The organism is Paracoccus contaminans (assembly GCF_002105555.1).
In the GTDB taxonomy this organism is placed as follows: domain Bacteria; phylum Pseudomonadota; class Alphaproteobacteria; order Rhodobacterales; family Rhodobacteraceae; genus Paracoccus; species Paracoccus contaminans.
The window spans coordinates 1,728,730-1,840,518 of sequence record NZ_CP020612.1 but is presented as its reverse complement, the minus strand read 5'-3'; the positions used below and the strand labels follow the sequence as shown (position 1 = coordinate 1,840,518).

General features: G+C 70.2%; 106 protein-coding genes, 1 tRNA gene and 2 pseudogenes (2 of these 109 cut by a window edge). 59 read left to right on the top strand and 50 right to left on the bottom strand.

Translation table 11 applies throughout. From position 1 onward, the window contains the following. The 6 genes from odhB to B0A89_RS08670 all read left to right on the top strand — a co-directional run. A protein-coding gene (gene odhB, locus B0A89_RS08695) for a 2-oxoglutarate dehydrogenase complex dihydrolipoyllysine-residue succinyltransferase (RefSeq protein ID WP_085377801.1) crosses the window boundary here: on the top strand, positions 1-702 show its end. Its footprint begins 975 nt before the window's first position; only the last 702 of its 1,677 coding nucleotides appear in the window; the start codon falls outside the window, past its left edge; it ends in the stop codon at positions 700-702. A 93-nt stretch (positions 703-795) separates the two neighbouring features. Then, positions 796-1,056, top strand: coding sequence for a hypothetical protein (locus tag B0A89_RS08690; RefSeq protein ID WP_085377800.1), 261 nt, complete (start codon positions 796-798; stop codon positions 1,054-1,056). Continuing rightward, positions 1,053-1,454, top strand: coding sequence for an MAPEG family protein (locus B0A89_RS08685; protein WP_085377799.1), 402 nt, complete (start codon positions 1,053-1,055; stop codon positions 1,452-1,454). Before B0A89_RS08690 ends, B0A89_RS08685 begins: the two co-directional genes overlap by 4 nt. Before the next feature lie 81 nt (positions 1,455-1,535). Continuing rightward, positions 1,536-2,927 (top strand): dihydrolipoyl dehydrogenase, encoded by a 1,392-nt coding sequence (gene lpdA, locus B0A89_RS08680; protein WP_085377798.1) that lies wholly within the window; start codon positions 1,536-1,538, stop codon positions 2,925-2,927. Between the two features lie 136 nt (positions 2,928-3,063). Continuing rightward, complete coding sequence (locus tag B0A89_RS08675; RefSeq protein ID WP_085377797.1) at positions 3,064-3,558, top strand: lytic transglycosylase domain-containing protein; 495 nt, start codon at positions 3,064-3,066, stop codon at positions 3,556-3,558. 126 nt (positions 3,559-3,684) lie between these two features. After that, positions 3,685-4,347 (top strand): hypothetical protein, encoded by a 663-nt coding sequence (locus B0A89_RS08670; protein WP_085377796.1) that lies wholly within the window; start codon positions 3,685-3,687, stop codon positions 4,345-4,347. 2 nt (positions 4,348-4,349) lie between these two features. On the opposite strand, the gene B0A89_RS08665 is transcribed toward B0A89_RS08670, so the two are convergent. Beyond that, the gene (locus B0A89_RS08665) at positions 4,350-4,952 is read right to left on the bottom strand and encodes a glutathione binding-like protein (RefSeq protein WP_085377795.1); all 603 of its coding nucleotides are present in this window, start codon (positions 4,950-4,952) and stop codon (positions 4,350-4,352) included. Between the two features lie 92 nt (positions 4,953-5,044). Further along, a complete protein-coding gene (locus tag B0A89_RS08660; RefSeq protein ID WP_085377794.1) occupies positions 5,045-5,887 on the bottom strand; it encodes an AAA family ATPase in 843 nt (280 codons plus the stop codon). A gap of 163 nt (positions 5,888-6,050) precedes the next feature. Here B0A89_RS08660 and dksA point away from each other — a divergent pair, with 163 nt between their 5' ends. Together dksA and B0A89_RS08650 are read left to right on the top strand one after the other, a co-directional pair. Continuing rightward, complete coding sequence (dksA, locus tag B0A89_RS08655) at positions 6,051-6,473, top strand: RNA polymerase-binding protein DksA (RefSeq protein ID WP_085377793.1); 423 nt, start codon at positions 6,051-6,053, stop codon at positions 6,471-6,473. A gap of 274 nt (positions 6,474-6,747) precedes the next feature. Beyond that, positions 6,748-7,875, top strand: coding sequence for an FAD-dependent monooxygenase (locus tag B0A89_RS08650; protein WP_085377792.1), 1,128 nt, complete (start codon positions 6,748-6,750; stop codon positions 7,873-7,875). 90 nt (positions 7,876-7,965) lie between these two features. Here the strand turns inward: B0A89_RS08650 and glmM are convergent, their stop codons facing one another. The 6 genes from glmM to xth all read right to left on the bottom strand — a co-directional run bounded on the left by glmM (position 7,966) and on the right by xth (position 15,423). Beyond that, positions 7,966-9,312: a phosphoglucosamine mutase gene (gene glmM / locus B0A89_RS08645; RefSeq protein WP_085377791.1), complete on the bottom strand. Its 1,347-nt coding sequence runs from the start codon at positions 9,310-9,312 to the stop codon at positions 7,966-7,968. Continuing rightward, positions 9,309-10,307, bottom strand: a complete 999-nt coding sequence (gene folP, locus B0A89_RS08640) for a dihydropteroate synthase (RefSeq protein ID WP_085377790.1) — start codon at positions 10,305-10,307, stop codon at positions 9,309-9,311. Before folP ends, glmM begins: the two co-directional genes overlap by 4 nt. A gap of 57 nt (positions 10,308-10,364) precedes the next feature. After that, positions 10,365-11,159 (bottom strand): dihydroneopterin aldolase, encoded by a 795-nt coding sequence (locus tag B0A89_RS08635; RefSeq protein ID WP_085377789.1) that lies wholly within the window; start codon positions 11,157-11,159, stop codon positions 10,365-10,367. Between the two features lie 68 nt (positions 11,160-11,227). Beyond that, positions 11,228-11,788, bottom strand: coding sequence for a cell wall hydrolase (locus B0A89_RS08630; RefSeq protein ID WP_085377788.1), 561 nt, complete (start codon positions 11,786-11,788; stop codon positions 11,228-11,230). 233 nt (positions 11,789-12,021) lie between these two features. After that, positions 12,022-14,577: a putative PEP-binding protein gene (locus tag B0A89_RS08625; protein WP_085377787.1), complete on the bottom strand. Its 2,556-nt coding sequence runs from the start codon at positions 14,575-14,577 to the stop codon at positions 12,022-12,024. A gap of 57 nt (positions 14,578-14,634) precedes the next feature. Further along, complete coding sequence (xth, locus tag B0A89_RS08620; RefSeq protein ID WP_085377786.1) at positions 14,635-15,423, bottom strand: exodeoxyribonuclease III; 789 nt, start codon at positions 15,421-15,423, stop codon at positions 14,635-14,637. An 89-nt stretch (positions 15,424-15,512) separates the two neighbouring features. Here xth and B0A89_RS08615 point away from each other — a divergent pair, with 89 nt between their 5' ends. Beyond that, on the top strand, positions 15,513-15,746 hold the full coding sequence (locus tag B0A89_RS08615; protein WP_085377785.1) for a hypothetical protein: 234 nt from the start codon (positions 15,513-15,515) through the stop codon (positions 15,744-15,746). A gap of 123 nt (positions 15,747-15,869) precedes the next feature. Here the strand turns inward: B0A89_RS08615 and B0A89_RS08610 are convergent, their stop codons facing one another. Next, on the bottom strand, positions 15,870-17,180 hold the full coding sequence (locus B0A89_RS08610) for a hemolysin family protein (RefSeq protein WP_085377784.1): 1,311 nt from the start codon (positions 17,178-17,180) through the stop codon (positions 15,870-15,872). Positions 17,181-17,184: 4 nt separating this feature from the next. After that, positions 17,185-17,508 carry a HesB/IscA family protein gene (locus B0A89_RS08605; RefSeq protein WP_085377783.1) on the bottom strand — a complete coding sequence of 108 codons (324 nt, stop codon included), beginning with the start codon at positions 17,506-17,508 and terminating at the stop codon, positions 17,185-17,187. A gap of 81 nt (positions 17,509-17,589) precedes the next feature. On the opposite strand from B0A89_RS08605, the gene B0A89_RS08600 reads away from it, so the two are divergent. Both B0A89_RS08600 and B0A89_RS08595 read left to right on the top strand, forming a co-directional pair. After that, a complete protein-coding gene (locus B0A89_RS08600; RefSeq protein WP_085378854.1) occupies positions 17,590-18,768 on the top strand; it encodes a deoxyguanosinetriphosphate triphosphohydrolase in 1,179 nt (392 codons plus the stop codon). 101 nt (positions 18,769-18,869) lie between these two features. Continuing rightward, the gene (locus B0A89_RS08595) at positions 18,870-19,295 is read left to right on the top strand and encodes an OsmC family protein (RefSeq protein WP_085377782.1); all 426 of its coding nucleotides are present in this window, start codon (positions 18,870-18,872) and stop codon (positions 19,293-19,295) included. A gap of 133 nt (positions 19,296-19,428) precedes the next feature. Here the strand turns inward: B0A89_RS08595 and B0A89_RS08590 are convergent, their stop codons facing one another. The 3 genes from B0A89_RS08590 to B0A89_RS08580 all read right to left on the bottom strand — a co-directional run bounded on the left by B0A89_RS08590 (position 19,429) and on the right by B0A89_RS08580 (position 22,552). Continuing rightward, positions 19,429-20,004, bottom strand: coding sequence for a thermonuclease family protein (locus B0A89_RS08590; RefSeq protein ID WP_240558477.1), 576 nt, complete (start codon positions 20,002-20,004; stop codon positions 19,429-19,431). A 72-nt stretch (positions 20,005-20,076) separates the two neighbouring features. Then, on the bottom strand, positions 20,077-21,675 hold the full coding sequence (locus B0A89_RS08585; RefSeq protein WP_085377781.1) for a peptide chain release factor 3: 1,599 nt from the start codon (positions 21,673-21,675) through the stop codon (positions 20,077-20,079). Between the two features lie 124 nt (positions 21,676-21,799). Then, a complete protein-coding gene (locus B0A89_RS08580) occupies positions 21,800-22,552 on the bottom strand; it encodes an NAD kinase (RefSeq protein ID WP_085377780.1) in 753 nt (250 codons plus the stop codon). A 128-nt stretch (positions 22,553-22,680) separates the two neighbouring features. Here B0A89_RS08580 and glyA point away from each other — a divergent pair, with 128 nt between their 5' ends. Next, the gene (gene glyA / locus B0A89_RS08575) at positions 22,681-23,964 is read left to right on the top strand and encodes a serine hydroxymethyltransferase (RefSeq protein WP_085377779.1); all 1,284 of its coding nucleotides are present in this window, start codon (positions 22,681-22,683) and stop codon (positions 23,962-23,964) included. 627 nt (positions 23,965-24,591) lie between these two features. Next, the gene (locus tag B0A89_RS08570) at positions 24,592-25,590 is read left to right on the top strand and encodes a siderophore-interacting protein (protein ID WP_157115292.1); all 999 of its coding nucleotides are present in this window, start codon (positions 24,592-24,594) and stop codon (positions 25,588-25,590) included. Positions 25,591-25,615: 25 nt separating this feature from the next. Here B0A89_RS08570 and B0A89_RS08565 read toward each other — a convergent pair whose 3' ends face one another. The 7 genes from B0A89_RS08565 to exbB all read right to left on the bottom strand — a co-directional run bounded on the left by B0A89_RS08565 (position 25,616) and on the right by exbB (position 33,900). Beyond that, positions 25,616-26,392, bottom strand: a complete 777-nt coding sequence (locus tag B0A89_RS08565) for an ABC transporter ATP-binding protein (RefSeq protein WP_085377778.1) — start codon at positions 26,390-26,392, stop codon at positions 25,616-25,618. Then, the gene (fhuB, locus tag B0A89_RS08560) at positions 26,389-28,377 is read right to left on the bottom strand and encodes a Fe(3+)-hydroxamate ABC transporter permease FhuB (RefSeq protein WP_085377777.1); all 1,989 of its coding nucleotides are present in this window, start codon (positions 28,375-28,377) and stop codon (positions 26,389-26,391) included. Before fhuB ends, B0A89_RS08565 begins: the two co-directional genes overlap by 4 nt. Further along, complete coding sequence (locus B0A89_RS08555; protein WP_085377776.1) at positions 28,374-29,267, bottom strand: ABC transporter substrate-binding protein; 894 nt, start codon at positions 29,265-29,267, stop codon at positions 28,374-28,376. The genes fhuB and B0A89_RS08555 overlap by 4 nt, the downstream gene beginning before the upstream one ends. After that, entirely contained in the window at positions 29,261-31,378 is a 2,118-nt protein-coding gene (locus B0A89_RS08550; RefSeq protein ID WP_240558475.1) for a TonB-dependent siderophore receptor, read from the bottom strand. The genes B0A89_RS08555 and B0A89_RS08550 overlap by 7 nt, the downstream gene beginning before the upstream one ends. A gap of 122 nt (positions 31,379-31,500) precedes the next feature. After that, a complete protein-coding gene (locus B0A89_RS08545; protein ID WP_085377775.1) occupies positions 31,501-32,535 on the bottom strand; it encodes a TonB C-terminal domain-containing protein in 1,035 nt (344 codons plus the stop codon). Positions 32,536-32,537: 2 nt separating this feature from the next. After that, positions 32,538-33,089 (bottom strand): TonB system transport protein ExbD, encoded by a 552-nt coding sequence (exbD, locus tag B0A89_RS08540; RefSeq protein WP_085377774.1) that lies wholly within the window; start codon positions 33,087-33,089, stop codon positions 32,538-32,540. 4 nt (positions 33,090-33,093) lie between these two features. Next, positions 33,094-33,900 carry a tonB-system energizer ExbB gene (gene exbB, locus B0A89_RS08535; protein WP_085377773.1) on the bottom strand — a complete coding sequence of 269 codons (807 nt, stop codon included), beginning with the start codon at positions 33,898-33,900 and terminating at the stop codon, positions 33,094-33,096. A gap of 208 nt (positions 33,901-34,108) precedes the next feature. Here exbB and phbB point away from each other — a divergent pair, with 208 nt between their 5' ends. Next, complete coding sequence (gene phbB, locus B0A89_RS08530) at positions 34,109-34,834, top strand: acetoacetyl-CoA reductase (protein WP_085377772.1); 726 nt, start codon at positions 34,109-34,111, stop codon at positions 34,832-34,834. A 97-nt stretch (positions 34,835-34,931) separates the two neighbouring features. On the opposite strand, the gene B0A89_RS08525 is transcribed toward phbB, so the two are convergent. Genes B0A89_RS08525 through B0A89_RS08515 form a run of 3 tightly spaced genes read right to left on the bottom strand, consistent with a single transcriptional unit; the run spans position 34,932 to position 36,114 of the window. Beyond that, on the bottom strand, positions 34,932-35,096 hold the full coding sequence (locus B0A89_RS08525) for a YdcH family protein (RefSeq protein WP_085377771.1): 165 nt from the start codon (positions 35,094-35,096) through the stop codon (positions 34,932-34,934). A gap of 38 nt (positions 35,097-35,134) precedes the next feature. Then, on the bottom strand, positions 35,135-35,911 hold the full coding sequence (locus tag B0A89_RS08520; protein ID WP_240558474.1) for a tRNA1(Val) (adenine(37)-N6)-methyltransferase: 777 nt from the start codon (positions 35,909-35,911) through the stop codon (positions 35,135-35,137). Next, positions 35,908-36,114 carry a putative signal transducing protein gene (locus B0A89_RS08515; protein ID WP_085377770.1) on the bottom strand — a complete coding sequence of 69 codons (207 nt, stop codon included), beginning with the start codon at positions 36,112-36,114 and terminating at the stop codon, positions 35,908-35,910. Before B0A89_RS08515 ends, B0A89_RS08520 begins: the two co-directional genes overlap by 4 nt. Positions 36,115-36,188: 74 nt before the next feature. Here B0A89_RS08515 and B0A89_RS08510 point away from each other — a divergent pair, with 74 nt between their 5' ends. Next, positions 36,189-37,190: a polyprenyl synthetase family protein gene (locus tag B0A89_RS08510; protein ID WP_085377769.1), complete on the top strand. Its 1,002-nt coding sequence runs from the start codon at positions 36,189-36,191 to the stop codon at positions 37,188-37,190. A gap of 84 nt (positions 37,191-37,274) precedes the next feature. On the opposite strand, the gene B0A89_RS08505 is transcribed toward B0A89_RS08510, so the two are convergent. Continuing rightward, a complete protein-coding gene (locus B0A89_RS08505; protein WP_420814437.1) occupies positions 37,275-38,648 on the bottom strand; it encodes an ammonium transporter in 1,374 nt (457 codons plus the stop codon). Between the two features lie 322 nt (positions 38,649-38,970). Here B0A89_RS08505 and B0A89_RS08500 point away from each other — a divergent pair. Next, a pseudogene (locus B0A89_RS08500) lies at positions 38,971-41,179 on the top strand (transglycosylase domain-containing protein); the annotation flags it as partial. A gap of 768 nt (positions 41,180-41,947) precedes the next feature. Here B0A89_RS08500 and B0A89_RS08495 read toward each other — a convergent pair. Further along, positions 41,948-42,544 carry an MlaC/ttg2D family ABC transporter substrate-binding protein gene (locus tag B0A89_RS08495; protein ID WP_085377767.1) on the bottom strand — a complete coding sequence of 199 codons (597 nt, stop codon included), beginning with the start codon at positions 42,542-42,544 and terminating at the stop codon, positions 41,948-41,950. Beyond that, positions 42,534-43,331 (bottom strand): MlaA family lipoprotein, encoded by a 798-nt coding sequence (locus B0A89_RS08490; RefSeq protein WP_240558472.1) that lies wholly within the window; start codon positions 43,329-43,331, stop codon positions 42,534-42,536. The genes B0A89_RS08495 and B0A89_RS08490 overlap by 11 nt, the downstream gene beginning before the upstream one ends. Positions 43,332-43,478: 147 nt before the next feature. Here B0A89_RS08490 and B0A89_RS08485 point away from each other — a divergent pair, with 147 nt between their 5' ends. The 4 genes from B0A89_RS08485 (at position 43,479) to B0A89_RS08460 (ending at position 50,218) form a co-directional block, all read left to right on the top strand. Continuing rightward, positions 43,479-45,221, top strand: coding sequence for a type I secretion system permease/ATPase (locus B0A89_RS08485; RefSeq protein ID WP_085377766.1), 1,743 nt, complete (start codon positions 43,479-43,481; stop codon positions 45,219-45,221). A gap of 193 nt (positions 45,222-45,414) precedes the next feature. Then, the gene (locus tag B0A89_RS08480; RefSeq protein WP_085377765.1) at positions 45,415-46,674 is read left to right on the top strand and encodes an HlyD family type I secretion periplasmic adaptor subunit; all 1,260 of its coding nucleotides are present in this window, start codon (positions 45,415-45,417) and stop codon (positions 46,672-46,674) included. A gap of 504 nt (positions 46,675-47,178) precedes the next feature. Next, positions 47,179-48,552, top strand: coding sequence for a Trk system potassium transporter TrkA (gene trkA, locus B0A89_RS08470; protein ID WP_085377763.1), 1,374 nt, complete (start codon positions 47,179-47,181; stop codon positions 48,550-48,552). Positions 48,553-48,556: 4 nt separating this feature from the next. Continuing rightward, positions 48,557-50,218 carry a TrkH family potassium uptake protein gene (locus tag B0A89_RS08460; protein ID WP_338045723.1) on the top strand — a complete coding sequence of 554 codons (1,662 nt, stop codon included), beginning with the start codon at positions 48,557-48,559 and terminating at the stop codon, positions 50,216-50,218. A 1-nt stretch (position 50,219) separates the two neighbouring features. On the opposite strand, the gene B0A89_RS08455 is transcribed toward B0A89_RS08460, so the two are convergent. Further along, on the bottom strand, positions 50,220-50,633 hold the full coding sequence (locus B0A89_RS08455; protein WP_085377760.1) for a VOC family protein: 414 nt from the start codon (positions 50,631-50,633) through the stop codon (positions 50,220-50,222). Positions 50,634-50,787: 154 nt separating this feature from the next. Between B0A89_RS08455 and hfq the strand changes: the two genes are divergently transcribed. Together hfq and hflX are read left to right on the top strand one after the other, a co-directional pair. Continuing rightward, entirely contained in the window at positions 50,788-51,021 is a 234-nt protein-coding gene (gene hfq, locus B0A89_RS08450) for an RNA chaperone Hfq (RefSeq protein ID WP_020949330.1), read from the top strand. Then, entirely contained in the window at positions 51,022-52,446 is a 1,425-nt protein-coding gene (gene hflX, locus B0A89_RS08445; protein ID WP_085377759.1) for a GTPase HflX, read from the top strand. A 925-nt stretch (positions 52,447-53,371) separates the two neighbouring features. On the opposite strand, the gene ntrX is transcribed toward hflX, so the two are convergent. The 5 genes from ntrX to dusB all read right to left on the bottom strand — a co-directional run bounded on the left by ntrX (position 53,372) and on the right by dusB (position 60,586). Next, the gene (gene ntrX / locus B0A89_RS08440; protein WP_085377758.1) at positions 53,372-54,760 is read right to left on the bottom strand and encodes a nitrogen assimilation response regulator NtrX; all 1,389 of its coding nucleotides are present in this window, start codon (positions 54,758-54,760) and stop codon (positions 53,372-53,374) included. Further along, complete coding sequence (locus B0A89_RS08435; RefSeq protein ID WP_338045722.1) at positions 54,757-57,045, bottom strand: sensor histidine kinase NtrY-like; 2,289 nt, start codon at positions 57,043-57,045, stop codon at positions 54,757-54,759. Before B0A89_RS08435 ends, ntrX begins: the two co-directional genes overlap by 4 nt. Positions 57,046-57,129: 84 nt before the next feature. After that, complete coding sequence (locus B0A89_RS08430; RefSeq protein WP_085377757.1) at positions 57,130-58,488, bottom strand: response regulator; 1,359 nt, start codon at positions 58,486-58,488, stop codon at positions 57,130-57,132. Beyond that, the gene (locus B0A89_RS08425) at positions 58,488-59,564 is read right to left on the bottom strand and encodes a two-component system sensor histidine kinase NtrB (RefSeq protein ID WP_085377756.1); all 1,077 of its coding nucleotides are present in this window, start codon (positions 59,562-59,564) and stop codon (positions 58,488-58,490) included. The genes B0A89_RS08430 and B0A89_RS08425 overlap by 1 nt, the downstream gene beginning before the upstream one ends. Beyond that, entirely contained in the window at positions 59,564-60,586 is a 1,023-nt protein-coding gene (dusB, locus tag B0A89_RS08420) for a tRNA dihydrouridine synthase DusB (RefSeq protein ID WP_085377755.1), read from the bottom strand. Before dusB ends, B0A89_RS08425 begins: the two co-directional genes overlap by 1 nt. Before the next feature lie 196 nt (positions 60,587-60,782). Between dusB and B0A89_RS08415 the strand changes: the two genes are divergently transcribed. The 4 genes from B0A89_RS08415 to B0A89_RS08400 all read left to right on the top strand — a co-directional run bounded on the left by B0A89_RS08415 (position 60,783) and on the right by B0A89_RS08400 (position 65,848). Beyond that, on the top strand, positions 60,783-62,165 hold the full coding sequence (locus B0A89_RS08415; RefSeq protein ID WP_085377754.1) for an L-serine ammonia-lyase: 1,383 nt from the start codon (positions 60,783-60,785) through the stop codon (positions 62,163-62,165). 109 nt (positions 62,166-62,274) lie between these two features. Next, positions 62,275-62,835 (top strand): hypothetical protein, encoded by a 561-nt coding sequence (locus tag B0A89_RS08410; protein WP_085377753.1) that lies wholly within the window; start codon positions 62,275-62,277, stop codon positions 62,833-62,835. A gap of 125 nt (positions 62,836-62,960) precedes the next feature. Further along, the gene (locus B0A89_RS08405; protein WP_085377752.1) at positions 62,961-65,195 is read left to right on the top strand and encodes a YjbH domain-containing protein; all 2,235 of its coding nucleotides are present in this window, start codon (positions 62,961-62,963) and stop codon (positions 65,193-65,195) included. Beyond that, complete coding sequence (locus B0A89_RS08400) at positions 65,192-65,848, top strand: YjbF family lipoprotein (protein WP_085377751.1); 657 nt, start codon at positions 65,192-65,194, stop codon at positions 65,846-65,848. Before B0A89_RS08405 ends, B0A89_RS08400 begins: the two co-directional genes overlap by 4 nt. Positions 65,849-66,363: 515 nt before the next feature. Here the strand turns inward: B0A89_RS08400 and B0A89_RS08395 are convergent. Together B0A89_RS08395 and B0A89_RS14970 are read right to left on the bottom strand one after the other, a co-directional pair. Beyond that, positions 66,364-66,588, bottom strand: a complete 225-nt coding sequence (locus B0A89_RS08395; RefSeq protein ID WP_240558471.1) for a hypothetical protein — start codon at positions 66,586-66,588, stop codon at positions 66,364-66,366. 141 nt (positions 66,589-66,729) lie between these two features. Further along, entirely contained in the window at positions 66,730-68,904 is a 2,175-nt protein-coding gene (locus tag B0A89_RS14970) for a pseudouridine synthase (RefSeq protein WP_205949739.1), read from the bottom strand. Between the two features lie 108 nt (positions 68,905-69,012). Between B0A89_RS14970 and B0A89_RS08385 the strand changes: the two genes are divergently transcribed. Next, a complete protein-coding gene (locus tag B0A89_RS08385) occupies positions 69,013-69,459 on the top strand; it encodes a nucleoside deaminase (RefSeq protein ID WP_240558469.1) in 447 nt (148 codons plus the stop codon). Positions 69,460-69,692: 233 nt separating this feature from the next. Further along, positions 69,693-69,767 (top strand) — tRNA-Gly (locus B0A89_RS08380). A 196-nt stretch (positions 69,768-69,963) separates the two neighbouring features. Here the strand turns inward: B0A89_RS08380 and B0A89_RS08375 are convergent. Continuing rightward, positions 69,964-70,965: a 2-hydroxyacid dehydrogenase gene (locus B0A89_RS08375; RefSeq protein WP_085377749.1), complete on the bottom strand. Its 1,002-nt coding sequence runs from the start codon at positions 70,963-70,965 to the stop codon at positions 69,964-69,966. Positions 70,966-71,080: 115 nt separating this feature from the next. On the opposite strand from B0A89_RS08375, the gene B0A89_RS08370 reads away from it, so the two are divergent. Further along, positions 71,081-71,851 (top strand): SH3 domain-containing protein, encoded by a 771-nt coding sequence (locus B0A89_RS08370; RefSeq protein ID WP_420814377.1) that lies wholly within the window; start codon positions 71,081-71,083, stop codon positions 71,849-71,851. A gap of 95 nt (positions 71,852-71,946) precedes the next feature. Here B0A89_RS08370 and B0A89_RS08365 read toward each other — a convergent pair whose 3' ends face one another. The 3 genes from B0A89_RS08365 to dut all read right to left on the bottom strand — a co-directional run bounded on the left by B0A89_RS08365 (position 71,947) and on the right by dut (position 74,238). Then, positions 71,947-72,387, bottom strand: a complete 441-nt coding sequence (locus B0A89_RS08365) for a hypothetical protein (protein ID WP_085377748.1) — start codon at positions 72,385-72,387, stop codon at positions 71,947-71,949. Between the two features lie 173 nt (positions 72,388-72,560). Next, complete coding sequence (locus B0A89_RS08360; RefSeq protein WP_240558468.1) at positions 72,561-73,571, bottom strand: HesA/MoeB/ThiF family protein; 1,011 nt, start codon at positions 73,569-73,571, stop codon at positions 72,561-72,563. 187 nt (positions 73,572-73,758) lie between these two features. Next, entirely contained in the window at positions 73,759-74,238 is a 480-nt protein-coding gene (gene dut, locus B0A89_RS08355) for a dUTP diphosphatase (RefSeq protein ID WP_085377747.1), read from the bottom strand. A gap of 158 nt (positions 74,239-74,396) precedes the next feature. On the opposite strand from dut, the gene gpmI reads away from it, so the two are divergent. The 6 genes from gpmI to B0A89_RS08325 all read left to right on the top strand — a co-directional run bounded on the left by gpmI (position 74,397) and on the right by B0A89_RS08325 (position 80,660). After that, on the top strand, positions 74,397-75,929 hold the full coding sequence (gpmI, locus tag B0A89_RS08350) for a 2,3-bisphosphoglycerate-independent phosphoglycerate mutase (protein WP_085377746.1): 1,533 nt from the start codon (positions 74,397-74,399) through the stop codon (positions 75,927-75,929). Beyond that, positions 75,926-77,260 carry a murein hydrolase activator EnvC family protein gene (locus B0A89_RS08345; RefSeq protein ID WP_240558466.1) on the top strand — a complete coding sequence of 445 codons (1,335 nt, stop codon included), beginning with the start codon at positions 75,926-75,928 and terminating at the stop codon, positions 77,258-77,260. The genes gpmI and B0A89_RS08345 overlap by 4 nt, the downstream gene beginning before the upstream one ends. Beyond that, positions 77,257-78,810, top strand: coding sequence for a S41 family peptidase (locus tag B0A89_RS08340; protein WP_085377745.1), 1,554 nt, complete (start codon positions 77,257-77,259; stop codon positions 78,808-78,810). Before B0A89_RS08345 ends, B0A89_RS08340 begins: the two co-directional genes overlap by 4 nt. Next, entirely contained in the window at positions 78,807-79,319 is a 513-nt protein-coding gene (locus tag B0A89_RS08335) for an RNA pyrophosphohydrolase (RefSeq protein WP_085377744.1), read from the top strand. The genes B0A89_RS08340 and B0A89_RS08335 overlap by 4 nt, the downstream gene beginning before the upstream one ends. A 234-nt stretch (positions 79,320-79,553) precedes the next feature. Continuing rightward, positions 79,554-80,273 (top strand): DUF421 domain-containing protein, encoded by a 720-nt coding sequence (locus tag B0A89_RS08330; RefSeq protein WP_169712150.1) that lies wholly within the window; start codon positions 79,554-79,556, stop codon positions 80,271-80,273. 42 nt (positions 80,274-80,315) lie between these two features. Continuing rightward, positions 80,316-80,660 carry a hypothetical protein gene (locus B0A89_RS08325; protein WP_240558464.1) on the top strand — a complete coding sequence of 115 codons (345 nt, stop codon included), beginning with the start codon at positions 80,316-80,318 and terminating at the stop codon, positions 80,658-80,660. A gap of 10 nt (positions 80,661-80,670) precedes the next feature. On the opposite strand, the gene B0A89_RS08320 is transcribed toward B0A89_RS08325, so the two are convergent. Beyond that, positions 80,671-81,057, bottom strand: a complete 387-nt coding sequence (locus B0A89_RS08320) for a hypothetical protein (RefSeq protein ID WP_085377741.1) — start codon at positions 81,055-81,057, stop codon at positions 80,671-80,673. A gap of 78 nt (positions 81,058-81,135) precedes the next feature. On the opposite strand from B0A89_RS08320, the gene B0A89_RS08315 reads away from it, so the two are divergent. Then, on the top strand, positions 81,136-81,906 hold the full coding sequence (locus tag B0A89_RS08315; RefSeq protein WP_085377740.1) for an alpha/beta fold hydrolase: 771 nt from the start codon (positions 81,136-81,138) through the stop codon (positions 81,904-81,906). Between the two features lie 10 nt (positions 81,907-81,916). Here B0A89_RS08315 and B0A89_RS08310 read toward each other — a convergent pair whose 3' ends face one another. The 4 genes from B0A89_RS08310 to B0A89_RS08295 all read right to left on the bottom strand — a co-directional run bounded on the left by B0A89_RS08310 (position 81,917) and on the right by B0A89_RS08295 (position 86,270). After that, positions 81,917-82,477 (bottom strand): cytochrome b, encoded by a 561-nt coding sequence (locus B0A89_RS08310; RefSeq protein ID WP_085377739.1) that lies wholly within the window; start codon positions 82,475-82,477, stop codon positions 81,917-81,919. A gap of 60 nt (positions 82,478-82,537) precedes the next feature. After that, positions 82,538-82,723, bottom strand: a complete 186-nt coding sequence (locus B0A89_RS15160; protein WP_338045721.1) for a TraR/DksA family transcriptional regulator — start codon at positions 82,721-82,723, stop codon at positions 82,538-82,540. Between the two features lie 796 nt (positions 82,724-83,519). Continuing rightward, the gene (gene lepA, locus B0A89_RS08300; RefSeq protein WP_085377737.1) at positions 83,520-85,319 is read right to left on the bottom strand and encodes a translation elongation factor 4; all 1,800 of its coding nucleotides are present in this window, start codon (positions 85,317-85,319) and stop codon (positions 83,520-83,522) included. 39 nt (positions 85,320-85,358) lie between these two features. After that, positions 85,359-86,270, bottom strand: coding sequence for a DMT family transporter (locus B0A89_RS08295; RefSeq protein WP_085377736.1), 912 nt, complete (start codon positions 86,268-86,270; stop codon positions 85,359-85,361). A 53-nt stretch (positions 86,271-86,323) separates the two neighbouring features. On the opposite strand from B0A89_RS08295, the gene B0A89_RS08290 reads away from it, so the two are divergent. Beyond that, positions 86,324-86,512 carry a heavy-metal-associated domain-containing protein gene (locus B0A89_RS08290; protein WP_085377735.1) on the top strand — a complete coding sequence of 63 codons (189 nt, stop codon included), beginning with the start codon at positions 86,324-86,326 and terminating at the stop codon, positions 86,510-86,512. A 121-nt stretch (positions 86,513-86,633) separates the two neighbouring features. On the opposite strand, the gene B0A89_RS08285 is transcribed toward B0A89_RS08290, so the two are convergent. Continuing rightward, complete coding sequence (locus B0A89_RS08285; RefSeq protein WP_085377734.1) at positions 86,634-87,344, bottom strand: HAD family hydrolase; 711 nt, start codon at positions 87,342-87,344, stop codon at positions 86,634-86,636. 209 nt (positions 87,345-87,553) lie between these two features. Here B0A89_RS08285 and B0A89_RS08280 point away from each other — a divergent pair, with 209 nt between their 5' ends. From B0A89_RS08280 to mnmH, 4 genes are all read left to right on the top strand, one after another. Further along, entirely contained in the window at positions 87,554-87,856 is a 303-nt protein-coding gene (locus B0A89_RS08280; RefSeq protein ID WP_085377733.1) for a hypothetical protein, read from the top strand. After that, positions 87,856-88,545 carry an NAD-dependent deacylase gene (locus tag B0A89_RS08275; protein ID WP_085378842.1) on the top strand — a complete coding sequence of 230 codons (690 nt, stop codon included), beginning with the start codon at positions 87,856-87,858 and terminating at the stop codon, positions 88,543-88,545. Before B0A89_RS08280 ends, B0A89_RS08275 begins: the two co-directional genes overlap by 1 nt. A gap of 214 nt (positions 88,546-88,759) precedes the next feature. Next, positions 88,760-89,332, top strand: coding sequence for a L,D-transpeptidase (locus B0A89_RS08270; RefSeq protein ID WP_085377732.1), 573 nt, complete (start codon positions 88,760-88,762; stop codon positions 89,330-89,332). Positions 89,333-89,335: 3 nt separating this feature from the next. Then, positions 89,336-90,403, top strand: a complete 1,068-nt coding sequence (gene mnmH, locus B0A89_RS08265; RefSeq protein ID WP_240558462.1) for a tRNA 2-selenouridine(34) synthase MnmH — start codon at positions 89,336-89,338, stop codon at positions 90,401-90,403. 47 nt (positions 90,404-90,450) lie between these two features. Here mnmH and B0A89_RS08260 read toward each other — a convergent pair whose 3' ends face one another. The 3 genes from B0A89_RS08260 to rpmB all read right to left on the bottom strand — a co-directional run bounded on the left by B0A89_RS08260 (position 90,451) and on the right by rpmB (position 91,904). Continuing rightward, the gene (locus B0A89_RS08260) at positions 90,451-91,047 is read right to left on the bottom strand and encodes a copper chaperone PCu(A)C (RefSeq protein ID WP_085377731.1); all 597 of its coding nucleotides are present in this window, start codon (positions 91,045-91,047) and stop codon (positions 90,451-90,453) included. A 15-nt stretch (positions 91,048-91,062) separates the two neighbouring features. Next, positions 91,063-91,431, bottom strand: coding sequence for a hypothetical protein (locus tag B0A89_RS08255; protein WP_085377730.1), 369 nt, complete (start codon positions 91,429-91,431; stop codon positions 91,063-91,065). Between the two features lie 167 nt (positions 91,432-91,598). After that, positions 91,599-91,904 (bottom strand): 50S ribosomal protein L28, encoded by a 306-nt coding sequence (rpmB, locus tag B0A89_RS08250; protein ID WP_085377729.1) that lies wholly within the window; start codon positions 91,902-91,904, stop codon positions 91,599-91,601. A gap of 246 nt (positions 91,905-92,150) precedes the next feature. Here rpmB and meaB point away from each other — a divergent pair, with 246 nt between their 5' ends. From meaB to B0A89_RS08190, 12 genes and pseudogenes are all read left to right on the top strand, one after another. After that, on the top strand, positions 92,151-93,152 hold the full coding sequence (gene meaB, locus B0A89_RS08245) for a methylmalonyl Co-A mutase-associated GTPase MeaB (protein WP_085377728.1): 1,002 nt from the start codon (positions 92,151-92,153) through the stop codon (positions 93,150-93,152). A gap of 241 nt (positions 93,153-93,393) precedes the next feature. Beyond that, positions 93,394-94,479, top strand: coding sequence for a bifunctional transcriptional activator/DNA repair enzyme AdaA (locus B0A89_RS08240; RefSeq protein WP_240558460.1), 1,086 nt, complete (start codon positions 93,394-93,396; stop codon positions 94,477-94,479). Positions 94,480-94,552: 73 nt separating this feature from the next. Then, a complete protein-coding gene (locus B0A89_RS08235; RefSeq protein ID WP_240558458.1) occupies positions 94,553-94,924 on the top strand; it encodes a thioredoxin domain-containing protein in 372 nt (123 codons plus the stop codon). Positions 94,925-94,999: 75 nt separating this feature from the next. Continuing rightward, positions 95,000-96,291: pseudogene (serS, locus tag B0A89_RS08230) on the top strand (serine--tRNA ligase). A 99-nt stretch (positions 96,292-96,390) separates the two neighbouring features. Then, positions 96,391-96,960, top strand: coding sequence for a hypothetical protein (locus tag B0A89_RS08225; RefSeq protein ID WP_085377727.1), 570 nt, complete (start codon positions 96,391-96,393; stop codon positions 96,958-96,960). After that, the gene (locus B0A89_RS08220) at positions 96,912-97,157 is read left to right on the top strand and encodes a hypothetical protein (protein ID WP_085377726.1); all 246 of its coding nucleotides are present in this window, start codon (positions 96,912-96,914) and stop codon (positions 97,155-97,157) included. The genes B0A89_RS08225 and B0A89_RS08220 overlap by 49 nt, the downstream gene beginning before the upstream one ends. Positions 97,158-97,477: 320 nt before the next feature. Further along, positions 97,478-98,626 carry a phosphoserine transaminase gene (locus tag B0A89_RS08215; RefSeq protein WP_085377725.1) on the top strand — a complete coding sequence of 383 codons (1,149 nt, stop codon included), beginning with the start codon at positions 97,478-97,480 and terminating at the stop codon, positions 98,624-98,626. Positions 98,627-98,724: 98 nt separating this feature from the next. Beyond that, on the top strand, positions 98,725-100,317 hold the full coding sequence (gene serA / locus B0A89_RS08210; RefSeq protein WP_085377724.1) for a phosphoglycerate dehydrogenase: 1,593 nt from the start codon (positions 98,725-98,727) through the stop codon (positions 100,315-100,317). Between the two features lie 61 nt (positions 100,318-100,378). Continuing rightward, positions 100,379-101,116 carry a metallophosphoesterase gene (locus B0A89_RS08205; RefSeq protein ID WP_085377723.1) on the top strand — a complete coding sequence of 246 codons (738 nt, stop codon included), beginning with the start codon at positions 100,379-100,381 and terminating at the stop codon, positions 101,114-101,116. A 44-nt stretch (positions 101,117-101,160) separates the two neighbouring features. Beyond that, the gene (locus tag B0A89_RS08200; RefSeq protein ID WP_085377722.1) at positions 101,161-102,456 is read left to right on the top strand and encodes an MFS transporter; all 1,296 of its coding nucleotides are present in this window, start codon (positions 101,161-101,163) and stop codon (positions 102,454-102,456) included. Between the two features lie 159 nt (positions 102,457-102,615). Next, positions 102,616-102,936 carry a heat shock protein HspQ gene (hspQ, locus tag B0A89_RS08195; protein WP_085377721.1) on the top strand — a complete coding sequence of 107 codons (321 nt, stop codon included), beginning with the start codon at positions 102,616-102,618 and terminating at the stop codon, positions 102,934-102,936. Between the two features lie 7 nt (positions 102,937-102,943). After that, complete coding sequence (locus B0A89_RS08190) at positions 102,944-103,693, top strand: TSUP family transporter (protein ID WP_085377720.1); 750 nt, start codon at positions 102,944-102,946, stop codon at positions 103,691-103,693. 9 nt (positions 103,694-103,702) lie between these two features. Here B0A89_RS08190 and B0A89_RS08185 read toward each other — a convergent pair whose 3' ends face one another. After that, complete coding sequence (locus B0A89_RS08185; RefSeq protein ID WP_085377719.1) at positions 103,703-104,725, bottom strand: asparaginase; 1,023 nt, start codon at positions 104,723-104,725, stop codon at positions 103,703-103,705. Positions 104,726-104,874: 149 nt separating this feature from the next. Here B0A89_RS08185 and B0A89_RS08180 point away from each other — a divergent pair, with 149 nt between their 5' ends. Both B0A89_RS08180 and rlmN read left to right on the top strand, forming a co-directional pair. Continuing rightward, on the top strand, positions 104,875-105,396 hold the full coding sequence (locus B0A89_RS08180) for an invasion associated locus B family protein (protein ID WP_085377718.1): 522 nt from the start codon (positions 104,875-104,877) through the stop codon (positions 105,394-105,396). 86 nt (positions 105,397-105,482) lie between these two features. Continuing rightward, positions 105,483-106,697 carry a dual-specificity RNA methyltransferase RlmN gene (rlmN, locus tag B0A89_RS08175; protein ID WP_085377717.1) on the top strand — a complete coding sequence of 405 codons (1,215 nt, stop codon included), beginning with the start codon at positions 105,483-105,485 and terminating at the stop codon, positions 106,695-106,697. Between the two features lie 38 nt (positions 106,698-106,735). Here rlmN and B0A89_RS08170 read toward each other — a convergent pair whose 3' ends face one another. Continuing rightward, positions 106,736-107,836: an NAD(P)/FAD-dependent oxidoreductase gene (locus tag B0A89_RS08170; RefSeq protein ID WP_085377716.1), complete on the bottom strand. Its 1,101-nt coding sequence runs from the start codon at positions 107,834-107,836 to the stop codon at positions 106,736-106,738. Between the two features lie 83 nt (positions 107,837-107,919). Then, a complete protein-coding gene (gene infC / locus B0A89_RS08165) occupies positions 107,920-108,543 on the bottom strand; it encodes a translation initiation factor IF-3 (RefSeq protein ID WP_240558456.1) in 624 nt (207 codons plus the stop codon). 107 nt (positions 108,544-108,650) lie between these two features. Here infC and B0A89_RS14630 point away from each other — a divergent pair, with 107 nt between their 5' ends. The 4 genes from B0A89_RS14630 to fabB all read left to right on the top strand — a co-directional run. Then, positions 108,651-109,241: a hypothetical protein gene (locus B0A89_RS14630; RefSeq protein WP_157115288.1), complete on the top strand. Its 591-nt coding sequence runs from the start codon at positions 108,651-108,653 to the stop codon at positions 109,239-109,241. Beyond that, a complete protein-coding gene (locus B0A89_RS08155; RefSeq protein WP_240558454.1) occupies positions 109,238-110,215 on the top strand; it encodes a glycosyltransferase family 2 protein in 978 nt (325 codons plus the stop codon). The genes B0A89_RS14630 and B0A89_RS08155 overlap by 4 nt, the downstream gene beginning before the upstream one ends. Positions 110,216-110,360: 145 nt before the next feature. Then, positions 110,361-110,870 (top strand): bifunctional 3-hydroxydecanoyl-ACP dehydratase/trans-2-decenoyl-ACP isomerase, encoded by a 510-nt coding sequence (gene fabA, locus B0A89_RS08150; RefSeq protein WP_085377715.1) that lies wholly within the window; start codon positions 110,361-110,363, stop codon positions 110,868-110,870. A 17-nt stretch (positions 110,871-110,887) separates the two neighbouring features. Continuing rightward, on the top strand, positions 110,888-111,789 hold the 5' portion of the coding sequence (fabB, locus tag B0A89_RS08145) for a beta-ketoacyl-ACP synthase I (RefSeq protein ID WP_085377714.1). 328 nt of this gene lie beyond the right edge of the window; the window shows 902 of its 1,230 coding nt (coding positions 1-902); the start codon lies at positions 110,888-110,890; its stop codon lies beyond the right edge, outside the window.

Sequence of the window (111,789 nt, the reverse complement as noted above, 5' to 3'; positions counted from 1 at the left end):
GCCGGGCGCGAGGAGCGGGTCAAGATGACGCGCCTGCGCGCCACCATCGCCCGCCGCCTCAAGGACGCGCAGAACACCGCCGCCATGCTGACCACCTATAACGAGGTGGACATGTCGGGCGTCATGGGCCTGCGGACCGAATACAAGGACGCCTTCGAAAAGAAGCACAAGGTCAAGCTGGGCTTCATGTCCTTCTTCGTGAAGGCCTGCTGCCATGCGCTCAAGGAAGTGCCCGAGGTCAATGCCGAGATCGACGGCGGCGACGTGGTCTACAAGAACTATGTCAACATGGGCGTCGCGGTCGGCACGCCCACGGGGCTGGTGGTTCCTGTGGTGCGCGATGCCGAGCAGAAATCCTTTGCGCAGATCGAGAAGGAAATCGCCGAGCTGGGCGCGCGCGCCCGCGACAGCAAGCTGACCATGCAGGACATGCAGGGCGGCACCTTCACCATCTCGAACGGCGGGGTCTATGGCTCGCTGATGTCCTCGCCCATCCTGAACCCGCCGCAGTCGGGCATCCTGGGGATGCACAAGATCCAGGACCGCCCGGTCGTGGTCGGCGGACAGATCGTCATCCGCCCGATGATGTATCTGGCGCTGAGCTATGACCACCGGATCGTGGACGGCAAGGGCGCGGTGACGTTCCTCGTGCGCGTCAAGGAAGCGATCGAGGACCCGCGCCGGCTGCTGATGGATCTGTGACCGGGCCCGGGCGTTTCCCTTGCCCGGAACGCCCGGATCCGCCCCAGGCCGGATTGCGCCTGCGGGATTTGCCAGACCAAAGGACGACCGCTCATGACCAACCAGATCATCGCCCGCTACGACATCGCCGACTATGCCCAGTTCCGCGCCGCCTTCGATGCGGATGCCGAGGATCGGGGCCATGCCTCGCTGTCGGTTCTGCAGATCTGGCGCGAGGGGGCGCAGCGCGTCTGGGTGCTGTATCAGGTTGCCGACGGCAAGCGGGCGATGGATTACCTTGACAGCGCCGGGCAGGTCTTCAACGGCCGCGCCGGGGTGCAGGCATCCGCGTTCCACACGGTCCAGACCGCATGAGCGTCGCGCCCACCCCCGAGTTGACCGTCCTCGGCCTTGCCGCGATCCTGCAGGCGGTCCAGATCGGCCTGGCGGCCTGGTCGATGCACCGCGACGGGCTGGATGGCTGGAATGCCGGCCCGCGCGATGCCGAGCCGGCATTCTCGGCCCTGACGGGCCGTCTGCGGCGGGCGGTCAACAATCATTTCGAGGCGCTCGCCTTCTTCACCATCGCCGTGGTGCTGGTGCAGTTCACCGCATCGAACGGCCGGGGAACGGCGATCTGCGCGGCGGTCTATCTGCTGGCCCGCATCCTTTATGTCCTCGCCTATGCATTCGGCTGGTCGCCCTGGCGCTCGGTCATCTTTATGGCCGGGTTTCTGGCGACGATGGCGATGATCGTCACGGCGCTTCTGTGATCTTCTTCTGCACATGAATATCCCGCGGGGGTCCGGGGGCGCGAAGCCCCCGGTCCGGCCGCTTCAGACAAGGACAAAGCGATGTATGACCTGATCGTGATCGGCGCCGGCCCCGGCGGCTATGTCTGCGCCATCCGCGCGGCGCAGCTGGGGCTGAAAGTCGCCTGCGTCGAAGGGCGCGAGACGCTGGGCGGCACCTGCCTGAACGTGGGCTGCATCCCGTCCAAGGCGCTGCTGCATGCCTCGCACATGGCGCATGAGATGCATGCGAATTTTGCCACGCTGGGCCTGATGAACGCCCATGCGGACATCGACTGGAACCGGATGCAGGCCTACAAGGCCGAAACCGTCGCCACCAATACCAAGGGCATCGAGTTCCTGTTCAAGAAGAACAAGATCGACTGGCTCAAGGGCTGGGCCAGCATCCCCGCCCCCGGCAAGGTCAAGGTCGGCGACACGGAATACGAGACGCGCAACATCGTCATCGCCTCGGGTTCGGTATCGACGGCGCTGAAGGGCGTGACGATCGACAATGCCGGCGGGGTGGTGGTCGATTCGACCGGCGCGCTCGAGCTGCCCTCGATCCCCAAGACGATGGTCGTTATCGGGGCGGGCGTCATCGGGCTGGAACTCGGGTCGGTCTATAACCGGCTGGGCACCCAGGTCACGGTTGTCGAATACCTGGACGCCATCACCCCCGGCATGGACGGCGAGGTGCAAAAGCAGTTCCAGAAGATCCTCGCCAAGCAGGGCCTGACCTTCATCCTCGGGGCCGCGGTGTCGGGCGTTGAAGCCGGCGAGACAGGCCCGGCGACAGTCACCTATACCCTCCGGAAAGGCGGCGAGGCGCAGAGCATCGAGGCCGATGTCGTTCTGGTCGCCACCGGGCGGCGCCCCTATCACGACGGGCTGGGGCTGGATGGGCTGGGTGTGCAGCTGACCGATCGCGGGCAGATCGCCATCGACGCCCATTGGGCGACCAGCGTTCCGGGCGTCTATGCCATCGGCGATGCCGTTCCCGGCCCGATGCTGGCCCACAAGGCCGAGGACGAGGGGATGGCCGTGGCCGAGATCATCGCGGGCAAGCACGGGCATGTGAATTATGACGTGATCCCCGGCGTGATCTACACCACGCCCGAAGTCGCCAGCGTCGGCCTGACCGAAGAGGCCGCCAAGGCCTCGGGACGCAAGATCAGGGTGGGCAAGTTCCCCCTGATGGGCAATGCGCGGGCCAAGGCGATGCTGCAGGCCGAAGGCTTCGTCAAGCTGATCGCCGATGCCGACACCGACCGTATTCTGGGCGCGCATATCATCGCCCCCGGCGCGGGCGAGATGATCCACGAGATCTGCGTGGCAATGGAGTTCGGCGCCGCCGCGCAGGACGTGGCGCTGACCTGCCACGCCCATCCCACCGTGTCCGAGGCCGTGCGCGAGGCCGCGCTGGCCTGCGGGGACGGGGCGATCCACGTCTAGGCAGTCTTTTGCCGATCTAGGCGACAACCCGCCGATCCGCCCCGCATGCCCATGCGGGGCGCGTCTTTGTGCCGGACGCCCATGGCCCGCGGCGCTATGGTCGCGCCCAAGGAAACAGCATACGGGCGCGACATTGATGAACCCCCTTCTTTCCCGGCTGAGCATGCTGGCCCTGGCGGCGCTTGTGGCAGGCTGTGGCGATCAGATCGACCACGACCGGCGCTATCTGCTCGAGCCGCGGGCGCAGCAGGCCAGGCGCGAGGCGCTGTATCCCAACGAGACGCCGGAGCTGCGGGCGCTGATCCGCAAATACGCCTCGCTCTATGGTGTTCCCGAGGATCTGGTCCATCGCGTCGTCATCCGGGAAAGCCGCCACCGGCCGGGCGCACGCAATGGCCCTTATTACGGGCTGATGCAGATGCTGCCGGCGACCGCGCGGGGGATGGGCTATTCCGGATCGGCCTCGGGGCTGCTGGATGCCGAAACGAACCTCAAATACGGGGTCAAGTATCTCAGGGGCGCCTATGTCGTGGCGGGCGGCAATCCTGACAATGCCGTGCGTTGGTATTCCAAGGGCTATTACTATGAGGCCAAGCGCAAGGGCTTGCTGAAGGAAGCCGGGCTGCGCTGACCGGGGGGCCGGGGCGATCCTGTCCATTCCGGCGCAGGGGCCGGGCCGGCATGGAACGGGGCAGCCGGGGCCGTCCTTCGGCCCGGTCCGCGCTAATCGGCGCGCAGCAATGGTGGCTTGGCAGGAATGCGCAATCTCGATTTCAGCAACTGGCACAGCCTGCTTCAGACCGTATTAGGGCTGGCACTGTTCACCCTGATCGGGATGGGCATCCGTGTGCTGGCCATGTTCACCGTTCAGGCCCGGCGCGAGCGGATGAACCGGCAGATCAATGAACGTCTGAAGGTGCTGATCGCCGCCTATAAAACACTGGGCGGCTCGTTCACCGGCGATCTGGCCGTCGATCCCACCCATATGCGCGATCTGCGCGCCCGGGCCGATCCGGGCAGCCTTGGCGAGCCTGCATCCGACCGCGCCCGGCGCATCCGCGATGCGGTCGAGGGCGCGTTGTCCGATGTGCTGCTGCTGGGAACCGAACAGCAGGTGCGGCTGGCCCAGCAGGCCGCGCGCGACATGGTGGCGGGGCGGCCCGTCCATATGGATCAGCTTGTCGTCTCGCTGCGCGATTTCATCCGCGATGCGCTCGACCTGGCCCCCCTGCCCGCCAATCTGGCGATCCCGCCGCAAGGCCCCGCCCGGCCGTCACCTGCCGGGGCCAAGGGCCGGCAGGGCGGCGATGCAGCGGGCGGCTCCGGCAAGGGCGGCGGCGGCATGGGCGGGGGCATGGGCGGCGGCATGGGGCCGGGGCCGATGATGGCCGATCATCCCGGCCATCCCGATACGCCCTGAAATCAGGCCGCGCTTTCCCGCTGCATGGCGCTGACCGCCGAAGGGCGCGCCTTGACGCGGGCGACAAAGGCGCCGACCGCCGGCCAGCGGCCCATATCCAGCCCCACATGCTCGCCCCAGCCCGCCACCACGGCGCCATAGGCATCGGCGATGGTAAAGGCCGCGCCGGTCAGATAGGCCCGCCCGTCGGAAAGCTGCTGTTCCAGCATGTCGAGGTTTTTCCCCGCGGCGGCGCGCTGCGCCTCGCGCTCGGCCTCGGACGCGTCGCGGAACAGCGGGCTGAAGGACGGGTGCAGCGTCGAGGCGACAAAGTTCAGCGCCTCGTTCACCCGCGCCCGTTCCAGCGAGCCGCAGCGCGGGGCAAGGGTTTCGCTGCCCGAGCTGTCGGCCAGATATTGCAGGATCGCCGGGCCCTCGGTCAGCACCTGCCCATCATCCAGTTCCAGCGCCGGCACCTTGCCCTTGGGATTGATGGCCAGGTAATCCTTGCCGCTGGCAGTCTTCTTGTCGCGGCCGACCCTTTCGATCTCGAATTGGGCGCCGATCTCGTTCAGGACCATGTGACTTGCCAGCGAACAGGCGCCGGGCATGAAATACAGCTTCATCGGGTGTTCCTTGATGGTCGATCCGCCGGCATGACACTGCCCCCGCGCCGCCCCGTCAAGCGCCCCGTCAAGCGCCCCGTCAAGCGCCCCCGTCAGCGCCCCTGCCGCCGCGCCATGAAGGCCAGCCGCTCGAACAGCGCCACATCCTGTTCGTTCTTGACCAAGGCGCCGTGCAGGCGGGGCAGCACCTCGCCCGCCGGGCGTCTCAGATCCTCGGGCGACAGATCCTCGGCCAGGATCAGCTTGAGCCAGTCCAGCAATTCGCTGGTCGAGGGCTTCTTCTTCACCCCCGGCACCTCGCGCAGTTCAAGGAACTGGCTCAGCGCCTCGTCCAGCAGCCGCGGCTTGAGGCCGGGAAAATGGACATCGACGATCCGCCGCAGCATGTCCGCATCGGGAAAGCGGATATAGTGGAAAAAGCAGCGGCGCAGGAATGCGTCGGGCAATTCCTTTTCATTGTTCGAGGTGATGATGACCACGGGCCGGTGCGCGGCCCGGATCGTCTCGCCCGTCTCATAGACGTGGAACTCCATCCGGTCGAGTTCCTGCAGCAGGTCGTTGGGAAACTCGATATCGGCCTTGTCGATCTCGTCGATCAGCAGCACGACCTTGCCCGGCGCGGCGAATGCCTGCCACAGCTTGCCGCGGCGGATATAATTGCCGATGTCATGGACCCGCGCATCGCCCAGCTGGCTGTCGCGCAGGCGGCTGACGGCGTCGTATTCGTAAAGCCCCTGCTGCGCCCTCGTGGTGGACTTGACGTTCCATTCGATCATGGGCAGGCCAAGGCTGGCGGCGACCTGCCGGGCCAGCTCGGTCTTGCCGGTGCCCGGCTCGCCCTTGACCAGCAGCGGTCTTTCCAGCGTGACGGCGGCGTTGACAGCCAGTGTCAGATCGGGCGGGGCGACATAGCTGTCGGTGGAACGGAACTGCATCGCGGGCCTCTGGGCTGGGGGCGCCCCGATCCTTAGCCGCAGCGCCCCTTCCAGACAAGTTGCAAGGGCGGGCGGACATGCGGCCCTTTCCTTCACGCCGTTCATCCTTTATTGGGAGCGCCGACAGTCCGGGACCGGTCGTTCCGGTCCGGCCGGAGGAAGCATGAAACGTCAGACGTTCCTGCCCGAAGAATACCGTCCAGCCGAGGACGAGCCCTTCATGAACGACCGCCAGCTTGAATATTTCCGCCGAAAGCTGCTGGCATGGAAGCAGGAGCTTCTCGACCAGTCGGCCGAGACGCTGGAAGGGTTGCAGGACAGCGGCCGCAACGTCCCCGACATCGCCGACCGTGCCTCCGAGGAAACCGACCGCGCCATCGAGCTGCGCACCCGCGACCGCCAGCGCAAGCTGGTCAGCAAGATCGACGCGGCGCTGCGACGGATCGAGACGGGCGAATACGGCTATTGCGAGATGACGGGCGAGCCGATCAGCCTCAAGCGGCTGGACGCCCGTCCTATCGCCACCATGACGCTCGAGGCGCAGGAACGGCACGAGCGCAAGGAACGCGTCCACCGCGAGGAATGAGGCAGCCTGCCGGCATGGCAGGGATGCGGCCCCCAGGGGCCGCGCGCCCTTGCGGGGGCCGCGCCCCGCCCCCCCTCCCCCAGCGGGGGGGACGGGGCACCGCCGGTTTCCGGCGCGGCCCTGGCCGGTCGGGCTTTGCCATCCCCCGCCCCTGCACCCTCGGCCCTAGCACCCTCGGCCCTTGCACCCACGGCCTTTGCGCTTGGGGCGGGCCGCGCCTTGGCGCGCCTTGTCCCCTGCCGGCCTTGGCGCCCGCAGGGGCGGCGGTCTAGCCATGGGCGCGCTGGCCGGGCGCCCTGCCCTTGTCGTCGGCGGCGGGATCGGCGGGCTGACCGCCGCACTCGCGCTGGCGCGGCGGGGCGCGGCGGTGACGGTTCTTGAACGCGCCCCCCGGCTTGACGAGGTGGGGGCCGGCATTCAGATCAGCCCGAACGCGGCCCACGTGCTGGATGCGCTGGGCCTGTCCGGGCCGTTCCGCGCGGCCTCGGTCGACAGCCCGGCTGTCACGCTGCGCGATCATCGCGGCGGGCTGGTGCTGCGGATGGATCTGGCGGCGGCGCGGCCGGGGCAGGATTTCCGCACCATCCACCGCGCGCGCCTGATCGCCCTGCTGAGCGATGCCGCCCGTGCCAGCGGCGTGACGATCCGTCTGGACAGCCCCGTGGAGGAGCCGCCCGACGTGCCGCTGCTGATCGGGGCGGACGGGCTGCACAGCCGCCTGCGCGCCGCGCTGAACGGGGCAGAGACGCCCTTCTTCACCCGGCAGGCCGCATGGCGGGCGCTCATCCCGCTTGAACCGGGGGCACAGCCGGGCGCGCAGGTCTTCATGGGGGCGGGGCGGCACCTGGTCAGCTATCCGCTGGCCGGCGGGCTGCGCAACATCGTCGCCGTCGAGGAACGCGGCAGCTGGACGGTCGAAGGCTGGTCCCTGCCCGACGATCCCGCCAATCTGCGCCGCGCCTTTGCCGGTTTTGGCGGTCCGGTGCCGGGCTGGCTGGAGCAGGTCACCCGCTGCGCGGTCTGGGGCCTGCACCGCCACCCGGTCGCCCCCCGCTGGCATGACGATCGCCGCGCGATCCTGGGCGATGCCGCCCATCCGACGCTGCCCTTCCTCGCGCAGGGCGCCTGCATGGCGATCGAGGATGGCTGGACGCTGGCTGCCTGCCTGGATGCCGATGCCGACCAGCCGCGGGCGTTGGCGCGCTATCAGGCGCTGCGCCGGGGGCGCTGCGCGCGCATCGTCGATGCCGCCAGCGCCAATGCCCGCAACTATCACCTTGACGGCGCGCGGCGGCTGGCCGCCCATGCCCTGCTGCGCATGGCAGGCCGGCTGGCCCCCGGCGCGGTGTTCGGGCGCTTTGCCTGGGTCTATGACTTCGATCCGGTCGCTGCGGCGCCCTGATCTTCTTCGGCAAGTCAATATCCTCTGGGCGGCAGCGGGTGGAAAACCCCCGGCTCGCCGGCGCCATGGCCCCGGCCCCCGGCTTTCGTCTCAGGCCGCCGCCCGCTCCACCGCGGCGACGATGCCCTCCACGACCTCGCGCAGCACGCCCTCGTCCTCGGCCTCGGCCATGACGCGGATCAGCGGCTCGGTCCCCGACTTGCGGATCAGCACCCGCCCGGACGAGGCCAGCCGCGCCTCGGCGGCGGCGATCTGGGCGCGCACCGCCTCGGCCGACAGCGGATCGGCCCCGGCGCGATAGCGCACATTCTTGAGCAGCTGCGGCACCGGGGTGAACTGGCGGACCAGCTCGCTCGCCCGCTTGCCGCTGTCGGCCAGCGCCGCCAGGAATTGCAGCCCTGCGATCAGCCCGTCGCCGGTGGTGGCATAGTCGGTCATCACGATATGCCCCGACTGCTCGCCCCCCAGGTTGAAGCCGGCGCCGCGCATCCGTTCGACGACATAGCGATCGCCCACCGCGGTGCGTTCCAGCCGCAGCCCGCGCCCCTGCAAGAACCGTTCGAGCCCCAGATTCGACATCACCGTTGCGACCAGCGCCCCGCCGCGCAGGCGGCCCGCCTCGGCCCAGCGGCCGGCCAGCAACGCCATGATCTGATCGCCGTCGGCCACCGCCCCCGTCTCGTCCACGATCATCACCCGGTCGGCGTCGCCGTCCAGGCTGATGCCCAGATCCGCGCCATGTTCGCGCACGGCCGCCGCGCAGGCCTCGGGATGGGTGGACCCCACCCCGGCATTGATGTTGGTGCCGTCCGGCTTGACCCCCAGGGCGATAACCTCGGCCCCCAGCTCCCACAGCACGTCCGGCGCCGCGCGATAGGCGGCGCCGTTGGCGCAGTCGATCACGACCTTCAGCCCGTCCAGCCGCTGCCCGGCGGGAAAGGTGGTCTTGGCATATTCGACATAGCGGCCGCGGCCATCCTCGATCCGGCGGGCGCGGCCGATGTTCTGGGGCTGTGCCAGCGAGATCTCGCCGCCCAGGATCGCCTCGATCTCTGCCTCGGCCTCGTCCGACAGCTTGAAGCCGTCGGGGCCGAAGAACTTGATCCCGTTATCCTCGGCCGGGTTGTGGCTGGCCGAGATCATGATGCCGAGATCGGCCCGCATCGAGCGCGTGAGGAACCCCACGGCGGGCGTCGGCACCGGACCCAGCAGCAGCACGTTCATCCCCGTCGAGGTCAGCCCGGCCGTCAGCGCGTTTTCCAGCATGTAGCCCGACAGCCGCGTGTCCTTGCCGATGACCACGCGGTGCCCGTTGGTGCCGTCGCGGCGGAAATAGCGCCCTGCCGCCGCACCCAGCCGCAGCGCCAGCTCTGCCGTCATGGGATGGGTGTTTGCCCGGCCGCGAACCCCGTCGGTGCCGAAATACTGCCTGCTCATGTGCCGTGCCCCTGTTCTTCAATCGCCCGCCAAAGGGCCAGTCCCTGCCGCGTGCCCGCCACGTCATGGACGCGGTGGATCTGCACCCCCTGCAAGGTCGCCGCCAGCGTCACCGCCAGGCTGCCCGGATCGCGCGCATCCGCTTGCGCCCCCCCGCCGATCCGCCCGACAAAGCCCTTGCGCGATGCCCCCAGCAGCACCGGCAGGCCCAGCGCATGATAAAGCGAGATCCGCCGCAATATCGCAAGGTTATGCGCCTCGGTCTTGCCAAAGCCGATGCCCGGATCAATGACCATGCGGGCGCGCGCGATGCCGGCCGCCTCTGCCCGCGCCACCCGTTCGGCCAGCGCGTCATAGACATCAAGCAGCACGTCGTCATACCGCGGGTCGTCCTGCATCGTGGCGGGCAGGCCCTGCGCATGCATGATGCAGACCGCAGCGCCAGTCCGGGCAACCGCCCCCGCCATGGCAGGGTCGAAATCAAGGCCCGAGACATCGTTCACCAGCCCCGCCCCTGCCCCCACCGCGGCGCGGGCGACATCGGCCTTGCGCGTGTCGATCGACAGGGGGGCGGCGGCCGCCAGGGCATGGATGGGCGGCAGGACACGCGCGATCTCGTCGGGCACGGCGATCTCGGCCGCGCCGGGGCGGGTGGATTCGCCCCCGATATCGATGAGGTCGGCCCCCTCGGCCAGAAGCCTGCGGCCATGGGCGATGCCGCTGTCCGCCGTCCAGCGGCCGCCATCGGAAAAGCTGTCCGGCGTCACGTTGAGGATGCCCATGATGCGCGGGGCATCCATCCCCAGGCCCAGGATGGGCGGGCGCGGCGCCGTCAGGGCCGCCAGCACGGCCTCGGGCGCATCATCGACGATCTGCGGGGGCTTTCCGCGCGCCAGCCGCTCCAGGCGCGAAAAACGCACCCAGCCGCCTGCAAGGCGCCAGCGGCCGCCGCCGCCGGAATCGGGAATGGGCCGGAAATAGCAAGGCTCGGTCATTGTCGGGGCCTGTCACGTCGCGGCAACATGCGCAAGATCACCCCGCAGGGCAAGGCGTCAGCCCGGCGCGCGCAGCTGCGCTGCGCGCATTCCCGCCGGGGCCGCCGGCAGGGGCGCGCCCGGGGGCAGCGCCCAGAACAGCCGGGGTGCCTGCACCCGTTCGGCCAGCCACAGCGTCAGCGCCTGCGGATCGGCCGGCAGGTCCGCCAGATCGGCGACCATCCGCGCCGGCGCCCAGGCCACGGCCAGGCCGTTTGCGGCGGCCCAGTCGATCTCGGTCCGGCTGTCGGCGACCCCGATGCCCAGCGCCCCGGCCAGCGCCCAGGCCGCCTGGTCCAGCGCCAGAAGGGCGATCCGCCGCCCGTCCCCCCCCTGCGGCAGCGGCAGGCGCGGCGCATCGGGCACGATGACCAGCGGCCCGGCAGGCAGCGCCCCCGGCGCGCCGCGAAAGAGCACATCGGGCCGCGCCCCATCGGGCGCCAGCGGGGCCACGCCCCCCTGCCGGCGCATCAGCGTCACGCCCAGCGCGCCGGGCCCGCGGTCAAGTTTTTCCACCGTCACCGTCACCGCCGCGGCCATCGGCTGGGCCAGCACCTGCGCCGCGATCCGTTCGGCAAGCGTTTCGACCAAGTCATAGCGCCGTTCGGCCAGGGCATCGCCCACCGCATCCGTCAGCACGTCATAGCTGAGGATGCGGTCCACCTGGTCGGCCGCGCCGGCGATGGGTGCGGCCAGCTCGGCCTCGAGCGCAAAGCGCAGGCGCTGGGTCCTGCCGCGCTCGCTCTGAAAGGCGCCGATCTCGGCAGAGACGACGTAGTCGCGCAGGTGGATGCGGTCGGGGGGCTGGTCCATGCGCCTTTCTTGAACGAACGCGGCCCCGCCGCAAGGGCGGGGCCGCAAGGGCATCCGTCACGCCCCGGTCAGTTCGAGGCGATGCGCGCCCCGCGGCCGCTGCGGTAGAAGACATGGCTGCCGATCCGCGTCGTGCGGGTGAAGCGCCTGGTCCATGAGGGGCGCACATAGGCGGTGTGGAAATAGGTCGCGCCCTGGGTCAGCGTGCGCGGCGCGCCGGCCAGCAGCTCGGCCGCGATGCGGCGGGCGCGCATCGCCGCGGCGCTGTCGCGCATGCGCAGGCTGCGGCCCTTGTAGCTGAACTGCCCGCTCTGGTTCACCACGCCGCAGACCGACTTGGGAAATGACGGGTGATCGACGCGGTTCATGATGACCTCGGCCACGGCGCGCTGTCCGGCAAGGGATTCGCCCCGCGCCTCGAAATACAGCGCCTCGGTCAGGCAGCGCAGCGCGGCGCCGTCGTGTCCCTGGGCGCGGACCTGCTGCAGGCGCTCGGGCCCGTTGCCGGGGATCGCGCCCGCGGCGGTGAAGGGGGTCGCAGCCGCGCCATGCGTTCCGGCCGGAATGATCGGCAGCGCCAGTGCGACACACAGCCCCGTGTGCGCCAGCCATGTCGTCAGCTTGGTCATGAAGGTCAGAGTCCTGCTTCCATCGGATGGCGGCCGCTGTCACCTTAGCGACACACCTGATGGATAGGGGATGAGCCAAGCCGGACGGGGTTGCCTACCCCACGAAATGGTTAACTGGGAAACCGGGCCGATTAGTGGCCTTTCCGGCGGGAACACGCCGACCGCGCAGGCGCCGATCGGCAAGGCTATGCGCGTTTCGCCCCTCAGTTGTGCCTGCGGCAGAGGCGGAATGGTCAACCGCGAGGCATGCCTGCCGCCGAGTCGGCCATGTCGCGGGCAATGGTTTCCTGCGCGAGCGCCAGCCGCGCGACCGGCACGCGGAAGGGCGAGCAGCTGACATAATCCAGCCCCGCGCGCAGGCAGAAGGACAGCGATTCCGCATTGCCCGCATGTTCGCCGCACATCGCCACCGTGATGCCCGGCCGCCTTTCGCGCGCCCGCGCGGCCCCGATCATCACCAGCTCGCCCACCCCGTCCTGATCGAGGATGTGGAACGGGTCTTCGTCAAAGACGCGCTGCGCGATATAGCTGTTCATGAACCGCGCGGCGTCGTCGCGCGACAGGCCATAGGTCATCTGCGTCAGGTCATTGGTGCCGAAGGACAGAAAGCTGGCATGTTCAGCGATGTCGCCCGCGCGCAGCGCCGCGCGCGGCGTTTCCACCATCACCCCCAGGCGATAGGTGAACCCGGCCCGCCGCTCGGCACGGACGGCCGCGGCCACGCTTTCGATGCGGTGCCGGACCAGCTCGACCTCGCGCATGGCGCTGACCAGGGGGATCATGATCTCGGGCACGACGCCCTCGCCCTGCCGGCCGGCCTCGACCGCCGCCTCGAAGATGGCGCGCGCCTGCATGTCGTAGATTTCGGGCACGGTGATGCCCAGCCGGACCCCGCGCATCCCCAGCATGGGGTTGTATTCGGTCAGCGCCTCGACGCGCCGGACCACGTCCGACAGGGGCAGGTCCAGCGATTCGGCCAGCTCGCGCATGCCTTCGCGGTCATGGGGCAGGAATTCGTGCAGCGGCGGGTCGAACAGGCGGATGGTGACCGGATAGCCGTCCATGATGCGGAACAGCGTGGTGAAATCGGCCCGCTGCATCGGCAGCAGCCGGTCCAGCGCCAGGCGGCGATCCTCGGGGCGGCGGGCAAAGATCATCTCGCGCATGGCCGGCAGGCGCGCGGCGTCAAAGAACATGTGCTCGGTCCGGCACAGGCCGATGCCCTGCGCGCCGAACATGCGCGCGGTGCGCGCATCCTCGGGCGTGTCGGCATTGGCGCGCACGCCCATGGCGCGCGCCGCGTCCGCCCATTCCAGCAGCTGGGTAAAGCTGTCGTCCAGCGCCGGCTCCAGCATCTCGGCCGATCCCGCCAGCACCTCGCCCGAGGTGCCGTCGATGGTGATCTCGTCGCCCTCGGCAAAGACGCGCTCGCCCGCGCGCATGATCCGGGCGCGCGCGTCGATCTGCACGGCCGAGGCGCCGACGATGCAGGGCAGCCCCAGCCCCCGCGCGATGACCGCCGCATGGCTGGACATGCCGCCCCGTTCGGTCAGCACCCCGACCGAGGCATGCATCCCGCGGATATCCTCGGGCAGCGTCTCGCGCCGCACCAGGACGGCCGCCTCGCCGCGCGCCGCCGCTGCCTGCGCGGCCGCGGCGGAAAAGGCGATGCGGCCGGTGGCGGCGCCGGGGCTGGCGGCCATGCCGCGCGCCACCAGATCGCGCGGCGCATGCGGGTCGATCTGATGGTGCAGCAGTTCGGCCAGCGCGCGCGGCTGAACGCGCATCAGCGCCTGTGCCCGGCTGATGATCCCCTCGCTCCCGAGGGCAACCGCGATGCGGACCGCGGCGCGGGCGGACCGCTGCACCCGGACCGCATCGATGATCGACAGGCATCCGTCGGTGACGACGAACTCGATCTGCATTTCCTCGCGCAAGCGTTCGCGCGCGGCGATGCCGAAGCGGACAAGGTCGGCGAACACCTCGGGCGCCGCATCCTCAAGCGAGGTGCCTCGGGCATCGCGCGTCAGATACATCGAGCCGCCGTCGCGCCCGCCCGTCCGCCCCTGCGTCTGGCCGCGAAAGCGCCCGGTGATGCCGGGGGCGCCGGTCACGGCATCCACGAACTGGATGGTGCCCGATCCGGTGACGCCCGGCCCCAGCGCCAGTGCCATATTCTGCACAATCAGCCCCAGCGGCGCATCGGCCGGCGCGCCCTTGGCCTGCCGCAGCAGCCGCGCCGTCGGCCCGTCCCAGGCCCGCGCCATGGAACGCAGCACCTCGGCCAGCTGGCGCGCGGGTTCCTGCGGAAAGGGTTCGTCCGTCTCGCTGCGATAGGCGTCCAGCACATCGGCCAGCGAGGCCGAGGGATCGGAAAACATGTCGGGATCAAGGCGCGCGACATGGATCGCATAGGACTGGACAAAGCGGCGATAGAGCGCATCGGCCGCATCGGTCCCCAGCGTCATGGCCAGCTTGCGATGGCTGGCCTCGTTGATGCCGATGTTCAGCACCGTCCCCGGCCCGCCCCATTCGGGATCGACCGGCGAGGGACGCACCCCGATCAGCCCGCCCGCCCCCCCGATCAGCCGCGCCAGATCGGCGTCGGGCGGCATCCGCCCGGCCGCGATCAACCGGACCGCCGCGGCCGGAATGGCAACGCTGCGCGGCACCGGCAGGGCCATGCGGATCAGCCGTTGCAGGCATTTGGCGCGCCATCCATGCGCCGCCACCGAGATCGGGGCGGACGGGGTGATCTCGGCGATCTCGTCGGGCGGGCTGTGACTCATGGGGCGCAAGCCTATGCGCTGTGGCGCCGGCCCCGCAAGAGCCGAGGCGGCACTCCTTCAGGCCGCCAGCTCGACCCAGACGGGAACGTGATCGCTGGGCTTGTCGCCGGCGCGCTGGTCGCGGTCGATCCCCGCGCCGCGCATCCGGTCGGCGGCCTGGGGCGACAGCAGGATGTGGTCGATGCGGATGCCGTTGTCGCGTTCCCAGGACTGGCGCTGGTAATCCCAGAAGGTGAACGGGCCGCGGCCGGCATGGGGATCGCCGATGCGGATCGCGTCGGTCCAGCCCTGGTTGACGATCCGGCGAAAGGCGGCGCGGGTCGGGGGCAGGAACAGCGCATCCTCGGCCCAGCGTTCGGGGTGGGCGGCGTCGCGCGGCTCGGGGATGACGTTGAAATCGCCCAGCATCACGACAGGCTCCTCGCTGGCCAGCAGCTCGGCCGCGCGCCGGCGCAGCCGTTCCATCCAGTCCAGCTTGTAATCGTATTTCGGCCCCGGCGCGGGGTTGCCGTTGGGCAGATAAAGCCCCGCAACCGTGACGGCGCAGTGATCGCCCATGACCACCGCCTCGACATAGCGGGCCTGTTCGTCCGCCTCGTCCCCCGGCAGGCGGCGGCGCACCGCCTCGACCGGCAGGCGCGACAGGATGGCGATGCCGTTCCAGCTTTTCTGCCCATGAGTGTGGACCTGCCAGCCCAGATCCTCGATCGGCCCGGATGGGAACGCCTCGTCCACCGACTTGATTTCCTGCAGGACGACGATATCGGGCCGGGCCTCGGGCAGCCAGGCGGTCAGCTGGTGCAGCCGCGCCTTGATGCCGTTGACATTGAAACTGGCGATCTTCATGCCCGCGACCCTAGGCGCGGCGCGGCGCGGCGGCAAGCGCGGCTTGCGCGGCTTGCGCGGCAGGGGGCGCGCGCCCTAAGGCAATGTCCATGCAGCGCCTGTCCAAATCCGCCCGCAACGAACGCATCAAGCTGACCGCGACATTCCTCAACGGGATCGGCGTGGCCTGCGTCGCCGTGGGCGGGCTGGCGCCGCTGATCGCGCTGGGAAACGGGACGCTGAAGGGCGGCGCCGGGTTCTATGCGATCATGGGCACTTGCCTCGTGCTGGCCACCTGCCTACATTTCATGGGCAGATATGTGCTGCGCGGCCTGTCCGAGTAGGAACGACCATGACCGGACCAGAAATCCTCTATGCGCTGTCCTACCCAGTCGCGGTGCTGGCCCTGGGCCTGGTGGTGACACTGATCGCGGTGCGCAACCCGTAAGGCGGCGCTTTCCGGCCCGTCACAACCCTCGCCGCGCTGGCCCAGATCCGTTGCCGTCCATCTGGTCCGCCGGCGGCTGCTGGACGATCAGCTTGTCGATGCGCATGGCGTCCATATCGACGATCTCGACCCTCCAGCCTTCGTGATCAAAGCACTCGCCGGTGCGCGGGATGCGGTTGATGATGGCCAACACCATGCCGGCCACGGTGTTGAAATCGCCCTCGGGCACCGGGAAGCCCGTCTCGCCGGCGAATTCGTCCGCGCTTTCGCCGCCCGACACCAGCCATGATCCGTCGCTGCGCCGCACGATGTCGGGATCCTCGCCCTCGGCATCCACGAAATCGCCGGTGATGGCCTCAAGCAGGTCCATGGCCGTGATGATGCCCTGGAAATGCCCGTATTCGTCATAGACCAGCACCATGCGCGAGGGGGTGTTGCGCATCACCTCGATCACCGACAGGGCATCGGCGGCATCCAGCACGGTGGGCGCCTCGCGCATCATGGCGCGCAGGTCGGGGGTTTCGACCCCGATCAGGTCGCGCAGCGCCACGACGCCCAGGATCTCGTCACTGGAACCTTCGGTGACGGGCAGGCGCGAAAACCGCGCCTCGCGCGCCTTGGCGACGACAACCTGCGGGGGATCGTTCACGTCGATCATCTCGACATCGCGGCGCGGGGTCATCATGGCGGCGGCGGTGCGGTCGGCCACGCGCATCACCCCCGCGATCATGCCGCGCTCGCCTTCCATCAGCACGCCGGCCTGCGTGGCCTCGGCGATGGTCATGCGGACTTCCTCGTCGGTGATGGCGCGGTCGGCACCGTCGCGAATGCCCATCAGCCGCAGCGCCAGGCGCGCCGTGCTGTCCAGCACCCAGACAAGGGGCGTGCCGATCCGTGCCAGCATCCGCATGGCCGGCGCCATGCGTGCGGCGATGCCTTCGGGATTGGCCATGGCGATCTGCTTGGGCACAAGCTCGCCCACGATGACCGACAGGGCGGTGATCGCGGTCACGACCAGAAAGACGCCCAGCGTCTGCGCCACCGAATAGGGCACGCCCGCCGCGGCCAGCGCCGCGCCCGCCCGCGCGCCCAGCGTCGCCCCCGACACGGCCCCGGTCAGCACCCCCACCAGCGTGATGCCGATCTGCACGGCCGACAGGAACTTGCCCGGCTCCTCCATCAGGGCCAGGGCGACGGCGGCGCCCCGGTTGCCCTTTTCGACCATGCTGCCAAGCCGCGCCGGCCGCGACGACACGACCGCCAGTTCGGACATGGACAGCAGCCCGTTGAACACGGTCAGCACCACGATCAGCAGGATTTCAAGGATCATCGGCTCAGATCGAGAACGAGGTGCCGCAGCCGCAGGACGAGGTCGCGTTGGGGTTGTCGATGGTGAAGCGCGCCCCGATCAGCTCGTCCGACCAGTCGATGACGGCCCCGGCCAGAAAGGGCAGCGAGACCGGATCGACCAGCACCCGCTGGCCCTGCGCCTCAAGCACCAGATCATCGGGGGCGGCGTCGTCCATGCGGATATCATACTGAAATCCCGAACAGCCCCCCCCCGCCACCGCGACGCGCAGCGCGGGTCCCGGCGCGCCGTCATTGATCTGTGCCAGCCGCGCAAAGGCGCGGGGCGTGACCTTGGGGGGCAGGTTCATGGGGCGTTCCCGTTCCGTGCAATACCGCCTGATTATAGGGTCGCTCCAGCCTTGTCGCAAGGAAGCCCGATGGCCCAGCCCGTGTTCGCCCCCTATGCTTGCCATCCCGCCGCCAGCCGGGGCCGGCTTTTCGGCGAGGAACTGTCGACCTTTCGCAGCCCTTGGCAGCGCGACCGGGACAGGATCATCCATTCCTCGGCGTTCCGGCGGCTCAAGCACAAGACGCAGGTCTTTGTCGAACAGGACGGGGACGCCTATCGGGGCGACTATTTCCGCACCCGCCTGACCCACACGATCGAGGTGGCGCAGGTCGCGCGCACCATCGCCGGGGCGCTGGGGCTGAACACGGACCTGGCCGAGGCGGTGGCGCTGGCCCATGATCTGGGCCACCCCCCCTTCGGCCATACCGGAGAGGACGCGCTTGCAGCCCTGATGGCGCCCTGGGGCGGGTTCGATCACAATGCGCAGGCGCTGCGCATCGTCACCCGTCTGGAACGGCACTATGCCGATTTCGACGGGCTGAACCTGACCTGGGAAACCCTGGAAGGCATCGCCAAGCACAACGGCCCCATCGCCCCGCCCCTGCCCTATGCCCTGGCCGAGGTGAACGCCGCCTGGGACCTGGAACTGCACACCCATGCCAGCGCCGAGGCGCAGGTCGCCGCCGTGGCGGACGACATCGCCTACAACCACCACGACCTGCATGACGGCCTGCGCTCGGGCCTGTTCACCGAGGCCGACCTGGCCGACCTGCCGCTGATCGGCCCGGCCTTCGCCGAGGTGGACCGCCTGCACCCCGCGCTTGATCCCATGCGCCGCCGGCACGAGGCGCTGCGGCGGGTGTTCGGCGTCATGGTCGAGGATGTGATTGCGGTGGCGCAGGGGCGGCTGGCCGCCGCCTGCCCGCCCGACGTGGCGGCGATCCGCGCCATGGAGGGGCCGATCATCCGGTTTTCCAAGCCGCTGTTCCAGAATCTCAAGGCGGTCAAGGGTTTCCTCTTCACCCGGATGTATCGGGCCCCTTCGGTGATGGAGGAACGCGCCCATGTCACCGCCATGCTGAACGCGGTCTTTCCGATGATGCTGGACGATCCGCGGCTGATGCCGGCCGACTGGCAGGCCGAGGCGCTGGCGGCGCCGAACCGCGCCGAGCGGGCGCGGGTGGTGCTGGATTATGTCGCGGGAATGACCGACCGCTTCGCCATCGCCGAATACCAGCGCCTGACGGGCCGCCCTGCCGCGATGGCGCCCCGCGGCTGAAGGCCAGGGCGCGGTGACGCCCGCAGGGGCGGGCCGTCTTTGGGTTGAACCACCCGCCCCCGCCCCGCGTTCCCCCCGCATCTGCAAGCGAGAGAGGCATCATGGCGATCATCAAATCCGGCTCGGCCAAATGGCAGGGCGGCATCAAGGACGGCAAGGGCGAGGTTTCGACACAGTCGGGCGCGCTGTCGTCCCAGCCCTACGGCTTCAACACCCGCTTCGAGGATGGCCAGGGCACCAACCCCGAGGAACTGATCGGCGCCGCCCATGCCGCCTGCTTCAGCATGGCGCTGTCAGGGCAACTGGAAAAGGCGGGCGTCAAGGATGCGCGGATCGAGACGACCTCGGCCGTGACGTTGGAAAAGCAGGGCGACGGTTTCGCCGTGACCAGGGTGCACCTGACCACGCAGGTCTCGGGCCAGGGCGATGAGGCCGCGATCCGCCAGGCGGCCGAGGCGGCAAAGGCCGGCTGTCCGATCAGCAAGCTGCTGAACGCCGAGATCACGATGGATCTGACGGTGGGGTAATGAGCGGCCGGATACAATGCGGATCTGCTTGGCTTACATTCGTGCCTGAGCAGACCATCAGCCTTGTATTCCGACGACAAGCGAAGGGCCTGCCCTTCAATCTCACGCGGAGGCGCCCCTGGGCACCCCCGCGTCATCGCTTATCAGCCGAGCGGGCAGCGTAACTTTCCCAGACATGCATACGCCCCTTTTGTCGGGCATCGGCCAGCCACAGATGTTTGCGGGCATCGGCGGTCTCAAGATGGCGATAACAGCCGCCGGAAAACTTGCTCCAATCCAGCGCAAGTCCCTGCTTGACCATCTCAGCAGACAGATCGCGTCCATCGCGCAATGTGCAACGCGCCACCAAACGGCCGTGATCGTCGCTACAAAGAATTTCAGCCCTGATCGTCTGTCGCTGGCACAGGCCGATCAAGACACCCCTGGCATTGCGACCATAGGGGTGGTTCAGTTCAGGGGCATCAATACCAAAAAGACGGATGGATTTCTTGCGTATCGTGATCGTGTCTCCGTCCACGACAAAGGCAGGTCCAGCGATGATCGCCGCGCCAGGTGGCCGATGAGAGGCAGGCTGCGGCCGCGGCGAAACGGGACGCTTTTTGATATCAGGCTTACGCCGGTCAGCAAGACGGGTGCCTTTGCGACGGCGCTTTCTGCTCGGCATCACGAGCAGGGCGACGACCATCAGCACGCCCATCAGGAAGGCCATTTCGTAACGACTCCGAAATAATGGATTACAGCGGAACGATCGTTCAGCAGCCGCGCCGCCAGAACACTATTTCTATACCATCATCTCTTTCGTCGCCGTCAGCTTCAGTTCGGGCTGATCGCGCTGCACCCGGTCGATGTCCCATTGCAGGCGGGTCAGATAGACCAGATCGCCGTCATTGTCGCTCGCCATGTGCTGCTTGTTGGTGGCTGCGAATTTCTCGACCGCGTCCTTCGGGCCGGACAGCCAGCGGGCGCTGGTGAACTGCGAGGGCTCGAACCGCACCGGCAGGCCGTATTCCTGCTCGATCCGGCTGGCCAGAACGTCGAATTGCAGCGCGCCGACGACGCCTACGATGAAGCCCGACCCGATCATCGGGCGGAAGACCTTGGCCGCGCCTTCCTCGGCGAACTGCATCAGGGCCTTTTCCAGATGCTTGGCCTTCATCGGATCGCCCGCGCGCACGGTTTGCAGCAATTCGGGCGCAAAGGACGGGATGCCGGTGAAGCGCAGCGCCTCGCCCTCGGTCAGCGCATCGCCGATGCGCAGCTGGCCGTGGTTGGGGATGCCGATGATGTCGCCGGCCCAGGCCTCCTCGGCCAGCTCGCGGTCGGCGGCCAGGAACAGCACCGGGTTCGACACCGCCATCGGCTTCTTGCTGCGCACATGCAGCAGCTTCATCCCCCGCTCGAAATGCCCCGAGGCAAGGCGCACGAAGGCCACGCGGTCGCGGTGCTTGGGGTCCATGTTGGCCTGCACCTTGAAGACAAAGCCGGCCACCCTGTCTTCCTCGGGGGCGATCTGGCGTTCGGCGGCGGATTGCGGCTGCGGCTGGGGGCCGTATTCGCCGATGCCCTGCATCAGTTCCTTGACGCCGAAACTGTTGATGGCAGACCCGAACCAGATCGGGGTCATGTGCCCTTCCAGGAACGACTTGCGGTCAAAGGCGGGCAGCAGCTCGCGCGCCATCTCGATCTCGTCGCGCAGCTTGGCCAGCGCGTCGGCCGGGATGTGCCGGCCAAGCGCCGGGTCATCCAGCCCCTCGATCTTGACCGATTCGGCAACGCGGTTGCGATCGGCCCGGTCCATCAGCTCGAGCCGGTCGTTCAGCAGGTCATAGGTGCCGATGAAATCGCGCCCCGACCCGATGGGCCAGCTGGCCGGGACCACGTCGATGGCAAGGTTTTCCTGGATCTCGTCGATGATCTCGAAGGTGTCGCGCGCCTCGCGGTCCATCTTGTTGCAGAAGGTCAGGATGGGCAGGTCGCGCAGGCGGCAGACCTCGAACAGCTTGCGGGTCTGCGATTCCACCCCCTTGGCCCCGTCGATCACCATGATCGCGGCGTCCACGGCGGTGAGGGTGCGATAGGTGTCCTCGGAAAAGTCGCTGTGGCCGGGCGTATCCACCAGGTTGAAGCGATAGGGCCCGAAATCGAAGGACATGGCCGAGGCGCTGACCGAAATCCCCCGGTCCTGCTCCATCTTCATGAAGTCCGAGCGCGTCCGCCGCGCCTCGCCCTTGGCGCGCACCTGCCCCGCCATCTGGATGGCGCCCCCGAACAGCAGGAACTTTTCGGTCAGCGTCGTCTTGCCGGCATCGGGGTGGGCGATGATGGCAAAGGTTCGCCGGCGGGCGATCTCGGGGGGCAGTTGGGGGCGATTGTCCAGCATGGGCAGGCTTTAGCGCGCCCCGGCGCCCGGCACAACGCCCGGCGCCGGGGCCGCGGGCCGGGTCATCTTCGGTCGGCAAATATCCTCGGGGGTGTGGGGGCAGACAGCCCCCACGCGGCAGCGATCATACAAACTGCTCGCGCATCAGCCGCTCGTCCATGCCGTGGCCGGGGTCGAACAGGATGCGGTGGGCGATGCGCGGCTCGGACCTGACCTCGACCCACAGCACGCGATCGACCTGCCGGGAATCGGCATCGGCCATCACCGGGCGCTTGCGCGGGTCAAGGATGTCAAAGCGCACCACCCCCGACTTGGGCAGGATGGCGCCGCGCCAGCGCCGCGGCCGGAAGGGCGCGATCGCGGTCAGCGCCAGCACGTCGGTGCCCAGCGGCAGGATCGGCCCGCCGGCGGAATAGTTGTAGGCGGTCGACCCGACGGGGGTGGCGATCAGCGCGCCGTCGCAGGTCAGCTCCTCCATCCGCACGCGGCCATTGACGCTCAGTTGCAGCCGCGCGGCCTGGGGGCCGGCGCGCAGCAGGCTGACCTCGTTGATCGCCAGGGCGCGGTATTCGTCCCCGTCCGGCGCCCCAGCCACCATGGACAGCGGGTTGATGACCGTCTCCTCGGCCGCGGCGATCCGCTCGGGCAGGCCGTTCTCGTCATAATCATTCATCAGAAAGCCGACGGTGCCCCGGTTCATGCCATAGACCGGACGGCCGAGATTCTGGCGCAGCACCGACAGCAGGAACCCGTCCCCCCCCAGCGCCACCACCACATCGGCCCGCCCGACGGGCGCCTGCCCATAGCGGTGCATCAGCCGGCCCAGCGCAGAGAGGGCGATCTCGGTCTCGTTGGCGGCGAAATGGATGGCGGTCATGGCGCCAGCTTGCATCCGTCCTGGGCAATGGCAAGGGCGCGGCCGGCGTCGGGCCGGTTTCCCGCACGCCGTTCTGGCACAGCGCCGGCAAAGGCGCTAACAATCGCCCACACCGCCCGGAGGATCCCATGACCGACAGCGCCTTCTTCACCCAGGCCCTTTCCGACCGCGACCCGGAAATCTTCGACGCCATCGGCAAGGAACTGGGCCGCCAGCGCGACGAGATCGAACTGATCGCGTCCGAGAACATCGTCTCGAAAGCCGTGCTCGAGGCGCAGGGCTCGGTCCTGACGAACAAATATGCCGAAGGCTATCCGGGCAAGCGCTATTACGGCGGCTGTCAGTATGTGGACATCGCCGAAACCCTGGCGATCGAGCGGGCCAAGGAGCTGTTCGGCTCCGCCTTCGCCAATGTCCAGCCCAACAGCGGCAGCCAGATGAACCAGGCGGTGTTCCTGGCGCTGCTGCAGCCCGGCGACACCTTCATGGGGCTGGATCTGAATTCGGGCGGGCACCTGACCCATGGCAGCCCGGTGAACATGTCGGGCAAGTGGTTCAACGTGGTCGGCTATGGCGTGCGCCAGCAGGATCAGCGGCTGGACATGGATGACATCCGCGCCAAGGCCCGCGAGCACAAGCCCAAGCTGATCGTCGCAGGCGGCACCGCCTATAGCCGCGTCTGGGACTGGGCCGCCTTCCGCGCCATCGCCGACGAGGTGGGGGCCTGGCTGATGGTGGACATGGCCCATATCGCGGGCCTCGTCGCGGGGGGGGCGCATCCCTCGCCCGTGCCCCATGCCCATGTCGTGACCACGACGACGCACAAGTCGCTGCGCGGCCCGCGTGGCGGCATGATCCTGACCAATGACGCCGACATCGCGAAAAAGATCAACTCGGCGGTGTTCCCCGGCCTGCAGGGCGGACCGCTGATGCATGTGATCGCCGCCAAGGCCGTGGCGTTCAAGGAGGCGCTGGACCCGTCCTTCAAGGATTATGCCGCGCAGGTCGTGACCAATGCCCGCGCGATGGCGGACGAGCTGATGAAGGGCGGCATCGACATCGTGTCGGGCGGCACAGACAACCACCTGTGCCTTGCCGATCTGCGGCCCAAGGGCGTTACCGGCAAGGCGGCCGAGGCGGCGCTGGGCCGCGCGCATATCACCTGCAACAAGAACGGCGTGCCCTTTGATCCCGAAAAGCCCTTCGTGACCTCGGGCATCCGCCTGGGCGCGCCGGCAGGCACGACGCGCGGCTTCAAGGAAGCCGAATTCCGCCAGATCGCCCGCTGGATCGTTCAGGTCGTGGACGGGCTGGCCGCGCATGGCGAGGACGCCAATGCCGCAGTCGAGGCGGCTGTCCGGGACGAGGTGCAGGCCCTCTGCACGCGCTTCCCGCTTTATGCGGGAATGTAGGACGGCGCGGCAGCCCGCCCTTTTCTGACCCTTCCTTGCGCCGGCTGCGCGCTTGCGCAGCAGCCGCCTCGGCACAGAGGCGCAAGGGGCAAGGGGCAAAGGAACCCTGCCGGGGCATGGCCCCGAGCGGCCGCAAGGCGCAGCGCAAAAGGGCGGGCGCCGGGCACTGATGCCCGATACCCGGCGGGCGGCAGTCCGCGCGCCGCAGGGATGCCGCAGGACAGACGCGCAGGCTGCACCGTGCAGGGCGCCGGGCGCATAAGGCAGGGCACCCAAGCTGCGCCCTGCCGGAACTTCAGGCTGCGCGGCGCCGGGCACCCAAGGCAGTTTAGGGGCGGCACGCGCGGCCGGGAACATCGGGCGCAGGCCGCGCGGCGCTGGGCACCCAGCCAGCGCGGCGCGGGGTGCCGAAAACAGGGTAGGCGCGCCAGGCCCGCCCGGAACACCGGGCACAGGCCCCGTGGCGCGGGGCATCCTTTCTAGAACACCGGCCTGCCTTGCGGCGCGCGGCGCTGCAGGCCTGGCGCAAGGCGGGTCCGTGGCAGGGGTGCAGGATGGTGATTGCCCCCTGCCCGGCTGCGGCCTATAATCCTGACAACGTCAGTCAACATCAGGACGGTCGCGCCCGTGGCCCATCTTCGCACCCATGGTACCAGCGGCATTGTCACGCCCCGCTCTGGCGCTGCCGCAGCCGCCCTGCGCCTGCGCGCCGCCGCGTGGGAGATCGAGCTGACCGAACTGCCCGGCCAGATCAGCCTGCGGCTGTGGGGGTGCGATCTGCGGCTGGTGGACGATGCGCTGGGCCTCAGGCTGGTGCTGTCCGGCCCCGAACGGCGGCTGGTCGACACGCTGCGCGACTGCGCCGCCGAAATGATGGCCGAGGCAGGGCTGTCGATCGCCTGGGACCGGGTGGATGCGGGCGCGCTGGCGCCGGGGCTGAGCCTTGCCACCGTGGTCGGGGTGCGCCGCCGCACGCCCTCGTTCTGGCGTGTCAGGCTGGCCGGGCCGGACCTGGAACGGTTCACCCCCGATGCCGGCCTGCATTTCCGCCTGCTGATCCCGCCCGCCGGCCGCGATCCGGTCTGGCCGCGGGTTGCGGCCAGCGGGCGCACCGCCTGGCCCGAGGGGGCCGACAGCCTGCACCGGGCGGTTTATACCCTCTCCGATTGCGGCCGCACGGGCGGGACCGGCTGGATCGAGTTCGACGCCTGCCGCCACAGCCCCAGTCCGACCTGCAACTGGATCGAGGGCGGCGCCCTTGGCAAGACGGTCGGTGTCCTAGGTCCGGGCGGAGGAACCTGCCCGCAGGCGCGGCGCCTGTGGCTTTTCGGGGACGAAACCGCCCTGCCCGCCATCGGCCGGATGCTACCGATGGCACAGGGACAGGCGCGCGCGGTGCTGCGGGCCGAGCCTGCCGACCTGGGCGCGCTGGCGGGCGATGCGCGCGTGACGCGCTGCGATGACCTGCTGGACGCGCTGCTGGGCCACCCCGCCGCCCGCCGGCCGGACGAGGGCGCGCATGTCTGGTTCGCCGGGCGCGCCGACCAGGCCCGCGCCGCCCGCGCCCATCTGCTGGCCTGCGGCTGGAACAAGGCCTCGATCACCTGCGCGGCCTACTGGGGCTGAGGCGCGGACGGGCGCGGGCGCGGCCTCAGGCGGGAACGGCCACGCAGCCGCCGCCGGGGCGGGCCAGCACCTCCATCGGCAGGCCATAGATCGCTTCGAGCGTCCGAGGCCGCATCAGCGCCTCGGGTCCGCCCTGCATGGCCAGCGCGCCGCCCTTCAGCGCCACGACATGATCGCAGAACCGGGCGGCCATGTTGACCTCGTGCAGCACGAGGATGGCGCTGCGCCCCTGCGCGCGGCACATCCGCCGCACCAGGGCTAGCACCTCGACCTGATGGGCGATGTCCAGCGCGCTGATCGGCTCGTCCAGCAGCAGCGTTCCGGCCTGCTGGGCGACCATCATCGCCAGCCAGACGCGCTGGCGCTCGCCCCCCGACAGCGTGTCGACCAGCCGGGCGGCAAAGGCCGCGACGCCGCATTCGGCCATCGCCGCATCGACCGCGGCGCGGTCGGCCGGGCCGAACCGGCCCAGCGCCCCCCGCCAGGGATAGCGGCCCAGCGACACCAGCTCGCGCACCGTCATCCCTTCGGCGGGCGGCGTGGTCTGGGGCAGGAAGGCCAGGCGGCGGGCATAGTCGCGCGCCGGCCAGTCGCCAAGGCCGCGCCCCTCGAACCGCAGGGTGCCGGCGGCGGGGGCGATCTGCCGGGCCAGCACCTTCAGCAGGGTGGACTTGCCCGACCCGTTGTGACCGATCAGCGCCGTCATCGCGCCGCCGGGCAGGTCCAGCGACAGATCCTGCAACAGGCGGCGGCCGGGCACCGCGACGGAAAGGCCGCGGATGGAAAACAGCGGAACGGTCATCGCCGGGCCCCCGTGCGTGTCAGCGTGAAGACAAGCCAGGGCGCCCCGACCAGCGCGGCGAACAGCCCCAGCGGCAGTTCATAGGGAAAGCCCGCCATGCGCGCCCCGAAATCGGCCGCCAGCATCAGCCCCGCCCCGATCAGCGCGGCCCCGGTCAGCTGGTCCGCCGGGCGGGCCAGGCCGATGCGGCGGCCCAGATGCGGCGCGATCAGCCCGACGAAGCTGAGCGGCCCCACCAGCACCGTCGCGGCCCCCGTGGCCAGCCCGGCCAGCACGATCAGCGCCGCCCGCGCGCGGCGCACCGGCAGCCCCAGGCCCAGCGCCACCCCCGCCCCCAGCGGCAGGATGGCCAGCCAGCGCACCGACAGCCGCGCCAGCGCCCACAGGGCCGCCGCGACCGCCGCCAGCGCCAGCGCGCCCCCCATGGTCACGCCCGACGATGTTCCGCCAAGCCAGCCCAGGATGGCAAAGGCGCGCGCATCCCCGCGCGCCATGATCGCCGCCAGCACCGAGGCCGCCAGCGCCGAAACGGCGATCCCCGCCAGCAGCACCCGTTCGGGCGGCATGTCGCGCCGCGTGGCAAAGGCCGTCACCAGCGCCAGCGCCCCGGCCGCGCCCGCCATCGCGCCCCCGGCCAACAGCGCCGGGCCGGGCGCGGCCGCGACCAGCACGACCGCCGCATAGCCCAGCGATGCGCCGCCCGACACGCCCAGCACCTCGGGCGAGGCCAGCGGGTTGGCCGACAGCCGCTGCAGCACCGCGCCGGCCACCGACAGCGCCGCCCCTGCCGCCGCGGCGGCGATCAGCCGTGGCAGGCGCATCGGCAGGAACGCGGCCAATGTGCGGGCATCCAGCACCGCCCAGCCCCCCGGCACGCGCCCGATCGCGGCCAGCACCAGCACCCCCAGCGCGGCCAGCCCGGCAAGGGCCGCCAGCACCCGGCCCGGCCGGGCGGCGCGCGGCGGCGGGCCGTCGCCCGCCTCGGTCCCCGGCGGGGTTGAGCCGCGCAGGCGCCCCAGCAGCGCGATGATCAGCGGCCCGCCGATCAGGCCGGTGACCGCCCCGGTCGGCAGGCTGAGGCCGGCGCCGTCCTCAAGCATCAGCACCAGCCCGTCGGCGAGCGACAGCACCGCCGCCCCCGCCGCCGGGGCCAGCAGCAGCAGCCCCCCGACGCCGCGCGCCCCAAGGCTGCGGGCCAGGGCCGGCCCGGCCAGCCCGGCAAAGGCGATCAGCCCCAGTTCGGCCGAGACGCTGGCGGCAATCCACGCGGCCAGCGCCACCGCCAGGACGCGCACCGCCGCGACATTCAGCCCCAGCCCCCGTGCGCCCTCGGCCCCCAGCGACAGGACCCCCAGCGGGCGCGCCAGCGCCGCCGCCCCGCAGGCGCCCAGCGCCAGCACGGCCGACAGGGCGCGCGCCCCGCTCCAGTCCTGCTGGGTCAATGCGCCGCCGTTCCAGATCACCAGCGACAGCAGGTATTGCCCCTGCGCCAGCGTGACGGCGGTCGCAACGGCCGAGGCGGTCATCCCCACCAGCATCCCCGCGATCACCACCGCGCCGGGCGCAAAGCCGCGCCGCCCCCCGACCGCCAGCACCAGCGCCGCCGCCGCCCCCGCGCCCAGCATCGCCAGCGGCCCGCGCCCGGCCGCGGCCAGCAGGCCCGGCCACAGGATAGTCGCCAGCACCAGCGCCAGCTGCGCCCCCGCCGACAGGCCCAGCGTGGTGGGATCGGCGACCGGGTTGCGCAGGACCGCCTGCAGGATCGCCCCCGACAGGCCCAGCGCGGCGCCCGCGACCAGCGCCACCACGCCGCGCGGCATCAGGCCGAACCCCAGCAGGATCTGGTCCACCGACATCGCGGCCGGCTCCAGCGGCCATGACGGCCAGTCCGCCCAGGGCAGCAGCCGCAGCGCCGCCGCCAGCCACAGGCCCCCCCCGCCCGCCAGCATCAGCGTCACGACCAGCCAGGCCCGGCGCGGGATCATGCGGGCACCAGCGCGCCCGCCAGCGCCTCGGCAAAGCGCAGCGCCGCCGGCGCGCCGCCAAAGGCGTTAACCTCGGGCAGCTGATGGACACGGCCGGCGGCGACCTGTGGCAGGCGCCGCCACAGGACCGATCGGTCCAGCCCCGTGCGCGCCTCGGGCGGCACCTGGCCCATGATGACCAGCCGCGCCTCGGGCAGGTCGGCCAGGGCCTCGATGGGAACGGGGGCGAGAAAGCTGAAGCGGGTGGCTCCGGTCCAGGCATTGGTCAGGCCCAGCCGCGCCAGCGCCGATCCGAACAGGCTGTCATCGCCGAACACCCGCATGTGCCGCGCATCCCCGATGCTGACGATCGCGACCGGCCGGTCCGCCGCCGCGCTCAGCCGCCGGCGCAGCCGGTCCAGCCGCGCCTCGGCCTCGGCCTGGGCGCGCGCGCCCGCGGCCGGATCGCCCACCGCGCGGGCCAGGATGTCCAGCGCCGCGAGCGCGCGGGGCAAGGGCGGCACCCCCGGCTCGAAGAAGGACAGCGACAGGACCGGGGCGATCCGGCGAAAGCGCGCCTCGTTCCCGGCATAATAGGGCGAACTGAGGATCAGCGCGGGGCGCACCAGTTGCAGCAGCTCGACATTGGGCGCGCCGCGCAGGCCCAGATCGACCACCCCGTCGGGAATCATGGGGGTCACCGCCTCGACGCGGTAACGCAAAAGCTCGCAGGCGGCGGCGGGCATGTGCCCGATCGCCGCCGCGGTTTCCAGCATCGCCCAGTCGATCGCCGCCAGCCGCACCGGCCCGCCCGCCGATGCCCGCAGCCGCGCCGGGGCGCCCGCCAGCATCGCCGCCCCGACCGCCGCCCCGATCGCCCCGCGGCGCGTGACCGGGCCGGCCGTCACCACCGCGTTGCGACCCGCGCCGTGATCGTCCGCCCCTCGCCGTAATAGCAGCCGTAATAGCTGCAGGTGGCCAGATAGTCCTTGTCGGTCAGGTTCTGCACGTTGAGCGATGCGGCCAGCCGCCCGCGTTCATAGCTCGCGCCCATGTCCAGCAGGGTCACGCCGCCCAGCATGTGGGCGTTCGCGGCATCCGCGCGCTCGCCCAGATACCTTGCGCCCAGGCCGACCGTCCCGCCATTGCCGAAATCGTGGTCGGCCCACAGGCTGGCCAGGTGCCGGGGGGCGTTCGGCATCGGCTGGCCGACATTGGCGCCGCCAAGCTGTTCGGTGTCGTTATAGGCGTAGGATGCCTTCAGCTTCCATGCGGCGCCGATCTCGGCAGTGCCCTCCAGTTCGACCCCGCGCGAACGCACCTCGCCGATGTCGTTGTAGAGATAGGCGTTGCTGCCCGCGTCATAGCCCGCCCACTGCGCCACGTTCTTCTGGCGCAGGTCATAGACGGCGGCGGTCAGCAGGCCCGGAAAGGCGGCGGGTTCGTATTTCACCCCGACCTCGACCTGACGGCTGCGCAGGGGCCTGAGCGCCTGTTTCCCGGTGGTCAGGCCGGTCTGCGGCTCGAACCCCGTGGCAAGGCTCAGATAGGGCATGACCCCTTGCGCGGTGCGATAGCCGATGCTGGCGCGGCCGGTCACGGCCTGCTCGTCATAGGCCGCGGCGATGCCGTATTGCTCGCCCGTCTGTTCGGCCCGGTCATGGCGCAGCGCCAGCGTGCCGCGCCAGGGGCCGGCCTCGATCTCGTCCTGGGCGTAGATCCCGGTTTCCTTCAGCGTCGCATCGGTGCGCGAGGGCGCCGGCAGGGCCGGCATCGCGGTGCGTGCGCCGATATCGGCGCGGCCGATCGGCAGGGTGCCGCTGATCTGGCTTGTCTCGTCAGCCTCATGGTGCTTGAGGTCCAGCCCGAACAGCAGGCGGTGGACCATGGCCCCCGCCGTCACCTCGCCCGCGAGGCGGGTGTCGAGGCTGATCGTGCGGCTATCCTCGCCCTGCCTTGAAATGCCGCGCAGGATCGAGCCGTCATCGGCAAGGCCGGTCGAGACATAGCTGCCCTGATAGGCCCAGTTCAGGCTTTCATACCGAAAGCCCTGCTGAAGCGTCCAGCCGCCCCCGAACTCGTGGCTCGTCTCCACGCCAAGGCTCCACATCTCGCGGTCCGACCGGTCCCAGCCGGGCATGGCAAGGTTCAGCTTGCGCAGATCCCTGCCGTCCTCGGCCTGGGCAAGCCCGTAGGGCACGCCCACCGGGGTGATAGGCGAATCCTTGGTATAGGACAGCAGCACATCCACCGTCGTCAGATCATCCGGCGACCAGCGCAGCGCCCCGGCGAGATAGCCCCGCTCGTTGTTCACGTCCTCGATCTGCTGGCGCGTGTCGCCGATGATCCCCGTCAGGCGCATCGCCAGCCGGTCGGACGGGGCCTTGTTCACGTCGAAAAACAGCCGGCTGCTGCCATGCGAGCCATAGCCGATCCCCGCCTCGCCGAAGTCGTGATCCTGGGCGCGCTTCTGCACCTGGTTGACGATGCCCGCGGGCGAGCCGGACCCGTAGAGAGCCGAGGCCGGGCCGCGCACGATCTCGACCTGCTGCATGCCGTAAAGCTCATAGGCGACGCCGCCGAAATAGCGCCCCTGCCGCAGGCCGTTCACATACTGCGCCCGCGCCCCGTCAAAGCCGCGCACCACCGGATTGTCAAAGCGCAGGTCGCCCCCATAGGCCTGGGGCACCACCCCGGCGCTGTAGGACAGCGCCTCGCCCAGCGTGCGCGCGCCCTGGTCCCTGGCCTGATCGACGGTGATGACCGACACGGACTGCTGCGCCTCGGCCACGGGGGTGTCGGACTTGGTGGCGGCCTGGGCCTGGGTGCCGACATAGCCTTCCGCCTGCACGCTGGCATCGGTGGTTGCGGTCAGCACCACGGTGTCCAGCGTCACGGCCGCGGCGGATGCGCGATCGGACGGGGCAGCCGCCTGCTGCGCCATGGCATGCGGAACCGCCAGCAGGCTGCCCCCCGCCAGCAGGAGAGAGCGCGTCAGGCGGCGGCGGAAATCATTCATCATCTGGGCCTTTCAGGACAGCATGGCGGGTGGGACCGCGGCGAAGGACGGGGGCGGCCGGGCGCAGACCGGCGCGGCGCCGCGCCCCCAGGGGGATGGATGGCGCGGCGGCAGGCGGCAGGCCGTCACCTCATCTGGATGGAAATGGGCTGGTTGAACGTGCTTGCCCGCCCGTCGGGGGGCGGGGGCAGGCGCGGCAGCCGGGCCGCCTGGCGGCTGAGGGCGGCATCGACACGGGCATCGCCCGAGCCGCGGACCAGCCGCGCCGCGGTCGTGCCGTCCGGCTGCACGGTGACGGCCAGCATCACGCCGAAGGTGCCCCGCGCGCCCGGCAGGCGGGTGCGGCGCATATGGGCGGTGATGCGCGCGCCCGCGCTCGCCTGCCAAGACTGCATCGCGCCGGCCGTCCGCCCCGCGCCTTCGGCGGCAGGGCGGGCTGTGCCGCGCGACGGGGCGCCAGCGCCAGGGCGGGCCTGCCCGGCGGGCGCGCCAGCGGCGGCCCGGCCTTCCTTTGCCGTCCTGACGGACCTGGCCGGTTCGGCCTTGGGCTGATCGCCCTTGGGCTGATCGGGCCTCGGCCTGTCGGGCCTGGGCTTTTCTGCCCTGGGCTTGTCCTGCCTGGGCCGTTCGGCCCTTGGTTTTTCCGGCCGGGGCGCCTCGGCCTTTTTCTCGGCGCGGGCCGGCTGGGCCTTTGGCTCGGGGCGCGGCTTTGGATTGGGCGCGGGCGGGGCCAGCGCGGCGAAATCGGGCGGCGGCAGCGGCACCACCGGAGGGGGCACGAAATCGGGGGCTGGCGGCGGCGGCGCAAGGGCGGCCGGGTCGGGCGGCGGCAGCGGGCTGATCGGCGGCATGGCAGGATCGGGCGCGGGCAGCGCATCGGAGGGGGGCGGTGACTGGGGCTGGGCTGCAGCCTGTGAAGGCGCGGGCGGGGGGGGCGGCAAAACGGCCGCCGCGCCAGCCATGTCCCCGGCCCGGTCAGCCGGCAGGCCCTGGGGGCGGGATGGTTCGGGCGCGGCAGCCAGTTCGATCTCGATCGCCTCGGGCGGGGCGGGCAACGGCTCGACAGGGCGGCGCATCGCCCATGCCGCCGCCGCGACATGGGCCGAGGCGACCACCGCCCCCACCGCCCCCCACAGGGCGATGCGCGCAGGGGCGCGCATGCTCACGGCTGCGCAGCAGGCGCGGCGGCGGCGGGGCCGGCCGCATCGGCAGGCGCCGCGGGGCGCGGCAGCCCGGCGGCGGGCCGGACCAAGGCGGGCGCGGGCGCCGCCGCGGGCAGCGGCACCGCGCCGGGGGGCGCGCCGGAGGGATCCAGCCCCACCAGCGCGATCCTGAGATAGCCGGCATCGCGCAGCGCGTTCATCACCCCCATCAGATCGCCATAGGCAAGCGCCCTGTCCGCCCGCAGGAAGATGCGCGCCTCGTGATCGCCCCCTGCCGCCGCATCGAGGGCGGCGCCCAGCGCCTCTGGCGCGACGGGATCATTGCCCAGCGACAGCGACAGGTCAGGCCCCACCGACAGCCAGATGGGCGCATCCGGGCGCTGGGCCGCGGGGGCGTTGGATACCGGCAGGTCCACGTTCACGTCCACCGTCGCCAGCGGCGCGGCCACCATGAAGATGATCAGCAGCACCAGCATCACGTCGATGAAGGGCGTGACGTTGATCTCGTGCGCCTCGGCCAGATCGTCCTCGCCCATCAGCCCGCCCGCCATCGCCTCAGACCCTTTCGCCGGCGGCGGCGCGGTCAAGATCGCGGCTGACCAGCCGCTCGATCCCTGCGGCCGTTTCGGCCAGTTGCAGGCGATAGCCCCCGATCGCGCGGGCGAACAGGTTGTAGATCACCACCGCCGGGATCGCCGCCACAAGGCCCAGCGCCGTCGCCAGCAGCGCCTCGGCAATGCCGGGGGCGACGACGGCCAGGTTGGTCGTCTGCGCGCGCGAGATGCCGATGAAGCTGTTCATGATGCCCCAGACCGTCCCGAACAGCCCCACGAAGGGCGCTGTCGATCCGATGGTGGCCAGCAGCCCGGTGCCGCGCGCCATCTGCCGCGCCGCCCGCGCCTGCGCCTGCGCCAGATGCGAGGCGATGCGCCCCTGCACCCCTTGCGCGGCAAGGCCGGCCGAGCGGTTCATCTCGCGCGCGACGGCGCGCAGCATCCGCGCCTCAGCGGCCCCCCTGCCCGCGCCCGTCCCGCTTGCGCCCGCCAGCGCCGCGCGCAGGCTGCCCGCCGCCTCGATCCGCGCCACCGCCCGCCGCGCGGCTGCCATGGCCAGGGCCAGCTCGGCCAGCTTGACGACGAGGATGGTCCAGGTGACGACCGAGGCGAAGGCCAGCCCCGTCATCACCGCCCTGACCACGATATCGGCCTGCCGGAACATGCCCAAGGGCGACAGATCATGCGGCAGCAGCGCCGAAGGCACCTGCGCCGCCGCCCCGCCAGCCGCCGCGACCGTCAGGACAGCGGCGCAGAGGAACCGCCCGGGCACATTGCGGATGCGGCGCAGAGCCTGCGAAATTGGCATGGGGCGATCCTCGGCTGTCAGACGATGCCCCGGGCCGCTGGCCTTGTTCGGGCCGGGGATTTCGGCAAGTCCTTAAGCTGACAGAAATGCTATGGCAATACCCGCAAGGCCCTGGGCGGCCGCTTTCCCATGCGGGCTATTGCGAAACAAACTTTCGAGCCATAGCATTTTATTGAAACGGAGTTTCGCGCACCAAGGGGAGGGGACAATGGCGAAAGTGGCACTGGTGACGGGCGGATCGCGCGGGATCGGCGCGGCGATATCAAGGGCGCTCAGGGATGCCGGCTATCAGGTCGCGGCCAATTATGCCGGCAACGACGATGCCGCCAGGGCCTTCACCGAGGAAACCGGCATCAAGACCTACAAATGGTCGGTCGCTGATTACGACGCCTGCGCGGCCGGCGTGCGGCAGATCGAGGCCGAGATCGGCCCGGTGGACATCCTGGTCAACAATGCCGGCATCACCCGCGACGGGATGTTCCACAAGATGACCCCCCAGCAGTGGAAGGAGGTCATCGACACCAACCTGACCGGCGTCTTCAACATGACGCATAATGTCTGGGGCGGGATGCGCGATCGCAAATTCGGGCGCATCATCACCATCAGTTCGGTGAACGGGCAGAAGGGCCAGGCGGGCCAGGCCAACTATTCCGCCGCCAAGGCCGGCGACATCGGCTTCAGCCGCGCGCTGGCGCAGGAAGGCGCGCGGGCGGGCATCACCGTGAATGTGGTGGCCCCCGGCTATATCGGGACAGAGATGGTCCGCGCCATCGACGAAAAGGTGCTGAACGAACGCATCATCCCGCAGATCCCCGTCGGCCGCCTGGGCGAGCCGGAAGAGATCGCCCGCTGCGTGGTGTTCCTTGCCTCGGACGATGCGGGGTTCATCTCGGGCTCGACGCTCAGCGCCAACGGGGCGCAGTTCTTCGCCTGATCGCGGCAGGGCCGCAAAGACAAGCGCCCGCGGCCTTTCCCGCGGGCGTTCTGCAACAAAGGCTGCGCCCTGGCGGGACGCAGCACAGGGCGCGGCGTCAGTGCGACAGGCGCTCGATCTCCTCCTTCAGCCGCAGCTTTTCCTTCTTCATCGCGGCGATGGCGATGTCATCGGTGCCGGGCAGGCGCTGCGCGCGCTCGACCTCGTCCGACAGGTGCTGGTGCTTTTTGCGAAGTTCTGCAACGTGCGACTGAACCGACATCTTCGTCTCCTGTTCTGGTACCCACTGTCACAACTGCATCATATCCGCACCAGCCTGTCACCTGAATCCTGACTTCCCAGGTCGATTGCGGCGCCGGCGCGCAGGATTGCCTGCGCGGCAGGCGTCAGATCCTCTCCATCGGCCGCATGTGCCTCATTCTGATGCAGCACAAGGGGGGAAAGCAGCCGCAGCGGCCCGCGCGATCCCTTGCGCGCGCCGATGATCACCCGGCCCGCATCGCGCCCCCGCCGCGCCGCCAGCGGCAGGATCGCCGCGGCGCCGGCCCGCCCGGCCAGCGCCGCCAGGATGCGGTCAAGCGCCTCGGCCCGGTGGATCAGCGTCAGCATGCCCCCCGGCACCAGGCGGCGCAGGCCGGCATCGATCCATGCCTCGAGCGGGGTGTCCTCGTGCCGCGCGGCGGCGCGGGCCGGGTCGGGCGCCGCAGTCCCCGCCGCGAAGAAGGGCGGGTTGGCGATGACATGGTCAAAGCTTTCGGCCCGCAGCCCGGCAGGCAGCGCCGCGATGTCGGCGGCAAGGATGCGGGCCGCGACGCCGTTGGCGGCCGCGTTGTGGCGGGCCAGATCAGCCATGCCGGGATGACGCTCGATGCCGGTCAGGGCCAGCCCCGGCACACGCGAGGCCAGGCACAGCAGCGCCGCCCCCGCCCCGCAGCCCAGCTCGATCACGCGCTGGCCGCCTTGCGCCGGGCATGCGGCCGCCAGCATCACCGCATCGGCCCCCGCCCGATAGCCCGCCGCCGGCTGGCGCAGCACCAGCCGGCCGCCCAGGAAGCGGTCGTCGCGGGTGCCGGTCACCCGATGCCCGCCTCGCGCAGCACCGCGCTGGCGATGAAATGATCGCGGTCCGCGACCATCAGCCGGCGCGGCAGTATGCCCAGCGAGCCTTCCAGCACGCTCATGTGCCGGTCGAACTCGAAACAGGCGATTCCCTCGCCGTCCAGCAGGTCCATGGCGCGGGCGATGGTCAGCGGATCGGTGGTGCGCAGCAACTCTCTCATGACGGGGGCAGGCTAGGGCGCGGTTGCGAAACTGTCCACGCCGTGGCAAGGGCAGCACGCGGAAGAGGTGCGCCATGGGCCTGAACGAAAACGTCGCGAAACCGCTGGACCGTCTGGCAGGGATGCTGGCCCCGGATATGGAGGCGGTGAACGCCCTGATCCGCACCCGCATGGCCAGCCGCCATGCGCCCCGCATCCCCGAGGTGACCGCCCATCTGATCGAGGCGGGCGGCAAGCGGGTGCGCCCGCTGCTGACCGTCGCCGCGGCGCGGATGCTGGGCTATGGTGGCACCCACCATCAGCTGCTGGCCGCGACGGTCGAATTCATCCACACCGCGACGCTGCTGCATGACGACGTGGTGGACGAAAGCCGCCAGCGCCGCGGCCGCCCGACCGCGAATCTCCTGTGGGACAACAAGTCCTCGGTGCTGGTCGGGGATTATCTGTTCGCGCGCAGCTTTCAGCTGATGACCGAAACGGGGCACATGCAGGTGCTGCGCATCCTCGCCGATGCCGCCGCCACCATCGCCGAGGGCGAGGTGCTGCAGCTGACGGCGGCGCAGGATCTGGCCACCACCGAGGCGGTCTATCTGCAGATCGTCCGCGGCAAGACGGCGGCGCTGTTTTCGGCCGCCTGCGAGGTCGGTGCCGAGATCGCCGGGGGAACCGCCGTGCAGGTGCGCGCGCTGCACGACTATGGCGATGCGATCGGCATCGCCTTTCAGATCGTGGACGACATCCTCGACTATTGCGGCGTTTCCGAGACGATCGGCAAGAATGTCGGCGACGATTTCCGCGAACGCAAGCTGACGCTGCCGGTCATCACGGCGATCGCCGCCGCCGATGGGGCCGAGCGTGCCTTCTGGCAGCGCACCATCGAACAGGGCGATCAGCGGGACGGCGATCTGGACCGCGCATTGTCGATCCTGGCGCGGCACGATGCGCTGGGCAGTGCGCGGCGCAGCGCGCTGGGCTGGGCGGACCGGGCCAGAGCCGCGCTCGGCCCGCTGCCGCAGGGGCCGATCCGCGACTGCCTGTCCGAGCTTGCCGGTTTCGTCGTCGCCCGCGTCGCCTGAAGGCGGCCCGCAGGCCGCCTTTCCCTTGCACTGCAATGTTCTGCCGGGCTTTCGGGGGCGCAGACCGCCCCCGCGCCCCGCGCCTCAGTTGTAGGCATTCTCGCCGTGGGTGGTCAGGTCCAGGCCCTGCCGTTCGGCATTGGCCTCGGGCCGCAGGCCGATCACCGCGCCGACCAGGCGGATCGCCAGCCAGGACACCACGCCCGACCAGATGATGCAGACCCCTGCGCCCAGCGCCTGCACATAGACCTGATGGCCCATGTCATAGGACCCAACCGCATTGGCGGCATAGTCGAACACGCCCGTCCCGCCCAGCGAGGGCGCGGCGAACACGCCCGTCAGGATCGCCCCGACAATGCCGCCGACGCCGTGGATGCCGAACACGTCCAGCGTGTCGTCAATGCCCATCCGCGACTTGAGCGAGACAACCGCCCACAGGCAGGCCAGGCCCGCCACCGCCCCGATGACGATGGCGCCGGCCGGACCGACATAGCCGGCCGCCGGGGTGATGCCGACCAGCCCCGCCACCGCGCCCGAGATCCCGCCCAGCAGCGAGGGATGCCCGCGCGTGATCCATTCCCCCGCCGTCCAGGCCAGCGTCGCGGCCGCCGCGGCCACGCAGGTGTTGACGACCGCCATCGCCGCCGCGCCCGTCGCCTCGAGGTTGGAGCCGGCGTTGAACCCGAACCAGCCGACCCACAGCATGCACCCGCCCAGCAGCGTCAGCGCCAAGTTGTGCGGGGCCATCGGTTCCTTGCGATAGCCAAGGCGCGGGCCGACCGCGCGGGCCGCCACCAGCCCGGCAACGCCGGCATTGATGTGGATCACCGTGCCGCCCGCGAAATCAAGCGCCCCATGCCCGAACAGCCAGCCCGACGGCGCGGCATAGGCAGACGGCCCGCCCCACCACCAGACCATGTGCGCCATCGGCAGATAGGCGAACACGAACCACAGCGTCACGAAGGCCAGCAGCGCGGGAAAGCGGATGCGCTCGGCCGTGGCGCCCACGATCAGCGCCGGAGCGATGCAGGCGAAGGCCATCTGGAAGGCGACATAGGCCAGTTCGGGGATGAACACGCCTGCCGAGAATGTCTCGCTGAGCGCGCCGGGGCCGACACCGGCCAGGAACGCCTTGGACAGCCCGCCGATGAAGGGGGCCAGCGCCGAGGTGCCGTCACCCGGCGCGGTGAAGGCCAGCGAATAGCCGAAGGCGACCCACAGGATCGCCATCAGCGAAAAGACCGCCAGCACCTGCATCAGCACCGACAGCACGTTGCGCGCCCGGACCAGCCCGCCATAGAACAGCGCCAGCCCCGGTATCGTCATCATCATCACCAGCACGGCCGAGACCATCACCCAGGCCGTGTCGCCCTTGTCGGGAACCGCCGCCGGAACCGCGGCTGCCTGCGCCAGCGCCGGGGCGGCACCCAGCGCGGCCAGCATCATGCCCAGCGTCATGGCCTGCGCCCCGGCCCGAACGGTCCGTCCGGGGCCCCGCGCGACGCCACCCGTTCCGTATTGCCCTGCCATCGCGTCATCCTTGTCGTTGAATCCGGTGGCTTAAGCCAAGGCGGGCGGGTGGCCGCGGTCCAGCAGATCGGCGATCCGCCGCCGCATGGCGCATGAAATGACGCGCAAATGAACAGTCGGATGCCCGCTCTGCCGCATTTGGCGGCAGGTCACGTCTGGGTCAGGGGCGGGTTGGCATGTTCTCAACGCCCGCGATCTGCTGTAACAACCCCGGCCAAGGGGCCGTGCAAGGGCCGCAGGATACAGGCGCATGCAGAACAGTGATCGCCCGCGCGGGCCAGGCAGGCCATCAGGCACCCAGACGGGCGGCAGGCAGCCCTCGGGCGGCAATTCCCGCCGCCTTGCCGGCGAAAGGCGCGGGGCGGGGCCGGCGGGCGGGGCCGATGTCCCGCCGGGCGGCGGCGGGCTGCCCCCCCAGCAGGCGCAGCGCCGCGCCGCGGCCCAGCCGCGCCCGCGCCGGCGCGGCAATGCTGTCACGCGCGGCGTCAGCGGGGCCTTTTCCCTGGCCTGGCGGGTGATCTGGGGATCGTTTTGGCGCACCGCCGCGACGCTGGTTCTGATCCTGCTGCTGGCAACGGGCTATTACTATTCGACCCTGCCCGAGGCGCAGGCCCTGTTCGACGGCCGCGCCCGCGGCTCGGTCACGATGCTCGACCGCGAGGGGCGGGTCTTTGCCTGGCGGGGCGAGACCTACAATTCGGCAGGGGCCGAGGACATCGCCCCGGTGCTGCGCCAAGCGGTCGTGGCGACCGAGGACAAGCGGTTCTACCACCACATCGGCGTCGATCCGCGCGGCATCGCCAGCGCCATCAAGATCAACATGGCCGAGGGCCGCGGCCCGCTGGAAGGGAACGGCGGGTCCACCATCACCCAGCAGGTCAGCAAGCTGCTGTGCCTGGGCGACGATTTCGACCCCATCAAGTGGAAATCCGAGGCCGATTACGAGGCCGGGTGCCGCAAATCCTCGCTGTGGCGCAAGATCAAGGAAATCCCATACGCCCTGGCGCTCGAGGCGAAATATTCCAAGGCCGAGATCCTCAACATCTACATGAACCGCAGCTATCTGGGCGCCGGCGCCCGCGGGTTCGAGGCGGCGGCGCAGCGCTATTTCGGCAAGTCCGCGTCCGACGTGACGCCGTCCGAGGCGGCGATGCTGGCCGGGCTGCTCAAGGCGCCCAGCTATTTCTCGCCGACCTCGAACCTGCAGCGGGCGCAGGACCGGGCCAGCGTCATCCTGGGGCTGATGCACGACCAAGGCTTTCTGGACGACCGGCAATATGCCGATGCCCGCGCCCACCCGGCGGTGCTGTCCAAGGCCGCGGCGGCGCGGGCGGGGGGCTATTTCGCCGACTGGGTGATGGAATCAGGACCGGGCTTTCTGACATCCGAGACGACCGAGGACGTGACCATCACGACCACCTTCGACCAGACCATCCAGCGGCAGGCCGAACGCGCCCTGGCCCGCGTCTTTGCCGAAAAGATCGACAAGGGGTCCAAGGTGCAGGCCGCCGTCGTCGTCATGTCGGCGGACGGGGCGGTGCGGGCGATGATCGGCGGGCGCGATCCGGCCGGGCTGGCCGGCTCCTTCAACCGCGCAACGCAGGCCAAGCGGCAGACCGGATCGTCCTTCAAGCCCTTCGTCTATGCCGCGGCGCTGGACCAGGGCTATACGCCCAACGACACGATCATGGACGCGCCGATCACCTTCCAGATCAAGGGGTCAAAACCCTGGTCGCCCAAGAACTACACGCGCAACTATCTTGGCTCGATCACGCTGACGACGGCGCTGTCCAAGTCGATCAACACCTCGACCATCCGCCTGCAGGAGGCGGTGGGCCGCGACAATGTCCGCCGCGTGGCGCAGGATTTCGGATTCGCGCACGATCTGGCTTCGGGGCCGTCGCTGGGTCTTGGGGTGTCGGAAACGACGCTGCTGGAAATGACCGGCGCCTATGCCGGCATCCGCAACGGCGGCACGGCCGTGCGCCCCTACGGGCTGGTGCAGCTGAACATCAAGGGCGATGACAAGCCCCTGATCGGGCAGGCGGGCGGAATGGGGCAGCGCGTGATCTCGCCCAAGGCGGCGTCCGAGCTGATCTGGATGATGCGCCAGGTGATCGAGCACGGCACCGGCACCCGCGCGCGCCTTGAGGGGCGCGAGGCGGCGGGCAAGACCGGCACCACCTCGTCCTATCGCGATGCGTGGTTCATCGGCTTCACCGAACAGTATGTGACCGGCGTCTGGATGGGCTATGACGACAACACGCCGCTCAAGGGCGTGACCGGCGGCGGCCTGCCGGCCGAGATCTGGCAGGCGGTGATGTCGGAAATCCACCAGGGCTTGCCGGCCGAGCCGCTGGGCGTGGTCGCCCCCGACGCCGCCGGCACCGCGATTGCCGCCGGCGACATCGTGTCGGCCGATTCCGACGACCCGCTGGCCGCCGCTCTGGCCGAGGCCGTCTCGGCCGCCCAGCCGGTCTATGAAGGCCAGCCCGCCGCCATCGAGATCGGCGGCGAAGGCGGGGCGCAGCCCCCCGTCGATCCCGACCCGCTGGCTGCCGCGCTGGCCGAGGCGATGGGCGGCAGCGTCGCGGCCCCGCCCTCGCCCGGCCAGCCCTCGCCCGATCAGCCCGTGCCGGCCGACCTGCCGCGCGAGGATCTTGCGTCCGGCAGGGCCGTTCCGGTGGTGCGCACGGTGCCCGCCCCTGCCCCTGTCAGCGCCGGCCCGATCCGCGCGGGCGGCAATGGCGCGGACAGCCCCCAGCCCGATGATGAGCAGAGCGGCGGCGGGCAGGATGGGGGCGCAGGGGCCGGATCATCCGCCGCGCCGCCCCGCAGCGCCGGCTCGACCGTCAGCAGCAGCGACGCCCCCACCCCCGCCGAAGAGGCCGCGCGCAGCGAGGCCGCGGCCGCGGCGCAGGATCAGCCCGCGCCCGCGGACCTGGGCGATGCCGGCCCTGCGGCCGAAACGGACGAGCTGAGCGCCGCGCTGGCCGCTGCGGGGCTGAAGCAGACGCCCTGAGGACGGCGGGCCCGGCAAGGGGGCGGCCCAAGGCCCAGGCGCCGCCCGCGCCGGATGGGCGGGCCCGAGGGCAGCATTGCGCGAGGGATCACCCGCACCGGGCCGCACAGGGGCGCCGCGCGATGTCGCCTGCACGTGCAAGGCCCGCTGCGGCAATGACAAAGGCCCCGCGCGCGGGGCCCTTGGGCCTGACCAAAGGGGCGCGTCAGCCGGCGGCGTTCAGATCGGCGATCAGCCCGCGCATGTCGCCCTTGCGCCGCGCCAGCATCGCCGAGATCTCCTCGCGTTCCGAGGCTAGCATGTTCACCCCCTCGATGATGAGGTTGAAAAAGCGCGGCGCGCCCGCCTTGTCCGAGACGTGCCATTCGATCTGCATCGGGCTGCGCCCGTTGAGATAGGCGGTCGAGGCGACCGACCAGAACGACTTGACCGGCCGCGCGGCGCCCACATCGATCCGCGAGCCGATGAATTCGTTGAAGCGGCGGCCGTATTTGCGCGCGATATAGCCGGTCATCGCGCTGCGGAATTCGGCAAAGGTCGCGGTGTCGATCTTGCGGGCCGTCGGACCGAGGGCAGAGCGGGCGATGGCGTCCACATCCGCATGGCGCACGAACACGCCTTCGAAGCGGTCATACATCTGCGCGGGCGGGGCGCCCGAATTGACGATCGCCAGCACCTCGCTGACCGAGGCCTGGATGGCCGCTTGCGCGGCGCCTGCATCCATGGCGCGCGCGGGGGCCGCGACCAGCATCGCGCCGGCGCAGATCAGGCCCAGGAAACCGCGCCGGGTTTCAGTCGGCATATGGGTCAATGATGTCCTCCTGCTGCTTGAGCTCATAGCGCCGGTGCTGGCTGTAAAGCAGCCGGGTCTGGGCATAGCTGTCGGCACTTTCATGCAGAACCGAATCCACCGTCGAGCCGAAACGCGCCCGCTCACCGGCTTTTGAGAGGATGCGAGCGGCCGTTCCAGCCAGCTTCTGTTCGGGCGTCAGCACCCCCTGCAGCGGGTCGATCAGCAGAAGATCGACGATCTTTCCCGCCGCATCCCGTTCGCTCGAAGGACCGAGCACCGGCAGTTCCAGATAGGCCCCGGCGGGCACCCCCCAGACATGCAGCGTCTCGCCGAAATCGGTATCGGTCTCGGGCAGGGCGAAATCCCGCCCCGCCGGATCGAAAAGGCCGCCCAGCCCCAGCGCGGTGTTGAGCGCGAAGCGCGCCGTGTTGCTGGCGGCGGGACGGGGGCGGCCCTGCAGCAGATGATTAACGACCTTGCCGGGCAGCGACAGATTGGCCCCGAAATTGCTGATCATGTCCAGCGCGCTCGTATCCGGCTGGCCCGGCGCGCGGGCGGCTGGGGGGGCTGTGCCGCCGCCGGCGGGGCGGGCCGCCGGCCTGACCGCCTGCCCCAGCGGGCGCAGCACCCGCGCGTCGAGCGCCGTGTTGAAGGCGTGGACGCGCCGGTTCATCGGCTCGTATGGATCGGCGATCGGGCCGCCCTGCGGCCCTGCGGCGCAGCCGCCCAGCAGCAGGCAGGCCAGCATTGCGGCCCGGGCCGCAGCGACACGGATGGCGACAGGGCGGCCTTGCATGAACCCCTCCTTAGGATTTGCGTGCGATCACGAGAAGGCAGGCGTGCATCGGGCCTGTTGACGCGATAGGCATTGGGATAGTGGTTGGCGCAAGCCGGGGCAACCGCCTGCACGGCTGCAGGGCGCGCCCGCGGGAAAGGATTGGCCATGGCATTGCCGCCGGGACGGCAGGACGGATTTGCGGAACTGCGCGCGGCGCGCGGGGGCAGCCTGGGGCTTGTCGGCGCGGTCGGGCTGTTCTCGGTCGCGGTGAACCTGCTGAACCTCACGGGTCCGCTGTTCATGATGCAGGTCTATGACCGCGTCCTGGGCAGCCGGTCCGTCCCCACGCTGGCCGCGCTGTTCGCGCTGGTGGCGTTCCTGTTCGCGATGATGGGGCTGATCGATCTTGCCCGCAGCCGGGTGATGGCGCGCGTGGCGATGCGCTTTCAGGACCGCCTGCAGGCGCGCGTCTTTCAGGCCGCTCTGGCTGACGGGGCGGCCACCGGCCAGGCCCATGCCGCGGCGGGGGGGCTGCGCGATCTGGAAAGCGTGCGCGCGCTGATCGCCTCGCCGGTGCTGATGGCGATGTTCGATCTGCCATGGGCGCCGCTGTTCCTGGGCGGGCTCTACCTGTTCCATCCGGTGCTGGGCATCACCGCGACGATCGGCGGGCTGGTGCTGGTGGTGACGACGATCCTGAACCAGATCCTGACGCGCCGCCCCCTGCAGGAGGCGGTGATCGCCGGCCAGGGCGCGGACCGCGCCGCCGATCTTTACCGCGACGAGGGCGAACTGATCGGCGCGCTGGGGATGCGGCATGCGACGTTCCTGCGCTGGCGCGGCGCGCGCGAGCGCATGGCGAACGCCACGATGGCCGGGACGGACCGGGGCGCGACCTTTTCGATCTTTTCGCGCACCTTCCGCCTGTTCCTGCAATCGGCGCTGCTGGCGGCGGGGGCCTGGCTGGTGCTGCGCCACGAGGTCACGTCGGGCGCGATGATCGCCAGCTCGATCCTGATGGGCCGGGCGCTGGCGCCGATCGAACAGATCGTCGGCGGCTGGCAGCTGGTGCAGCGCGCCCAAGACGGCTGGGTGCGGCTGGGTGGCCTGCTGTCGCGCCGCCCGCCCGTGCCCCAGCGCACCCCCCTGCCCCGCCCGGCAGCCCGGCTCGAGGTGTCGAACCTGTCGGTCATCCCGCCCGGCCAGGCATCGCCCACCCTGCGGGGGGTCAGCTTCTCGCTGGGGCCGGGGCAGGCGCTGGGGGTGATCGGCGCCTCGGGCGCGGGCAAGTCGACACTGGCGCGGGCCCTGATCGGGGCATGGCCTGCGGCGGGCGGCTCGATCCGGCTGGACGGGGCGACGCTGGAGCAATACGAACCCGACGTGCTGGGGCGGCTGATCGGCTATCTGCCCCAGCAGGTGACGCTGTTCGACGGGACGATCGCGGAAAACATCGCCCGGCTTGACGCGGCGCCCGACCCGCAGGCGGTGGTGCGCGCGGCCACGGCGGCGGCGGCGCACCGGATGATCCTCGATCTGCCGCAGGGCTATGACACGCCGATCGCCCAGGCCGGCGCACGCCTGTCGGGCGGGCAGATCCAGCGCGTCGGGCTGGCCCGCGCGCTGTATGAAGAGCCGGTTCTGTTCGTTCTGGACGAGCCGAACTCGAACCTCGACAACGAGGGGTCCGAGGCGCTGAACCTGGCGATCCGGGCGATCAAGGCGCGTGGCGGCGCGGTCATCATCATGGCCCACCGCCCGGCCGCGATCGCGGAATGCGAACTGCTGCTGGTGATGAACCAGGGGATGCGGCAGGCCTTCGGCCCCCGCGACGAGGTGCTGCGCTCGACCGTTCGCAACGCCGAGACGATCAACCGCGCCAAGGGCGCGGGGACAGGTGTGACATGACCGCAGGCCCAGGCAGCCCCGGCGCCGCCCCGAACCAGCTGCCGCGCAACGTGGCGGCAGGGGTTGCCCCCGTCGCGGCCATCACCCCCGCGCCGGGGCGCCAGTCCCCCCTCCTCCGCCCCGCTCGCCGCGGCCGGCCGCCCCTGCGGCGGTGCCGCCGCAGCCCCGATGGTCTGCCCGCGGCGCCGTGCTGATGGGGCTGGTCGGCCTTGTCCTGCTGATCGGCGGCTTTGGCGGCTGGGCCGTCTTCTCGCGCATCGCGGGGGCCGTGGTGGCCCCCGGCCAGGTCGAGGTCGAACAGCATCGCCAGGTCGTCCAGCACCCCGATGGCGGCGTTGTCGAGCGCATCGCCGTCCACGAGGGCCAGCCGGTCAGCGCGGGCGATCTGCTGATCCAGCTTGACGGGACGCTGCTGCGGCCCGAGCTGTCCACCGTCGAGGGGCAGTATTTCGAGGTGCTGGCCCGCCGCGGCCGGCTCGAGGCCGAGCGGGTCGATCACGACACCATCGTCTTTCCCGAGGAGCTTGTCCGCCTGTCGTCAGGCCGCCCGGACCTGCGCGCGATGATGGAGGGGCAGGAAAGCCTGTTCCGTTCGCGCCTTGACACCTTGCGCCAATCGACGGGCCAGCTTGACAAGCAGGCCGAACAGGTCAGCCAGCAGATCGAGGGGATCGACGCCCAGATCAGGGCGATGGGCGAACAGCGCAAGCTGATCGGGCAGGAGCTGAAGGACACGCAGAGCCTGCTGGACAAGGGCCTTGCCCAGGCCCCGCGCGTGCTGGCGCTGCAACGCGAGGCGGCGCGGCTGGACGGGGAACTGGGCCAGCTCACATCCTCGCGCGCGCAGGGCGGAACGCAGATCATCGAGATCGGCATCAACAAGCTGCGTCTGGCCGCCGAACGGCGCGAGACGGCCGAAACCGAGCTGCGCGATCTGGGCTATCGCGAGCTTGAGCTGGCCGAGCGCCGGCGGGGGCTGAGCGAGCAGATCGCCCGGCTTGAAATCCGCGCGCCCGTGTCGGGGATCGTCTATCAGCTGCAGGTGACCACGCCCCGGTCGGTGATCCGGTCGGCCGAGCCTATCCTTTACATCATCCCGCAGGATCGCCCGCTGGTGATCGCGGCCCGCGTCTCGCCCATCAACATCGACGAGGTCGGCGTGGGCCAGCGGGTCGTGCTGCGCTTTTCGGCCTTTTCCAGCCGCACCACGCCCGAGATCGATGGAACGCTGGTCCGCGTGTCGCCTGACGCGGTCACCGACGAGGCCACGCAGATGCAGTATTACCGCGCCGAGGTATCCATCCCCCCGGCCGAACGGGACAAGCTGGGCAACCTGGCCCTGATCCCCGGCATGCCCGCCGAGGTCTATATCCAGACCGGAGAGCGCAGCCCCCTTGCCTATCTGGCCAAGCCGCTTGCCGATTATTTCGCGCGCGCCTTCCGCGAACAATAGGGCCGCGGGACGGATGAACGGCAGAATGGCGGCAGACATGGCAATGGCCGGGGCGAACGGGACGGCGGCTGACGGGCGCGCAGCAACGCATGGGCATGCCCTGTTCCCGCCGCAGACGGCCCGGCAGGTGCAAGGGCGCGGGCGCGCCCGGCAGGCGCCCGGCGGCAGGGGGATGGGGCGGCAGAGGCAAGCCGCCCCGGCCCGGATGGCGCGGCGCGCCGAGGCGGGCACCGCCGGGGACATGGGCATGGGCGCATATGGGCGCCTGCGCATGGGCAGCGCCACGGGCATGCGCGGCCAAGCCGGCAGCGGCACGGACGCCGGCACAGCCATGCGCGCGGACATCATCAACGGCACGGGCCGGCACAAGGGCAGGCGCACAGGACCGGGAACGGGCCTGCACGGCGGTGCGGGCGCCGGCGCCCGGCGCCAGGTCGCCCAGCCCGGCCCCCGCGCGGCGGGGCGATCCGGCCCGCGGCGCACCGCACAGCAGGGGACGGCGGCATGAGGATCATCATCTGCGGCGCGGGCCAGGTCGGCTGGCAGATCGCCCGCCAGCTTTCGGGCGAACGCCATGACGTGGTGCTGATCGATCAGGATGCGCGCCTGATCCAGCAGGCCAACGACGCGCTGGACGTGCAGGGGATCGCCGGGCATGCCAGTCACCCCGAGGTGCTGGACCGCGCCGGCGCCGCCGATTGCGACCTGCTGATCGCCGCGACCGCCTCCGACGAGGTGAACATCGTCGCCTGCGAAATCGCCAATGCGCTGTTTTCCGTGCCCCGGCGGATCGCGCGGCTGCGCGGGCGCAGCTATCTGCTGCCCGAATATGCCGATCTCTATCAGACCAGCAACCTGTCGATCGACGTGGTCATCAGCCCCGAACAGGAGGTCGCGCGCGCCGCGCTGAACCGGCTGGATGCGCCCAGCACCTTCGACACGGAAACCTTCATGTCCGGGCGGGTCCGGCTGCTGGCGCTGGCGCTGACGGATGACTGCCCGGTCCTGAACACCGCGCTGCGCCATCTGGACCAGACCTTCGCGGGGCTGCGCGCGCTGGTGGTGGGCATCCGCCGGGGCGCCCGCTTCTTTGCGCCCGAGCCGGGCGATCAGCTGCATGCGGGCGACCGGGCCTATGTCATCACCGCGCAGCAGGATGCGGCCCGCACGCTGGACATCTTCGGGCGCCCGCCGCCGCCGATCCGGCGGGTGGTGCTGATCGGGGGCGGAAACATCGGGCTGGCGGTGGCGCAGGCGCTTGAGTCGCGGGGCGGCGTCAACGTCAAGCTGATCGAGCGCGACCGCGGCCGGGCCGAGCGCGCGGCCGAGCGGCTGTCGCGCACCATCGTCCTGCAGGGCGACGGCATGGCGAGCGAGCTGATGGCCGAGGCCGGCCTGCCCGGCGCCGACGCGGTCCTGACCCTGACCGATGACGACCGCACCAACGTGCTTGCCGCCGTGCAGGCGCGGCAGGCAGGTGCGGGCCTCGCGATTGCCCTGGTCAACGATCCGGCCCTGCAGCCACTGGCCGAGACGCTGGGGATCGATGCGCTGATCAGCCCGCGTTCGGTCACGGTCTCATCGGTGCTGCGGCATCTGCGGCGCGGCCTGATCCGTGATGTCTACAGCCTGGGCAATGCCGAGGCCGAACTGATCGAGGCGCAGGTTCTGCCCGGCTCGCCCTTGGCGGGGGCGACGATCCGGGATGCCGCGCTGCCGCCGGGCGCCCTGATCGCCACCGTGGACAAGGGGGGCGAACTGGTCAAGCCGCGGCCCGACACGCGTCTTGACCCCGGCGATCTGGTGCTGATCTTTGCCGTCAGCGCCGACATCCCGGGGATCGAGCGCCTGCTTCAGGTCTCGGCCGACTGGTTCTGAGGGCGTGCCGGTGCATATCCTTGCCCGCCTGCCCGTGCTGGTCATCGCCGGGATGACGCTGGCGGCGGCCATGGTGATCCCGGCCGCCCATGCCGCCGCGACCGGCGCCCCCGCGATCGCCGCCGCCTTTGCCCAGTCGGCCGCCGGGCTGCTGGTGCTGGGCGTGATGATCGCGCTGGCGACGGGAGCGGCGGGAGGGGCCGCGCCCCGGCCCGTTCCGGCCGCCCCGCCCACGCGCGGGGTGCTGGCCATGCTGATCGGCGTCTATGCGGGGCTGCCACTGCTTGCCGCCGTCCCCTTTGCAGCGGTGATGCAGGATACCGGGCTGTTCAACGCCTGGTGGGAAATGCTGTCCTGCATCACCACCACGGGGGCGAGCCTTTATGACGCGGGCAGGCTGCCCGCGTCGCTGCACCTGTGGCGCGCGACGGTGGGCTGGATGGGGGGGCTGTTCATCCTGGTCGCCGCCATCGCGGTGATGGCGCCGATGCGGGTGGGCGGGTTCGAGCTGATGGATCGTTCGGCGGGCGCCGACGAACGCTTTGGCCGGATCGAGGGAACGGCCCGGTCCGGCCAGGCTGCGGGGGGCGATCACGCGCTCCATGGCGGCAGCGGGGCGCTGCGGCTGATCCGGTGGGGGCAGGCGACGGCACCGCTCTATGCGGGGCTGACCGGGGCCTTGTGGCTGCTGCTGATGATCGCGGGCAAGCCTTCGCTCGATGCGCTGGTCACGGCGATGGGCACATTGTCCACCAGCGGGATCACCATGACGGGCAGCCCGGTGGGCGCGGTCGGCGGTACCGGGGCCGAGGCGCTGGTCGCGCTGTTCCTGCTGCCGGCGCTGACGCGCCGTTCATGGCCGGGCGGGGCCGAGCTGGCCGCCAGCGCGCGCTTGCGCGACGATCCCGAACTGCGGATGTCGGCGGGGCTGGTGCTGCTGGTGACGCTGGTGCTGTTCGCGCGCCCCTTCGCCGGCGCGTTCAGCGGCACGGCCCAGCCGGTATCCACCCCCGCCCCGGTGGCCGACACGCTGACGGGCGGCCTGGCGCGGGCCGCGGCGGCGGCCTGGGGCAGCGCCTTCACGGCCCTGTCATTCCTGACCACGACGGGCTGGACCTCGATCGACTGGGACGGGGCGCGGGCCTGGGCGGGGCTGTCGGCGCCGGGGCTGATGCTGGCCGGGCTTGCGATCATGGGCGGGGGCATTGCCACTACCGCCGGGGGGGTCAAGCTGCTGCGGGTGTTTGCGCTGGGGCTGCATGCGCGGCGCGAGCTGGAAAAGATCGTCCATCCCGCCTCGATCGGGGGCGGCGGGCCGATCACCCGGCGGCTGCGCGGCAGCGGCGCCTATCTGGCCTTCGTGTTCTTCATGGTCTTTGCCATGTCGATCGCCGCCGTCATCGCGCTGGTCTCGCTGCGCCCAGTCGCGTTCGAGACGGCGACGATGCTCAGCGTGGCGGCGCTGACCAATACCGGCCAGCTGGCCGAGGCGATCCCCCTGATCCCCGCTTTCCAGGGCAGCGCCGGGATAGCGGGGGCACCCTGGGCCGGCTGGGCGGGCCTGTCGGCAAGCGGCAAGGCGGTGCTGGCCGCGGCCATGGTGGCCGGGCGGCTTGAAACGCTGGCGATCCTTGCGCTGTTGTCCCCCGGCGCCTGGCGGCGCTAGCTCAGCGCGCGAACAGACCGGCGCTGTCGGCCAGCCCCTTGATCTCGATCGGATTGCCCGAGGGGTCGTGGAAGAACATCGTCCCCTGTTCGCCCGGCTCGCCGGCAAAGCGGATATGGGGCTCGAGCGCGAAGCGGACGCCGGCGGCGCGCAGGCGCCCGGCCAGGGCGTTCCAGTCGTCCATGGCCAGCACGACGCCCAGATGCGGCATCGGCACCATGTGATCGCCCACCTTGCCGGTATTGGTGACGGCAAAGGGCTGGCCCAGATGCAGGCTGATCTGGTGGCCGAAAAAGTCGAAATCGACCCATGTCGCGGTCGATCGGCCCTCGGCGCAGCCGAGAACCCCGCCATAGAAGGCGCGCGCGGCATCCAGGTCGGTGACGTGATAGGCAAGATGAAAGACGGACCGCATCGCAACCCTTCGCCGATGACTGTCCTTCACGATAACAGAACGTGGCGAAAGGGAAACACCCCGTTGCGGGGCTGCCGGCCGCTTCTTGTAAGGGTGATGACGCTCGCCTAGATGTGATCGCACCTGCCCAAAAACAAGAAAAGGTGTCCCGCTCATGGCCGGTGACAAGCAGAACCTTCAGGATGCGTTTCTGAACCATGTCCGCAAGGCCAAGGTTCCGGTGACGATCTTCCTCATCAATGGCGTCAAGTTGCAAGGCGTCATCACCTGGTTCGACAACTTCTGCGTGCTGCTGCGCCGTGATGGCCAGTCGCAGCTTGTCTACAAGCATGCGATCTCGACCATCATGCCGGGCCAGCCGATCAGCCTTTACGAAGGCGAGGACTGAGTGGGCGAGACGCACTCGACCCAGGCCCGCCCCACCCGCGCCTTTGTCATCCACCCCGATCTGGGCAGCCGCCGCGACCAGCGCCGCGCGCCCGAACTCGCGCTTGAGGAAGCGGTGGCGCTGGCCCGCGCGCTGCCGGCCATCGAGGTGGTCGGGGCCGAGGTCGCGCGCCTGCGCAACCCCGCGCCGGGGCTGCTGTTCTCGTCCGGCAAGCTTGAGGAGATGGGCACGCTGGTCAGGGCGGCCGAGGCCGAGCTGGTGCTGATCGACGGCCCGGTGACGCCCGTGCAGCAGCGCAACCTGGAAAAGGAATGGGACGTCAAGATCCTCGATCGCACGGCGCTGATCCTGGAAATCTTTGCCGACCGCGCCCGCACGCGCGAAGGGGTCTTGCAGGTGGAACTGGCGGCGCTGTCCTATCAGCGCACGCGGCTTGTGCGCGCCTGGACGCATCTTGAACGCCAGCGCGGCGGTTTCGGCTTTGTCGGCGGCCCGGGGGAAACCCAGATCGAGGCTGACCGCCGCGCCATCGACGACCAGATGATCCGCCTGCGCCGGCAACTGGACCGGGTGGTCAAGACGCGCAGCCTGCACCGCGCCGCGCGGGCCAAGGTGCCCTATCCCATCGTCGCGCTGGTCGGATACACCAACGCGGGCAAATCGACCCTGTTCAACCGCCTGACCGGCGCCGACGTGATGGCCCAGGATCTGCTGTTCGCCACGCTGGACCCGACAATGCGGGCCATCCATCTGCCCTCGGCCGATGGCGAGGCGAAGGGGCGCAAGGTCATCCTGTCCGATACCGTGGGCTTCATCAGCGACCTGCCGCATGAGCTGGTCGCAGCCTTCCGCGCCACGCTCGAGGAGGTGCTGGAGGCGGACCTGATCCTGCATGTGCGCGACATTTCCCACCCCGAGACCGAGGAGCAGGCGGGCGATGTCGGCGACATCCTGGACAGCCTGGGCGTGGACGAGGACGTGGCGCTGATCGAGGTGTGGAACAAGATCGACGCCTTGTCGGCCGAAACGCGCGCGGCGCTGCGCCGTCAGGATGCGCGCCGCGCCGATGTGCAGGCGGTCAGCGCGCTGAGCGGCGAGGGGCTGGATGACCTGGTCGCCGCCATCGATACGCGCCTGGCCGAAGTGCTGGACGAGCCGCGCAGCCCCGCCAGCGTCACCCTGCCCCATGCCGATGGCCGCCGCCGCGCCTGGCTGCACGCCGCCGGCGTGGTCGAGCGCGAGGAGCAGGGCGAGGACGGCATCCGCCTTGACCTGATGTGGACCGACCGCCAGCGCCGGGCCTTTGCGGCGCTGGAAGGCGCATCAGCGCCGGACGGCGACCTGGATGACGAGGCCGGCCTTGACGCGGATACGCCGCCCTTGCCCGGCGGCTGGGATCCCCTCGCCCGCGACGACCGCGCCTGATCCGCGCGCGGCCTGCACCCGCGGCCCCCGGCGGGGATGAGGCGCGCCCCGCAGGCCCTTGGGCAGGCGGGCGCATGGCCTTCGCACTGGTGCGCGGGCTGCCGCATCGGCGCGATGCCATGGTCCTGCCCGCAAAGGTGGCGGGGCTGCGGTTCGCAGGCTGCGGCCCTGTGCCGGCAACGGTGGCAGGATCGTTGCCCCGCTCCGCACCCTTGCCGGCCTAGGGCGGCAAGTTGATGCCGCCGCTCCGCGCGCCTTGCCGGCGTCTGCGGCAGGCTTGGTGCCCCCTGCATGCGTCCCTCGCCGGCGCCTGATCCGCGCGCCCCGACTGCGCTGATGGCAGGTTTAAGGCCACAAGCTGGCGCCCCGGCTGGGGTCTGCGGCAAGCGCCTTGCCCTCTGCCTGCCCGCTTTTGTCGGCACCGATACCGGGTTCGCTGTCCCCGGCCATCGGCCCTTGCTGGCGTCTGCGGCAAGCTTCACATGCCCGGTCCGCCCTTCCCCGCAGTGGTAACCGAAACCGGCGACGATCCCCCGCTGGGGACAGCCTCGCGGCGGCCTGGGCCTGTCGCTGCGCGGGCCTGTCCGGCTGTTCCCGGCAGGCGCGGCGAAGGGCAGCAGCACCGCCAGCATGGGGCCGCGGCGATGCGCGGATCAGGGGCGGCCATGCCGCCTGGCGCCGGGGCTGGCGCCGGGCGGATCACGGGCGGCGGCCTGTTCCTTGCCTGCCCTGCCCTGCCCCGCGTTCAGCCGCTGGCCTGCCGGGCGGCGCGCCCTCATCGCGGGACGGCCATGGTTGCCCCATGATGCGGCCATCCCCCGACGGAACTGGTTTCCCGCGCGGCAGCAGGGGGCCGGGCCGGGCCACCGCCCCCTCGCCCGACGCACTGCCGAAGCCTGACGCGGGCGCGGGGGCGCCTCCCGCGTCACTTGGCCATCATGTCCTCGTCCACCCGCATGCCGCCGACGACGCCCAGCGATTTCAGCTTGCGGTGCAGGGCGCTGCGCTCCATGCCGACGAACTGGGCGGTGCGGCTGATATTGCCGCCGAAGCGGTTGATCTGGGCCAGCAGATATTCGCGCTCGAACAGCTCGCGCGCCTCGCGCAGGGCAAGGGCGGTGATCTGCGGCCCCAGCGCCAGCGCCTCGCCGTTTTCGGCCGCCGCCCCCTGCGGCTCAAGCTCGCAGGGCTGGATCGGGCCGTTGCCCTCGCCCAGGATCAGCACCCGCTCGATCACGTTGCGAAGCTGGCGCACATTGCCCGGCCAGCGCATGGCCTGCAGGGCGGCGACGGTTTCCTCGGGCAGCTCGCGCAGGGGCAGGCCCTGCGCGGCGTGGAAATGGGCGATGAAATGGCGCGCCAGATCGGCGATGTCCTCGCGCCGTTCGGCCAGGCTCGGCACGGCGACGGGAACCACGTTCAGGCGGTCGAACAGTTCCTGCCGAAAACGGCCGGCGGCAATCTCGGCCGCCAGATCGCGGTTGGTCGAGGAAATCACCCGCAGATCCACCCGCACCTTGTCGGTGCCGCCGGCACGCTGGAACTGCTGTTCGGTCAGCACGCGCAGGATCTTGGGCTGGGTGCCCAGCGGCATGTCGGCCACCTCGTCGAAATAGATCACGCCCCCATGCGCCTGTTCCAGCAGGCCCGGCTCCACCCCCCGCTCGGCCGATTCGCGGCCGAACAGCACCTCCTCCATCCGCTCGGGTTCGATGGTGGCGCAGGGGACCGCGACGAAGGGCGCCTGCGCGCGGGGCGAATGGGCGTGGATATAGCGCGCGGCCAGTTCCTTGCCCGCGCCCGGCTCGCCCGACAGCATCACGCGGCCGTTCGACTTGGCCACCTTGTCCAGATTGTCGCGCAGCCGCCGGAAGGGCGCGGAATGGCCCAGCATCTCGGCCGCCGCGACCTCTCTTCGGCGCAGCTGGCTGTTTTCGCGGCGCAGCCGGCTGGTTTCCATCGCCCGCGTGATGACGACGAGCAGCTGGTCGATGTTGAAGGGCTTTTCGATGAAGTCATAGGCCCCCTGCTTGATCGCCGCGACCGCGATCTCGATATTGCCGTGCCCCGAGATGATGACGACCGGGACCGAGGGGTTGTTGCGCTTGACCTGCTTGAGAATGTCGATCCCGTCCATCCGGCTGTCCTTGAGCCAGATATCCAGGATCATCAGCGCCGGTTCCTCGGCGTTCAGCGCGGCCAGCGCCTCGTCGGCATTGGCGGCGGTGCGGGTCGGATAGCCTTCGTCGCCCAGGATGTCCGCGATCAGCTCGCGGATGTCGCGTTCATCGTCCACGACCAGAATGTCGCTCATGTGACTGTCGCCTCTTCGTGTCTGTGCTTGCGCGAGGGGGCCACCCTGACGGGATGGCGTTCGCGGGGCATGCGGATTTCGGCCAGCGCGCCCTGGTGGCCGGTATCGTCGGGGGCGGCATCCGTCAGCGTCAGGGTGCCGCCATGTTCCTCGATGATCTTCTTGACGATGGGCAGGCCCAGCCCGGTGCCGCCGGCCTTAAGCGTGACATAGGGTTCGAACAGGCGGCCCCTGTCCTCGGGCAGGCCGATGCCGTTGTCGCAGATGCGGATGGTCACGGCGTCGGGGCGAGCGGTCATCTCGGCGCGGACGGCCGCCGTCCATGCGCCGGGGGGGCGGTCGCGCACGGCCTCGCCAGCGTTCTTGAGCAGGTTCGTGAACACCTGTCCCATCATGCCCGGATCGCAATCGACGATCACCGGATCATCGGGGATGTCGGTGGCGATGCCGCCCTCGATGGCGTCCCGCTGCAGGATCACCGATTCGCGCAGCAGCCGCGCCAGATCGGTTTCGCGGCGATCCGGTTCGGGCATCCGGGCAAAGCGGCTGAATTCATCCACGATGCGGCGCAGATCGCCCGTCTGGCGGATGATGACATCGGTATATTGCTCGATCGCCTCGCGCTCCTCGGGGGTGGCGGCAAGCCTGCCGAACTTGCGCCGGATCCGTTCGGCCGACAGCTGGATCGGGGTCAGCGGGTTCTTGATCTCATGCGCGACGCGGCGGGCCACGTCGCCCCAGGCAGCCATGCGCTGCGCGCTGACCAGTTCGGTGACATCGTCAAAGGCGATCACATAGCCCGCCACGGTGCCGTCATCGGCCAGCCGTTCGGCCATGCGCACCAGCAGGCTCTCGATCCGGCCCGCGCGGCTCAGCCGGATCTCGTCCTGCACGCTGTCCGCGACCGAGGCGGCCAGGCGGCCCAGCAGCGGGGCGAATTCGGGCACCGCCTCGGCCAGCGGGCGGTCGTAATCGCCCTCGGGGTCGATGCCCAGCAGCCGCGTGGCCGAGCGGTTGACGAAGTCGATCTGCGCGTCCCCGTCCAGCCCGATCACCCCGGCGGTCACCGAGGTCAGCACGCTGTCGAACAGCCGGCGCTGATCCTCGGCGAGGCGATAGCTTTCGACCAGCTCGGCCCGCTGCTGCTTGAGCTGGCGGGTCATGCGGTTGAAGCTTTGCCCCAGGGTCTGGATCTCGTCGCGCGTCTCGGGTTCGGGCACCTGCACGTCGAGATTGCCCTGGCCGACCTGTTCGGACGCCTCGGCCAGCCGGCCGATGGGGCGTGACAGCCGCTCGGCGAACCACAGCCCCAGCCAGATCGCCGCCGCAACCAGCAGCAGCGCAAAGCCAAGATAGAGCAGCGAGAATTCGAACAGAACCTGGCTGCGGGTGCGTTCGAGTTCCTGGTATTCGCCCACCGTGGCGCGGGTGTCGTCCAGCAGGCCCAGCAGGCGGCCATCCACGTCGCGGGTGACGTAAAGATAGCGGTTGGTCAGCCGCGACAGATGGACGAGGGCACGGAATTCGTTGTTCTGCCAGTCCTCGATCAGCACCGTGCCGTCGCGGTCGGCGGCGCGGAACTGCGCCTCGGAGGGCTGTTCGTACCAGAAGCGATAGCTGCGGTCCCCGCGCGCGCGCACCGCGCCCGCCCCGTCGATGACATAGGCCTCGCGCAGGCCGCGCTGGATCAGCGCCTGCCCATCGGCCAGCACGCCGCGCAGCGTGCCGTCGTCGATCACCGGGGCGCCGCCCGCGGCATTGTCCAGCACCCGGGCCAGCAGTTCGGCATCCTGCCGCAGGTCGCGCCGATGCTCGTCCTGATAGGCCTCGGCCGCCGCCAGCGAGGTCGAGACGACCTGCTGCACCCGGTCCGAGAACCACCCCTCCAGCCCGATATTCACCGTCAGCCCGGCGAACAGCGCCACCAGAACCGTCGGCACCAGCGCCAGAGCGGTGAAGGCCCCGACCAGGCGCATATGCAGCCGCGATCCGGCCGCGGTGCGCCGCGACAGCAGGATCGCCGCCATGCGCGCGCCCACCAGCCCGATCAGCAGCAGGATATAGATCAGGTCGGCCAGGAAGATCAGGCGCAAGCCGCGGCTGGCGGTCTGCCGGCCCAGCGGGCCCATGACCGCATAGGTCGCCACCGCCAGAACCGGGCCCAGCACCGCCAGGAACAGCGTGGCCGCATTGCGCAGCGCCCGCCTGCGGCGCAGTGCGGACAGCCGGCCCCATGGCCGTCCCGCCAGGGCATGCGCCCCCCCTGCCCAGCTTGCCCGTTTCACGCCCGCTCTCGCCCATGCTCGCCGCTGTTGCCGCGGCGTTGATGTTGCACGGACGTTACGGCCGCCCGTGTCGTTGTGGCGATTTTACATCACACGACGGCGGCGTGTCACCTCGATATTCAGGTCGTTCACCTTCTTGCGAAGGGTGTTGCGGTTGATGCCCAGCAATTCGGCGCAGCGCAGCTGGTTTCCCCCGCAGGCATCCAGCGCGATCTGGATCAGCGGGCGCTCGATCTCGTTCAGGACGCGGTCGTAAAGGCCCGGCGGGGGCAGGTCATGCCCGTGCAGGTCGAAATAGCGTTGCAGATGCTGCTCGACGCTGTCCGACAGCCGCCCTGCGGCGGCGGGCGGCGTCGTGCGCCGGACGGGCGCGCCGTCCAGCGCCGCCGCAACCTCGGCCGCCTGGATCGTCGTCGTGGCGGCGGTCAGCGCAAGGCGGCGCAGGATGTTCTCAAGCTCGCGCAGGTTGCCGGGAAAGGGATGGGCGCGCAGCGCCGCCAGTGCCTCGCCCGACAAGGTGAACCCGCCATGACCGGCCCGCCCCAGCAGCAGGGGCACCAGCGCAGGCAGATCGTCGAGCCGCGCCCGCAGCGGCGGCACCATCAGGGTCATCCCCGCCAGGCGGTAATACAGATCGGGCCGCAGCGTTCCCGAGGCGGCGTCCTCCTCGGGGGCCGGTCCGGTGGTCGCAAGCAGGCGCGGCGCACGATCTGCGCCCGCGCCCGCCTCGATCAGCCCGGCAAGGCGCGACTGGGCGGCGGCGGCCCACCCGGCCGGGTCTTCGATCAGCAGCGTGCCGCCCCGCGCCTCGGCCATGCGGGCGGCAAAGCTTTCCTCGGCATCGGCAGCCGTCAGGCGGACCAGCGCCGCGCCCCGGCGGGCCGACAGATCATGCAGCGCCTGGGCCAGCGTGCTGCGCCCGGTGCCCGGCTCGCCCGCAAGGATCACCGCCAGGTCGGTGTTGACCACGCGCGCGACGGTGCGAAACAGCGCCTGCATGACAGGCGCATGCCCGATCAGGGCCGCCGCCGGATCGGGCGCCGGCGCGGGCGCTGCGGATGGCGGCATCTCGGCCCGGGGCCGTGCCGACAGGCCCGCCCGGACCCGCACCATCAGGTCGGGCAGATCGAACGGCTTGGGCAGATAGTCGAACACCGCCGCCTCGGTGGCGCGGATCGCGGTGACGATGCTGTTCTGGGCCGAGATCACGATGACGGGCAGGCCCGGCCGCGCCTTCGCGATCGCCGGCACCAGATCAAGCCCGTTGCCGTCGGGCATCATCACATCCGTCACCACCAGATCGCCCCGCCCCTCCTCGGCCCAGCGCAGCAGCTGCTGCAGGCTGCCGGTGGCATGGACGCGGCAGCCGGCGCGGGTCAGCGCCTGGGTCAGCACGGTGCGGATGGTGCGGTCATCATCGGCCAGCAGGATGGTGCCATCCATCATCGTTCTCCTTTGCGGGCGATGGGCAGGGACAGGCGGAACACGGTGCGGCCGGGGCGGCTGTCCACGCCGATGCGCCCGCCATGCTCGGCCATGATCTTGCCCGCCAGCGCCAGCCCCAGCCCGGTGCCGTTCTCGCGCCCCGACACGAACGGCTCGAAGATCTGCCCGGCGATCGCCTCGGGCACGCCGGGGCCGTTATCCTCGACCTCGATCTGAAGCGGCAGGGCCTCGCCCTCGTCCGATCGCACCGCGCCGTCGTAGAAGCTGCGCAGGCGGATCAGCGGGGCAGCCGGCCCGTTGCGGCCCGACAGCGCCTCGGCCGCGTTGCGCATCAGGTTCAGCACGACCTGCATCATCGGGTCCGGGTCGATCAGCGCCGGGGGCAGCGAGGGATCATAGTCGGTCACGATCCGCGGCGCGCCGCCGCCCAGGTCGATGCTGCGGCGCGCGCGGTCCAGGATGTCGTGGATGTTGACCGGCCGCAGCCGCGGGGCGGTGGTGTCGCCAAAGCGTTCGACCTGATCGAGCAGGCTGACGATGCGCCGGCTTTCCGCGACGATCAGATCGGCCAGCTCGCGGTCCTCGGGGCCCAGCCCCTCGGCCAGCAGCTGCGCGGCGCCGCGGATGCCGGCCAGCGGGTTCTTGATCTCGTGCGCCAGCATCTCGGCCATGCCGATGGCGCTGCGCACCGCGCCGCGGGGGGCGCCCGGCTGGCCTTCGGGGCGGATCAGCGCCACGGTGCCCCCGCCGGGCAGCGGGGCAAGCTGCACGGCGGCGCGGCGCGGCGCCCAGCCCCCCGCCCGGTCGGACACGTCAAAGCAGACCCGCGGGTGCAGCGCCGTGTTGCCGCCCGCGCGGACCGCGGCCAGCATCGGGCCAAGCGGCGGTTCGACCCGCAGCCGCGCCATCAGCGCGGGATCGTCGGCACCCAGGCCGCGGACCGAGCGGGCCGACAGGTTCAGCCAGAGCTGCGCCGCTTCGTTCAGGCCCGCCCAGCGCCCCGCCGCGTCAAAGCTGGCCAGCGGCAACGGCAAGGCGGCAAGGATCTCGGCCGCGTCGGGCTGGCCCGTCATCACGCGGCGGCCCGTTCGCCGGGCGCATCCGCAAAGACCGCGCGGATGGCGGCCTGCGCGGCCTGCGCGCTTGGTGCGGCCATCAGCGCCTTGCGCGCGGTGTCCGGCGCGCCCAGGCCGGCGGCGTCGGCATACCAGCCCAGGTGCTTGCGGGCGACGCGCAGCCCCAGATCGCGGCCATAGTGGCGCAGGATGTCGTCATGATGGGCCGCCACTGCCTCGGCCAGCGCCGCGCCGCGCGGCACGCAGGGCGCCGGCGCGCCGTGCAGCGCATGGGCGATCTGCGCCAGCCGCCAGGGCGCGCCCTGCGCCCCCCGTCCGACCATGACCGCATCGGCCCCCGAAAGCGCCGCCGCGCGCCCGGCAGTCGCCGCGTCGATGACATCGCCATTGGCCACCAGCGGCAGATCGGGCACCGCCTCGCGCACGGCGCGGATCGCCGCCCAGTCGGCCCGTCCGGTATAGAACTGCGCCCGCGTGCGGCCATGGACAGCGATCATCCGCACGCCCGCATCGCGCGCCCGGCGGGCCAGGTCCGGCGCGTTCAGGCAATCCTCGTCCCAGCCCAGCCGCATCTTCAGCGTCACCGGCAGGTCGGGGACGGCGGCGACCACCGCCTCGATCAGCGACAGGGCGCGGTCCGGCTCGCGCATCAGCGCGGCGCCGGACAGCCCGCCCGTCACCTTGCGCGCGGGGCAGCCCATGTTGATGTCGATGATGCCCGCGCCCATGGCGGCGACGATGCGGGCGGTTTCGGCCATCGCTCCGGGTTCGCGCCCGGCGATCTGGACGCTGACGGGAACGCCGTTCTCCTCGACCATCGCCTTGGCACGCACGGCGGCGCGGGTGGAGGGGCGCGGCGTGACCATCTCGGTCGAGGCGACCATCTCGCTGACCACCAGCCCCGCCCCGTGGCGGGCGACCGCGCGGCGGAACGGCAGGTCGGTGATCCCGGCCATCGGCGCCAGGAACACCGGAGGGCCGAGGACTGCCGGGCCAAGGATGATCGGGGATGCTGTCATGGGCGTGTTGTCGATACCTGTCGGGCGGCAGGAAACAGCTTTGGCCCCGCGGCGGCAGAGCCGCGGGCCCTTCTGCGCCGGGCTGCCGCAAAGGGCGGCATGATGCACGCAAACAGGGCAGGATGCAAACCCGCTGCCCATGGTGGCGCAGGGCGCCGGCCCCCGCTATGCTGGGCCAAAGCCAGCGGGGCCACCCATGTTCCTGTCAGTCTTCGATCTGTTCAAGGTGGGCATCGGCCCCTCGTCGTCCCATACCATGGGGCCGATGGTGGCGGCGGCGCGGTTTCTGGACCAGTTGCGCGCCGCGCCCTTCCGCGCGCATGGGCTGCGCGCCAGCCTGCACGGCAGCCTGGCCTTTACCGGCAAGGGCCATGCGAGCGACCGCGCGGTGATCCTGGGCCTTGCCGGCTTCACCCCCGAGACGATGGACGCCGCCGCCGCCGAGGCGGCGCTGGCCGGGATCGCCCGCACCCGCATCATCACCCCCGACGGCCTGGGACCGCTGTCCTTCGACCCCGAACGGGATCTGGTCTTCGACTATGGCCCGCCTCTGCCGGGCCATGCCAACGGCATGATCCTGATGGCCACGGATGCGCAGGGCGACGTGATCGCGCGCGAGACCTATTATTCCATCGGGGGCGGATTCGTGCTGACCGAGGGAGAGCTGGCGAGCCGTGCCGCCGAGGGGCGCAGCGACGCGGCGGCAGCCGTCCCCTATCCCTTCGCGACGGCGGCCGAGATGCTGGCCATGGCGGCCGGCTCGGGCCTGTCCATCGCCGCCATGAAGCGCGCCAACGAACGCACCCGCCGCAGCGAGGCCGAGATCGCCGCCGGCCTTGCGCGCATCTGGCAGGTGATGGCCGACTGCATGGACCGGGGGCTTGCCGCCGGGGGCACCCTGCCCGGCGGGCTGAACGTGCGCCGCCGCGCCCATGGCATCCACCAGTCGCTGCTGGCCGAACGGGGGATGAACCTTGCACCCCCCCATGTCGTCAACGACTGGCTGTCGGCCTATGCGATGGCCGTGAACGAGGAAAACGCCGCCGGCGGTCAGGTCGTCACCGCCCCGACCAACGGCGCGGCAGGGGTGGTGCCGGCGGTGATCCGCTATTGGCTGGACCATGTGCCGGGAGCCAGCGCGGCGGGGGTGGGTGATTTCCTGCTGACGGCGGCGGCGATCGGCGGGCTGGTCAAGCACAACGCCTCGATCTCGGGCGCCGAATGCGGCTGCCAGGCCGAGGTCGGCAGCGCCGCGGCGATGGCGGCGGGGGGCCTGTGCGCCGTCATGGGCGGCACGCCTGCGCAGGTCGAGAACGCCGCCGAGATCGCGCTGGAGCATCACCTCGGCATGACCTGCGATCCGGTGAAGGGGCTGGTGCAGGTGCCCTGCATCGAACGCAACGGCCTTGGCGCGATCAAGGCGGTATCGGCGGCCAGCCTGTCGCTGAGGGGCGACGGGGTGCATCTGGTGCCGCTGGATGCGGCGATCGAGACGATGCGCCAGACCGGCCGCGACATGAGCGAGAAATACAAGGAAACCTCGCTGGGCGGGCTGGCGGTCAACGTGCCGAACTGTTGAAGGCGAAAGGGCGCCCAGCGGCCCGCCATGCATGCGGGGCGCTTGTTTGCAGCCATGGCCTGCCGTAAGGCTGGCTGCAAAAGCCATCACGAATACGGGACAGATCTTGATGAACGCTCGCCTGACGCTGCTGGCGCTGCCGCTGGCCCTAGCCGCCTGCGACCAGCAGGCGATCAAGGATTTCCGCCTGCCCTGGGACAAGCCCGCCGAGGCAGCCGCGCCCGCCGCCCCCGCCAAGCCGGCCGAGCCGGCCAAGCCCTCGATCCCCGAACCGACCGGCGCCTCGCCGGCGCAGCAGCCGCTCGAGATCGCCGGCGCGCGCAGCAAGGTCGCCACGGCCAGCGCCGACACCGCGCATGTCACCCGCTTTGCCGCCAGCGGCGAGGGGTGGAGCGCGACGGTGGACGGGGCGAGCGCCCGTGTCGAGCGGGCGGGCGGCAAGCCGGCTACGGTCAATGTGAAACGGCTCGGCTATGCCAGCGGCGTTGAATATGTCGGAGAGCTGAACGACGCGCTGTTCTCGCTTGACCTGCGCAGCGGCGAATGCGGCGGCAAGCCGCTGACCGCGACGCTCAAGCTGAACGGCAAGACACTAAACGGCTGCGCCGCGCCGGCCGGCGCCGCCGCCAGCGCCGCCACCGAAAAGCCCGCCCAGAAGCCCAAGGCCTGACACCGGGCGGCGGCGCGCATGCCGCCGCCCCCAAAGACCCAGGCCCAGCCCAGCCCTGCCCATCGGGCACGACCACCGGGCCAGCGCCCGCCCCGATGGCCAGATCCAAGAAGGACCGCCAAGCCATGACGCAGCGACGATCCACCCCCCTGACCCGGCGCCTGCTGGCGACCGCCCTGCCGGCGGCGATCATGGCCCTGGCCCCTGCCCCCTGGCGCCCCGGCGCGGCCGTGGCCGAACCGATGATCGGCACGGTCATCAGCCGCTATGGCCTGCCCGGCATCATTGACACGCCCACCGCCGAGGCGATGCCCGACGGCACGCTCGCCGCCTCGCTGTCCTGGAGCAAGCTGGGCAACCGGACGGGGCTGAGCTTTCAGATCATGCCGCGGGTGGCGGCCACGCTGCGCTACAGCAAGTTCGACAGCACCGAGGAAGACCGGGGCTATGTCCGCGACCGCTCGTTCGACATCCGCGCCGTGCTGCTGGACGAACGCGAAGGGACCTGGCGCCCCTCGGTCGCGGTCGGGCTGCAGGATGCGGTGGGGACCGGGTTCTATTCGTCCGAATACATCGTCGCCACCAAGACCCTGTCGCCGCGCCTGCGCGTTTCGGCGGGCCTTGGCTGGGGCAGGCTGGCCAGCGCGGGCGGGATCGGCTCGCCCTTCGGGGACCGGGGCGGGCCCGATGAAAAAGAGGGCGGCACGCTGAACACCGACCAGTGGTTCCGGGGCGAGGCCGCGCCCTTCCTGGGCCTGTCGTTCAAGGCCACTGACAAACTGACGCTGCTGGCCGAATATTCGGGCGACGATTATGCCTGCGAAACCGGCAATGCCGACCACTGCGCCCGCAATGTCTGGCTGTCGGACAAGGATGCGCTGAGCAACCGGATCAATCTGGGCTTTAGCTATCAGGCAGGGCCGAACTATCAGGTGGGCGCCTATCTGCTGGGCGGCAAGCAGATCGGCATCCAGGCCAGCATGACGCTGAACCCCCGCCAGGCGCCCTTCCCCTCGGGGCTGGAAAAGGGCCCGGCCCCGGTGCGGCTGCGCGCCGCGCCCTCGGCCGACCCCGAAGGCTGGTCCGGGGCCTGGGCGAGCGATCCGACCGCGCAGCCCGCGATCCAGAAATCCCTTTCGGACGCGCTGGCGAAAGAAGGCCAGACGCTGGAATCGATGGTGCTGACGGCGAACCGGGCCGAGGTCCGCATCCGCAACAACCGCTATATCCAGCAGGCCGAGGCGGTGGGACACACCGCGCGGCTGATGACCCGCGCGCTGCCCCCCTCGGTCGATACGCTGGTCGTGACCTCGATCGAAAGCGGGATGCCCACCTCGTCGGTGACGCTGCGCCGCGCCGATGTCGAGCGGCTGGAAAACACCGAAGCCGGGCAGATCGCCAATGCGGCCGTCCTGTCGGATGCGGTGCCCCGCCCTGCCAGCCTGGTGCGCAGCCCCGGCATCGCGCCGCGCTTTACCTGGTCGCTGGCGCCGTCGCTGAACACCGGCCTGTTCGATCCCGACGAGCCCTTCCGCTATGACCTGGGCGTCGCGGCCAGCGCGGGATACGAGATCGTTCCGGGCCTGACGATCAAGGGGTCCGTGCGCCAGCGCCTGCTGGGCAATGCCGAACAGGACGCGCCGGGCGATCTGTCGGTTGACGAATACCTTGCCATGACCGATGCCGAGATCGAGGCCGGCAACCACGGCGTCTATCGCGTGCGTTCGGACGGGCGGATGTATTCGGGCAATTCCAGCCCGCGGGTGCGGACGCTGACCATGAACTGGAACGCCCGGCCGACGGACACCACCTATACCCGCGTCACGGTGGGCCTGCTGGAAAACATGTATGGCGGGGTTTCGGCCGAGGCGCTGTGGAAGCCGGTCAATTCGCCCCTTGCCCTGGGGATCGAGGTGAACCGCGTGAAGAAGCGCGATTACCGCGACAGCTTCGATTTTCTCGATTACGAGACGACGACCGGCCATGTCTCGGCCTATTACGAGTTCGGCAACGGCTTTGTCGGAGAGCTTGACGTGGGCCGCTATCTGGCCGGCGACAAGGGCGCGACGGTCAGGCTGACGCGCGAATTCGCCAGCGGCTGGTCGGTCGGCGCCTATGCCACCAAGACCGACCTGTCGGCCGAGGAATTCGGCGAGGGTTCCTTCGACAAGGGCGTGACGATCCGGGTGCCGCTGTCCTGGGCCGTGGGCACGCCCAGCAAGCGCACCGTCGGCGGCACGCTCAGCTCGCTCAACCGCGATGGCGGGCAGCGGGTGCGGGTCGAGGATCGGCTGTATGACACGGTCCGGGACAGCCATTCGACCAAGATGTATGACGGCTGGGGGAAATTCTGGCGATGAACGGGCATTTGCGTAACGCTGCGGCCGGGCTGGCCCTGGTCGCGCTGGCGGCGGGCTGTTCCAGCCGGAACAGCATCTCGGACGGGCCGACGACGCTGTCCGTCGCCCGCTCTGCGCTGGGGCAGGTGCTGGCCTCGCGCAAGGCGGCGCCGGCCGGGGCACCGGCCGATCCGCAGGCGATGGCGGCCGAGGCGATGCGGGTCAACCCCGGCCCGCTGATCCTGGTGGGTCTGGAACAGGCCGGCACCACGCAGGTGCTGGCGATGACGGGGGATAACCCGCAGGCCGGAACCCGCACCTTCATGACCAAGAACGAGCAGTCGGTCATCCTGCGCGGGATGATGGTCCGCGGCACGCGCGGGCTTGGCCATGACCTGTCCGTGGTCGAGGCGGACCAGTCGGCCGCCCTGGTCGCGGCGGGGCAATCGGGGACGGCGCGGCGCATCATGCGCTATTATTCCGGCGACGGGTTGGAACGGCGGCTGGACTTCACCTGCCAGATCGGCCCCGGCCCCAAGGCGGGCGTCATGGTCGAGACATGCCGGGGTCATGGCCTGTCATTCCAGAACAACTATCTGCGGTCGGGCGGCGTATCGCGCCAGTGGCTGGGGCCGGGCCTTGGCTATGCGACCATCCAGGTGCTGCGCAACTGACACCGAGGCAGGCGCGCAATCGACAAGGCCCGCCGCAAGGCGGGCCTTTTTCATGCGGCCAGGGCCGGGCGGGACAGAAGAGAGCGGCAAGGCAGGGAACAGGACCGATCCCGCCGCACCGCACCCAAGGGTCGGGGCAAGGAGAAGGCGAAGCAAAACGGCATCAGGGATGCGCCCTTGTGCCATGCAGAGGCAAGGCAGGCGACAGGGCCAGTCAGGCTGGGCGGTGCTGCGCCAAAGAAACCGGGCAGGGAATGACGAAGCGTCCAGCAAATATGTGGACCTGCGCCGCCAGAACGGTGAGGCGGTGAGGCGGTGAGGCGGTGAGGCGGTGAGGCGGTGAGGCGGTGAGGCGGTGAGGCGGTGAGGCGGTGAGGCGCTTGAAGTCCCGGCGGACAACAAGCCAAGCGGAAAAGAAGCGCATGATGAAAATGGACGCCCCGGGAAAAGAGAGCGCGCAATGAAAAGGGGCCAGTCCGACGACTGGCCCCTGATCGGTACCGATCCGAAAGAAATCAGTCGGTGGTGTCGTCGTCGTCATCGTCGTCGTCGTCCGAAGCGACGGCCGCGATGACGCCCAGCAGCAGCAGCGCCGGGACAACCAGGCCAGCGTTGGTGGACGCGGGTTTGGTATCGACCACGACGGGCTCGACGTCGACGGTCGGGGCGACATAGCCGCCGGCCAGAGCGGTCGAAGCCGACAGGCCAAGGGCAAGGGCGAAGGTAGCGAATTTGGTCATGATCATGCTCCGTACTTTTTTGAAGGCTGCCGGTCGCCCGACAACATCGAGGCGACAGTCGCACAACTCTCCGGTGTTGGAAAGCGCGTCGCTTTTGCTTTGCCGAGGGGCCGTGCGAACTGTTGCATATTCGCCAACACCTTAATCATGGGCCAGTTCCCCCGGCGGGCTGAGACATTGAAACAGCAGCCTGCGATGGTCCAATCGCAGGCGATCACCCTGCCAGGGCAATCCCGCGCGCGAAAATCGCGCAAGGCGCGGGAACCATTCTGCCGATGACGAAACGCCCTCGCGGATGCCGCAAAGGGCGATTCGGCACGACCATGCAGCATCCCGCCCTTCCCTAGCCGTCCTTGCGGGGGCGCCGCGGCCCGCCGGAGCCGCCGGGCCGCGCCGGCCCCTTCGGCTTGCCAGGCCCCCTGCCCGGTCCGCCGGGCTTGCCCGGCCCCCGGTCACTCCGGTCACGCGGCCCCTGTCCGGGGCGGTCCCCGGCGGCGGGGCGGGCGCCGCGATAGCCGCCCGGCTTGGCCGAGGGCGCATGGGCGCGATCGGTGCCCTGGGGGCCACGGGCATCGTCGCCTCGGGCGGCATGGAAAGGCCGCGAGCCCGAAGCGCCAAGGGAGCCCTGCCCCTTGCCGGCGGGGCGGGGCCGGCGTTCGGCCCCCGGCGCGTCGCCGGAGGCGCGGTCCTCGCGCGCCCAGCGCGGCTTGCGCGCGGCGCTGCCCTCGCCGTCGCGGCCCTGCCCATCGCGGCCGAAGGGACGAGGGCCCCCGGCACCCCGCGCGCCTGTCTGCCGGTCGGGCCGCGCCCCGCGCTCATCGCCCGCCTCGCGCGGCGGACGGGGGGCATAGCCGCCCTCAGGCCGCGGTTTGCGGGCAGCGCGGTCCTCGCTCGTCCAAGGGCGGGGCTGGCGGGCATCCCTGCCTTCATCCTGCATGCGCGCGCCGTAATCGCCGCTTTTGGGCGCACGCGGCTTGCGCTCAGTGCCGCTGCCACCCTGCGAGCGGGGGCGATGCCCCTCGGCGTGCGGATTGCGGCCAAAGCGGCCCTCATCCCGGCTGCGCGGGCGCTGGCCCTCATCTTCGCCCCGCGGGGGCGGGGCGGGCGGGCGGCAAAGCCCTCGGCGCGCGCCGGGCGGGCCGGGCGGGCCTCGTCCCTGAAGGGGGCCTTGTCGTTCCGGTCGGCACGCGCGCCACCGGGGCGGGCGGAATAGGGGCGCGCTGTCCGCTCATCCTCGGCGCGCGGGCCGCGCGGCTTGCGCTCAAAACCCCCGCGGTCCTGGCGGCCGGGCGATTCGCCATCGGCGCGGCGCGGGCCGCGGGGGGGGCGGCCCTGGTCCCTGTCGTCCCTGCGCGCACCCGGACGGCGCGCAAGCGGGGCCGCGTCCTCGCCCTCGCCCTCATCCGCCAGCAGCCCGCCCAGCTGGTCGCGCAGCACCCGCCGCTTGACCTCGCGCACCTCGTTCTCCTCCATCCCGGTCAGGCGGAAGGGGCCATAGGCAATGCGGATCAGCCGGTTCACGGTCAGCCCGACATGGGCCATCGCGCGGCGGATCTCGCGGTTGCGGCCCTCGCGGATGCCGACGGTCAGCCAGGCATTCGCGCCCTTCTGGCTGTCGAGCTTGATCTCCATGGGCTGGAACGTCTCGCCGTCGATCAGCGCGCCGCGGCGCAGCGGATCGAAGGTCAGCTCCGTCGGCTGGCCGTTCACCCGCACCCGATAGCGCCGCAGCCACCCGGTGGACGGCAGTTCCAGCCGCCGCTTGAGCGCGCCGTCATTGGTCAGCAGCAGCAGCCCTTCGGAATTGAGGTCGAGCCGCCCGATGCTCATCACCCGCGGCATGTCGCGGGGCAGCGCGTCAAAGACCGTCTGGCGCCCCTTTTCATCGGCCTCGGACGTGACCAGCCCGACGGGCTTGTAATACATCCACAGGCGGGTTTCCTGGGGCGCATCCATCGGCTGGCCGTCAATGCGCACCTTGTCGGAGGGCAGGATGTCCAGCGCGGGGGACGTGATCACGGCGCCGTTCACGGTGACGCGGCCCTCGATGATCATGCGCTCGGCCTCGCGCCGGCTGGCGACGCCGGCCCGCGCCATGACCTTGGCGATGCGCTCGCCCCCGGCTGGGGGCGCGGCTTGCGCCTCCGGGGGAAGGCGCCCGGTCAACTCATCGGGGGGCGGGGGCAGCTCGCCGTGATCCTCGTCGGGATAGACCTCGGCATATTCGGCAGCGGCCTCGGGCGTGATCTCGGGGGCGGGGTCCGCATCGGGCAGGGCCGCAGGGACGGCGCCGGGGGTTTCGTCGGGGTCGGTCATGGCGATCTCCTTCGCATCGCTGCGGGGGCAAGGGGGCCGGTCTAGCGCCAACGCGCCGGGGGTGAAAGCGGTTCTTGCGCGGCCGGGCGCGACGCGCGAACAGGGGCCATGTTCAGGACGCAGATGCCCCATGCGCTGGCCCAGGCGCGCGCCGCCGCCCTGCGCGGCGAGGTTCCGGTGGGGGCCGTGCTGTGCGATCCGGCCGGGCGGGTCGTGGCGGCGGCCGGCAACCGCACGCGCGCGCTGTCCGACCCCACCGCCCATGCCGAGATCCTGGCCATCCGCGCCGCCTGCGCCGCCGCCGGGTCCGAGCGGCTGCCCGGCCATGCGCTGTGGGTCACGCTGGAGCCCTGCCCGATGTGCGCGGCCGCCATCGCCGCGGCGCGCATCGCCACGCTGTATTACGGCGCGGACGATCCCCGGATGGGCGGGGTCGCGCATGGGGCGCGGGTCTTTGACCATCCGCAGTGCCATCACAGGCCGGTCGTCTATGACGGGATCGGCGGGGCCGAATCGCAGGCGCTGCTGCGCGGGTTCTTTGCCGCGCGCCGATAGGCTCAGGGCGCGCGCGGCGCGGCCGGGCAGCCCCTGTCGGCCCGGCCTGGCCTCTGGCGCCCTGCCCCATGCAGGGCGCTGTCCCGATGCCTGCGGGCCTTTGCCCCGGCCCCGCGCGGTCGCCGCTGCCCGGCGCCATCAGGTGCAAGGACGCGTCATTTTTCCCCTTGCAGCCCGCCGCGCGGTTGTCTAAACCCCGCTCCACCGGCGGCGGACGCCACCGGATGCGGAGCGCGGGCGTAGCTCAGGGGTAGAGCATAACCTTGCCAAGGTTAGGGTCGTGAGTTCGAATCTCATCGCCCGCTCCAAAATCGAAAAAGGCCGGTCCTGCGGGGCCGGCCTTTTCCGTTTGGGCGCCTGACATCCTGCTGGCGCGCCCCCGTCACCGCCGCGGCTTGCCCATGCGCCCGGGCTCTGGGGTGCCCTGCCTTGTGCCGGCCGGAATCCATGGCGCGGGATTGCGTCCGGGCGCCCTGGCGTTCCGGATCTGCGCGGCACTGCCGCCTACAGCATGCCGGGCAGGACCAGATCGGGCGGGCGATGGCCGTCGGCGAAGGTCTTGATGTTGATGATGACCTTTTCGCCCATCTCGACCCGCCCTTCGACCGTGGCCGATCCCATATGCGGCAGCATGACGACATTCGGGGCCTCGCGCAGGCGCGGGTTGATCTCATGCCCGTGCTCGAACACGTCAAGGCCGGCCCCGGCCAGCTCGCCCGCGCGCAGCATCCGCGTCATTGCATTCTCGTCGATGACCTCGCCGCGCGAGGTGTTCACGATCACCGCCGAGGGCTTCATCAGCTTGAGACGGCGCGCGCTGAGCAGGTGATAGGTCGAGGGGGTATGGGGCGCGTTTATCGACAGGATGTCCACCCGCGCGAGCATCTGGTCGAGGCTTTCCCACCAGGTCGCGTGCAGCGCCTCCTCGGTTTCGGGGCGCAGGCGGCGGCGGTTGTGATAATGGATCTGCATCCCGAAGACATGGGCGCGCCGGGCGACGGCCTGGCCGATGCGGCCCATGCCCAGGATGCCCAGACGCCGCCCGCCGATGCGCCCGCCCAGATGCGCGGTCGGCGCCCAGCCCTCCCAGCGGCCAGCCTGCATTTCGGCCAGCCCCTCAGGGATGCGGCGCGTCACCGCCAGCATCAGCGCGATCGCGATGTCGGCGGTATCCTCGGTCGTGGCGCCGGGCGTGTTTGACACCAGGATGCCGCGGCGGCGGGCCGATTCCACGTCGATGTGATCGACGCCCGCGCCGTAATTGGCGATCAGGCGCAACCGCTCGCCCGCCTGCGCCAGCAGGTTCGCGTCGATCTGGTCGGATACGGTCGGCACCAGCACGTCGCTGCCTTGCATCGCGGCGGCAAGCTCGTCGCGGCTCATCCGCCCGTCCACCTCGCGCAGGCGCACATCGAACAATTCGGCCATCCGCGCCTCGACCAGATGCGGCAGACGGCGCGTCACGGTCACCGTCAGCCGATCACGAGGAGATGCGGTACCGGCCATCCGAGGTCTCTTCCAATGCCTGTTTCCGTTTGGCAGACTGCCCCCAACGCCAGGCGCGCACAAGACCCCGGCGCGGTGGCCGATTTCGCGGGGCGCAGGGCACGAAAGGCGATCCATGGACACGACATCTTCCGCAGCTGGCCGGCGGCTGCCGGCGCGACGGCGCGCGGGGCTGGCGGCGGCGATGGTGCTGGGTCTGTCCGTGGCCGTCTCGATCGGGCTGTCCGGTGCACGGGCGCAGGGCGGCCCCGGCCAGGCCGGAGAGGGCGGGACTGATCCCGCGGCCGCCGGCCGGGCCGTGCCTTCGGCGGCGGCGCCCGCCCCTGCCGGGGCCGCCGTTCCGCCGCCGCCCGCAGCGGCCGCGGGGGGCGACGGCTCGGCCGCGCTTGAGGTCGATCGGACCGAGATCACGGCCGATTCCCTCATCTCGCGCCACCAGGCGGCGCCGCGCGATCCGGGCAAGGGCCCGGTCACCAACCTGCCACTGCCCCGCTATGTCAGCCTCAAGGGGGGCGAGGGGAATGCCCGGCGCGGCCCAAGCCTGTCGCACCGGATCGACTGGGTCTTCCGCCATCCCGGCATGCCGCTGCGGGTGGTGGCAGAATTCGGCCATTGGCGGCGGGTCGAGGACCAGGACGGGGCGGGCGGCTGGGTGCATTATTCCCTGCTGTCGGGGGTCAGGACCGCGATCATCACCACCGACATGGCCGAACTGCGCGCACGCGCGGACGGGAATGGCGCGATCATCGCGCGGGCCGAGGCGGGCGCGATCGTGCGGCTTCATGAATGTGTCAGGGACTGGTGCCGCGTGTCGGGGGGCGGCGAAAAGGGCTGGGTGGTCAAGACATCGCTGTGGGGCGTGGACGCCGGCGAGATCCGGGAATGACCCTGCCGGCCAGCGCAGATGAAAACGCCCCGGCAGGACCGGGGCGTTCGGCTTTGTTCAGCAGCGCCGCGGCATGCGCACCGCGGTCGGCCTGCTTACATGCAGCGGTAGTAGGTCAGCGTGGTGCTGTCCTCGTTCAGGCGCATGATGCCCGGCTTGATCGAGATGTTGACCTGCCGGTTCGGCGCGCCCGAGCAGCCCAGCGTGGTGCTGGTATAGTTGCTCTGCACCTGCGAGTTGGTGGCCGTGCAGGTGGCGGTCGGGAAGGTGAAGGTGCGGCCGTCGATCTTGAGGCTGCCCTTCGACTTGGCATCGCCGCACTGCGATTTCACCAGGTTCCAGGTGCCGTTCAGCGAATCGGCGCCCTGAACGTCGCCCGAATTCTCGCGCGGCGCGGCAGGAGCGACCTCGGGGCCGTCCACAACGACGACCGGCGCCTGGCCGGGGGTTGCGACGGTGGTGGTCGTCTGGCCCGGAAGGCAGGCCGACAGCGACATGGCGGCCACAAGGGCCAGGGCGGGCTTGAGATAGGTCATGTTCAGATTACTCCCTCTTTCGACGAAACGCGGGTGGACGCTGCGGTGACAACGCGGCAATCGCCGGATTTCGTTCCCTGAACTCCGCGCATGATTAGAGAAAAGGCGCAATCCCCCACCCGCCGGATCCTCGCGCCACCGTCGCGCCGCGGACACAGCGGGGGGCCTGCCCCTCAGGCGCCGCGCCCGCCGCAGACCGGGCAGCCCGGCCGCGCCGTCACCGCGACCATCCGCGTGTCCCCCCACAGCCCGTCGAGGATCAGCATGCGGCCGCGCAGCCCTGCGCCCGCGCCGCTGGCGACCACGCCGCCGACCAGCTTGATCGCCTCGATCGCCATGAGGCTGCCAACCACGCCGGGCAGCGCCCCCACCACGCCCGCCTCGGCGCAGGAGGGCGCAAGCCCCGGCGCCGGGGGCCGGGGGAACAGGCAGGCAAGGCAGGGGCCGCCCCGCGCCGGGTCATACAGGGCCACCTGCCCTTCCCACTGGGCGATTGCGCCGGCGATCAGGGGCACGGACGCGGCCACGCAGGCGGCATTGATCGCCAGGCGGCTGGCAAGGCTGTCGGTGCCGTCCAGCACCAGGTCATGGGCGCCGACCAGTTCCCGGTCAGCCCCGGTCACGCGGCGCAGCAGCGGGGTGACGGCGACATGGGGGTTGAGCCGCGCCAGCGCATCCGCCGCGGCCAGGGCCTTGGGCCGGCCGATATCGGCGGTGGCAAAGATCACCTGCCGCTGCAGGTTCGACAGGCTGACCGAATCGTCATCGGCGAGCGTGATCCGCCCCACGCCCGCGGCGGCCAGGTATTGCAGGACCGGCGCGCCCAGCCCCCCCGCCCCCGCCACCAGGACGCGGGCGGCGCGCAGCCGCCGCTGGCCCGCACCGCCCAGTTCGCGCAGGGCGATGTGGCGGGCATAGCGGTCCAGTTCGGGATCGGTCAGGGGGCCGGAGGGATCCGCCGGGGGCCGGGCCTGTGCCGCCGCGCCGCCGGCCAAGCCCGTGGTCGGGGCCGGAGGCGATGAAGCCAGGAGGGGCGGTGCGGCAGGCGCAGGGTTTTCGGCGGATGCCCGCGCACGGGGCCGCCCGTCGGCGGGGTGCCCCAGCTCGCCCGGCTGCGCCTCGCGCCTGCCGCGGGCATGGCGGCGCAACCGGGCAAGCAGCGCCCCATAGCCGGCCAGTCCCACGGCCAGCGCCCCCCCGCCACCCAGCCGGCCGCCGCCGGCCCATGCAGGGCCCCGCCCAGCGCCAGCCACGCACAACCCAGCGCCCACAGCGCCGCAAGGCCCCCCGCCAGCCAGCCGGCTCCGAAACGCCGGACGGTCAGGGCAGCCAGGACCAGGGCGGCAAGGATCAGCGCGGCCGTCATCCCCCTCAGACCCCCGTCGAGCCGAAGCCGCCGCTGCGCCCTGAGCGGCCCGAGAACGCCTCGACCAGGTCAAAGACCGGCCGGACCACGGGAATGAACAGCAGCTGCGCGATGCGCTCGCCCGGACGGATGGTGATCGGATCGCCCCCCGGCGGGTTGCGGTTCAGCGCGCTGATGCGGATCTCGTCCATGTAATCGGCGTCGATCAGCCCGGCGCCATTGCCCATCACCAGACCCGCGCGATGCCCCAGCCCCGACCGGGGCAGCACCAGCGCCGCAAGATGGGGGTCGGCCATGTGCAGCGCCATCCCCGACCCGATCAGCACCGCCGGCCCGCCCGCCGCCAGCACCAGCGGCCCATCAAGGCAGGCATGCAGATCCACCGCCGCCGCGCCGGCCGTCTGAAAGGCGGGGCCGCCCCAGCCCGGCAGGCGCGGATCGAGGATCCTCAGTTGAATGCGGGGGGCCAGCGTCGTCGGGTTCATCGGGGAGCTTTCTGCGGCAGTTCCTGGCAAGGGGACTTAGCGGGCGCGGGCGCCAAGGTCACGCGCTCGTTCCGCGGGGGCGGGCCGCGCGGCTTGCCGCGGGCGCGGCGCGGGCTTAGAAACCGGCCGATCAGCCGCCCGCGAAAAGGGGGACCGCCATGACCCATCCCAGACCCGTCGTCCTGTGCATCCTTGATGGGTGGGGCATTTCGGACCGGCCCGAGCAGAGCGCCCCCGACATGGCGAGAACGCCGAATTATGACCGGCTGCGCGGCGCATGCCCCAATGCCACGCTGACCACCTTTGGCCCGGATGCGGGGCTGCCGCGCGGGCAGATGGGCAATTCCGAGGTCGGCCACACCAATATCGGGGCCGGGCGCGTGGTGGCCATGGATCTAGGCCAGATCGACCTGGCCATCGAGGACCGCAGCTTCTTTGCGAACGAACAGATCGCCGCCTTTGCCCGCCGCCTGCGCGAAAGCGGCGGGACCGCGCATCTGATGGGCGTCGTCTCGAACGGCGGCGTGCATGGTCATCTGGCCCATGTCATCGCCGCCGCGCAGGCGATCGCGGGCCAGGGCGTGCCGGTGGTGATCCACGCCATCACCGACGGGCGCGACGTGCCGCCGCAATCGGCCCACGGCTTCGTGACCGAACTTGCCGGCGCGCTGCCGGCGGGCGCGCGCATTGGCACCGTGATCGGGCGCTATTACGCCATGGACCGCGACAACCGCTGGGACCGTGTGCAACGCGCCTGGGCGGCGATGGTCCGCGCCGAGGGGCTGCCCGCCGCCAGCGCCGAGGCGGCGGTCGTGGACAGCTATGCCCGCGCCGAGACGGACGAGTTCATCCAGCCCCATGTCGTCGCCGGCTATGCCGGCGCGCGGGACGGGGACGGGTTCTTCTGCCTCAACTTCCGGGCCGACCGGGCGCGCGAGATCATGGCCGCCCTGGCCGATCCCGCCTTTGACGCCTTTGACGTATCCGGCCGGCCGGCCTGGACGGGGGTGCTGGGCATGGTGGACTATTCGGCCCGCCACGACGAATACATGGCGGCGGCCTATCCCAAGCGGCAGGTGGTGAACACGCTGGGCGCCTGGGTCGCGGCGCATGGCCTGCGCCAGTTCCGCCTGGCCGAGACCGAGAAATATCCCCATGTCACCTTCTTCCTGAACGGCGGCAAGGAAACGCCCGAGCCGGGCGAGGACCGATTCATGCCCGCCAGCCCCCGGGTGGCGACCTATGACCTTGCCCCGGAAATGGCGGCGGCCGAGGTGACGGCCAGGCTGGTCGAGGCGATCGGCGCGGGCTATGACCTGATCGTGGTCAATTTCGCCAATCCCGACATGGTCGGCCACACCGGCAGCCTGCCGGCCGCGATCCGCGCCTGCGAGGCGGTGGACCGGGGCCTTGGCGCGATGCTGGCGGCGCTGGACAGCGCGGGGGGCGCGGCCGTCGTCATCGCCGATCACGGCAATTGCGAGACGATGGTGGACCCGGTGACGGGCGGGCCGCACACCGCCCATACCACCAATCCGGTGCCGGTGATCGTCGCGGGGGGGCCGCCCGGCGCGCGGCTGCGGCAGGGCGGCCGGCTTGCCGATGTGGCGCCCACGGTGCTGGACCTGATGGGCCTGCCGCTGCCGCCCGAAATGACGGGGCGCAGCCTGATCGAACGGCCTGCCGCGTGACGCTTGCCGGCCGCCTTTGCCGAACGGCGATGCTGCTGGTCCTGTCGCTGGGGCCGGCGCCTGCATCGGCGCAGACGCTTGTCACCGAAAACGGGCGCAAGGCCGTCACCACCGCCGCTGGCGCCGACGCCGCCGCCGGTGACGAGGACGCGCAGATCCCGGCCAATGCCGCCGCCGCCGATGCGGCCGCCGCGGCCGCTTCGCTGCGCCAGGCGATCGGGCAGCTTGACCAGGCGCTGACGGCGGATGATCAGGTCATGGCGCTGGGCGAGGTGATCCGGGCCTATGAACGCGGCCAGGCGGCGCTGCGGGGCAGCCTGCGCCGCGCCGCCCTGCGCGAGGCGCAGGTCCGGGCCGAGTTCGAGCAGCGCCGCGACCGCCTGGCCCGCGTGATCGGGGTCATGGCCTCGATGGGACAGTCGCCCGAGACGCTTATGCTGCTGCATCCCGCCGGCCCGACCGCCACGGCCCAGTCGGGCATGGTGCTGTCGGCCGTTGCCCCTGCCCTGCGGGCCGAGGCCGATACGCTCAGGACCGGGCTGGACGAGATCGCCACGGTGCGCCGGATCGAACAGTCGGCCGCCGACACGCTGGCCCAGGGCGTCCAGCGCGTGCAGGAGGCGCGCCGGCTGCTGGTATCGGCCGTGACCGATCGCTCGACCACGCCGACGCGCTTTGCCGCCGATCCGGCCGAACTGACCGCGCTGCTCAGATCGGCCGACACGCTTGACGGCTTTGCCGACGGGATCGGCCAGATGGAACAGGATATCGGCGCCCCCACCGCCGATTTCGAGGCCGCGCAGGGCAGCCTTGCCCTGCCTGCGGTGGGCGAGCTGATGCTGCGCCCCGGCGAGGCGGATGCGCGGGGCGTCAAGCGCCCCGGCATCATGCTGGCCACCGGGCCGGGCGCGCTGGTCACGGCGCCCTGGCCTGCGACGATCCGCTATCGCGGCCCGCTGCTGGATTACGGCAACGTGATGATCGTCGAGCCGGAGCGGGGCTATCTGCTGGTGCTGGCCGGGCTGGGGCAGGTGTTCGGGGCGACCGGCGACGTGGTTGCGGCGGGCGAGCCGCTTGCCATCATGGGGGGCGACGAGGGCGCCGCAGCCGAGTTCGGCGCCGCCTTTGTCGAGGCGGCGGCGGGCGGCCGCCCGGCCCCGCCGGCGCAGCAGCTTTACATCGAATTGCGGCGGGGCAAGGAAACGCTGGACCCGACCGAATGGTTCGTGATGAATCCGGTCATCGGTCCCGAAACGGACCCCCCAGCAGATACCGACAAGGCGGATGGCAGCGCCACCGCGCAGAAACAGCAGGTCAGGACCACCGAATGAAACGTTACATCATGGCCGGCATCGGCGGCACGCTGGCCGGGCTTGTGCTCACCACCCAGCTTGCCGGCCCGCTGCTGGCCCAGGACGACGGCAAGGATTCCTCGGTCTATGACCAGCTCGACCTGTTCGGCAACGTGTTCGAGCGTGTCCAGCAGGACTATGTCGAGGAAGTCGACGCCAAGACGCTGATCGAGGCGGCCATCAACGGGATGCTGACCTCGCTGGACCCCCATTCCTCGTTCCTGGCCAAGAACGACTATCAGGACATGCAGGAACAGACCCGCGGCAGCTTTGGCGGGCTGGGGATCGAGGTCGGGCAGGAGGACGGGCTGGTCAAGGTCATCTCGCCGATGGACGACACGCCCGCGGCCAAGGCGGGGATCAAGCCCGGCGATTTCATCAGCCATGTCAACGGCGAATCGCTGATGGGCCTGTCGCTGGACGAGGCGGTGGACAAGATGCGCGGCGCGATCGGGTCCGAGGTCACCGTGACGATCCTGCGCAAGGGCGAAAAGGAGCCCTTCGACGTCAAGATGACGCGCGAGACGATCAAGCTGACCGTCGTCAAGTCGCGGGTCGAGGGCCATGCCGTCGTGCTGCGCATCGCGACCTTCAACGACGAAACCTATGACGCGCTCAAGACGCAGCTGGAACAGTCGGTCAAGGATGCGGGCGGCATCGCCAAGGTGACCGGCTTTGTCATCGACCTGCGCAACAACCCCGGCGGCCTGCTGGAACAGGCGATCAAGGTTTCGGATGCGTTCCTCGACCGGGGCGAGATCACCTCGACGCGCGGGCGCAACCCCGAGGACAACGATCGCTGGAACGCGACGGCCGGCGATCTGGCGCAAGGCAAGCCGATGGTGGTTCTGATCAACGGCGGCTCGGCCAGCGCATCGGAAATCGTCACCGGCGCGCTGCAGGATCACCGCCGGGCCATCGTCGTGGGCACCAAATCCTTTGGCAAGGGATCGGTCCAGACCGTGGTGCCGGTGACATCGGACAGCGCGATCCGCCTGACCACGGCGCGCTATTACACGCCCTCGGGCCGGTCGATCCAGGCGCTGGGGATCAACCCCGACATCATCGTCCAGCAGCCGCCCGCCAAGCCTGCTGACGCCGATGCCGAGGACAAGCCGAAAAGCGCGTCGAACTTTTCCACCTCGGAAAGCGACCTGCGCGGGGCGCTGAACAATGACGCCGTGACCGACGAGGAAAAGCGCCAGATCGAGGAAGAGGCCCGCCAGGTCGAGGCGACCGCCAAGCTGCGCGACGAGGATTACCAGCTGGCCTATGCCGTGGATATCCTCAAGGGGCTGGCCGCGGTCGATTTCTCGGCCGCTGACGTGGCCGAGGCGGCAAAACCGGCGGTGACGGGACAGGACGCGACCTCGAACGCCGCCAGGGAAGGCGCAAGCCCGTCTGGCGCGGGCGATCCGGCCGACAGCCAGCCCGCCGAGGAAGGCAAGGCCGCGCCGGGCGATGCGCGCCCCGCGCGGCCCGGCCCGGCCGACAAGCCCGCCCCCGCCCACCGGAACCCCCGGCCATGATCGGGGAACACGCGCCGGCCGGCGATCTCGGCCCGGCCGGGCTGCCCTATCGCCCCTGCGCGGGCGTGGTGCTGGTCAACCATCAGGGGCGCATCTTTGCCGGCCACCGCATCGACAACCCGGCCGATGCCTGGCAGATGCCGCAGGGCGGCATCGACGAGGGCGAGGCGCCCCGCGCCGCCGCCCTGCGCGAGCTGTTCGAGGAAACCGGCATCCCCGCCGCGCTGTGCGAGATCGTGGCCGAGGCGCCGGACTGGCTGCGCTATGACCTGCCGCCCGAGCTGGTGGGCAAGATGTGGAAGGGCCGCTTTGGCGGACAGATCCAGAAATGGTATCTGGTGCGCTTTACCGGCACGGATGACCAGATCGACATCGCCACCCAGCATCCCGAATTTGACGCCTGGCGCTGGATGACCCCGGCCGAGATCGCGGCCAGGATCGTGCCTTTCAAGCGGGCGGTGTATGATCAGGTCTTTGCCGCCTTCCGCGACCATCTGGCGGCGGACTGAGCGGACGCGGCCCGCCCTGATGGCGGGCCGGCTGGCAAGCAGGGCCGCCCCAAGAAGCGGCGATACCTGAACGGACACCGCCTGCCGGGCGCCTGTTTCCCGGCGGGGATGCATGGCCAGGACAGCGGCGGCGCCCCTGCCCCGCTGCGCCCCACTTGCGGCGCGGCGCATCCTTGTCCAAGAAACCGCCCGCGGGCGGGGCTGGCCGCCCGGCCAGCACGAGGACCGCAGCGATTGGATCAGCCTGTCACCCCCTTTGATTTCGGCCGGATGTTCCTGGGCGACGCCCCGGTGCTGTTCTATGCAGAAATCCTTGTCCGGACGGTTCTCATCTATGGCTACACCCTGCTGCTGATCCGGTGGATCGGCGGGCGGTCGGTGGCGCAGCTGTCGATGGTGGACACGCTGCTGGTGATCGCGCTCGGCTCGGCGGTGGGGGATGCGACCTTCTACGACGACGTGCCCCTGCTGCACGCCATGCTGGTCATCACGGTGATCGTCGGGATGAACAAGCTGATCGACACGCTGAACGAACGCTCATCCCGGTTCAAGCACATCATCGACGGGCGGACCGTGGCCATCGTGTCCGAGGGCCGCATCCTGCCCGAAGGGCTGGCGCACCGCGATCTCAGCGCGCTGGAGGTGCAGGCCATGCTGCGCAGCGCAGGCATCTCGAATCTGGGCGAGGTCGAGGCGGCCTATCTTGAGGCCGGCGGCGGGCTGTCGGTCTTTCGCCGCGCCCTGCCCCTGCCCGGCCTGTCGCTTGTCCCCGCCTATGGCGTTCTGCCCCGCAGCCTGCGCCAGGACCGCCCGCCCCCCCGGGGCGAGACTGCCTGCTGCATCTGGTGCGGGGCCATCCACCGCGTGCATGGCGACGTGCCCTGCCCCGATTGCGGCAAGCGCAGCTGGACCGAACCGGCCATCCCCCGCCCGCGTCCGGGCGCATCGGACTGACGGCCGGACTTGCCAAACCCGGCGCGATCCACCATCCCCCCGATGGGGCGCAAGAGCGATGGGGCTGGCCGCATGACGCATCAGGTCTATACGCTGCTGGTCCAGGTCGGGCGCAGTCAGGGCGACGGTCTGCCCGAGGGTTCGACCGGCGCGGCGCTGGTCTGCTATGCCTCGGGCAAGGACCAGGACGAGGCGGTGCGCGAGACGGTGGCCCTGCTCAAGCAGGCCGATCTTTCCCCGCTCGAGGTGCAGGGCTATGGCAGTCTCGATGAGCGGCTTGCCGAAGGCCAGACCATCGAGGACGAGGAGCGCGCCCTGATGCAGCGCGCGCTGGACGAAAACAGCGTCGTCGTGGCGCAGATCGAGCCGCTTTCCGACGAGGGCTGACCCGCGCCGCTCAGCCCAGATGGCCGCGCCGGACCAGCACCCACAGGATCACCGCCCCCAGCACCATCAGGCCCAGCATGACCGCTGCCGCGATGTTGCTTGCCGTGTTCGCCCAGCGCCGGCCCGATCCCAGGGGCCGCAGATAGCGCACCAGTTCGGCATGATCGCGCAGCGCCGGTTCGCGGTCGATCTGCCGCGCGATCCGGGGCGCACGCGCCTCGCGCTGGGCTTCGGCCAGGCGGCGCGCTGCCTTGCGATGACGGCGCGGCAGCGCCCCGCCCCGGCGGCGCAGCATCGTTTCAAGATCGGGCCGTGCCCCGCGCCGGGCGCCGCCGAACCGCTGGACCATCAGCTGCGCAATCTCGTCGGCAAGCGCCTGAACATCCGCATCGGCCATGTTCACCCCCTCTGGCACAGGGCAAGATTAGGCGTAATGATGAGCGCCCGCCAGCCGCCGCGCCCAAGGAGCTCCGCCATGAAGCTGTCCACCACCGTCACCGGAACGCCGACCCCCGGCCTGCCCCCTGTCGTGCTGGTCCATGGCCTGTTCGGGCAGGGGCGGAACCTGGGGGTGATCGCCCGCGCGCTGGCCGATTCGCGGCAGGTCGTGTCGCTGGACCTGCGCAACCATGGCGATTCGCCCTGGTCGGACGAACATGATTATGACGCGCTGGCCGGCGACGTGGCCGAGGTGATCGCCGACCATGGGGGCCAGGCGGATGTGGTCGGCCATTCGATGGGGGGCAAGACTGCCCTCTGGCTGGCGCTGACCCGGCCGGCGATGCTGCGCCGCCTTGTGGTGCTCGACATCGCGCCGGTGGCCTATGGCCACAGCCAGGCCGACATGATCGACGCGATGGAGGGGGTGGATTTCGCCTCCTGCGCCTCGCGGGGTCAGGCCGATCAGGCCCTGGCCGCAACGGTCGAGGATCACAGCGTCCGCGCCTTCCTGCTGCAGTCGCTTGATCTGAAGGCCAGCCCGCCGCGGTGGCGGATGAACCTGGGGGCGCTGCGGGCGCAGATGGACAGGCTGACGGGCTTTCCCGAACCGGGCGAGCGGCGCTTTGACGGCGCGGCGCTGGTGCTGGCCGGGGGCGACAGCGACTATGTCGGCCCCGAGGGCGAGGCGGCCTTTCACCAGCTGTTCCCGCAGGCCGAGATCCGCCGCATCGCCGGCACGGGGCACTGGCTGCATGCCGAAAGGCCCGCCGAGGTGGCGGGCCTGATCGCTGATTTCCTGGGCTGAGGGCGCGCCCTCAGTTCGGCCGGGCCGGGGGCACGTGGCGTTCGGGGCTGACCGGCACCATCACCCGCCGGATCAGCCGGTCCTTGAGGATCAGCTGGTGATACAGCGCGCCCAGCACATGCAGGCCGATCAGCACCAGCAGAACGGTGGTCAGCACCTCATGCACCTCGCCGAAATCGCGGCTGGGGAGCAGATAGGCGGCCAGCCCCGTGATCGGCAGGGCAAAGAACGCGGCATAGAGCGCGTAATGCGTCAGATGCGCCAGCTTTCGATCCCACGAGGGCGAGGCCGGGCTGTCCGGCGGCACCCCGCGCATCGCCCGCACGATCAGCCGCACAAGGCCGAGGCCAAGCACGGTGGCGCCGCCAACAAAGTGCCAGACGGCATTGCCCATCTCGGGGCGCGCAGCGTCCGGGTTGGCGGTGGAGCGAATGAGGGCGCGGAAGAACTCGCCCATCCAGTCGCCGGTGAGGAACTGCGACAGGATCAGCAGGGCGATGGCCCAGTGCAGGGCGATCTGGATGCCGGTGTAGCCGAGGGGGGCTTGGGAGGAAGAGGTGGGGGTGCGCATGGGGAAACCTTTGCGACGGGGTGTGGCCCTCAACCCGCGACCGTCCCGGGCGTTCCCGCCTTAGGTGGCACAGTTGGCGCAGAGGCGCGTGTCGGGCAGCAGTTCTAGCCGCTTTTCGGCGATCTTCTTGCCGCACTGGACGCATTCGCCGTATTCCCCCGCCTCGATCCGGGCCAGCGCCGCGTCGCCCGGATCGCGGCGGCTGGTCACCGAGGTCGCGCGGTTGCGCGAGGCTGTGTGGTTCACGCGGGGGGTCACTGCGAGATTGGCGACCCGCGGTGGGACCCGCGGTGGAAATGGCCCACCGCCCCGTAGGGTGCGTGTTCACACGCAAAACCGCGAGTGCGACCGGCTTAGGTGCGTGCGGGGATGCACCCCTACGCCTGCTTTGGATAGGCTGGGGTGTTTATGACATCCACGAAAGGTCGGTGTCCGTGTCTTGGATCATGCATTTTACAAAGAACACTGACAGAACTATCAGACCTTACGGAAATTCGATGGTAGGGGCTGAGTGTTTCCTGTACCTTTTTGCAGAAACTAACTGAAGTCTCGAATTCTGTCTCGGGATGCCAGTTTTTACTTTCCAATAACCTTGCAAGGCTTCCCCGATGCAGATAATCTCCGGCGCCGCCATGAGCCCTAAGAAGCTCAGTTTTAGTAAGATAGGAGCCCTTCAATGTATATACAACCGTCTGTGGAGAATTTGATTGATCTATGTCAATAGCTTCCGGAAAGTATCTGGAATTGATTTTGTCCAGCTTGCTCATTATATTGCTGGCTCTCCACTGAGAAATATCACTCTTTGTCAGCTCAGAGAATTCGTCATGAACTGCTAAGCATCCAATTGCGATTATCTCGCATATCTTCCTGATTTGGAGTTGACACAGTTCATATAGAAAAAGCTTAGGCTGGACTTCATCCCGCGCTAATGCATATACGAGATCGACGCGCTCTTTTAGCTCTCCCATAAGGTTGGCATATATTTGAAGATTTCTGTTTGAGGGGCCCGGTAGCTTCATATTTCTTCGTAAACCAGGGTTATTCACCCATCCATCTTCAACGCCGAGATAAACGCGCTCTGCGGAATCTCCACCTTCCCGAACTGGCGCATCTTCTTCTTGCCGGCCTTCTGCTTTTCCAGCAGCTTCTTCTTGCGCGTGGCATCCCCGCCATAGCACTTGGCGGTGACGTCCTTGCGCAGCGCGGCCAGCGTCTCGCGCGCGATCACGCGGCCGCCGATGGCCGCCTGGATCGGGATCTTGAACATGTGGCGGGGGATCAGCTCTTTCAGCTTTTCCACCATCACCCGGCCGCGCGCCTCGGCCCGATCGCGGTGGACCATGATCGACAGGGCGTCCACCGGCTCGTCGTTCACGAGGATCGACATCTTGACCAAGTAATCCTCGCGGTATTCCGAAATCTGGTAATCAAAGGACGCATAGCCCTTGGTCACCGATTTCAGCCGGTCATAGAAATCGAACACCACCTCGGCCAGCGGCAGGTCATAGACGACCATGGCGCGGCTGCCGGCATAGGTCAGGTCAAGCTGGATGCCGCGGCGGTCCTGGCACAGTTTCAGCACGTCGCCCAGATATTCGTCGGGGACCATGATGGTCGCCTTGATGCGCGGCTCCTCGATATGATCGACCAGCGTCAGGTCGGGCATGTCGGCGGGGTTGTGCAGGTCGCGCACCTCACCGTCGCGCATGTGCAGCTTGAACACCACGCTGGGCGCGGTGGTGATCAGGTCCAGGTCGTATTCGCGTTCCAGCCGGTCGCGGATCACCTCAAGATGCAGCAGCCCGAGGAAGCCGCAGCGGAAGCCGAAGCCGAGGGCGGCCGAGGTCTCCATCTCATAGCTGAAGCTGGCGTCGTTCAGCGCCAGCTTCTCGATGGCGTCGCGCAAGGCGTCGAAATCATTGGCGTCCACCGGGAACAGCCCGCAGAACACCACCGGCTGCGCGGGCTTGAAGCCGGGCAGCGGCGTGTCGGTGCCCTTGCGTTCGTGGGTGATGGTGTCGCCGACGCGGGTGTCGCGCACCTGCTTGATGGATGCGGTGAACACGCCGATCTCGCCCGGCCCCAGTTCCGCGATGTCCACCATCTGCGGGGTCAGCACGGCCAGCTTGTCGATGCCATAAACCGCGCCGGTCTGCATCATCTTCACGCGGTCGCCCTTGCGGATGACGCCGTCCATGACGCGGATCATCACGACGACGCCCAGATAGGCGTCATACCAGCTGTCCACCAGCATCGCCTTGAGCGGGGCATCACGCTGGCCGGTGGGGGCCGGCAGGCGGGTGACGATCGCTTCCAGCACGTCGGGGATGCCAAGGCCCGTCTTGGCCGAGATCAGCACCGCGTCGGATGCGTCGATGCCGATCACGTCCTCGATGTTCTCCTTGACCCGTTCGGGTTCGGCCGCGGGCAGGTCGATCTTGTTCAGCACGGGCACGATCTCGTGCCCCGCGTCGATGGCCTGATAGACATTGGCCAGCGTCTGCGCCTCGACGCCCTGGGACGCGTCCACGACCAGCAGCGAGCCTTCGACGGCGCGCATCGAGCGCGACACCTCATAGGCGAAGTCCACGTGGCCGGGGGTGTCGATCAGGTTGAGCGTATAGGTCTTGCCGTCCTTGGCCGGATAGCTGATGCGGACGGTGTTGGCCTTGATGGTGATGCCGCGCTCGCGCTCGATATCCATGCTGTCGAGCAGCTGTTCCTTCATGTCGCGGTCGGCGACCGTGCCGGTCGACTGGATCAGCCGGTCGGCAAGGGTGGATTTTCCGTGGTCGATATGCGCCACGATCGAGAAATTGCGGATGAGGGAAAGCTCGGTCATGGCCGGGCTATACAGGGGCGCGCGGGTTGCGGAAAGGGGTCAGGCGCGGCCCCTTGCGCGCCGGAATTCGCGCCACATGGCAAAGCCGCCGGCCCCGACGATGACCCCCGCCCCGGCCAGTGTCAGCGGATCGGGCCTTTCGGCAAAGACTGCGACGGCCAGGGTCAGGGCGAACAGCAGGCGGGTATAGCGGAAGGGGGCGACGGCCGACGCCTCGCCCGCGCGGGTGGCGCGGACCATCATCGCATAGCCCAGCACGCCAGACAGGGCCGCGACGGCAAAGCCTGCGGCCCCCGCCCCATCGGGCAGGGCAAACCGCTCGCCCTGCGCGGCAGCCAGCACCAGGCCGCCGGGCACCATCACCCCATAGGCCGATGCCGACAGCAGGTGCGAGCGCACCGCCCGCGGCATCCGCCGCGTCGCCAGATCGCGCAGCGCCAGCCCCGCCACCGCGATCAGCGCCAGCAGCGAGGCGGGCTGGAACCCGGCCGCGCCGGGCCGGACGATCAGCAGGACGCCGGCAAATCCCGCCAGGATCGCCGCCCAGCGCCGCCAGCCGACCCGTTCGCCCAGAAACAGCGCCGCCCCCAGCACCAGCGCCAGCGGCAGCGCCTGCAGGATCGCCGAGGCCGAGGCGAGATCGGACAGCGACAGCGCCGAGACAAAGCACAAGGTGCCCAGCAGCTCGCCCATATTGCGCAGCACCACGACCGGGCGCAGCAGGTCGCGGGTCAGCAGCCGTCCGCCCTGGCGCACCAGCAGCATCCAGAACACCGCCAGCCCGCAGGCCCCGATGACGGCGACGATCTGGCCGGGGCCGATGCCAGCGCCCAGGAACTTGATCGCCGCATCCTCGATCGCGAACATCGCCATGGCCCCGGTCATCCAGCCCGCGGCGCGCAGGTTGCCGCGGTCCGCGCGCGGGGCGGCGATGGAAGGGGTGGTGGCCATGACCGCGGCGATGCTAGAGTCGGCGCGTGTCGTCAAGCCGGAAAGGACAGGCCATGAAGTTCCGCGTCGAGGACATGAGCTGCGGCCATTGCACCGCCGCCATCGAAAAGGCCGTCGCCGAGGCTGGCGGCAGCGCCGCCGCCGATCTGGCCGCCAAGACCGTGACGGTCGAGAATATCGGCGCGGCCCGCGCCGCCGAGGTCATCACCGCCGCCGGCTATACCCCGCAGCCGCTGGACTGACCCGGACCCGCTGCTGACAGCGAACCTGCCCGGCAGGGCAGGCACCCCTTGCAGACCGCCCGCGCGCAAGCGCAGCCCTGCCTGCGCGGGACTGCCGTTGGCCCGCCATGACAGGCGCGGCTCACCCGGCCCCTGCGCCCCAGGATGCCGCCTCGATCCGTTCGATCAGCGCCGGCAGTTCGCCGATCCGTCCCAGCCGGTGAAAGCGAGGGTGGTCCGGGTCGTCCGCATGCTCATGCACCCAGCCCAGCGCCGCGGGGATCAGCACGCCGTGACCGCCGATCTCGATCACCGGCAGCACGTCCGAACGCATCGCATTCCCGGCCATCAGGAAATCCTGCGGCGCAACCTGCGCCCGGCACAGGGCGGCGGCATAGGTTGCCGGGGTCTTGTGCTGCACGATCTCGACCCGGTCGAACGCCTCGGCCAGGCCCGAGCTTGCCAGCTTGCGTTCCTGGTCCAGCACGTCGCCCTTGGTGATCAGGATCAGCCGCCGCCCCTGCAGCCGCGCCAGCGTCTCGGCCACGCCGGGCAGCAGGTGGACGGGATGGCGCAGCATCTCCTGCCCCAGCGCCAGCAGGCGGGCGATCGTCCCGCCCGGAACGGCGTTGCCGGTCAGCTCCAGCGCGGTCTGGATCATCGACAGGGTGAAAGCCTTGACGCCATAGCCGTAGATTTCAAGGTTGCGGATCTGCGTGTCGTGCAGCCGCGCCCGGATCGTTCCGGCCTCGGCATGGTCCGACAGGAGGCGGACGAAATCGTCCTGGGTCAGGTGAAAGAACGCCTCGTTCTCCCACAATGTGTCATCCGCATCGAGACCGATCGTCAGCATGGGCGCCGCCCTAAGGCCCCCGTCTGCCGGGTGCAACCGGCAAGGGACCGATTCGTCCCCTCACGGGGCGCCGATCATCATCTGGTGCACCGCCCGCGCCGGGGCACATCGCCTGCGGATTGCCGCAAAGCCGCCGATTTGCTAACCCGAGGCGAAGCACCAAGGACTGCCGCCAAGGCAGCCGAACCGGGGATGAGGAGCCTGACGCCATGCTGAAACCCGCCGTCGCCGTTGCCGCGGTCCTGCTGACCACGCCTTTTGCCGAGGCCGGCCCGATCGACAATGCCTGCATCCGGTCCGAACGCGGGGCGGCCAACCCGGCCCTGTGCGGCTGTATCCAGCAGGTGGCCGACATGACGCTGTCGCGCGCCGACCAGCGCCGCGCGGCCGGCTTTTTCCGCAACGCGCAGCAGGCGCAGGACGTGCGCATGTCCAAGCGCGACGCCGACAACCAGTTCTGGGCGCGCTACAAGACCTTTGCCGCCACGGCCGAGGCATATTGCGCCCGCTGATGGCGCGGCCTTCGCGCATCGTCGTGCTGACCGGCGCGGGGCTGTCTGCCGAAAGCGGCATTGCCACCTTCCGCGATTCGGGGGGCCTGTGGGAACGCCACCGGGTCGAGGATGTGGCGACGCCGCACGGCTTTGCCCGCGATCCGGGGCTGGTGCTGCGCTTTTACGATGCGCGCCGCGGCGCCGCCGCCGCCGCCCGCCCCAACGCGGCCCATCAGGCGCTGGCCCGGCTGAGCCTTGAGCCAGGCGTCACACTGATCACCCAGAACGTCGATGCCCTGCTGGACGCGGCCGGGGCGCGGGACGTGATCCACATGCACGGCCGGCTGGACAGCGCGCTTTGCGCGGCCTGCGGCCATCGTTGGCCGGCGCCGGCGGTCATGCCGCCTGGCATGGCCTGCCCCCGCTGCGCGGCCCCCAAGGCGCGCCCCGACATCGTGTGGTTCGGCGAGATGCCCTATCACATGGACCGGATCGAAAGGGCGCTGGAAGGGGCAGACCTGTTCGCGGCGATCGGCACATCGGGGCAGGTCTATCCGGCCGCCGGCTTTGTGGACCTGGCGCGCGAGATGGGTGCCGAAACGGTCGAGATGAACATCGAGGCGACGGCGCCGGGACGTTTCGACCGCTTCATCGCCGGTCCAGCCGGCACCACCGTTCCCGCCTGGGTTGACGCGCTGCTTGCCTGACAGCCGGTGCCCCCGCGACGGCTGAAGGCCGGCTTGCCGCTGCACGAATATCGGCCTTTTGCAGCCACGGGCCGCCATGCCCTCGTGGCGGCGCCCACCCTGCCCTGCTGCCCGCGGGTTGGGCCCGCCGGGGGGCGCCGTCACGCTGCTGTGGGTTGATTCGCCGCAGCGGTTTCGCTAGCGGAGTCCGCAAACCGATACGAGGGACCAGGCCATGAACCGCCGCCGGATGCTGATGCTGACCCTGCCGCTGCTGGCCGCGCCCAGTGCCCTGCTGGCCAAGAGCGCGCCTAAGGCGCCCCCCAAGAAGGGCGAGGGTTATGACCCCGCCCCGACCGAGGTGCCGATCCGCGACGGGTTCGAGGTCGGCTCGATCGTCGTGGTGTCGGACGACTATTATCTGTATCACGTCACGGCCCCCGGCCGGGCTGTCCGCTATGGCGTGGCCGTCGGCAAGGACGAGCTGGTGTGGAAGGGGCGCGCGCTGATCGGCCGCAAGGTCGAATGGCCGTCGTGGAAGCCGACGCCCGACATGATCAAGCGCAAGCCCGAACAATACAAGAAATACGAGGACGGCATGCCCGGCGGCCCCACCAACCCGCTGGGCGCGCGGGCGCTGTATCTTTACACCGCCAATGGCAACGACACGGCGATCCGCATTCACGGCACCACCGATCCGGGGTCGATCGGGCGCGCCGTCTCGAACGGCTGCATCCGCATGCGCAACGAGGCGGTGATGTCGCTGTTCGACCAGGTTCCCGTGGGAACGCCGGTCTACGTCTATTGATCCGTGCCGCTGACGACCTTCAGCCCCGCCGCGCTGGGTGATCTGGCGCGGGCGGGGTTCGATGACATCATCGACGCCCGCTCGCCGGCCGAATTCGCCGACGACCACCTGCCCGGCGCGATCAACCTGCCGGTGCTGGACGATGCCCAGCGGGCCGAGGTCGGCACCATCTACCGGCAGGTCGCACCCTTTCAGGCGCGCAAGATCGGCGGCGCGCTGGCGGCGGCGAACATCGCCTCCCATGTCGCCGGCCCGCTGTCGGACCGGAACGGGGGCTGGCGGCCGATGGTCTATTGCTGGCGCGGCGGGCAGCGTTCGGGCTCCTTCGCCACCATCCTTGACCAGATCGGCTGGCGCGTGGCGCGGCTGGATGGCGGGTGGAAGGCATGGCGCGCCCTGGTGGTGCAGCAGGTGGACCAGATCGGCCCGCCTGCGCCGCTGCTGGTGCTGGACGGCAACACCGGCTCGGCCAAGACGGAGATCCTCCACCGTCTTGGCCGCCGGGGGGTGCAGGTCATCGACCTTGAAGGGCTGGCCAACCATCGGGGCAGCCTGTTCGGCGCGATGCCGGGCGGCCAGCCGCCGCAGAAGCTGTTCGAAAGCCGCCTCGCCATGCGGCTGGCCGCGCTGGACCCGCAAAGACCCGTGGTGATCGAGGCGGAAAGCTCGCGCATCGGCGATCTGACCGTGCCGCGCGCCGTCTGGAAAGCGCTGATTACCGCCCCCCGCCTGCGGATCGAGGTTCCGCTGGAGGCGCGCGCCGCCTATACGGCCGCCGCCTATGCCGAGGCAATCGCCCAGCCCGGACGGATGGAGGCGACGGTCGCCCGCCTGGCCGGCCTGCATCCGGCCGAGCGGATCGCCCGCTGGGGCGCGATGACGCGCGAGGCCGACTGGCCGAGGCTGGCAGCCGAACTGATGGCGCAGCATTACGACCCGCGCTATGGCCGGCAGCGGCTGCGCCACGCGGCGCTGGAACGCGCGGTCGTTTCCGTACCCGACCTGTCCGAAGCCGGGCTGGAGGGCGCAAGCGCAGCGGTCGAGGCTGCGATCGCGCGGATTTTTCCCTGAGCCTTTTCCGAGGGCGGCGGGTGCGGGCCGCTCAGGCCCGCATCGGCTCAGTTCGTGGCGCCGTGCCGATGGGCCGCGCCGTCATGGGTCATGGCGCCGTGATCATGGGCTGCGGGATTGTCCATCAGCCCCGCGCCGGCCGCCGGCCCGGCGCTGTTGTCGATCGTCACGGCCACCGGCAGGGTGCCGCAGTCGCCGAAATCGAGCCGCAGATCGACGGCCTGCCCCTGCATGACCGGCGCGCGCGCGCCCATCAGCATGATGTGATCGCCGCCGCGCTTGAGCTCATGCGAGCCGCCGGCCGGGATGGTCAGCCCATCGAGCGGCACCATCTTCATCACCCCGTCCTCCTCGCGGCTGGTATGCAGCGCGGGCCGGTCGAACCCGTCGGCGCCGATCCGTGACAGGGTGCAATCGGCGGGGCCGGCATTGGTGATGGTCATGAAGGCGGCGCCAGCCTCGGGGTTGTTGGACCGGGCATAGGCGCCGCTTGCCGAAAGGGGGGACTGTGCGGCGGGTGCCTCGGCGGCAGCAGGGGCGGCAGCAGCGGCGGCGGCGGCGGGCGGGGCGGCGGGCGCGGTCTGCGCCGATGCCGCCAGCGGCAGAAGGCCGGCCAGGATGGCGGTCAGGATGGGCTTGGACATGGGATGATCTCTCGTTCAGGCATGGGGGTATGATCTGCGGCTGCGGCTGCGGGCCCGGGGCGGCGGCCCCCTCGCCTGCGCTGCAGTGATCCGACGCGCCCCCGGCGTTACCCGCAGATCAGCGGAAAGCCGTTCGAACCGGCCCAGCAGGGCCGGGGCCGAGGGCGGCGGATGATCAAGACCCGCCAGGAAAGCCAGCGCCATGTCGGGGCAAAGCTGCGCCGCCTTGCCACCCGGATCGGCGCTGCCGCCGAGGATCACCGCCCCGCCCGAACACAGCACGGTCGCTGCCGCCGCGTCGGGCAGATGCCCCCGCGCCCGGCCCAGCGCAAGGCTGGTGGCAAGCACAAGGCAGACCAGGGCAAGACGGGTGATCATGGCCATCGCCCGCACCTTAGCGTCCGGCGGACCGGCCGCCAAGACGCCCGGCGGAACGACGAAAAGCCCCGCGCCCGGATACAGGGGCGGGGCCGCATGGAAAGGTCGTTCAGGCGGCCCTGCAGAAAGAACCGGCCCCTTGCGTCAGCCGATCAGCCAAGCAGGCGCGGTGTTCAGGCGCTGGCCAGCGCCGGCGCGGCGGCATCCGCCTTGGCAAGATCGCGCTTGATCTTGAGCGCGCGAGGGGACAGCTCGGCATCCTTGGCTTTGGCCAGGAAGGCATCCAGCCCGCCGCGATGATCAACCGAACGCAGCGCGGCCGCCGAGATGCGCAGCGAATAAGACTGGCCCAGCCGGTCCGAGATCAGCGTGACATCGTTGAGATTGGGCAGAAAGCGGCGGCGGGTCTTGTTGTTGGCGTGGCTGACGTTGTTGCCCGTCATCGGCCCCTTGCCGGTCAGTTCGCAGACGCGCGACATGATCGTGTTCCTTCGTTGCAGCGGCCGGCCCTGCTGCGGCCAGGGCCGGAAAATGAAAGGGCGCCGCGACGCAGCGCCCGGAAATCCGTTGCGTCTGGATAGTGCACCATCGCGCCGCTCGTCAAGGCCGAATCGCCCAGGGGCGGACGCGCCGCCCTTGGCAAGCGCGCCCCGCGCCAATACCACGGAACCTGCGCGCTCCGCCATGCCGCCCGTTTCGCCCCGATGCCCTGCCCGAGGCCTGCCATGCCCAACCGCCCCGATCACCGACCTGCCTGCCCCTCCGCGCCCCCCGCGCTGGCCGAAGGCGTGGCCGCAGGGGATCGCAGGGCGCTGGCCCGCGCGATCACCCTGGTCGAAAGCACGCGACCCGACCACCGCGCCCAGGCGGCGGCGATGCTGGCCGCCCTGCCGGCGCGGCAGGCGCTGCGGATCGGGCTGTCGGGCACGCCGGGGGTGGGCAAGTCCACCTTCATCGAAACATTCGGCCTGATGCTGACGGGGCTGGGGCTGCGCCTGGCGGTGCTGGCGGTTGATCCCAGCTCGGCCCGCTCGGGCGGCTCGATCCTGGGCGACAAGACCCGGATGGAGCGGCTGGCCCGCGAACCGCGCGCCTATATCCGCCCCTCGCCCAGCCGGGCCGAACTGGGCGGCGTCGCCCGCCGCACGCGCGAGACGGTGCGCCTGGCCGAGGCGGCCGGATTTGACGTGATCCTGATCGAGACGGTCGGCGTCGGCCAGTCCGAGACGCTGGTCGCCGAGATGTCCGACCTCTTCGTGCTGCTGCTGGCCCCGGCCGGCGGGGATGAACTGCAGGGCGTCAAGCGCGGCATCATGGAAATGGCCGACCTGATCCTTGTCAACAAGGCCGACGGGGAACTGCGTCCTGCGGCGCTGCGCACGGTGGCGGACTATGCCGGTGCGCTGAGGCTGCTGCGCAAGCGCCCGCAGGACCCGCCCGGATTTCCCAAGGCGATGCCCGTCTCGGCGATCGAGGGCGGGGGGCTGGAAGCGGTATGGGCCGAGATGCAGGCCCTGCACGGCTGGCGGCAGGCCCGCGGCCTTGTGGACAGCCGCCGCGCCGGCCAGGCGCGCGAGTGGTTCCTGGCCGAGGTGCGCGCAGGGCTGCTTGCCCGGCTGGAACGCGACCCTGCCGCAGGGATGCTGGCGCGGCTGGGATCGCAGGTGGAAGAGGGCCGGGCCGATCCCGTGGCTGCGGCTGCCGAACTGCTGGCCGCGCTGGAGTGACGGGCCCAGGGCAGCTTGCGGCGACGGCCGGCCTTGCGCCGTCCGTCGCGCGTCCTGCTGCCCGGGCAGGCGGCGCAGGCGGCCCCGCCGGCCAGCCCGGCGCAAGGGCGCGGGGGCGACAGCAGCCGACCGCGAAGCAGCAGGCCGGTCCCCAGGTGGCGCCGCCTCGGCGGTGGGGCGGGCACGAAATAAACGCCCGGCCAGCGGCTGCATGGGCTGGCCGGTCTGCTAGGATCGCCCCATGGACCCGATGCCCGCCCTCCCGCTGTTCACCCTGCCCGATGCCGCGACGCTGCACGCGGCCCTGCTTCGCCGTGATGCGGCCTATGAGGGCCGCGCCTGGGTCGGCGTCACCACCACCGGCATCTTCTGCCGGCTGACCTGCCCCGCGCGCAAGCCGCGGCCGGAACACTGCCGCTGGTTCGACAGCCCGGCGGCTGCCATCGGCGCGGGGTTCCGCCCCTGCCGCCGCTGCCACCCTGTGGGGCCGGAGGTCGCCGGCAACCCCGCCGTCCAGCGGCTTCTGTCCCTGCTGGACGAGGAGCCGGCCCGCCGCTGGACCGAGGCGGATGTCGGGGCGCTGGGGCTGGACCCCTCGACGATCCGGCGCGCCTTCCGCCGCCATTTCGGGATGACGTTCCTTGATCTGGCGCGCCAGGCCCGCCTGCGCGAAGGGATGCGCGGCCTTGCCGCAGGCGGTGCGGTCATCGCGGCGCAGCTGGACGCGGGCTTTGACAGCGCAAGCGGGTTCCGCGACGCCTTTGCGCGGCTGTTCGGCCATGCGCCCGCCGCCATGACGCGCGGCCAGCCGCTGCTGCTGGCGGACTGGATCGATACGCCGCTGGGCGGAATGATCGTCATCGCAGACGCCGATAGCCTGCATCTGCTCGAGTTCACCGACCGCAAGGCGCTGGGGCTGGGGCTGCGCCGCCTGTCGGCGGCCGTCCGGGGCCGGATCGGGCTGGGCCGCACCGCCGTCACCGACGCGGCCGAGGCCCAGCTCGGCCGCTATTTCGCCGCGCAGCCGGGCGGCTTCGACCTGCCGCTGACGCTGCACGGCACGCCCTTCCTGCGCACGGTCTGGGCCGAGCTGCAGCGCATCCCCCCTGGCGCGACGATCAGCTATGGCGAACTGGCTGCGCGGATCGGGCGGCCGGCTGCGGCGCGGGCCGTGGCACGGGCGAACGGCGCGAACCGGATCGCCATCGTGATCCCCTGCCACCGTGTCATCGGCGCTGACGGCACGCTGACGGGCTATGCCGGCGGGCTGTGGCGCAAGCAGGCGCTGATCGGGATCGAATGCGAACTTGCCCGCCGGGCCGGCTGACCGGGGCCGGCCCGGCTTGCCTGCGGGGCGGCCCTGCCCTAGCCTTGGGCGCGATTTCTCTCCAAGGTGCGCGATGAACCGACGCCACGCCCTGCTGATCCTTGCCGCGGCCGCCCTGCCCGCGCCGCTGGCCGAGGCTGCGCCGGCCGCGCCCCGCCGCGGGCTGGCGCTGATGATGGTGGAGCGGCCGGGCTGCCCCTGGTGCGCGGCCTGGCGGCGCGAGATCCTGCCCTCCTATGCCGCTCAGGCCGCGGGCCGCCGCCTGCCGCTGTCATTCGTGTCGCTGGACGGCCCTTGGCCGGACGGGCTGGCGCTGGCCCGCGCCCCGCGCGTCACGCCAACCTTCCTTCTGCTGAGGGGCGGGATCGAGATCGCGCGCATCGAGGGATATGCCGGCCCCGCCCGCTTCTGGCCCGAGATCGATTCCCTGCTGCCCCGCGGCTGAGTGCGCCCTTGGCAGGGCTGCGCGGGCTGGGGTAAGGGGCATGTGCATTGCGCGCCTGCGCCGAAAGGACATTCCATGCACGATATCCGCCTTATCCGCGACGATCCGGCCGGCTTTGACGCCGCGCTTGCGCGCCGGGGGCTGGCGCCGATGTCCTCGGAAATCCTTGCGCTTGACGCCGAGCGCCGCGCCCGTATCGCCGCCGCCGAGACGGCGCAGGCCGATCAGAACCGGGCCAGCAAGGAGGTCGGCGCCGCCAGGGCGCGGGGCGATGATGCCGCCTTCGACCAGCTGCGCGCCCTTGTCGCCGACAAGAAGGCCGAGATCGCCGCGATGCAGGCCGAGGCGGCCACGCTGGACGAACGGCTGCGCGATCTGCTGATGGGCATTCCCAACCTGCCTCTGCCGCAGGTTCCCGATGGCAGGGACGAGAACGACAATGTCGAGATCCGCCGCTGGGGCGAGCCGCGGCCGCTCGATTTCGCCCCCGCCGAACATTTCGAGATCGCCGGCGCCCGGGCGGGGCTGGACTTTGCCACGGCCGCCAAGCTGTCGGGGGCCCGCTTCGTGCTGCTGAGCGGGGCGGTCGCGCGCATCCACCGCGCGCTGGCGCAGTTCATGCTGGACCTGCATGCCGACCGCCACGGGCTGACGGAAACCTGGACCCCGGTCCTGGTCCTGCCCGAGATGATGGAGGGCACCGGCCAGCTGCCCAAATTCGGCGAGGACAGCTATCAGACGCGCGAGGGTTGGTGGCTGATCCCCACCGCCGAGGTGACGCTGACCAACACGGTGCATGGCGATCTGGTCGATCAGGCCAGCCTGCCGCGCCGGATGGTCGCCCTTTCCCAGTGCTTCCGGTCCGAGGCGGGCAGCGCCGGGCGCGACACCGCCGGCATGCTGCGCCAGCATCAGTTCGAAAAGGTGGAAATGGTTTCCATCACCGATGCCGATAGCGGGCTGGCCGAACATGAACGGATGACGAAATGCGCCGAGGCCGTGCTGGAGGCGCTGGAGCTGCCCTATCGCACGATCGTCCTGTGCACGGGCGACATGGGCTTTGGCGCGCGCATCACCCATGACATCGAGGTGTGGCTGCCCGGCCAGGGCCGCTATCGCGAGATTTCCTCGGTCAGCTATTGCGGCGATTTCCAGGGCCGGCGCATGAACGCCCGTTACCGCCCCGAGGGGGGCGGGCGGCCCGAATTCGTCCATACGCTGAACGGATCGGGGCTTGCCGTGGGGCGGACGCTGATCGCGGTGCTGGAAAACGGCCAGCAGGCGGACGGCTCGGTCGCGCTACCTGCGGTGCTCCATCCCTATCTGGGGGGGCGACTTCCCTGTCGGCGGATGGCAGGCTTGCCTGAGCGGGGCGCCGGCGCATGGCCGGCGGGCCGCAGCGGCGGGCCGCCGGATTTATGCAGATCCGGACGGACCCGGCAGGCGCGCCGAGTCGTTGAGGGGCCATGACCCTGCAAGGCCGAACCATCGCCGACAGCTTTGCCGCCGGATCCTTTGCGATCTCGGCGGTGCTGACTGCATTGCGCACCACCACCATCCGGCCCGAGCTGCATACCGGGCGCGTGTTCGACAATGGCGGGCTGTCCTTTGCCCTGCCCGACGATCCGCTGGGCAAGGCGGGCCTCAACCTGCTGGGCGTCGTGTCGCAGCCGTCCAATCCGGTCCTGTGGGCGCTGCTGGTGGCCGTGATCGTGGCGGTCGGCGCCCATATGCTGAGCCGCATCCGCCAGCCGGTGCCGCCCGGCCGGGAATGGGCCGAAACCATCGCCATGATGCTTGCCGCGATATGGCCCTGGCTGTTGAACCCGATGCCGTTGCCGGGGCTGGTTCTGGCCGCGCTGTCTGCCGGGCTGCTGACCCAGGGCGTGATGCCGCAGGCGGGGGGAACGCGGCGCGACGGGGGGGCGATCTGCCCGTCGCATTCATCGCGGGCTGGCTGCTGGTCGCAGCCACCTCGGCCCTGGGCATGTATGTGCATTTCCGGCTGGGCGTCGGGCTGGAGCGGGCCGTGCTGATCGGCCTGCTGGTGACGGCCTTGCTGGGCGCCTGGGGGCAGCTGCGCATGAACGGGGCGATCACATTTTCGCTTGCGATCATCTGGGCGATGATCGGCTTTGCCGCGACGACTGCGGGAACCAGCATCACCATTGCTACGGCCTGCGTGCTTGGCATTTCCGCCCTGGCCGTCGTGCTGGTGCGCGTCACCACCTGAGGGGATGACCGGGCAGGCGGCGCGGCGCCGGTCTGTTCGCGGGCCAGGCGGGGCCGGCACCCCTGCCATGCGCCTTCGTGCGGCTTGCCTTGGTCAGCGCATGGGGGCATTGCCGTATGACCCACCGGCGAGACAGTGCGCCGGATATCCGCTTCAGATTCGCGCCAGGGCGTCGCGCATGGCCCTGCCACGCTTCGGGCCATCTCAGAGGAACCGGCAGGAGCGTTATCGCGGCCTATTGCAGTGTCGGCAGGCCTCGCATAGGCTTTGCGATGGGACACCCCTCCCCAACGAGGGGCTTTTTAGCTGGAAGGCTAACCATGACCGACGTCACGACCCCGGCTGCGCGGCCGGCCAATCCGCGTTTTTCGTCTGGCCCCTGCGCCAAGATCCCCGGCTTTACCCTTGACATGCTGAACGATGCGCCGCTGGGCCGCTCGCACCGCGCCGCGGTGGGCAAGTCCAAGCTGGCGCAGGCGATCGAGCTGACCCGCGAGGTGCTGGGCGTTCCTGCCGACTACCGCATCGGCATCGTGCCCGGTTCTGACACTGGCGCGGTGGAAATGGCGATGTGGTCGCTGCTGGGTGCCCGCCCGGTCGAGATGCTGGCCTGGGAAAGCTTTGGCGAAGGCTGGGTCACGGACGCCGTGAAACAACTCAAGCTGGATGCGACCGTGAAGAAGGCCGACTACGGCCGCATCGTCGACTTTGCCACTGTCGATTTTGACAAGGACGTGGTGTTCACCTGGAATGGCACCACCTCGGGCGTGCGGGTGCCGAACGGCGATGCGATCCCGGCGGACCGCGCCGGGCTGATCATCTGCGACGCGACCAGCGCGGCGTTCGCGATGGACCTGCCGTGGGACAAGCTGGATGTCGTCACCTTCAGCTGGCAGAAGGTGCTGGGCGGCGAGGGCGCGCATGGCGTGCTGATCCTGTCGCCCCGTGCGGTCGAGCGGCTGGAAACCTATACCCCCGCCTGGCCGCTGCCCAAGATCTTTCGCATGACCAAGGGCGGCAAGCTGATCGAGGGCATCTTCAAGGGCGAGACGATCAACACCCCCTCGATGCTGTGCGTCGAGGATTACATCGTCGCGCTGAACTGGGCCAAATCCGTCGGCGGGCTGAAGGGCCTGATCGCCCGGGCCGAGGCCAACGCGCGCACCGTCTGGGATTTCTGCGCGGCGCGCGACTGGATCGCCAACCTTGCCGAGGACGCGGCGACGGCGTCCACCACCTCGGTCTGCCTGCGCTTCACCGATCCGGCGATCAAGGACGGCGAGGCCTTCGCCAAGGCGGTCGCCAAGCGGCTCGAGAAAGAGGGCGTGGGGCTGGACCTTGGCGCCTATCGCGATGCGCCGGCGGGTCTGCGGATCTGGTGCGGCTCGACCGTCGAACAGGCCGATGTCGCGGCGCTGCTGCCGTGGGTCGAGTGGGCCTATCGGGCGGAACTGGCCGCGCAGGCTTGATCTGCCCCAAGCGGGGGCCTTGCCCCCGCACCCCCAGGATATTTTCGGACCGAAGATGGGCGTGAGGCTGCGGCCCGCCTTTTCAGGAGATAATCGACATGGCACCCAAGGTTCTGGTTTCCGACGCGCTGAGCGAAACCGCCGTCCAGATCTTCCGCGATCGCGGGGTCGAGGTGGACTACATGCCCGATCTGGGCAAGGACAAGGACAGGCTGGCCGAGATCATCGGCAATTATGACGGGCTGGCGATCCGCTCGGCCACCAAGGTCACGGAAAAGCTGCTGGAAAGGGCCGGGCGGCTGAAGGTGATTGGCCGGGCCGGGATCGGCGTTGACAACGTGGACATCCCCGCGGCCTCGAAAAAGGGCGTGATCGTGATGAACACGCCTTTCGGCAACAGCGTCACCACCGCCGAACACGCCATCGCGCTGATGTTCGCGGTGGCCCGCCAGCTGCCCGAGGCATCGGTGTCCACCCATGCCGGCAAGTGGGAAAAGAACCGCTTCATGGGTGTCGAGCTGTTCAACAAGACACTGGGCGTGATCGGCGCGGGCAATATCGGCGGCATCGTCATCGACCGCGCCCGCGGGCTGCACATGAAGGTGCTGGCCTATGACCCCTTTCTGTCGGACGAGCGCGCCAAGGAGATGGGCGCGACCAAGGTCGAGCTGGACGAGCTGCTGGCCAAGGCCGATTTCATCACCCTGCATGTTCCGCTGACCGACAAGACGCGGGGCATCCTGTCGGCCGAGAACCTGGCCAGGACGAAAAAGGGCGTGCGCATCATCAACGCCGCCCGCGGCGGGCTGATCGACGAGGCGGCGCTGGCCGAGGCGCTGAAGTCGGGCCATGTCGCCGGCGCCGCGCTGGACGTGTTCGCGACCGAGCCGGCGACCGAAAGCCCGCTGTTCGGTCTGCCGAACGTCGTCGTGACCCCGCATCTGGGCGCCTCGACCACCGAGGCGCAGGAGAACGTCGCCCTGCAGGTGGCCGAGCAGATGTCGGACTATCTGCTGACCGGCGCGGTGCAGAACGCGCTGAACATGCCCAGCGTCACCGCCGAGGAGGCGGCCGTCATGGGTCCGTGGATCAAGCTGGCCGGGCATCTGGGCGCCTTCATCGGGCAGATGACCGACGAGCCGATCAAGGCGATCAACATTCTTTACGATGGCGTGGCGGCGACGATGAACATCAACGCCCTGAACGCCGCGGTGATCGCCGGGGTGATGAAGTCGGTGAACCCCGACGCCAACATGGTCTCGGCCCCGGTCGTGGCCAAGGAACGCGGCATCCAGATCGCTACCACGACGCAGGACAAGGCCGGCGTCTATGACGGCTATGTCAAGGTGACGATGGTGACGGGGGATCGCGAGCGGTCAATCGCGGGCACCGTGTTCAGCGATGGCAAGCCCCGTTTCATCCAGATCCGCGGCATCAATGTCGATGCCGAGATCGGGGCGCACATGATGTACACCCGCAACAAGGACGTGCCGGGTGTGATCGGCACGCTGGGCGTCACGCTGGGGGGCATGGGCGTCAACATGGCGAACTTCACGCTGGGCCGGGCGGCGAACGGGGGCGATGCCATCGCCATCACCTATCTGGACGAGCCGCTGCGCGAGGATGTGCGCCAGGCGCTGCTGGCGACCGGCAAGTTCGAACAGGTGCGCCCGCTGACCTTCGAGGTCTGAAGGGCGCGGAACCCGCCCTCGGCCGATCCTGTGGGCCGAGGGAGAGGCAAGGGAAACCGGCATGGCGATCTATGCGATCGGCGATATCCACGGGCATCTGGCGCTGCTGCAGGATGCGCATGAGCGCATCCGTGCCGACGGGGGCGAGGATGCACGGATCGTCCATGTCGGCGACCTGATCGACCGCGGCCCCGACAGCCGCGGGGTGATCGCCTGTCTGATGGACGGGCAGGCGCAGGGGCGGAACTGGATCGTCCTCAAGGGCAATCACGACCGCCAGCTTCCCAACTTCCTGCGCGATCCGGGCTGGATCGACCCTTGCGCGGCCGACCAGAGGAACTGGATCGCCCGCGACAGCGGGGCCGAGGCGACGCTTGCCTCCTATGGCGTGACGGCGGCGCGGGCCCGTCCGCTGTCGGCTGTCCATGCCGAGGCGCTGGAGGCCATCCCGGCCAGCCATGCCCGCTGGCTGGACGGGCTGCCCGCCTGGCACCTGACCCCGCAGGCGCTGTTCGTGCATGCCGGGATCAGGCCGGGCATCGACCTGCTGGCCCAGGCCCAGGACGACCTGCTGTGGATCAGGAAGCCCTTTCACCAGGACCGCCGCGATCACGGGGTGCTGGTGGTCCATGGCCACACGCCCGTGCGGCGGGCCACGCATTTCGGCAACCGGGTGGCCATCGACACCGGCGCGGCCATGGGCGGGCCGCTGACCGTCGCCCTGTTCGAGGAAGGCGGCGCCGCCTGGCTGATCGGGAAGGGCGGGCGCACGGCCCTGGCGCACTCGACAACAGCCTGAGCCGGGTTCAGAACAGCGCCATCCGTTCCTGGGAGGTACCCCCGATGGCGCATCATGCCGATCCGGCGCATCACAATCCGACAACGGGCGAAACGATCCGCAAGATATTCGTGGCGTCCAGCGGCAATCTGGTCGAGTGGTTCGACTTCTACCTTTACGCCTTCTTTTCGGTCTATTTCGCCAAGCAGTTCTTTGCAGGCGACCAGACGCAGGCGTTCCTCGCCTCGGCGGGGGTGATCCTGCTGTCGTTCTTCATGCGGCCCCTGGGCGGCTATGTGTTCGGCCGCATCGCCGACCGCTATGGGCGCAAGACCTCGATGGTGACATCGGTGCTGATGATGTCGGCCGGCTCGCTGCTGATGGCACTGCTGCCGACAACAGAACGGATCGGCGCCGCGGCACCGATCCTGCTGCTGCTGGTGCGCTGCCTGCAGGCCTTTTCAGTGGGCGGCGAATATGGCGCCACCGCAACCTACATGACCGAGGTTTCCCAGCGCGGGCGGCGCGGCTTCTATTCCTCGTTCCAGTATGTGACGCTGATCGGGGGGCAGCTGCTTGCCTCGCTGCTGGCGACGATCATGCAGCTGTTCATGACCACCGAGGAAATCACCGCCGGGGGATGGCGCTGGGCCTTTGTCGTGGGCGCGCTGATGGGGCTGGTCTCGCTGTGGCTGCGCCGTTCGCTGACGGAAACGCAATCGGACGCGGCCCGCACGAGCAAGGAGGCGGGGACGCTGCGCGGGGTGCTGCGCCATCCGCGCGCGGTGCTGGTGGTGCTGGGCATCACCTGCTTCGGCTCGCTGTCCTTCTATGCCTTCACGACCTACATGCAGAAATACCTCATCAACACGACAGGAATGGCCAAGCCGCAGGCGTCCAACATCATGACCCTGTGCCTGTTCATCTACATGTGCGCCCAGCCGCTGTTCGGCGCGCTGTCGGACCGGATCGGGCGCAAGGCGCAGATGCTGCTGTTCTCGGTCGGGATGGCGGTGGCGATGATCCCGGCCTATCGCTTTCTGGGCGCGAACCAGTCGCCGGCGATGGCGGTGCTGTGCATCACCGGGGTGATGATGATCATGTCGCTCTACACCTCGATCTCGGGCGTGCTGAAGGCCGAGATGTTCCCGCCCGAGGTGCGCGCGCTGGGCACGGGCTTTGTCTATGCGATCGGCAACGCCCTGTTCGGGGGCAGCGCCGAATATGTGGCGCTGTATTTCAAGCAGGCCGGGCATGAGAGCTATTTCTCGATCTACCTGACCGTCATGGCCATCGTCTGCCTGATCGCAGTGCTGTTCATGCGCGACAACCGCCGGCACGGCTTCTTCCGGCACGACTGATCCGGCCGGTCCGGCCGGACCCCGGCCGGGCCATGGCCCGCATCGCAACAGGCCGCATTTTCTGCATCTGCCGCGCCCTTGGGCGCCGCGGCCGGGCGGGTTGCAGTGGACTTTTCCGGGACGAGGCGTTACACGCCTGTAACGATCAGGGCAAAGATCATGCGCAGTGCGAAATACAACATCGGACAGGTCGTGCGTCACCGCGAACATCCGTTCCGCGGGGTCGTGTTCGACGTGGACCCTCAGTTCGCCAACACCGAAGAATGGTATCAGTCCATCCCCGAGGATTGCCGCCCGTCCAAGGACCAGCCCTATTACCACCTGTATGCGGAAACCGAGGCGACCTATTACGTCGCCTATGTCTCGGAACAGAACCTCGTTCCCGACCATTCGGGCGAACCGCTGGCCCATCCCGAACTGAACAGCCTGTTCGGAGAGTTCGCGGACGGCCGCTATCCGATGCAGCACGGCCTGAACTGACCCGCGGATGGACCCGCAGATCCTTGCGTTGCTGGTTCTGGCGGCCTCGGCGGCCGGATTCGTGGATGCGATCGCAGGGGGCGGCGGGCTGATCACCGTTCCGGTGCTGCTGATGGCGGGGCTGCCGCCCGATCAGGCGCTGGCGACGAACAAGGTTCAGGGCAGCGTGGGGGCGGCAACCGCCGCCCTTGCCTATGCCCGCTCCGGCCTGGTCGATCTGCGCCGGCAGACAAGGAGCGCGGGCCTGGCCTTTGCCGCGGGTCTGGCGGGGGCGCTGCTGGTGACGGCCCTGCCCGCCCAGGCGCTGCGGATCATGCTGCCGGTCGTGCTGATCGGGATCGCCTTGTTCTTTGCCTTCAAGCCGGGGCTGAACGATCTGGACCGCGCGGCAAGGCTGTCGCCGGCCGCGTTCGCCCTGACGGTGGTGCCGGCCATCGGCTTTTATGACGGGCTGATCGGGCCGGGCGCGGGGGCGTTCTACATGCTGGCCTTTGTCGCGCTGGCGGGGTTCGGCATCCTCAAGGCGACGGCGCATACCAAGCTGCTGAACTTTGCGTCCAACATCGGCGGGCTGACCGCCTTTGCCCTGACCGGGCACCCGCTATGGGCCGCCGGCCTGCTGATGGGGGCGGGGCAGATGCTGGGCGCCTGGCTGGGCAGCCGCCTGGCCATGCGCATCGGCGCGCGCGTGATCAAGCCGCTGCTGGTCGTGACCTCGACGGCGCTGGCCCTGCGGCTGCTGTGGCAGATGATCTGAGCGCGCCCTTCAGCGCGCCGGACTGAAACCATCCGCCAGCCGCAGCGCGCCGACCTCGACCCCGCGGCAGTTGCGCAGCGGATCGGTCAGACAGGCTCCCACGACCGGATGATCGGGGGCCAGCAGGCCGTGGCGCACCAGCAGCGCCGTGATCGCCGCCTCGGATGCGCGCGTCGCCCCGTCCACGATCTTGAGCGCGATGCCCATGCCCCGCGCAGGCGCGATGGCGACAAAGACGCCCTCGGCCCCGGTCTTGACGGCGACCTGCCCGCCCATCGCCCGCATCAGGTTGGTGCAGGCGCGCCCCTCGCCCGCGACCAGGGCGGGATGGGCCGCCATCGCGCGGGTCAGGCGCGCCATCGCGCTGCGGCGCAGGCCGCCCCTGTCCGCGTTCACGGGCCCGCCCCCATCCTCGGCGCCGGCAAAGCGCGCCATCGCACGCGCCAGCCCCGCAACCGAGGTGGCGAAATTGGGGGCCGAGCAGCCGTCGATGCCGTAGCCCGGCGACGGCTCGCCCGTCACCGCCTCGAAGGCGGCGCGGATGGATTGCTGGAGCGGATGGTCCGGCTGGTGGTATTCGGGACCGGCGCCGTGATGGCGCGTCCAGGTCAGAAAGCCGGCATGCTTGCCCGAGCAGTTGTTGTGCAGCTGGCACGGGCTTTCATCCGAACAGATCAGCAGCCGGCTTTCCGCAGGATCGGGCGGCATATGCGCGCCGCAGCGCAGATCCCCCTCGGCCATGCCCAGACCGTCCAGCCAGGCCGCGACGCGCTGCACATGGATGCGCGCGCCCTGATGCGATGCGCAGGCCAGCGCCAGATGTTCGTCCGTCAGCCCCGCCGCATCGGCGGCGCCGCTTTCCACCAGCGGCAGCGCTTGGATCATCTTGCATGAGGAACGCGGAAAGATGACCGTGCCCGGCTCGCCCCAGGATTCCACCATGCCGCCGCGATCCCAGACGACGGCATGGCCGCGATGGGCGCTTTCCAGCATGTCGCCGCGCCAAAGCTCGATCAGTTCGGCAGCGGGCATGGGGGCGACTCCTTTGACAAATGCGCGATTTTCCGGTCGCGGGGGTTTTGCCACGCAGCGGTTTCCGGTTAACTAGGCCATATCCGGTCCCAAGACCACCGACCCGTGACAACCCGGCCCCAACCGGGGGAAAGCAGAAGGCATCGAGCATGACGAGACCCATTCTTCACCTTGGCGCCGTTGCCGCAATGCTGGCGGCGCTGGCCTCGCCCGCATTGGCAGCCGAACCCAAGGTTCTGGGCAGCGAGGGTGACTGGACCGCCTTTGCCGGCAGCGATCCCAAGGAATGCTGGGCCGTCTCGCCCCCTAAATCCAGCAAGAACACCGATGCCGAGGGCAACCCCAAGGATGTCACCCGCAGCGACATCCGCCTGTATGTCGCCTATCGGCCCGGCCAGAATGGCGAGATCTCGTTCCAAGGCGGCTATCCCTTTGCCCCCGACTCGACGGTCGATGTCACCATCGGCAGCGGCAAGTTCAAGCTGTTCACCGAGGGCGAGAACGCCTGGACCGGATCGCCGGACGAGGATGCCAAGCTGATCGCGGCCCTGCGCGGCGGGTCCGAGGCGGTGATCGCCGGCCGTTCGGCGCGCGGCACGCGCACCAGCGACACGTTCTCGCTCAAGGGCATCACCGCGATGACCAACAAGGCGCGCGAAAGCTGCAAGTAATCGCTGCTGCCTGCGGGCGGTGGTTGTCATAGCATCGGGGCCGCCCCATCTGTGGGCGGCCCGCATCGTTTACGATGGACCCTCTCATGAACCCGCCCCTTCCCGCCGACACCGCCCCTGCTCCGCTGGCAAGCGCCCCGATCATGCAGGATGTGCTGACGATCCCGCGCAGCCTGCCGCAGGCGGGGCGGGTCAACCTTGTCGGCCTGACGCGCGAGCAGCTGCGCGCCGCCCTGACCCAGGCAGGCACGCCGGAACGGCAGGCGCGGATGCGCGTCGGGCAGATCTGGCAATGGCTTTATCACTGGGGCGTGCGCGATTTCGCGCAGATGACGAACCTGGCCAAGGATTACCGCGCCTTTCTGACCGAACGGTTCGAGATCGCGGTCCCCGAGGTTGTCACCCGCCAGATCAGCGAGGATGGCACCCGCAAGTATTTGCTGCGCATCGCCGGCGGGCATGAGGTGGAAACCGTCTATATCCCCGAGGAAGGCCGCGGGACGCTGTGCGTGTCAAGCCAGGTCGGCTGCACGCTGACCTGTTCCTTCTGCCATACCGGCACGCAGAAGCTGGTGCGCAACCTGACGGCCGGCGAGATCGTGGGCCAGCTGATGCTGGCACGCGACGATCTGGGCGAATGGCCCCAGCCGGGTGCGCCGCGCGATGAAACCCGGCTGGTCAGCAACCTCGTCCTGATGGGCATGGGCGAGCCGCTCTACAATTTCGACAATGTGCGCGACGCCATGGCGGTGGTGATGGACGGCGAGGGGCTGAGCCTGTCGCGCCGGCGCATCACCCTGTCCACATCCGGCGTGGTGCCCGAGATCGCCCGCACCGCTACCGAGATCGGCTGCCAGCTTGCCGTGTCCTTCCACGCCACGACCGATCCGGTCCGCGACCGGCTGGTGCCGATCAACAAACGCTGGAACATCGACCAGCTGCTGGGCGCGCTGCGCGACTATCCGCGCCTGTCCAACAGCGAGCGCATCACCTTTGAATATGTGATGCTGGACGGCGTGAACGACAGCGACGAGGACGCCCGCCGGCTGATCCGCCTGATCCGCGGCATCCCCGCCAAGATCAACCTGATCCCCTTCAACGAATGGCCGGGCGCGCCCTATCGGCGCTCGTCCTGGGACCGGATCGAGGCCTTTGCCGACATCATCTACAAGGCCGGCTATGCCTCGCCCATCCGCACCCCGCGGGGCGAGGACATCATGGCCGCCTGCGGGCAGCTGAAATCGGCGACCGAGCGGGGCCGCAAGTCGGCGCGCGATGTCGCGGCCGAAGCGGGGCTGTAAGGGGCGGCCCCCGCGGGACATCCCGCCCGGAACGAGGGTCAGCCGAGCCTGCCCGCGACCAGATCGGCAATCGCCAGCGAGGCGGTCAGCCCCGGGCTTTCGATGCCGAAAAGATTGACAAGACCTTCGATGCCATGCGCCTCGGGTCCGTCGATGCGAAAATCGGCGGCGGGCTGGCCGGGGCCGCTGATCTTGGGGCGGATGCCGCAATAGGTCGGGGCCAGCGCGTCGGCGGGCAGGCCGGGCCAATAGCGGCGGATCTCGGTTTCGAAATGGGCGCGGCGCGAGGGGTTCACGCGGTAGTCGATGGATTGGATCCATTCGACATCGGGGCCGAACCGCATCGCCCCGCCAAGATCCAGCGTCAGATGAACGCCAAGGCCGCCGGGTTCGGGCACCGGATAGATCAGGCGTGAAAACGCCGCCCGCCCCGGCGCGGCGTAATAGCTGCCCCGCGCATAGAGGGTCTGGGGAACATGAGCGGGGTCCAGCCCCTCAATGCTCGCCGCAACCGCCGATGCCCACAGCCCGGCCGCATTCACCACGCTGTCCGCGCCCAGGGCAAAGGCCTCGCCCTCGGCCAGGGTATGCACGACAAAGCCCCTGCCGTCCCGCTCGATCCGCGCCACGCTGGTGCCCAGCGACAGCATGGCGCCCGCGGCCTCGGCATCGGCCAGCAGCGAGGCCATCAGCGCATGACTGTCCACGATTCCGGTTTCGGGCGATAGCAGCGCGGCATGGCAGGCCAGTGCCGGCTCCATCGCTTGCGCCTGCGCGGCGCTCAGCGGTTGCAGGGCGACGCCGTTCGCCCCGGCCCCGTCGCGGATGGCGTCGAGCGTCGCCACCTGCGCGGCCGAGGTCGCCACGACCAGCTTGCCGCAGCGGCGATGCGGAACTTGGCGGGCGGCGGCATAATCATACAGCATCCTGCGGCCCGCGACGCACAGCCGCGCCTTGAGACTGCCCGCCGGATAATAGATCCCGGCATGGATCACCTCGGAATTGCGCGCGCTCGTCTCGGTTCCGATCGCGGCGGCACGTTCGACGATCACCACCTCGGCCCCGCGCAGGGCCAGCGCGCGGGCCGCGGCCAGGCCCACGACACCCGCGCCGATCACGATGCAGCCGACCCGGTCCATCCAAGTTCTCCCGCACTGCGCGCCGACATGAAAACGGCCTGCCCGCAGGCAGGCCGCAAGCCATTGGCCGTAGGATCGCCCCCTCAGCGGGGCGCGATCATCATCACCATCTGCCGGCCTTCCAGCTTGGGCATGGATTCGACCTTGCCCGCCTCGCCGACGTCATCGCGAACGCGGTTGAGCAGTTCGACCCCAAGCTGCTGGTGCGCCATCTCGCGCCCGCGGAAGCGGAGAGTGATCTTTACCTTGTCGCCCTCCTCCAGGAACTTCATCACCGAACGCATCTTGACATCATAGTCATGGGTATCGGTTCCGGGACGGAACTTGATCTCCTTGATCTCGATCGTCTTCTGCTTCTTGCGGGCCTCTGCCTCACGCTTCTGCTGTTCGTACTTGAACTTGCCCAAGTCCATGATCTTGCAGACCGGCGGCACGGCGTTGGGCGAAATCTCGACCAGATCAAGTCCGGCCTCTTCTGCCATGGCGATCCCGCGGGCAGGTGTCACGACCCCGACATTCTCGCCATCAGCGCCGATCAGGCGGATTTCGGGAACGCGGATGCGTTCATTGGTACGGGGGCCGGTATCGCGGGTGGGCGGAGCGTTGTGCGGGCGGCGAGCTATGGGCGTGGTCCTTTGATGGTTGGAAACCTTGCAGCCGAGATAATAAAATGCCGTGCCGGTTTCAACTGCGATCAGGCAGGGCACGGCATGCCGGCCGGCTTTTCGCCTGCCTTTTCGACGACTTTCCGCGCGGCCGGCGCTATGCGATAGGAAAGCCGGCCGGCCGGGCCGATCTTTGGTGGAGCATGGTGATGTCGCGTCTTGCAACGATGATTCTGGTGATCGTCCTGATGCTGGCCGGGGTGTGGCTGTGGGAATCAAGGGCGCATATGCCGCTGCTGGCCGGCGCGCCGTCCCTGCCGGCGCCCCCATCCCCCGCCCCCCTGGCGCCCCCCTCCCCCGCAGTGCCGGCCGAGGCCGCCGATGCGGCGGGCGAGGCTGCCGACGCTGCCGCCGATGCCGCCGCCATCGCCGCTGATGCCGCGGCCGAGGCCGCCATCGCGGCCGCGGACAGCGCCGCCGACGCCGCCGCCGATGCCGCGCGCGGGGCCGATGCGGGCAATGCCGCCCGTGCCGTTGCCGCCTCAAGGCAGGCGGGCGCGGCCGCCGATGCCGCCGCCGATGCCACGCGCGAGGTTGCCGGCGCCCTGCGGGGCGGCGGCGGTGACACCCTCCTTCTCAGCCCGCAGGGTTATGATCCGGCGGCGGTCGAGGCGATGATCGCGGCCAGTAGCCTTGATCCCGCTCGCAAGGATGGCCTGCTGGCGGCCCTGCGCGGCGCCGCCGGCGATCCGCAGCGCCTGCAGGAGGCGCTTGGCCAGGTGAGGGCGGCGCTGCAGTGACCCAGCCCCAGCCGATGATCCGCCCCAGTCCCGCCGATCCGCAGGGGCTGATCGAACCCCCGCAGGCGCCCCCCCAGGCCGCCCCGCCGGCCCAGCCCGTTGCGCCCGTCCCGCTGGACAGCTTTCTTGCGCAGCCGGGCGATCATCTGGCGCCCGGCCCCATCGCCATCATCCTGATCGAGGACGAGGTCGAGATCGCCTCGACCCTGGCCCATCACATGCAGCTGGGCTTTCGCAAGATCCTTGCGCTGTCGCCGCAACCGCTGACCGCGAATCAGAAGCCGTCGGATCCCAAGGGGCGGGTTCTGAACCTGCTGTTCGATTCGCGCCGGCCTGGTGCGCATGTGCGCGCCGTCAACACGGTCATCGGCAAGCTGCCCGCGGACAGCTGGATCTATTACGGCTACAATGCCGAATACCTGTTCTATCCGTTTTCCGAAACGCGCACGATCGGCGAGATGCTGGCCTTTCACGCCGAGGAACGGCGGCGGGCCATGCTGACCTATGTCATCGATCTTTATGCCCCCGACCTGAACCGCCACCCCGATGCCGTCAGTGTGGGCGAGGCGATGTTCGACCGCTCGGGCTATTACGCGCTCGGCCGGTCCGACCGGCAGGGCGGCAGGCGGGAACGGCAGCTGGACTTCTTTGGCGGCCTGCGCTGGCGGTTCGAGGAACACCTGCCCCCCGACCGCCGCCGCATCGACCGCATCGCCATCTTCCGCACCGAGGCAGGGCTGCGCCTGCTGCCCGATCACCGCCTTTCGGTCGAGGAAATGAACACCTACGCCTGTCCCTGGCACAACAACCTGACGGCGGCGGTCGCCTCGTTCCGGGTGGCCAAGGCGCTGGCCCGCAACCCCGGCTCGCGCACGCAGATCCGCTCGTTCACCTGGCGCGGCTCTCATCCGTTCCGCTGGAACTCGCACCAGCTGATGGAACTGGGGCTGATGGAACCGGGCCAGTGGTTCTAGCCTGAACGCGCCGCCCTGACATCGGCCAGGCGGATTGCCGCGGCGCTCTTGCGATAAACGGCCGCCCGATGTTACATCGGGGGCCGATCACCCTTTCCGGCGCTTGCCGGCCCCGCAACCGGAACGAACAGGCAGGCGCAGCCCCATGGCCATGGAACAGACCCGCTTCGACAAGGGCGACCTGCTGGCCTGTGCGCGGGGCGAGCTTTTCGGCCCCGGCAATGCCCAGCTGCCCGAGCCGCCGATGCTGATGATGGACCGCATCACCGACATCAGCGAGGATCGCGGCGCCCATGGCAAGGGCCATGTCGTGGCCGAGTTCGACATCACGCCCGATCTGTGGTTCTTTGCCTGCCATTTCCCCGGCAACCCCATCATGCCCGGCTGCCTCGGCCTTGACGGTCTGTGGCAGCTGACCGGGTTCAACCTTGGCTGGCGGGGATGGAAAGGGCGCGGCTATGCCCTTGGGGTCGGCGAGGTCAAGCTGACCGGCATGGTCCGGCCCGACCGCAGGATGCTGACCTACAGGGTCGATTTTACCAAGGCCGTGCAGACCCGCCGCCTGACGATGGGCGTCGCCGACGGCATCGTCGAGGCCGATGGCGAGGTCATCTATCAGGTCAAGGACATGAAGGTCGCTCTTTCAGAGAGCTGACCCGCAAGGAGGCTGCCATGCGCCGCGTCGTCATCACCGGGCTGGGCATCGTCTCGCCCATCGGCAACAACGCAGGCGAGGTCACCGACAGCCTGCGGCAGGGTCGTTCGGGGATCGTGTTCGCGCCCGATCATGCTGAACACGGCTTTCGCAGTCAGGTCGAGGGCCGCCCGACCATCGACATCGCCGCCCATGTGGACAAGCGCGACCTGCGCTTCATGGGCGAGGGGGCGGCCTGGAACTTCATCGCGATGCAGCAGGCGGTGGCCGACAGCGGGCTGGAGCCGGGCGAGGTGTCGAACCCGCGCACCGGGCTGATCATGGGGTCGGGCGGGCCGTCCACCGCCAATTTCTTCCAGGCGCATCAGACGGTGATCGAAAAGGGCGCGCCCAAGCGGATGGGGCCGTTCATGGTCACCCGCTGCATGTCCTCGACCAACTCGGCCACGCTGGCGACGCCCTTTGCGATCAAGGGGGTGAACTATTCGATCACCTCGGCCTGCTCGACCAGCGCCCATTGCATCGGCAACGGGGTCGAATTGATCCAGATGGGCAAGCAGGACGTGGTCTTTGCGGGGGGCGGCGAGGAGCTGGACTGGACGCTGTCCTGCCTGTTCGACGCCATGGGGGCCATGTCCTCGAAATACAACGACACGCCGCAGACGGCGAGCCGCCCGTTCGACGCGACGCGCGACGGTTTCGTCATCGCCGGCGGCGGCGGGGTCGTCGTGCTTGAGGAACTGGACCACGCCCTGGCCCGCGGCGCGCGCATCTATGCCGAGGTGACGGGCTATGGCGCGACCTCGGACGGCCATGACATGGTCGCGCCCTCGGGCGAGGGGGGCGAGCGTTCGATGCGGCTGGCGCTGTCCACCCTGCCCGAAGGGCGGCAGATCAGCTATGTGAACGCGCACGGCAC

Excerpts from the sequence above, each read along its gene's own strand:
- B0A89_RS08215 (WP_085377725.1), top strand. The coding sequence starts at position 97,478 with ATGACCGACGTCACGACCCCGGCTGCGCGGCCGGCCAATCCGCGTTTT.
- trkA (WP_085377763.1), top strand. The coding sequence starts at position 47,179 with ATGAGGATCATCATCTGCGGCGCGGGCCAGGTCGGCTGGCAGATCGCC.
- dut (WP_085377747.1), bottom strand. The coding sequence starts at position 74,238 with ATGAACCCGACGACGCTGGCCCCCCGCATTCAACTGAGGATCCTCGAT.
- B0A89_RS08370 (WP_420814377.1), top strand. The coding sequence starts at position 71,081 with ATGGACACGACATCTTCCGCAGCTGGCCGGCGGCTGCCGGCGCGACGG.
- gpmI (WP_085377746.1), top strand. The coding sequence starts at position 74,397 with ATGACCCATCCCAGACCCGTCGTCCTGTGCATCCTTGATGGGTGGGGC.
- B0A89_RS08260 (WP_085377731.1), bottom strand. The coding sequence starts at position 91,047 with ATGTCCAAGCCCATCCTGACCGCCATCCTGGCCGGCCTTCTGCCGCTG.
- B0A89_RS08400 (WP_085377751.1), top strand. The coding sequence starts at position 65,192 with ATGAACGGGCATTTGCGTAACGCTGCGGCCGGGCTGGCCCTGGTCGCG.
- B0A89_RS08310 (WP_085377739.1), bottom strand. The coding sequence starts at position 82,477 with ATGCGCACCCCCACCTCTTCCTCCCAAGCCCCCCTCGGCTACACCGGC.
- B0A89_RS08170 (WP_085377716.1), bottom strand. The coding sequence starts at position 107,836 with ATGGACCGGGTCGGCTGCATCGTGATCGGCGCGGGTGTCGTGGGCCTG.
- B0A89_RS08205 (WP_085377723.1), top strand. The coding sequence starts at position 100,379 with ATGGCGATCTATGCGATCGGCGATATCCACGGGCATCTGGCGCTGCTG.
- B0A89_RS08270 (WP_085377732.1), top strand. The coding sequence starts at position 88,760 with ATGAACCGCCGCCGGATGCTGATGCTGACCCTGCCGCTGCTGGCCGCG.
- B0A89_RS08515 (WP_085377770.1), bottom strand. The coding sequence starts at position 36,114 with ATGAGAGAGTTGCTGCGCACCACCGATCCGCTGACCATCGCCCGCGCC.
- B0A89_RS08280 (WP_085377733.1), top strand. The coding sequence starts at position 87,554 with ATGCTGAAACCCGCCGTCGCCGTTGCCGCGGTCCTGCTGACCACGCCT.
- B0A89_RS08255 (WP_085377730.1), bottom strand. The coding sequence starts at position 91,431 with ATGGCCATGATCACCCGTCTTGCCCTGGTCTGCCTTGTGCTTGCCACC.
- B0A89_RS08630 (WP_085377788.1), bottom strand. The coding sequence starts at position 11,788 with ATGACCAAGCTGACGACATGGCTGGCGCACACGGGGCTGTGTGTCGCA.
- fabA (WP_085377715.1), top strand. The coding sequence starts at position 110,361 with ATGGCCATGGAACAGACCCGCTTCGACAAGGGCGACCTGCTGGCCTGT.
- serA (WP_085377724.1), top strand. The coding sequence starts at position 98,725 with ATGGCACCCAAGGTTCTGGTTTCCGACGCGCTGAGCGAAACCGCCGTC.
- B0A89_RS08550 (WP_240558475.1), bottom strand. The coding sequence starts at position 31,378 with ATGATGAATGATTTCCGCCGCCGCCTGACGCGCTCTCTCCTGCTGGCG.
- B0A89_RS08615 (WP_085377785.1), top strand. The coding sequence starts at position 15,513 with ATGCAGCGCCTGTCCAAATCCGCCCGCAACGAACGCATCAAGCTGACC.
- B0A89_RS08385 (WP_240558469.1), top strand. The coding sequence starts at position 69,013 with ATGTTCAGGACGCAGATGCCCCATGCGCTGGCCCAGGCGCGCGCCGCC.
- B0A89_RS08320 (WP_085377741.1), bottom strand. The coding sequence starts at position 81,057 with ATGGCCGATGCGGATGTTCAGGCGCTTGCCGACGAGATTGCGCAGCTG.
- B0A89_RS08315 (WP_085377740.1), top strand. The coding sequence starts at position 81,136 with ATGAAGCTGTCCACCACCGTCACCGGAACGCCGACCCCCGGCCTGCCC.
- B0A89_RS08295 (WP_085377736.1), bottom strand. The coding sequence starts at position 86,270 with ATGGCCACCACCCCTTCCATCGCCGCCCCGCGCGCGGACCGCGGCAAC.
- B0A89_RS08325 (WP_240558464.1), top strand. The coding sequence starts at position 80,316 with ATGGGGCGCAAGAGCGATGGGGCTGGCCGCATGACGCATCAGGTCTAT.
- hspQ (WP_085377721.1), top strand. The coding sequence starts at position 102,616 with ATGCGCAGTGCGAAATACAACATCGGACAGGTCGTGCGTCACCGCGAA.
- exbB (WP_085377773.1), bottom strand. The coding sequence starts at position 33,900 with ATGCCAATTTCGCAGGCTCTGCGCCGCATCCGCAATGTGCCCGGGCGG.
- B0A89_RS08395 (WP_240558471.1), bottom strand. The coding sequence starts at position 66,588 with ATGACCAAATTCGCTACCTTCGCCCTTGCCCTTGGCCTGTCGGCTTCG.
- exbD (WP_085377774.1), bottom strand. The coding sequence starts at position 33,089 with ATGGCGGGCGGGCTGATGGGCGAGGACGATCTGGCCGAGGCGCACGAG.
- B0A89_RS08660 (WP_085377794.1), bottom strand. The coding sequence starts at position 5,887 with ATGCAGTTCCGTTCCACCGACAGCTATGTCGCCCCGCCCGATCTGACA.
- fhuB (WP_085377777.1), bottom strand. The coding sequence starts at position 28,377 with ATGATCCCGCGCCGGGCCTGGCTGGTCGTGACGCTGATGCTGGCGGGC.
- B0A89_RS08505 (WP_420814437.1), bottom strand. The coding sequence starts at position 38,648 with ATGACGCTGGGCATGATGCTGGCCGCGCTGGGTGCCGCCCCGGCGCTG.
- glmM (WP_085377791.1), bottom strand. The coding sequence starts at position 9,312 with ATGAGCAGGCAGTATTTCGGCACCGACGGGGTTCGCGGCCGGGCAAAC.
- B0A89_RS08405 (WP_085377752.1), top strand. The coding sequence starts at position 62,961 with ATGACGCAGCGACGATCCACCCCCCTGACCCGGCGCCTGCTGGCGACC.
- folP (WP_085377790.1), bottom strand. The coding sequence starts at position 10,307 with ATGACCGAGCCTTGCTATTTCCGGCCCATTCCCGATTCCGGCGGCGGC.
- rpmB (WP_085377729.1), bottom strand. The coding sequence starts at position 91,904 with ATGTCGCGCGTCTGCGAACTGACCGGCAAGGGGCCGATGACGGGCAAC.
- B0A89_RS08430 (WP_085377757.1), bottom strand. The coding sequence starts at position 58,488 with ATGGATGGCACCATCCTGCTGGCCGATGATGACCGCACCATCCGCACC.
- B0A89_RS08675 (WP_085377797.1), top strand. The coding sequence starts at position 3,064 with ATGAACCCCCTTCTTTCCCGGCTGAGCATGCTGGCCCTGGCGGCGCTT.
- B0A89_RS08275 (WP_085378842.1), top strand. The coding sequence starts at position 87,856 with ATGGCGCGGCCTTCGCGCATCGTCGTGCTGACCGGCGCGGGGCTGTCT.
- phbB (WP_085377772.1), top strand. The coding sequence starts at position 34,109 with ATGGCGAAAGTGGCACTGGTGACGGGCGGATCGCGCGGGATCGGCGCG.
- B0A89_RS08190 (WP_085377720.1), top strand. The coding sequence starts at position 102,944 with ATGGACCCGCAGATCCTTGCGTTGCTGGTTCTGGCGGCCTCGGCGGCC.
- B0A89_RS08410 (WP_085377753.1), top strand. The coding sequence starts at position 62,275 with ATGAACGCTCGCCTGACGCTGCTGGCGCTGCCGCTGGCCCTAGCCGCC.
- B0A89_RS08595 (WP_085377782.1), top strand. The coding sequence starts at position 18,870 with ATGGCGATCATCAAATCCGGCTCGGCCAAATGGCAGGGCGGCATCAAG.
- B0A89_RS14630 (WP_157115288.1), top strand. The coding sequence starts at position 108,651 with ATGTCGCGTCTTGCAACGATGATTCTGGTGATCGTCCTGATGCTGGCC.
- B0A89_RS08665 (WP_085377795.1), bottom strand. The coding sequence starts at position 4,952 with ATGAAGCTGTATTTCATGCCCGGCGCCTGTTCGCTGGCAAGTCACATG.
- B0A89_RS08545 (WP_085377775.1), bottom strand. The coding sequence starts at position 32,535 with ATGCGCGCCCCTGCGCGCATCGCCCTGTGGGGGGCGGTGGGGGCGGTG.
- xth (WP_085377786.1), bottom strand. The coding sequence starts at position 15,423 with ATGAAGATCGCCAGTTTCAATGTCAACGGCATCAAGGCGCGGCTGCAC.
- B0A89_RS08375 (WP_085377749.1), bottom strand. The coding sequence starts at position 70,965 with ATGGCCGGTACCGCATCTCCTCGTGATCGGCTGACGGTGACCGTGACG.
- B0A89_RS08290 (WP_085377735.1), top strand. The coding sequence starts at position 86,324 with ATGAAGTTCCGCGTCGAGGACATGAGCTGCGGCCATTGCACCGCCGCC.
- B0A89_RS08220 (WP_085377726.1), top strand. The coding sequence starts at position 96,912 with ATGTATGTGCATTTCCGGCTGGGCGTCGGGCTGGAGCGGGCCGTGCTG.
- B0A89_RS08525 (WP_085377771.1), bottom strand. The coding sequence starts at position 35,096 with ATGTCGGTTCAGTCGCACGTTGCAGAACTTCGCAAAAAGCACCAGCAC.
- B0A89_RS08480 (WP_085377765.1), top strand. The coding sequence starts at position 45,415 with ATGGGGCTGGTCGGCCTTGTCCTGCTGATCGGCGGCTTTGGCGGCTGG.
- B0A89_RS08240 (WP_240558460.1), top strand. The coding sequence starts at position 93,394 with ATGGACCCGATGCCCGCCCTCCCGCTGTTCACCCTGCCCGATGCCGCG.
- B0A89_RS08365 (WP_085377748.1), bottom strand. The coding sequence starts at position 72,387 with ATGACCTATCTCAAGCCCGCCCTGGCCCTTGTGGCCGCCATGTCGCTG.
- B0A89_RS08690 (WP_085377800.1), top strand. The coding sequence starts at position 796 with ATGACCAACCAGATCATCGCCCGCTACGACATCGCCGACTATGCCCAG.
- B0A89_RS08180 (WP_085377718.1), top strand. The coding sequence starts at position 104,875 with ATGACGAGACCCATTCTTCACCTTGGCGCCGTTGCCGCAATGCTGGCG.
- B0A89_RS08335 (WP_085377744.1), top strand. The coding sequence starts at position 78,807 with ATGATCGGGGAACACGCGCCGGCCGGCGATCTCGGCCCGGCCGGGCTG.
- B0A89_RS08415 (WP_085377754.1), top strand. The coding sequence starts at position 60,783 with ATGTTCCTGTCAGTCTTCGATCTGTTCAAGGTGGGCATCGGCCCCTCG.
- B0A89_RS08580 (WP_085377780.1), bottom strand. The coding sequence starts at position 22,552 with ATGACCGCCATCCATTTCGCCGCCAACGAGACCGAGATCGCCCTCTCT.
- B0A89_RS08455 (WP_085377760.1), bottom strand. The coding sequence starts at position 50,633 with ATGCGGTCCGTCTTTCATCTTGCCTATCACGTCACCGACCTGGATGCC.
- B0A89_RS08625 (WP_085377787.1), bottom strand. The coding sequence starts at position 14,577 with ATGAGTCACAGCCCGCCCGACGAGATCGCCGAGATCACCCCGTCCGCC.
- B0A89_RS08490 (WP_240558472.1), bottom strand. The coding sequence starts at position 43,331 with ATGCAAGGCCGCCCTGTCGCCATCCGTGTCGCTGCGGCCCGGGCCGCA.
- B0A89_RS08590 (WP_240558477.1), bottom strand. The coding sequence starts at position 20,004 with ATGGCCTTCCTGATGGGCGTGCTGATGGTCGTCGCCCTGCTCGTGATG.
- glyA (WP_085377779.1), top strand. The coding sequence starts at position 22,681 with ATGACCGACAGCGCCTTCTTCACCCAGGCCCTTTCCGACCGCGACCCG.
- hfq (WP_020949330.1), top strand. The coding sequence starts at position 50,788 with ATGGCCGGTGACAAGCAGAACCTTCAGGATGCGTTTCTGAACCATGTC.
- B0A89_RS08605 (WP_085377783.1), bottom strand. The coding sequence starts at position 17,508 with ATGAACCTGCCCCCCAAGGTCACGCCCCGCGCCTTTGCGCGGCTGGCA.
- B0A89_RS08670 (WP_085377796.1), top strand. The coding sequence starts at position 3,685 with ATGCGCAATCTCGATTTCAGCAACTGGCACAGCCTGCTTCAGACCGTA.
- B0A89_RS08485 (WP_085377766.1), top strand. The coding sequence starts at position 43,479 with ATGGCATTGCCGCCGGGACGGCAGGACGGATTTGCGGAACTGCGCGCG.
- meaB (WP_085377728.1), top strand. The coding sequence starts at position 92,151 with ATGCCCAACCGCCCCGATCACCGACCTGCCTGCCCCTCCGCGCCCCCC.
- B0A89_RS08495 (WP_085377767.1), bottom strand. The coding sequence starts at position 42,544 with ATGCCGACTGAAACCCGGCGCGGTTTCCTGGGCCTGATCTGCGCCGGC.
- B0A89_RS08185 (WP_085377719.1), bottom strand. The coding sequence starts at position 104,725 with ATGCCCGCTGCCGAACTGATCGAGCTTTGGCGCGGCGACATGCTGGAA.
- rlmN (WP_085377717.1), top strand. The coding sequence starts at position 105,483 with ATGAACCCGCCCCTTCCCGCCGACACCGCCCCTGCTCCGCTGGCAAGC.
- B0A89_RS08425 (WP_085377756.1), bottom strand. The coding sequence starts at position 59,564 with ATGACGGGCCAGCCCGACGCGGCCGAGATCCTTGCCGCCTTGCCGTTG.
- B0A89_RS08225 (WP_085377727.1), top strand. The coding sequence starts at position 96,391 with ATGACCCTGCAAGGCCGAACCATCGCCGACAGCTTTGCCGCCGGATCC.
- B0A89_RS14970 (WP_205949739.1), bottom strand. The coding sequence starts at position 68,904 with ATGACCGACCCCGACGAAACCCCCGGCGCCGTCCCTGCGGCCCTGCCC.
- dksA (WP_085377793.1), top strand. The coding sequence starts at position 6,051 with ATGAAACGTCAGACGTTCCTGCCCGAAGAATACCGTCCAGCCGAGGAC.
- B0A89_RS08650 (WP_085377792.1), top strand. The coding sequence starts at position 6,748 with ATGGGCGCGCTGGCCGGGCGCCCTGCCCTTGTCGTCGGCGGCGGGATC.
- dusB (WP_085377755.1), bottom strand. The coding sequence starts at position 60,586 with ATGACAGCATCCCCGATCATCCTTGGCCCGGCAGTCCTCGGCCCTCCG.
- B0A89_RS08635 (WP_085377789.1), bottom strand. The coding sequence starts at position 11,159 with ATGGACCAGCCCCCCGACCGCATCCACCTGCGCGACTACGTCGTCTCT.
- lpdA (WP_085377798.1), top strand. The coding sequence starts at position 1,536 with ATGTATGACCTGATCGTGATCGGCGCCGGCCCCGGCGGCTATGTCTGC.
- B0A89_RS08235 (WP_240558458.1), top strand. The coding sequence starts at position 94,553 with ATGAACCGACGCCACGCCCTGCTGATCCTTGCCGCGGCCGCCCTGCCC.
- B0A89_RS08585 (WP_085377781.1), bottom strand. The coding sequence starts at position 21,675 with ATGCTGGACAATCGCCCCCAACTGCCCCCCGAGATCGCCCGCCGGCGA.
- B0A89_RS08565 (WP_085377778.1), bottom strand. The coding sequence starts at position 26,392 with ATGACCGTTCCGCTGTTTTCCATCCGCGGCCTTTCCGTCGCGGTGCCC.
- B0A89_RS08610 (WP_085377784.1), bottom strand. The coding sequence starts at position 17,180 with ATGATCCTTGAAATCCTGCTGATCGTGGTGCTGACCGTGTTCAACGGG.
- B0A89_RS08340 (WP_085377745.1), top strand. The coding sequence starts at position 77,257 with ATGAAACGTTACATCATGGCCGGCATCGGCGGCACGCTGGCCGGGCTT.
- lepA (WP_085377737.1), bottom strand. The coding sequence starts at position 85,319 with ATGACCGAGCTTTCCCTCATCCGCAATTTCTCGATCGTGGCGCATATC.
- B0A89_RS08200 (WP_085377722.1), top strand. The coding sequence starts at position 101,161 with ATGGCGCATCATGCCGATCCGGCGCATCACAATCCGACAACGGGCGAA.
- B0A89_RS08285 (WP_085377734.1), bottom strand. The coding sequence starts at position 87,344 with ATGCTGACGATCGGTCTCGATGCGGATGACACATTGTGGGAGAACGAG.
- B0A89_RS08685 (WP_085377799.1), top strand. The coding sequence starts at position 1,053 with ATGAGCGTCGCGCCCACCCCCGAGTTGACCGTCCTCGGCCTTGCCGCG.
- B0A89_RS08510 (WP_085377769.1), top strand. The coding sequence starts at position 36,189 with ATGGGCCTGAACGAAAACGTCGCGAAACCGCTGGACCGTCTGGCAGGG.
- ntrX (WP_085377758.1), bottom strand. The coding sequence starts at position 54,760 with ATGAGCGACATTCTGGTCGTGGACGATGAACGCGACATCCGCGAGCTG.